The organism is Streptomyces sp. YKOK-I1, from assembly GCF_054660435.1.
Window position 1 is genome coordinate 9670269 of sequence record NZ_BAAGDR010000001.1, and the last position, 114953, is coordinate 9785221.

Annotated in this window: 89 protein-coding genes and 6 pseudogenes (2 of these 95 cut by a window edge); 54 read left to right on the top strand and 41 right to left on the bottom strand. The window is 71.4% G+C overall.

Annotation, left to right across the window (positions count from 1 at the left end; genetic code table 11):
- Together ACYQ8Q_RS42910 and ACYQ8Q_RS42915 are read right to left on the bottom strand one after the other, a co-directional pair.
- Positions 1-99, bottom strand: the beginning of a protein-coding gene (locus ACYQ8Q_RS42910) for an MFS transporter (protein ID WP_460072613.1). 1206 nt of this gene lie to the left of the window's left edge; the window shows 99 of its 1305 coding nt (coding positions 1-99); its start codon is at positions 97-99; its stop codon lies beyond the left edge, outside the window.
- Between the two features lie 2 nt (positions 100-101).
- Positions 102-569, bottom strand: a complete 468-nt coding sequence (locus ACYQ8Q_RS42915; RefSeq protein WP_460072614.1) for a MarR family winged helix-turn-helix transcriptional regulator — start codon at positions 567-569, stop codon at positions 102-104.
- 148 nt (positions 570-717) lie between these two features.
- On the opposite strand from ACYQ8Q_RS42915, the gene ACYQ8Q_RS42920 reads away from it, so the two are divergent.
- Both ACYQ8Q_RS42920 and ACYQ8Q_RS42925 read left to right on the top strand, forming a co-directional pair.
- On the top strand, positions 718-2124 hold the full coding sequence (locus tag ACYQ8Q_RS42920) for a DHA2 family efflux MFS transporter permease subunit (protein ID WP_460073742.1): 1407 nt from the start codon (positions 718-720) through the stop codon (positions 2122-2124).
- Positions 2125-2311: 187 nt separating this feature from the next.
- On the top strand, positions 2312-3040 hold the full coding sequence (locus tag ACYQ8Q_RS42925) for a dienelactone hydrolase family protein (RefSeq protein WP_460072616.1): 729 nt from the start codon (positions 2312-2314) through the stop codon (positions 3038-3040).
- A gap of 99 nt (positions 3041-3139) precedes the next feature.
- Here the strand turns inward: ACYQ8Q_RS42925 and ACYQ8Q_RS42930 are convergent, their stop codons facing one another.
- The 5 genes from ACYQ8Q_RS42930 to ACYQ8Q_RS42950 form a co-directional block, all read right to left on the bottom strand.
- Positions 3140-5524, bottom strand: coding sequence for a carbohydrate binding domain-containing protein (locus ACYQ8Q_RS42930; RefSeq protein WP_460072618.1), 2385 nt, complete (start codon positions 5522-5524; stop codon positions 3140-3142).
- The gene (locus ACYQ8Q_RS42935; RefSeq protein WP_460072620.1) at positions 5521-6087 is read right to left on the bottom strand and encodes a hypothetical protein; all 567 of its coding nucleotides are present in this window, start codon (positions 6085-6087) and stop codon (positions 5521-5523) included. Before ACYQ8Q_RS42935 ends, ACYQ8Q_RS42930 begins: the two co-directional genes overlap by 4 nt.
- A 345-nt stretch (positions 6088-6432) precedes the next feature.
- Positions 6433-7578 carry a galactonate dehydratase gene (gene dgoD, locus ACYQ8Q_RS42940; protein ID WP_460072621.1) on the bottom strand — a complete coding sequence of 382 codons (1146 nt, stop codon included), beginning with the start codon at positions 7576-7578 and terminating at the stop codon, positions 6433-6435.
- A gap of 222 nt (positions 7579-7800) precedes the next feature.
- Positions 7801-8565, bottom strand: coding sequence for an SDR family NAD(P)-dependent oxidoreductase (locus ACYQ8Q_RS42945; protein WP_460072622.1), 765 nt, complete (start codon positions 8563-8565; stop codon positions 7801-7803).
- On the bottom strand, positions 8562-9602 hold the full coding sequence (locus ACYQ8Q_RS42950) for a LacI family DNA-binding transcriptional regulator (RefSeq protein WP_460072624.1): 1041 nt from the start codon (positions 9600-9602) through the stop codon (positions 8562-8564). The genes ACYQ8Q_RS42945 and ACYQ8Q_RS42950 overlap by 4 nt, the downstream gene beginning before the upstream one ends.
- A gap of 539 nt (positions 9603-10141) precedes the next feature.
- Between ACYQ8Q_RS42950 and ACYQ8Q_RS42955 the strand changes: the two genes are divergently transcribed.
- The 10 genes from ACYQ8Q_RS42955 (at position 10142) to ACYQ8Q_RS43000 (ending at position 19455) form a co-directional block, all read left to right on the top strand.
- On the top strand, positions 10142-11500 hold the full coding sequence (locus ACYQ8Q_RS42955; protein WP_460072626.1) for an extracellular solute-binding protein: 1359 nt from the start codon (positions 10142-10144) through the stop codon (positions 11498-11500).
- Positions 11497-12537 carry a carbohydrate ABC transporter permease gene (locus tag ACYQ8Q_RS42960; protein ID WP_460072628.1) on the top strand — a complete coding sequence of 347 codons (1041 nt, stop codon included), beginning with the start codon at positions 11497-11499 and terminating at the stop codon, positions 12535-12537. Before ACYQ8Q_RS42955 ends, ACYQ8Q_RS42960 begins: the two co-directional genes overlap by 4 nt.
- Positions 12537-13358 carry a carbohydrate ABC transporter permease gene (locus ACYQ8Q_RS42965; protein WP_460072630.1) on the top strand — a complete coding sequence of 274 codons (822 nt, stop codon included), beginning with the start codon at positions 12537-12539 and terminating at the stop codon, positions 13356-13358. Before ACYQ8Q_RS42960 ends, ACYQ8Q_RS42965 begins: the two co-directional genes overlap by 1 nt.
- A 139-nt stretch (positions 13359-13497) precedes the next feature.
- A complete protein-coding gene (locus ACYQ8Q_RS42970) occupies positions 13498-14169 on the top strand; it encodes a bifunctional 4-hydroxy-2-oxoglutarate aldolase/2-dehydro-3-deoxy-phosphogluconate aldolase (RefSeq protein ID WP_460072632.1) in 672 nt (223 codons plus the stop codon).
- Positions 14166-15128 (top strand): sugar kinase, encoded by a 963-nt coding sequence (locus ACYQ8Q_RS42975; protein ID WP_460072633.1) that lies wholly within the window; start codon positions 14166-14168, stop codon positions 15126-15128. Before ACYQ8Q_RS42970 ends, ACYQ8Q_RS42975 begins: the two co-directional genes overlap by 4 nt.
- A 40-nt stretch (positions 15129-15168) precedes the next feature.
- A complete protein-coding gene (locus tag ACYQ8Q_RS42980) occupies positions 15169-16242 on the top strand; it encodes a lactonase family protein (protein WP_460072634.1) in 1074 nt (357 codons plus the stop codon).
- Between the two features lie 88 nt (positions 16243-16330).
- Entirely contained in the window at positions 16331-17875 is a 1545-nt protein-coding gene (gene arfA / locus ACYQ8Q_RS42985; RefSeq protein ID WP_460072635.1) for an arabinosylfuranosidase ArfA, read from the top strand.
- Positions 17876-18056: 181 nt separating this feature from the next.
- Positions 18057-18548, top strand: coding sequence for a hypothetical protein (locus tag ACYQ8Q_RS42990; protein WP_460072637.1), 492 nt, complete (start codon positions 18057-18059; stop codon positions 18546-18548).
- A 39-nt stretch (positions 18549-18587) separates the two neighbouring features.
- A complete protein-coding gene (locus ACYQ8Q_RS42995) occupies positions 18588-18941 on the top strand; it encodes a hypothetical protein (RefSeq protein ID WP_460072638.1) in 354 nt (117 codons plus the stop codon).
- A 49-nt stretch (positions 18942-18990) separates the two neighbouring features.
- Entirely contained in the window at positions 18991-19455 is a 465-nt protein-coding gene (locus tag ACYQ8Q_RS43000; RefSeq protein ID WP_460072640.1) for a TIGR03618 family F420-dependent PPOX class oxidoreductase, read from the top strand.
- A gap of 34 nt (positions 19456-19489) precedes the next feature.
- On the opposite strand, the gene ACYQ8Q_RS43005 is transcribed toward ACYQ8Q_RS43000, so the two are convergent.
- Complete coding sequence (locus ACYQ8Q_RS43005; RefSeq protein ID WP_460072642.1) at positions 19490-20440, bottom strand: LysR family transcriptional regulator; 951 nt, start codon at positions 20438-20440, stop codon at positions 19490-19492.
- A 252-nt stretch (positions 20441-20692) separates the two neighbouring features.
- Between ACYQ8Q_RS43005 and ACYQ8Q_RS43010 the strand changes: the two genes are divergently transcribed.
- On the top strand, positions 20693-22996 hold the full coding sequence (locus tag ACYQ8Q_RS43010; protein WP_460072644.1) for an FdhF/YdeP family oxidoreductase: 2304 nt from the start codon (positions 20693-20695) through the stop codon (positions 22994-22996).
- A gap of 114 nt (positions 22997-23110) precedes the next feature.
- The gene (locus tag ACYQ8Q_RS43015; RefSeq protein ID WP_460072646.1) at positions 23111-26296 is read left to right on the top strand and encodes an NACHT domain-containing protein; all 3186 of its coding nucleotides are present in this window, start codon (positions 23111-23113) and stop codon (positions 26294-26296) included.
- A gap of 10 nt (positions 26297-26306) precedes the next feature.
- Here the strand turns inward: ACYQ8Q_RS43015 and ACYQ8Q_RS43020 are convergent, their stop codons facing one another.
- Positions 26307-26714, bottom strand: coding sequence for an alpha/beta hydrolase domain-containing protein (locus tag ACYQ8Q_RS43020; RefSeq protein ID WP_460072648.1), 408 nt, complete (start codon positions 26712-26714; stop codon positions 26307-26309).
- Between ACYQ8Q_RS43020 and ACYQ8Q_RS43025 the strand changes: the two are divergent.
- The 4 genes and pseudogenes from ACYQ8Q_RS43025 to ACYQ8Q_RS43040 all read left to right on the top strand — a co-directional run.
- A pseudogene (locus ACYQ8Q_RS43025) lies at positions 26607-26903 on the top strand (2OG-Fe(II) oxygenase family protein); the annotation flags it as partial. The gene ACYQ8Q_RS43020 and the pseudogene ACYQ8Q_RS43025 sit on opposite strands and share 108 nt — an antisense overlap.
- 75 nt (positions 26904-26978) lie before the next feature.
- A pseudogene (locus ACYQ8Q_RS43030) lies at positions 26979-27362 on the top strand (hypothetical protein); the annotation flags it as partial.
- A gap of 23 nt (positions 27363-27385) precedes the next feature.
- Positions 27386-28471 (top strand): NAD(+)/NADH kinase, encoded by a 1086-nt coding sequence (locus ACYQ8Q_RS43035; RefSeq protein WP_460072650.1) that lies wholly within the window; start codon positions 27386-27388, stop codon positions 28469-28471.
- A gap of 81 nt (positions 28472-28552) precedes the next feature.
- Positions 28553-29419, top strand: a complete 867-nt coding sequence (locus ACYQ8Q_RS43040; RefSeq protein ID WP_460072652.1) for an AraC family transcriptional regulator — start codon at positions 28553-28555, stop codon at positions 29417-29419.
- Positions 29420-29742: 323 nt separating this feature from the next.
- Here ACYQ8Q_RS43040 and ACYQ8Q_RS43045 read toward each other — a convergent pair whose 3' ends face one another.
- Entirely contained in the window at positions 29743-30204 is a 462-nt protein-coding gene (locus ACYQ8Q_RS43045) for an SRPBCC family protein (RefSeq protein WP_460072654.1), read from the bottom strand.
- A gap of 321 nt (positions 30205-30525) precedes the next feature.
- Between ACYQ8Q_RS43045 and ACYQ8Q_RS43050 the strand changes: the two genes are divergently transcribed.
- Positions 30526-32676 carry a SpoIIE family protein phosphatase gene (locus ACYQ8Q_RS43050; RefSeq protein ID WP_460072655.1) on the top strand — a complete coding sequence of 717 codons (2151 nt, stop codon included), beginning with the start codon at positions 30526-30528 and terminating at the stop codon, positions 32674-32676.
- Positions 32677-32965: 289 nt separating this feature from the next.
- Here ACYQ8Q_RS43050 and ACYQ8Q_RS43055 read toward each other — a convergent pair.
- Together ACYQ8Q_RS43055 and ACYQ8Q_RS43060 are read right to left on the bottom strand one after the other, a co-directional pair.
- Positions 32966-33172, bottom strand: a pseudogene (locus ACYQ8Q_RS43055) (GNAT family N-acetyltransferase); the annotation flags it as partial.
- A gap of 231 nt (positions 33173-33403) precedes the next feature.
- Positions 33404-34285: a LysR family transcriptional regulator gene (locus ACYQ8Q_RS43060; protein ID WP_460072657.1), complete on the bottom strand. Its 882-nt coding sequence runs from the start codon at positions 34283-34285 to the stop codon at positions 33404-33406.
- Positions 34286-34789: 504 nt separating this feature from the next.
- On the opposite strand from ACYQ8Q_RS43060, the gene ACYQ8Q_RS43065 reads away from it, so the two are divergent.
- The 4 genes from ACYQ8Q_RS43065 (at position 34790) to ACYQ8Q_RS43080 (ending at position 38311) form a co-directional block, all read left to right on the top strand.
- Positions 34790-35269: a zinc-binding dehydrogenase gene (locus ACYQ8Q_RS43065; RefSeq protein WP_460073744.1), complete on the top strand. Its 480-nt coding sequence runs from the start codon at positions 34790-34792 to the stop codon at positions 35267-35269.
- 46 nt (positions 35270-35315) lie between these two features.
- On the top strand, positions 35316-36398 hold the full coding sequence (locus ACYQ8Q_RS43070; protein WP_460072658.1) for a flavin monoamine oxidase family protein: 1083 nt from the start codon (positions 35316-35318) through the stop codon (positions 36396-36398).
- Positions 36399-36432: 34 nt separating this feature from the next.
- Positions 36433-36963: a DinB family protein gene (locus tag ACYQ8Q_RS43075; RefSeq protein ID WP_460072660.1), complete on the top strand. Its 531-nt coding sequence runs from the start codon at positions 36433-36435 to the stop codon at positions 36961-36963.
- A gap of 103 nt (positions 36964-37066) precedes the next feature.
- Entirely contained in the window at positions 37067-38311 is a 1245-nt protein-coding gene (locus ACYQ8Q_RS43080; RefSeq protein ID WP_460072662.1) for an MFS transporter, read from the top strand.
- On the opposite strand, the gene ACYQ8Q_RS43085 is transcribed toward ACYQ8Q_RS43080, so the two are convergent.
- Both ACYQ8Q_RS43085 and ACYQ8Q_RS43090 read right to left on the bottom strand, forming a co-directional pair.
- Complete coding sequence (locus ACYQ8Q_RS43085) at positions 38292-38642, bottom strand: hypothetical protein (RefSeq protein WP_460072664.1); 351 nt, start codon at positions 38640-38642, stop codon at positions 38292-38294. The two genes, ACYQ8Q_RS43080 and ACYQ8Q_RS43085, sit on opposite strands and share 20 nt — an antisense overlap.
- A 293-nt stretch (positions 38643-38935) precedes the next feature.
- Positions 38936-39586, bottom strand: a complete 651-nt coding sequence (locus ACYQ8Q_RS43090; RefSeq protein WP_460072666.1) for a tetratricopeptide repeat protein — start codon at positions 39584-39586, stop codon at positions 38936-38938.
- A 494-nt stretch (positions 39587-40080) separates the two neighbouring features.
- Here ACYQ8Q_RS43090 and ACYQ8Q_RS43095 point away from each other — a divergent pair, with 494 nt between their 5' ends.
- Together ACYQ8Q_RS43095 and ACYQ8Q_RS43100 are read left to right on the top strand one after the other, a co-directional pair.
- Positions 40081-40554, top strand: a complete 474-nt coding sequence (locus ACYQ8Q_RS43095; RefSeq protein WP_460072667.1) for a carboxymuconolactone decarboxylase family protein — start codon at positions 40081-40083, stop codon at positions 40552-40554.
- 131 nt (positions 40555-40685) lie between these two features.
- On the top strand, positions 40686-41609 hold the full coding sequence (locus tag ACYQ8Q_RS43100) for an RNA polymerase sigma-70 factor (RefSeq protein WP_460072669.1): 924 nt from the start codon (positions 40686-40688) through the stop codon (positions 41607-41609).
- 2 nt (positions 41610-41611) lie between these two features.
- Here ACYQ8Q_RS43100 and ACYQ8Q_RS43105 read toward each other — a convergent pair whose 3' ends face one another.
- Positions 41612-43129 (bottom strand): glycosyltransferase family 39 protein, encoded by a 1518-nt coding sequence (locus ACYQ8Q_RS43105; RefSeq protein WP_460072670.1) that lies wholly within the window; start codon positions 43127-43129, stop codon positions 41612-41614.
- 128 nt (positions 43130-43257) lie between these two features.
- Between ACYQ8Q_RS43105 and ACYQ8Q_RS43110 the strand changes: the two genes are divergently transcribed.
- The 5 genes and pseudogenes from ACYQ8Q_RS43110 (at position 43258) to ACYQ8Q_RS43130 (ending at position 52452) form a co-directional block, all read left to right on the top strand.
- Positions 43258-43938: a response regulator transcription factor gene (locus ACYQ8Q_RS43110; RefSeq protein WP_460072672.1), complete on the top strand. Its 681-nt coding sequence runs from the start codon at positions 43258-43260 to the stop codon at positions 43936-43938.
- On the top strand, positions 43925-45403 hold the full coding sequence (locus tag ACYQ8Q_RS43115) for a sensor histidine kinase (RefSeq protein WP_460072674.1): 1479 nt from the start codon (positions 43925-43927) through the stop codon (positions 45401-45403). Before ACYQ8Q_RS43110 ends, ACYQ8Q_RS43115 begins: the two co-directional genes overlap by 14 nt.
- A gap of 662 nt (positions 45404-46065) precedes the next feature.
- Positions 46066-49277, top strand: a pseudogene (locus tag ACYQ8Q_RS43120) (bifunctional cytochrome P450/NADPH--P450 reductase).
- Positions 49278-49474: 197 nt separating this feature from the next.
- On the top strand, positions 49475-50662 hold the full coding sequence (locus tag ACYQ8Q_RS43125) for an MFS transporter (protein ID WP_460072675.1): 1188 nt from the start codon (positions 49475-49477) through the stop codon (positions 50660-50662).
- Positions 50663-50931: 269 nt separating this feature from the next.
- On the top strand, positions 50932-52452 hold the full coding sequence (locus tag ACYQ8Q_RS43130; protein WP_460072677.1) for a carboxylesterase/lipase family protein: 1521 nt from the start codon (positions 50932-50934) through the stop codon (positions 52450-52452).
- Between the two features lie 195 nt (positions 52453-52647).
- On the opposite strand, the gene ACYQ8Q_RS43135 is transcribed toward ACYQ8Q_RS43130, so the two are convergent.
- A complete protein-coding gene (locus ACYQ8Q_RS43135) occupies positions 52648-53271 on the bottom strand; it encodes a TetR/AcrR family transcriptional regulator (RefSeq protein ID WP_460072678.1) in 624 nt (207 codons plus the stop codon).
- 428 nt (positions 53272-53699) lie between these two features.
- Here ACYQ8Q_RS43135 and ACYQ8Q_RS43140 point away from each other — a divergent pair, with 428 nt between their 5' ends.
- Both ACYQ8Q_RS43140 and ACYQ8Q_RS43145 read left to right on the top strand, forming a co-directional pair.
- Positions 53700-54614, top strand: coding sequence for a hypothetical protein (locus tag ACYQ8Q_RS43140; RefSeq protein WP_460072679.1), 915 nt, complete (start codon positions 53700-53702; stop codon positions 54612-54614).
- Between the two features lie 202 nt (positions 54615-54816).
- A complete protein-coding gene (locus ACYQ8Q_RS43145) occupies positions 54817-55410 on the top strand; it encodes a TetR/AcrR family transcriptional regulator (RefSeq protein ID WP_460072681.1) in 594 nt (197 codons plus the stop codon).
- 20 nt (positions 55411-55430) lie between these two features.
- Here the strand turns inward: ACYQ8Q_RS43145 and ACYQ8Q_RS43150 are convergent, their stop codons facing one another.
- On the bottom strand, positions 55431-56468 hold the full coding sequence (locus tag ACYQ8Q_RS43150; protein WP_460072683.1) for an Lrp/AsnC family transcriptional regulator: 1038 nt from the start codon (positions 56466-56468) through the stop codon (positions 55431-55433).
- Positions 56469-56610: 142 nt separating this feature from the next.
- Between ACYQ8Q_RS43150 and ACYQ8Q_RS43155 the strand changes: the two genes are divergently transcribed.
- Positions 56611-57768, top strand: a complete 1158-nt coding sequence (locus ACYQ8Q_RS43155) for an alpha-hydroxy-acid oxidizing protein (RefSeq protein WP_460072685.1) — start codon at positions 56611-56613, stop codon at positions 57766-57768.
- A 124-nt stretch (positions 57769-57892) separates the two neighbouring features.
- On the opposite strand, the gene ACYQ8Q_RS43160 is transcribed toward ACYQ8Q_RS43155, so the two are convergent.
- From ACYQ8Q_RS43160 to ACYQ8Q_RS43170, 3 genes are all read right to left on the bottom strand, one after another.
- Positions 57893-59893: a ricin-type beta-trefoil lectin domain protein gene (locus ACYQ8Q_RS43160; RefSeq protein ID WP_460072686.1), complete on the bottom strand. Its 2001-nt coding sequence runs from the start codon at positions 59891-59893 to the stop codon at positions 57893-57895.
- A gap of 120 nt (positions 59894-60013) precedes the next feature.
- On the bottom strand, positions 60014-60784 hold the full coding sequence (locus ACYQ8Q_RS43165; protein WP_460072687.1) for an SDR family NAD(P)-dependent oxidoreductase: 771 nt from the start codon (positions 60782-60784) through the stop codon (positions 60014-60016).
- A gap of 74 nt (positions 60785-60858) precedes the next feature.
- Positions 60859-61833 carry an SMP-30/gluconolactonase/LRE family protein gene (locus ACYQ8Q_RS43170; RefSeq protein ID WP_460072689.1) on the bottom strand — a complete coding sequence of 325 codons (975 nt, stop codon included), beginning with the start codon at positions 61831-61833 and terminating at the stop codon, positions 60859-60861.
- A 144-nt stretch (positions 61834-61977) separates the two neighbouring features.
- On the opposite strand from ACYQ8Q_RS43170, the gene ACYQ8Q_RS43175 reads away from it, so the two are divergent.
- The gene (locus tag ACYQ8Q_RS43175) at positions 61978-62592 is read left to right on the top strand and encodes a TetR/AcrR family transcriptional regulator (RefSeq protein WP_460072691.1); all 615 of its coding nucleotides are present in this window, start codon (positions 61978-61980) and stop codon (positions 62590-62592) included.
- Between the two features lie 77 nt (positions 62593-62669).
- Here ACYQ8Q_RS43175 and ACYQ8Q_RS43180 read toward each other — a convergent pair whose 3' ends face one another.
- Both ACYQ8Q_RS43180 and ACYQ8Q_RS43185 read right to left on the bottom strand, forming a co-directional pair.
- Positions 62670-63482 carry a class II aldolase/adducin family protein gene (locus ACYQ8Q_RS43180; RefSeq protein ID WP_460072693.1) on the bottom strand — a complete coding sequence of 271 codons (813 nt, stop codon included), beginning with the start codon at positions 63480-63482 and terminating at the stop codon, positions 62670-62672.
- A 46-nt stretch (positions 63483-63528) separates the two neighbouring features.
- Positions 63529-65094 carry an aldehyde dehydrogenase family protein gene (locus ACYQ8Q_RS43185; protein WP_460072695.1) on the bottom strand — a complete coding sequence of 522 codons (1566 nt, stop codon included), beginning with the start codon at positions 65092-65094 and terminating at the stop codon, positions 63529-63531.
- Between the two features lie 138 nt (positions 65095-65232).
- Here ACYQ8Q_RS43185 and ACYQ8Q_RS43190 point away from each other — a divergent pair, with 138 nt between their 5' ends.
- The 4 genes from ACYQ8Q_RS43190 (at position 65233) to ACYQ8Q_RS43205 (ending at position 69753) form a co-directional block, all read left to right on the top strand.
- Positions 65233-66204 carry an SMP-30/gluconolactonase/LRE family protein gene (locus ACYQ8Q_RS43190; protein WP_460072697.1) on the top strand — a complete coding sequence of 324 codons (972 nt, stop codon included), beginning with the start codon at positions 65233-65235 and terminating at the stop codon, positions 66202-66204.
- 98 nt (positions 66205-66302) lie between these two features.
- On the top strand, positions 66303-67154 hold the full coding sequence (locus tag ACYQ8Q_RS43195; protein WP_460072699.1) for an SDR family NAD(P)-dependent oxidoreductase: 852 nt from the start codon (positions 66303-66305) through the stop codon (positions 67152-67154).
- An 89-nt stretch (positions 67155-67243) separates the two neighbouring features.
- Positions 67244-68422: an amino acid deaminase/aldolase gene (locus tag ACYQ8Q_RS43200; protein WP_460073745.1), complete on the top strand. Its 1179-nt coding sequence runs from the start codon at positions 67244-67246 to the stop codon at positions 68420-68422.
- A gap of 59 nt (positions 68423-68481) precedes the next feature.
- Entirely contained in the window at positions 68482-69753 is a 1272-nt protein-coding gene (locus tag ACYQ8Q_RS43205; protein ID WP_460072701.1) for an MFS transporter, read from the top strand.
- 831 nt (positions 69754-70584) lie between these two features.
- Here the strand turns inward: ACYQ8Q_RS43205 and ACYQ8Q_RS43210 are convergent.
- From ACYQ8Q_RS43210 to ACYQ8Q_RS43230, 5 genes are all read right to left on the bottom strand, one after another.
- Entirely contained in the window at positions 70585-72831 is a 2247-nt protein-coding gene (locus ACYQ8Q_RS43210; RefSeq protein ID WP_460072703.1) for a glycoside hydrolase family 3 C-terminal domain-containing protein, read from the bottom strand.
- Positions 72832-73075: 244 nt separating this feature from the next.
- On the bottom strand, positions 73076-74362 hold the full coding sequence (locus ACYQ8Q_RS43215) for an MFS transporter (RefSeq protein ID WP_460072705.1): 1287 nt from the start codon (positions 74360-74362) through the stop codon (positions 73076-73078).
- 75 nt (positions 74363-74437) lie between these two features.
- Positions 74438-75208, bottom strand: a complete 771-nt coding sequence (locus ACYQ8Q_RS43220; RefSeq protein ID WP_460072707.1) for an SDR family NAD(P)-dependent oxidoreductase — start codon at positions 75206-75208, stop codon at positions 74438-74440.
- 299 nt (positions 75209-75507) lie between these two features.
- Positions 75508-76143, bottom strand: coding sequence for a TetR/AcrR family transcriptional regulator (locus ACYQ8Q_RS43225; protein ID WP_460072709.1), 636 nt, complete (start codon positions 76141-76143; stop codon positions 75508-75510).
- A 698-nt stretch (positions 76144-76841) separates the two neighbouring features.
- Complete coding sequence (locus tag ACYQ8Q_RS43230) at positions 76842-78335, bottom strand: MFS transporter (RefSeq protein WP_460072711.1); 1494 nt, start codon at positions 78333-78335, stop codon at positions 76842-76844.
- A gap of 506 nt (positions 78336-78841) precedes the next feature.
- Here ACYQ8Q_RS43230 and ACYQ8Q_RS43235 point away from each other — a divergent pair.
- Positions 78842-81679: an alpha-L-rhamnosidase gene (locus ACYQ8Q_RS43235; protein WP_460072713.1), complete on the top strand. Its 2838-nt coding sequence runs from the start codon at positions 78842-78844 to the stop codon at positions 81677-81679.
- Between the two features lie 125 nt (positions 81680-81804).
- Here the strand turns inward: ACYQ8Q_RS43235 and ACYQ8Q_RS43240 are convergent, their stop codons facing one another.
- Positions 81805-82881, bottom strand: a complete 1077-nt coding sequence (locus ACYQ8Q_RS43240; RefSeq protein WP_460072714.1) for a sensor histidine kinase — start codon at positions 82879-82881, stop codon at positions 81805-81807.
- Positions 82875-83603 carry a response regulator transcription factor gene (locus ACYQ8Q_RS43245; RefSeq protein ID WP_460072716.1) on the bottom strand — a complete coding sequence of 243 codons (729 nt, stop codon included), beginning with the start codon at positions 83601-83603 and terminating at the stop codon, positions 82875-82877. The genes ACYQ8Q_RS43240 and ACYQ8Q_RS43245 overlap by 7 nt, the downstream gene beginning before the upstream one ends.
- A gap of 242 nt (positions 83604-83845) precedes the next feature.
- Between ACYQ8Q_RS43245 and ACYQ8Q_RS43250 the strand changes: the two genes are divergently transcribed.
- Both ACYQ8Q_RS43250 and ACYQ8Q_RS43255 read left to right on the top strand, forming a co-directional pair.
- Positions 83846-86122, top strand: a complete 2277-nt coding sequence (locus ACYQ8Q_RS43250) for an MMPL family transporter (protein ID WP_460072718.1) — start codon at positions 83846-83848, stop codon at positions 86120-86122.
- A 250-nt stretch (positions 86123-86372) separates the two neighbouring features.
- A complete protein-coding gene (locus ACYQ8Q_RS43255; protein ID WP_460072719.1) occupies positions 86373-87332 on the top strand; it encodes an alpha/beta hydrolase in 960 nt (319 codons plus the stop codon).
- Positions 87333-87646: 314 nt separating this feature from the next.
- Here ACYQ8Q_RS43255 and ACYQ8Q_RS43260 read toward each other — a convergent pair whose 3' ends face one another.
- On the bottom strand, positions 87647-88957 hold the full coding sequence (locus tag ACYQ8Q_RS43260) for a cytochrome P450 (protein WP_460072721.1): 1311 nt from the start codon (positions 88955-88957) through the stop codon (positions 87647-87649).
- Positions 88958-89353: 396 nt separating this feature from the next.
- Here ACYQ8Q_RS43260 and ACYQ8Q_RS43265 point away from each other — a divergent pair, with 396 nt between their 5' ends.
- A complete protein-coding gene (locus ACYQ8Q_RS43265) occupies positions 89354-89569 on the top strand; it encodes a DUF4177 domain-containing protein (RefSeq protein ID WP_460072723.1) in 216 nt (71 codons plus the stop codon).
- 732 nt (positions 89570-90301) lie between these two features.
- A complete protein-coding gene (locus tag ACYQ8Q_RS43270) occupies positions 90302-91102 on the top strand; it encodes an AfsR/SARP family transcriptional regulator (RefSeq protein ID WP_460072725.1) in 801 nt (266 codons plus the stop codon).
- Positions 91103-91230: 128 nt separating this feature from the next.
- Here the strand turns inward: ACYQ8Q_RS43270 and ACYQ8Q_RS43275 are convergent, their stop codons facing one another.
- A complete protein-coding gene (locus ACYQ8Q_RS43275) occupies positions 91231-92481 on the bottom strand; it encodes a 3-hydroxybenzoate 6-monooxygenase (RefSeq protein WP_460072726.1) in 1251 nt (416 codons plus the stop codon).
- A 322-nt stretch (positions 92482-92803) separates the two neighbouring features.
- Here ACYQ8Q_RS43275 and ACYQ8Q_RS43280 point away from each other — a divergent pair, with 322 nt between their 5' ends.
- Complete coding sequence (locus ACYQ8Q_RS43280) at positions 92804-94744, top strand: helix-turn-helix domain-containing protein (RefSeq protein ID WP_460072728.1); 1941 nt, start codon at positions 92804-92806, stop codon at positions 94742-94744.
- Between the two features lie 103 nt (positions 94745-94847).
- On the opposite strand, the gene ACYQ8Q_RS43285 is transcribed toward ACYQ8Q_RS43280, so the two are convergent.
- From ACYQ8Q_RS43285 to ACYQ8Q_RS43305, 5 genes are all read right to left on the bottom strand, one after another.
- Positions 94848-96791 (bottom strand): anthranilate synthase family protein, encoded by a 1944-nt coding sequence (locus ACYQ8Q_RS43285; protein ID WP_460072730.1) that lies wholly within the window; start codon positions 96789-96791, stop codon positions 94848-94850.
- On the bottom strand, positions 96788-97468 hold the full coding sequence (locus ACYQ8Q_RS43290; RefSeq protein WP_460072732.1) for an isochorismatase family protein: 681 nt from the start codon (positions 97466-97468) through the stop codon (positions 96788-96790). Before ACYQ8Q_RS43290 ends, ACYQ8Q_RS43285 begins: the two co-directional genes overlap by 4 nt.
- Positions 97469-97505: 37 nt before the next feature.
- Positions 97506-98276: a 2,3-dihydro-2,3-dihydroxybenzoate dehydrogenase gene (locus tag ACYQ8Q_RS43295; RefSeq protein WP_460072734.1), complete on the bottom strand. Its 771-nt coding sequence runs from the start codon at positions 98274-98276 to the stop codon at positions 97506-97508.
- 114 nt (positions 98277-98390) lie between these two features.
- The gene (locus ACYQ8Q_RS43300) at positions 98391-99563 is read right to left on the bottom strand and encodes a 3-deoxy-7-phosphoheptulonate synthase (RefSeq protein WP_460072736.1); all 1173 of its coding nucleotides are present in this window, start codon (positions 99561-99563) and stop codon (positions 98391-98393) included.
- Positions 99564-100133: 570 nt separating this feature from the next.
- Positions 100134-101270 carry an IS701 family transposase gene (locus tag ACYQ8Q_RS43305; RefSeq protein WP_460073747.1) on the bottom strand — a complete coding sequence of 379 codons (1137 nt, stop codon included), beginning with the start codon at positions 101268-101270 and terminating at the stop codon, positions 100134-100136.
- 453 nt (positions 101271-101723) lie between these two features.
- Here ACYQ8Q_RS43305 and asnB point away from each other — a divergent pair, with 453 nt between their 5' ends.
- Together asnB and ACYQ8Q_RS43315 are read left to right on the top strand one after the other, a co-directional pair.
- Positions 101724-103655, top strand: a complete 1932-nt coding sequence (gene asnB / locus ACYQ8Q_RS43310) for an asparagine synthase (glutamine-hydrolyzing) (protein ID WP_460072738.1) — start codon at positions 101724-101726, stop codon at positions 103653-103655.
- Positions 103633-104337: a DsbA family oxidoreductase gene (locus tag ACYQ8Q_RS43315; protein WP_460072740.1), complete on the top strand. Its 705-nt coding sequence runs from the start codon at positions 103633-103635 to the stop codon at positions 104335-104337. Before asnB ends, ACYQ8Q_RS43315 begins: the two co-directional genes overlap by 23 nt.
- A 59-nt stretch (positions 104338-104396) precedes the next feature.
- Here ACYQ8Q_RS43315 and ACYQ8Q_RS43320 read toward each other — a convergent pair whose 3' ends face one another.
- The gene (locus ACYQ8Q_RS43320) at positions 104397-104951 is read right to left on the bottom strand and encodes a MarR family winged helix-turn-helix transcriptional regulator (RefSeq protein ID WP_460072742.1); all 555 of its coding nucleotides are present in this window, start codon (positions 104949-104951) and stop codon (positions 104397-104399) included.
- A gap of 87 nt (positions 104952-105038) precedes the next feature.
- Between ACYQ8Q_RS43320 and ACYQ8Q_RS43325 the strand changes: the two genes are divergently transcribed.
- The 4 genes from ACYQ8Q_RS43325 (at position 105039) to ACYQ8Q_RS43340 (ending at position 110172) form a co-directional block, all read left to right on the top strand.
- The gene (locus tag ACYQ8Q_RS43325; RefSeq protein ID WP_460072744.1) at positions 105039-106499 is read left to right on the top strand and encodes a multidrug effflux MFS transporter; all 1461 of its coding nucleotides are present in this window, start codon (positions 105039-105041) and stop codon (positions 106497-106499) included.
- Between the two features lie 381 nt (positions 106500-106880).
- Positions 106881-107807: a pseudouridine-5'-phosphate glycosidase gene (locus ACYQ8Q_RS43330; RefSeq protein WP_460072746.1), complete on the top strand. Its 927-nt coding sequence runs from the start codon at positions 106881-106883 to the stop codon at positions 107805-107807.
- Position 107808: 1 nt separating this feature from the next.
- On the top strand, positions 107809-108495 hold the full coding sequence (locus ACYQ8Q_RS43335; RefSeq protein ID WP_460072748.1) for an HAD family hydrolase: 687 nt from the start codon (positions 107809-107811) through the stop codon (positions 108493-108495).
- Positions 108496-109503: 1008 nt separating this feature from the next.
- Complete coding sequence (locus ACYQ8Q_RS43340) at positions 109504-110172, top strand: cutinase family protein (protein WP_460072749.1); 669 nt, start codon at positions 109504-109506, stop codon at positions 110170-110172.
- Positions 110173-110401: 229 nt separating this feature from the next.
- Here ACYQ8Q_RS43340 and ACYQ8Q_RS43345 read toward each other — a convergent pair whose 3' ends face one another.
- Together ACYQ8Q_RS43345 and ACYQ8Q_RS43350 are read right to left on the bottom strand one after the other, a co-directional pair.
- A complete protein-coding gene (locus tag ACYQ8Q_RS43345; protein ID WP_460072751.1) occupies positions 110402-111019 on the bottom strand; it encodes an NAD-dependent epimerase/dehydratase family protein in 618 nt (205 codons plus the stop codon).
- Positions 111016-111549, bottom strand: a complete 534-nt coding sequence (locus tag ACYQ8Q_RS43350) for a hypothetical protein (protein WP_460072752.1) — start codon at positions 111547-111549, stop codon at positions 111016-111018. Before ACYQ8Q_RS43350 ends, ACYQ8Q_RS43345 begins: the two co-directional genes overlap by 4 nt.
- Positions 111550-111897: 348 nt before the next feature.
- Between ACYQ8Q_RS43350 and ACYQ8Q_RS43355 the strand changes: the two genes are divergently transcribed.
- The 4 genes and pseudogenes from ACYQ8Q_RS43355 (at position 111898) to ACYQ8Q_RS43370 (ending at position 114015) form a co-directional block, all read left to right on the top strand.
- Entirely contained in the window at positions 111898-112356 is a 459-nt protein-coding gene (locus tag ACYQ8Q_RS43355; RefSeq protein WP_460072754.1) for a hypothetical protein, read from the top strand.
- Positions 112344-112850 (top strand): site-specific integrase, encoded by a 507-nt coding sequence (locus ACYQ8Q_RS43360; RefSeq protein WP_460072756.1) that lies wholly within the window; start codon positions 112344-112346, stop codon positions 112848-112850. Before ACYQ8Q_RS43355 ends, ACYQ8Q_RS43360 begins: the two co-directional genes overlap by 13 nt.
- 153 nt (positions 112851-113003) lie before the next feature.
- A pseudogene (locus ACYQ8Q_RS43365) lies at positions 113004-113188 on the top strand (TetR/AcrR family transcriptional regulator); the annotation flags it as partial.
- Complete coding sequence (locus ACYQ8Q_RS43370) at positions 113185-114015, top strand: alpha/beta fold hydrolase (protein ID WP_460072758.1); 831 nt, start codon at positions 113185-113187, stop codon at positions 114013-114015. The pseudogene ACYQ8Q_RS43365 and the gene ACYQ8Q_RS43370, both read left to right, overlap by 4 nt.
- 38 nt (positions 114016-114053) lie before the next feature.
- Here ACYQ8Q_RS43370 and ACYQ8Q_RS43375 read toward each other — a convergent pair.
- A pseudogene (locus ACYQ8Q_RS43375) lies at positions 114054-114322 on the bottom strand (Tn3 family transposase); the annotation flags it as partial.
- A 267-nt stretch (positions 114323-114589) separates the two neighbouring features.
- Positions 114590-114953, bottom strand: partial view of a hypothetical protein gene (locus ACYQ8Q_RS43380; RefSeq protein WP_460072759.1) — the 3' portion only. The gene runs 92 nt beyond the window's last position; the window shows 364 of its 456 coding nt (coding positions 93-456); its start codon lies off the right edge, out of view; its stop codon occupies positions 114590-114592.

Genomic DNA, 114953 nt, shown 5'->3' on the forward strand with positions numbered 1-114953 from the left:
GCCGAGCTGGGAGGCCGTCTGGCCCACCCACAGCCTGCGGAAGTCACGGTCCCGCCACAGGCTCGACGCAACGGCATGGCTTCGCTTCTCGTGAGTCACCGTCACATGCCGGGCGAAGGCCGGTCAGGCCGGTCCCGGTCGGCCGTCGCCTCGCGGATCACCGTCAGCAGGGCCCGGAACCGCTCGCGGTCCTGCGGGGTGAGACCGGCCGTCGCCTCCGCGAGCGCCAGGCGGTCCACCTCCTCCGCCTCCCGATGGCACCGCAGACCGTCGTCGGTCAGCCGGAGGAGAAAGGCCCGGCGGTCGTCGGGATGACGGACGCGCTCGACCAGACCGTCCCGTTCCAGGCTGTCGACGATGCTGGTCGTGGTGCGCGCCGCCACGCCCGTCATCTCGCTCAGGTCCCGCATCCGCAGCGGCCGCTCGGCGCGCGCGAGCATCCGCAGGGCCCGCAGCCGCGCGACCGAGGCGCCGCCGGTCCGCAGGCGGTTCTCCACGAACCGGCGCAGCTGCTGTGTCGTCTCGTAGAGCTCGTCGACCAGGACGTCGCTGCTGCCCTGCACTGCCATGTGTCGCTCCCCGTCGCGCGTTCCACCGGAAACCCGATTCTATGAGCAGCGACATAGTGAGTATGCTCAGTATGTGCTGCTGTCCCCGCGTCGCTCCCGCACGCCTCTCCGTTCCTTCCGTCCCGGCCAGCGCCTCGTCGTGCCCGTGATGTGTGTCAGCGTGACCTTCATCGCGATCGTCGACGGGGCGATCACCACCGTGGCCCTTCCCTCCATCGCCCGGCAGTTCGGGCTGACCACGGCAGCCCTCGACGGGGTGGTCGTGGTCTACCCGGTGTGTCTGGCCATGACGATCCCCGCCTCCGCGTGGCTCGTCGAACGCTTCGGCGGCAAGCGCGTCCTGCTCACCGCGCTCACCGTCTTCCTCGGCTCGTCCCTGCTGTGCGGCACGGCCGCCGACCTCGCCCAGCTCGTGGCCTTCCGCGCGGTGCAGGGGCTGTCCGCCGGTGTGCTCTTCCCGGCCTCCGCCGCCCTGCTCTTCGCCACCTTCAACGCCTCCGACCAGGTGCGGATCTCCCGCTACATGATCATCCCGCAGCAGATGGCCCCGGCCGCGGCCCCCGTTCTGGGCGGCGTCCTCGTCGACCACCTGTCCTGGCGGTGGGTCTTCTACGTCAACGTGCCGGTGGGCCTGCCCGTCGTCGCGTTCGGCCTGCTGTTCCTGACCGAGCACCGCGGCCGGCCGCCCGGCCGGTTCGACCTGCCCGGTCTGCTGCTGAGCGCCGCCGGACTGGGCGCCGCGATGTTCGGGATCTCCGAGGGCCCCGGCCGCGGCTGGACGTCCGTCCCCGTGATCGCGTCCCTGGTTCTCGGCGCGATCCTGCTCGCCGCCACCGCCGTCCACCAACTGCGCGTGACCGAACCGCTCCTGAAACTCCGCCTCTTCGCGGACCGGCTCTTCCGCGACACCAATCTGATCAACCTGGTCGGCCTGGTCCCGATCCTCGGCGCCATGTACCTCGGCCCGCTCTTCCTCCAGCAGGCCCAGGGCCGCACCGCGCTGGAGTCCGGCACCAGCACCTTCCCCGAGGCGTTCGGTGTCCTGCTGACCGTCCAGGTCGCCGGGATCCTCTACGCGAGGGTGGGCCCGCGGATCATCGTCGGCTGCGGGCTGGCCGGCGTCAGCGTGGTGCTCCTGCTCTTCGCCACCTGCGACGAGGACACCAGCCTGTGGACCTTCCGGGCCTACATGTTCCTGCTGGGCATCGCCATGGGCGGGGTCTTCATGCCCACGACGGTGGCCTCGCTCACGAACGTCGACCGACAGGACCTGGCCCAGGCGTCCACGCTCAACACCGTGGTACGGCAGACCGGAGGAGCACTGGCGCCGGTCGCGGTGACCACCGCCCTCGTCCTCGGCACCCCCGCGGCAGCCGTCGCCGATCCGCCCGTCACCTCCTACCAGTACACCTACCTCGCCCTGGCCGCCGTCGCGGCGGCGACCGCGGCCTTCGCCTTCACCCTCCCCGACGCCCGCGCCCGCGCAGCCGCCGGCAGCACGGCCGCGGCGTCCCGCCCGGCGGCGACCGCGGCGCACCACGAGAACGCCTGCTGACCACCGCACGGCACCGGCACGGAACACCGTCCGGCCGGGACGCCGCCTGTGGTACGTTCGGCGCCGCCATGCACCACCGCGAGTTCGAGGAGGTGAGACCCATCAACGCTGTGACAGGCCGGGACTCCCTCCTCCGCATGGTCCGGGGAGCGCCCGCACAAGGCATCCCGAAAGGCGTGAGACGCAGATGCGCTTCACCTCCCGGACGTCGTCGGACGGCGTCACCGAGCAGTTCTTCACCCTCCACGAGATCCCCGGCGTTCTGTGGACGCCGGAGGACGCCTCCGGTACCCGGCCCCTGATTCTGCTGGGCCACGGCGGCCGCCAGCACAAGACGGCCCCCGGCAACGTGGCCCGCGCCCGCCGCTACGCCGCCGCGGGTTTCGCGGTCGTCGCGATCGACGCGCCCCACCACGGCGACCGGCCCCAGGGCGAGGAGTTCGGCCGGATCGCGGCCGGCATGCGGGCCGGTATGGCCGCCGGTGAGGACCCGGGCGCGCTGGTCGCCCGCATGCACAGCCATCTGGCCGCTCAGGCCGTCGCGGACTGGCGGGCGGTCCTCGCCGCGGTCCAGCGCCTCGACCGGGTCGGCGCCGGCCCGGTGGGCTACTGCGGTCTGTCGATGGGCTGCGGGCTCGGCATTCCGCTCATCGTCGCCGAGCCCCGGATCCGCGCCGCGGTGCTGGGCCTGCTCGGTGTGCGGGGGCTGGCCGAGGACGCCGCGCGGATCACTGTGCCGGTGCAGTTCGTGGCCCAGTGGGACGACCAGCTGGTTCCCCGGGACCAGAGCCTGGCGCTGTTCGACGCGCTGGCCTCCTCAGAGAAGACGCTGCACGCCAACCCCGGCAGGCACGGGGATGTGCCGTCGTTCGAAGTGGACGGCTCACTGAGGTTCTTCACCCGGCATCTGAACTGACACCGGGGCACATCCCCAGGCACACCGGCCGGGTCCGTGTGTGACCCGGCCGGCACGCCCGCGCTCACCGGTCGGCCGGGGAAGACCGGCCGACTCCGCTCACTGCTGGGTCAGGGTGACCTCGTCGCAGTAGCCGTCACCGGTGCCGGAGGAGAGGTGGCAGTAGACGCGGGCGGTGGTCACGCCCGAGCCGGTGGTGAAGGTCGTCGACACCTTGGAGTAGGTACTCAGGGTGGTCGAGGCGCTGGTGGTGGCGGAGCCGTTGTAGAGCTTGGCCTCCAGCGCGGTGGTACTGCCGGCGGTCTGACTCTCCAGCGCGCCGGTCAGCCGGTAGGTCGTGTTCGGCGTGAGGTTGTAGACGATCTGCCACAGATTGCTGCCGCTCAGGGACGAGTTCGCCAGCCCGGCGGCGTTGCCGTTGGACGCCGTGCTCGTGAGCGAGTAGTCCCCGTTGCGCCAGGGCACCGTGTGGCCGGACTCGAAGTTGCCGTTGACCACGTAGTTCTTGACCGGGGTGACGGCGAGGTCGTCGCAGTAGCCGTATCCGGTGCCCGAGCTCTTGTAGCAGTACAGCCGCGCGGTGCCGGCGGTCGCGCCGGTGGTGAAGTCCGCGGAGACATACGTCCACGAGGTGCCGCCGGCGCTGGCCGTCGTCTCGATGCCGCCGGCGTTCTTGACGCCGACGTTCATGACCTCGCCGGAGACATCGGACTTGACCCAGCCCGAGACGCGGTACGTCGTCCGGGGCGCGACCGGCACGCTCTGCTCGACCGAGGCGGGCGACGAGGAGATCCGGGCCGCGTAGGTTCCGGAGTGGGCGCCGGAGCTCACCACCGAGACGGTGTTCCACTTGCTCCAGGCCGTGAGCGAGCCCTTCTCGAAGCCGAGGTTCTCGTTCGCGAGGCAGGTCGCGTCGGAGGGCGAGCTGTACTGGTCGGCGCCGATGTCGGGGGCGCAGGTCGAGGGCACGGTCGAACCCCAGTAGTCCTGGCCGCCGTTGTCGGGGACGACGACTCCCGCGCCGATGGCCGGGGAGGACGACGAGCCGATCTGGTAGCCCGTGACGCTGCCGATGCCCGTGCCACCGCTGCCCGGCGAGCTCAGCAGCGGGTCCGCCGTGATCTTCCCGGGGTCGGACGGCTCGCTGGCGGGGTGGTTGCCGTAGAAGAGGTTGTTGCGCCAGGCGAAGTTCGAGGCGGGCTGGCCGGTCGTGTAGACGTAGCCGCCGCTGCCCAGGTTGTAGAAGATGTTGTTGGCGAGCGTCAGGTCGTTCCAGGCGCCCGTGACCTCCAGGACGTTCGCGGTGGAGCCGGACGGGATGTAGACGGTGTTGTTGTAGAACTTGGAGTCCTGCGAGCCGTCCATGGTGATGGCGCGGAGGAGGTCGTTCTCGCTGACGTTGTAGCGGACCACCCCGTTGCTGCTGAGGCGCATCCCCCCGCCGCAGCCGCAGAAGAGGATGAATCCTCCGGCGTTGTCGTGGCTGTAGTTGTACTGGACGATCGTGCCGTCCTGGCCGTAGTCGACGTCGAAGCCCTGGCCGTCGGAGTTGCCGGAGTTCTTCTGCGTCCCGTACGCCTCGTTGTACTGGATGACGGTGCCGTCGGAGTCCCAGGCCCAGATGCCGGCGTTCGCCGTGTTGCCCTTGGCCGCGTTGTAGACCACGTTGTGCTGGATGACCGCGTTCTGCGACATCTGCACCACGATGCCGTCGCCGTCCGTGTCGTGGACGGTGTTGTTCTGGACGACGACGCCGGTCCACGGGGTCCAGGCCGGGTTGTTGCAGTTGACGGACGGCCTGCACAGCCAGGTGCTCGACATGTTGATGCCGCTGCGGGCGACGTTGGCCACCGTGTTGCCGTCGATCACGACGTCGTTGAAGGCGCTGGCCGTGGTGGTGCCGAGCACCGCGAAGAGGATGCCGGCGCTGCCGTCGACCTCCTTCGACTGGTTTCCGTTCACGTCATGGACGTTCAGGTTGCTGACCTTGTAGTGGGTCCCGGTTCCGTAGTTCTCCAGGACCACGTAGACACCGCGCCGCGCGTTCGCCCCCTTCACGGCGCCCGTGTTCGTCACCTCCAGGTTGGAGATCTCCCAGTACTGCTGGTTGTACAGGTAGACCGCGTCCGTGCCGCCGCCCCCGGCGATGATCGGCAGCGCGCCGGTGCCGTAGGCGTCGATGGATATCGAGCCGCCCGCGGCGCTGCCGGAGCCCAGCGGGTGCAGGGTGCCGGAGCAGGTCGTCCCCCGCTTGAGCAGGATCTGGTCCCCGGGTGAGAAGGTCGTCGCGTTCGGGCCCGCCAGCGAGTTCCACGGTGAGGCGGAGGTGCCGGTCCCGTTGGTCGCCGCCGAGCAGTCCACGTAGTAGGCCGTGCCCGCCGCGTAGGCCGGCGCGGCCGACGTCAGCGCCACGGCGCCGCAGGCGACCAGCATGGTGACGACCACGCCGGTGACCCACCGACGGATCTCTCTGAGATGTCTCATGGTGTCTCTTTCCGTACAGCACTGTCGGAAGGGGTGGAGGGGTTCGCCGTGACCTTGCGGAGCTCGGCGACGATCGCCTGCGTGGGAGCGGCGCGGTTCTGCCAGGTGGCAGCCACGTGTCCGGCGGCGTCGATCAGTTGGGTGTGCAGCTGTCCGTCCTCGGACAGCGGTGCCCCGGCGGAGGCCGAGTCCGCGGCGACCACCAGGGCGGCCGGGATCGTCCAGTTCGCCGCGAAGTTGCGCAGTGCGGCGTCCGTCGTGTGCCCGTCCGAGTCGGTGATGAGCACCCGGACCTGGGGATACTGCAGTGCGACGCTCTTGAGCGAGGGGATCTGGCTGCGCGCCTGTGCCGCGTCGACGTCGCCCTGGTCGTCGATGGGAAGGGCGGACACGACGGTCGGACCCGAGACGGAGATCCGGTCGCCGTCGAGGAGGGTCACACCGGAGTCGGCCGCCGACTTGGCATGGCAGGCGGTGACCAGCAAGAGGGCGGCGGCGAACGGGATCGCCCTCAGGGGACGCGACCAGGTCCTGCCGGTTCCGGTATGCGCTGACAGAAGCATCTTTGCTCCGATCCGTCCATGGTGTTCCGGGCGCGACGGCCCTCAGGAGCACGTGCGCGTCTGCCGGGCGGCTCGCGCATCCGGCGGTGGTGGGAGGTGGCCGTACGGCGGCGGTGGCCGAGTACCACGTCGGGGCGTCCGGCAGGAGGCAGGTCCGGCGACAGCGACCTGCGGTTGCGCGAGCCGCTCCGGCCGCTGTTCCCGCGGGTCCGCACGCTCATGGGGCCGTGCGCCTCGTCAGGTGTCCCGATCTGTTCGATCGACCCTCCGGCCGGACCGGGGTCTCCGTCCCGCCGGGGTGTCCTTCGGCCCCGCGGTCGTGCCGTGGCGCCGGTGTCACGGGTGCTACCAGGGGGCCAGCGAGCCGTCGGCGTTGCGGAACACGGGGGTCCGCCAGTGGTGTCCGCGTTCGGCGGCGGCGCGTACGGCGTCCTCGTCGATCGTGATGCCGAGTCCCGGGCCGGTGGGGCGTTCGATGAAGCCGTCGCGGACCGTGAAGGGTTCGGTGTCGGCGAGGTAGCCGAGCAGTCCGCTGCTGTCGCCGTATCCGATGCCCAGCGACTGCTCCTGGATGAGGAAGTTGGGGATGGCGAAGTCGAGTTGGAGGCTGGCGGCGAGCGCGATCGGGCCGAGGGGGCAGTGCGGTGCGATCAGGACGTCGTACGTCTCCGCCATCGACGCGATGCGCCGGGTCTCGGAGATTCCGCCGGCGTGGCTGATGTCGGGCTGTGCCACGGCGATACCGTCCGCCATCACGGACCGGAAGTCCCAGCGGGAGAAGAGCCGTTCTCCGGTGGCGACGGGGATCGACGTGGCGCGTACGACGGCTCCGAGATCGCGGGAGAACTCGGGCAGGACCGGTTCCTCCACGAACATCGGCAGCAGGGGCTCCAGCAGCGGCAGTACGCGCCGGGACATCGCGCCGCTGAAACGGCCGTGGAAGTCCAGTGCCAGGTCCCGGTGCGGACCGATGGCCTCCCGTACGGCGGTCACTCCCTGCACGATGGCGTCGATCGCCGCCGGTGTGGCGAGCGGTTCCAGCTGGCCGCAGGGGTTCAACTTGACCGCGGTCATTCCCTTGGCGATCTGGGCGGCCGCCGATTCGGCCAGCTCCTGGGGGTTCTCGCCGCCCACCCAGCCGTAGATGCGCACCCGGTCCCGGACATGACCGCCGAGGAGCTGGTGGACCGGGACGCCGTGGGTCTTGCCCGCGATGTCCCACAGGGCCTGGTCGATACCGGCCAGCGCGCTGTTGAGTACGACGCCTCCGCGGTAGAACCCGCCCTTGGCGAGGGTCTGCCAGTGTTCCTCGATGCGCGCGGGGTCCTGGCCCAGGAGGTGGTCGAAGGCCTCCTCCACCGCTTTGGCCGTCGTGCGTGCCCTGCCCTCGACGATGGGTTCCCCCCAGCCCGATATGCCCTCGTCGGTGTCGATGCGCAGGAAGAGCCAGCGCGGTTCGACGAAGAAGAGCTCGTAGCCAGTGATCTTCATTGCGGGGACCTCCGGGTCCGGTGCGCGGCCTGGGGCAGGCCGCAGCGGCGTGCGGGTGTGCGGGTATGTGGATGGGCCGCGTGTCTGAGGCGGGCGTGCGGCGGTCGCGGTCCCGGCGGGGCGTCCTGGCGGCGAGGCTCGCGGGGCAGACCGGGATGAAGGGGGTGAAGGGGGTGAGAGGGTGAAGGGGGTGAAGCGCGGGGCGCAGGGGCGACGAGGGCGCTACTCCTGGGAGTTGATACTTCGGCCGCCGTCCACGAGGAGGTTCTGACCGGTGATGAAGGCGGCGTCGTCGGACGCGAAGAAGGCCACGGCGGCGGCGATGTCCTCCGGGGTGCCGAGCCTGCCGACGGGGGTGCGGGAGGCGGTGAGGGTCTTGTAGTCCTCGGGGGTGTCGGCCCACAGAGCGGTGAGGACGGAACCCGGCAGGACGGCGTTGAACCTGATCTCGCCGCCGTACTCGACGGCGAGCTGGCGCACCAGAGCGCCGATCCCGCCCTTGGCCGCGGCGTAGGCGGGGTTGCCCGGGAAACCGAGGGCGGCGTGGATGGACGAGGTGATCACGACCGCTCCGTGGGCGGCCCTGAGCAGGGGGACCGTGGCGCGTACGCCGTAGAACACCGAGTCCAGGGAGAGCCGCAGTTGGCCGTGCCAGGAGGCGTCGTCCAGTTCGTGGACCGCCCCCGGGAGGTTCTGCCCGGCGTTGAGGTGCAGCATGTCGAGCCGGCCGGCCCGCTCCGTGGTCTCGGCGACCACGGCGGCCCATTCGCCGGGTGCGGTGACGTCGAGACGGCGGCCATGGGCCCGGCCGCCCTCGGCGCGGATCTCCTCGGCCACCCGGTGGGCGGCCCCGTCGTCGATGTCGGTGACGACCACGGCGGCTCCTTCCGCGGCCAGACGGTGGGCGGTGGCCTCGCCGATACCGGAGCCGGCGGCGGTGAGCAGGGCCGTACGGCCCGTGAAGCGTGCGGGTGGTGATGCCGTCATGGGGTTTCTCCGGGGCCGGCGGTGGAGCCGCGCAGCATCAGGCGTGGCTCGGTGGGGACGAGGACGTCACCTGTGGTCCGGCCCTCGATGGCGGCCACCAGGGCGTCGACGGCGGCGGTGCCCAGCTCGTACAGGGGCATGGCGACGGTGGTCAACGGGGGGCTGAGGTGGTCGGCGACGGGCATGTCGTCGTTGCCGACCACGGAGATGTCCTCGGGAATCCGCAGTCCGAGACTGCGGATCGCGCCCATCGCGCCTATCGCCTGCGCGAGTGAACTGGTGTAGAGAGCGGTGACCGGCTGACGCCCGCCACCCGGTGCGGGCCGCAGGAGCTCCAGCGCCGCAAAGGCGCCGCCCTCCTCGGTGAAGTCCCCGGACGCGACCGGGGCGGCCGTGAAGCCCAGTTCCTCGGCGCGCCGCAGGAACGCCCGCTCACGGGTGTCACTGGGCGTGATGCCGGGTGGGCCCGCGATGTGCCCGACCGCGCGATGGCCGAGGCTGTGCAGGTGGTCGAGGGCGGTGACGCTGGAACGGGCCACGTCCATGGTGACGTTGCGGTCCGATCCCTCGACCGAGCGGTTGACGAAGACGTGCGGGACGCGGCTGCGGCGGAGTACGTCGAGCAGGGGATGACCGGGGCGGGCCGATGCGATCAGCAGTCCGTCGACGCGGCCCTCGCGTACCAGGTCGTCGAAGGACTCGTCGGCCTCCTGGCCTTCGAAGTCCTCGGCCAGCAGGGAGAGGTAGCCCAGTTCCCGGGCCCGCTGGTAGGCGCCGCGGGCGATGGTGACGTACGTGGGGTTGGCGAGGGCGGGCACCAGGAGCGCGAGGGCATGGGTACTCGCACCCGCCAGCGCCCGGGCTCCGGAGTGGGGGCGGTAGCCCAGCGCTTCGGCGGCCTCGTGGACACGCTGTCGGGTCTCGGGGCGTACGGACAGGTCCTCCCTGCCGTTGAGCACCTTGGACACGGTGGCCTTGGAGACCCCGGCCCGCTCCGCGACGTCCACCAGTTTGGCCCTGACGGGCTGCTCCGGCACGTGGGACTCCTCTCGGCTCCGCGCCTCGACCGCTCGTCCAGCAGTGGCGCGTTCTGTCCTCTTGACACCTTCTGGCGACGCAACCTAACGTTCGCCGAAGTTTCAGTCAACCGGTTTCCTCGGACGGAAATAAGCGATACGTCCGGGCAGAGCCAGCGAAGCCGGTCACTTCACCAGCAGGCCGAGTCGGCCGAAAGCCGACGATGGCCGAGGTGTGCACGGAGTGCTCCGAGAGGGGGCGCCGGGGACGCGGTCACCGCCGCAACCATGGTGCCGCCGGACCGTGCTGAGCCCGAACGCGGACGGGCTCGCGGTCCGGACCGGGGCTCTCCCGCCCGTCCGTACCGCCGTACCGCCCTTCCGTACCGCCCTTCCGTACCGCCCTCACGTACCGCCCGTCCGTACCGACGAGGCCGGGCCATCGCGCGGCGGCCCGTTTCGTTCCCCGCGGGCCCGCCCTCCCCTTTCCGGACCCACCGTCTCCCCGCGGGATCACCCCGCCCTGTCCACACGTGCCGAACGACCTGCACGAAAGGCCCATGACCATGCCCAAGTTCACGACGACGTCCCTCGACCGACGCCGTTTCCTCGCCGTCTCCGCCGGCGCCGCGCTCGGCGCGAGCGCGCTGTCCGCCTGTGCCACCTCGGTCAGCGGCGGCTCCAGCGGCGGGAAGGGTTCCACGTCGACCCTCACCATCATGTCGGCGGACAACGAGATGGACGCGAAGACCATCAAGGCCGCCGAGAAGGCGCTGGGCGTGAAGATCACCTTCCTCAGCTCCGACGACACCAAGCTCAACGCCATGCTGGCCGCCAAGAACCCGCCGGACGTCGTACGCGGCCTGGGCGCGATGGAGACCCCGTACTTCGCGGCCCGCGGGCTCATGACCGACCTGGATCCGTACTTCGCCAAGAGCACGGTGCTCCAGGTCTCCGACCTCGACCCGGTCAACGACCTCTGGTGCTTCGACGGCAAGAAGCAGGGCGCGGGCCCGCGCTACGGCATGGCGAAGGACTACTCGCAGGACCAGATGTTCTGGTATCGCACCGACCTCTTCGACGCCGCCAAGCTCGACCACCCCAGCGCCACCGAGCCGCTCTCCTACGACGCGTGGCTCGACCTCGGCGAGCAGCTGGTCAAGCGCCGTCTGGGCAAGGTCAAGGTGTACGGCCTGAACGCCACCGGGCTCAACAACTTCTCCCAGCTGATGGGTGCCACCGCCTCGGCCGGCGGCAGCCTGTTCGCCGAGGACCTCGCCTCGGTCGACTTCTCCTCACCCGAGGCGCTCAAGGCGCTGAAGTGGCTGATGGCGTACACCAAGGCCGACATCGGCCCCAACGTGACCAACCCCAACCCGGACGGCTGGGACGGCCCCACCTACCTGGCGGGCCGCATGGCGATGGCCTGTGACGGCTACTGGTTCGGCGGACAGATCTCGACCGACGCCAAGGTCGCCGAGGTCTCCCGCTTCGCGCCCGCGCCCCAGATGGGCGCCCAGCGTGTCAGCCCCTGTTTCGGTGCCACCGGCTACTGGATCCCCAAGAACGCCAAGAACAAGGACGCCGCCTGGAAGTTCTTCGAGTGGTACTTCGGCGGTCAGCCCGCCAAGGACCGCGCCGGCAGCGGCTGGGGCATCCCCACGCTGCAGTCGCTGCGCTCGCTGATGCCGCAGGGCAACGCCTTCCAGAAGCAGGCGTTCGAGACCCAGCAGAGCGAACTCGACCATTTCTCCGTTCTCACCTTCAGCCCCTACGTCCAGCTGGCCGCCCTGGAAGCGGTGATCACGCAGGTGCTGCCGCAGGCGGTCAAGTCCGGCACCTCCGCGGGCAAGGTGGCCGACCAGTTCAACTCCCTCATGAACGCCAAGATCGCCAACGGCAAGAAGGTTCTGGGATGAGCAGCACCGGTCAGCTCGCCGGTCCCGCCGCCCCGTCGCCCGCCCACGCCGCCCCCGGGGCGGCGGGCCGCGCGACCGGCGGACGGGCCGGCCGGCCCCACTCGCTGCGCACCCGCCGGGTCGCCGCCTTCTATCTGTTCACCACACCCTGGGTGCTGGGCTTCCTGACGCTGACGGCGTTCCCCCTCGGGTACGCGCTGTGGCTGAGCTTCACCAACTCCGACGGGCTCTCCCCCCATCCCCGCTTCGTCGGCCTGGACAACTACCGGGAGATCCTCACCGACCAGCAGACACTGGACTCCCTCGCGCGTACCGGGCTGTTCGCCCTGCTCACGGTTCCCCTGACGATCGCGGCGGGACTCCTCCTCGCCGTTCTGGTGAACCAGCCGATCCGGGCCCGCGGCCTGTTCCGCACGCTGCTGTACCTGCCGGCCGTGATGCCGCCGGTGGGCGCCGGCCTCACCTTCAAGCTGATCTTCGACCGTGACTCGGGGGCGGCCAACGGACTGCTGGACCTCCTCGGCGTCAACGGCGTGTCCTGGCTGACGGACCCCAACGCCCGCTGGGTGCTGATCGTGCTGACGACCTGGGGGGTCGGCAACATCATGATCATCTCGCTGGCGGGACTCCAGGACATCCCGCGGGAAGTGCACGAGGCGGCGAGGATCGACGGGGCCGGCGCCTGGCAGTCCTTCACCCGGATCACCGTGCCCCTGCTCTCCCCGGTGCTGTTCTTCCAGGTCGTCACCGGGATCATCGCCGCGCTGCAGAGCTTCGCGCCGCTGTTCATCTCGCTCGACGCCAGCCCCCAGGGCATGGCGTCCGTCCCCCAGCACAACTACCTGTTCATGATCCACGTCCTCACCGAGTATTTCGCGGACGGCCGTTACGGCTACGCCTCGGCGCTTCTGTGGGTGCTCTTCGCCCTCATCATGCTCCTCACCTTCCTCGTCTTCAGGCTGAGCCGGGGAGTGGTCTTCTACTCCGTGGAGCCCGAAGGCGCCAAGAACTCGCCCCGCACCCTGGGAGGCAAGTGATGGTGCTCTCCCGGCGCAGCGCGCTCTACATGCTCCTGGTCGCCGTCGTCGTTCTCTTCCTCAGCCCGTTCGGCTGGCTCCTGATCACCGCGCTCAAGGCGCCGGCGGAGCTCTCGGCGATCCCCATCCACTGGTGGCCGCACGAGCCGAGCCTGGGCAACTTCAAACAGGCCCTGGATCTCTGGCCCTTCCTGGCCTACGCCCGCAACTCCCTGACGCTGTCGGTGACCTACGCGCTGCTGGTGACACTGGCCTCGGCGTGGGCGGGGTACGGCTTCGCCCGGCTGGAAGCGCCGGGCAAGCGGGTGATCTTCGGTGTGCTGCTGTCCACGATGATGCTGCCGCAGATCATCACCCTCGTCCCCACGTATCTGCTGTTCGCCAAGGTCAACCTGCTGAACACCTACGTGCCGTGGGTGCTCTGGGGGCTGTGCGGGGCGCCCTATCTGATCTTCCTGTTCCGCCAGTTCTTCACCAACCTGCCGAAGGAACTGGAGGAGGCGGCGATCGTCGACGGCTGCGGGCAGATCCGTGTCTTCTGGAGGATCTTCCTGCCGCAGTCCTGGCCCGTCATCGCCACCAGCCTGATCCTGTCGTTCAGTTGGACGTGGGGCGACTGGATCGCACCCGCCCTGCTGCTGGACGACGACCACACCACCCTCGCGGTCAGGCTCGCCAAGGGCTACATGACCCAGCACGGCGATCCGCTGAACAACCTCGTGGCGGCGGGCACCGTGATGTACATCGTGCCCGTACTGGTGCTCTTCCTGATCCTGCAGCGCGGCTTCGTCGCAGGTGTCTCCACCTCCGGCCTCAAGTGACCGGAGCACGCGGACCGGCCGGATGGCGTCCGGACCCGGCGGGCAGCCTCCCTTCCGCATCGTTCGTCCCCGACCAAGGAGTGATCGTGCTTCCCCACCGCCACACGACCGCCGGAGTTCCGGCCGGAAGGGCGGCGTCATGACGGACCGCCCCGCCCTGACCCCGCAACTGGCCCGCACCAGGGTCATGGCCATTCTCCGGTCGGCCGACGCCTCCGGTCTGCCCGCGGCGGCCCGGGCACTCGCGGCCGGTGGCGTCACCTGTCTGGAGATCACCCTCACCACCGAGGGCGCGCTGGACGCGATCGCCGCCGTCCGGGACGATCTCGGCCCCGACGTGGCCGTCGGCGCGGGAAGCGTGGTCACCACCGCACAGGCTCGGGACGCGCTCGCCGCCGGAGCCGAGTTCCTGGTGGCCCCCGTTGTGGACACGGACGTCGTACGTGCCACCGCGGCAGGTGGCACCCCCTGCTACCCGGGCGCCTGGACCCCGACCGAGGTGTCGACCGCCTGGCACGCGGGCGCCGCCGCGGTGAAGCTCTTCCCCGCCTCCACCGGTGGCACCGCCCATCTGCGGCAGTTGCTCGCCCCGCTGCCACAGGTGCCGCTGATGGCCGTCGGTGGAGTCGACATCACCCGGGCAGCGGACTACATCGGCGCCGGAGCCGTGGCGGTGGGCATCGGCTCACCCCTGCTGGGCGGCGCGGACCGTGATCCGACCCGGGAATCCCTGGACGCCCTCACCGAACGGGCCCGTACGCTGCTGGAGGCCGTCCGGCCCGGCACGCCCGCCAGGAGGGCCGGCCGGTGAACGGCCCGGAGCGCGGACGCTATCTCGTGACCGTGGGCGAGGTCCTCGCCGTCCTGGCGGCACCGGATCCGGGTCCCCTCGCCCTGGGCACCCGGATGCGCCTCGGGCTTGCCGGAGCGGAGTCGAACGTCGCGGTCGGCGTCAGCCGGCTCGGTGGATCCGCCGTCTGGATCGGACGGGTCGGCGACGACGAACTCGGTGAACTCACCCTGCGTGAACTGCGGGCCGAAGGCGTGACCGCCCTCGCCGCCCGGGACCCGGCGCCCACCTCCTTCCTGCTGAGGGAGCGGCGCACCGCCACGCACGGCCGCACCCGTTACTACCGCACGAACACCGCCGGTTCGCGGCTGACCGCACAGGACATCCCCGAGGACGTCGTCGCAAAGGCGGCGGCGCTGCACATCACCGGCATCACACCGGCTCTCGGGGCCGGCCCGGCGGCCGCCGTGCGCAGGGCCGTGGACATCGCCGCCGCCGCGGGCGTGCGGATCTCCCTGGACATCAACTTCCGCTCCCTGCTGTGGAGCGAGGAGGAGGCCCGGCAGACCCTGCTGCCCTTGCTGGGCATGAGCGACCTGGTGTTCGCGGGAGTGCACGAGGCCCGGCTGATGGTCCCCGGCAGCAGCCACGACCCGGCGGAACTCGCCCAGCGCATCTGCGACCTGGGGCCCGGCGGAGCCGTGATCAAACTCGGCGCCGACGGAGCGTTCGCCCTGCTGGAAGGGGAGACCTACCGGCAACCGGCCGTCCCCGTCCAGGTGCACGACCCGGTCGGCGCGGGCGACGCGTTCGCCGCCGGGTACCTGGCCGAACTCCTCGCGGGCGAACCACCGACCCGACGACTCGCCACGGCCGCCCTGCTCGGCGCCTTCGCGGTGAGCACCACCGGCGACTGGGAGGGACTGCCCCGGCGTGAGGAACTGACGCTGCTGGACCACCACGACGACGTGGTCCGCTGAGCCCGCCGATCCCCACCACCCGTCCCACCGAAGGACCCTCATGCCCGGCCGTACCCACCCCCACGACGTCCACGTCCTCACCGGCTCGTACACCCCCGACACCGGTGGCTCCGGAGTCGGGCTCGCGCTCCTGCGTCTGGACCCCTCCTCCGGGGCGCTGACGGAGCAACCCCGGCTGTCGCCGCTGCCCGTGAGCGGGGCCTCCTTCCTCGCGGCGCACCCTTCCCGGGACCTGGTCTACAGCACGACCGAGCAGGAGACCGGAGCCGTCAGTGCCGTCGCCGTCCACCGCGGCCGCGCCCCGGCCCGGCTGGGACCCGCGGTCGGCACCGGCGGCGCCAACCCCTGCCATCTCACGGTCCATCGGGACGGGAACTGGCTGCTGACCGCCAACTACGGCAGTGACACGGCACCCGGCAGCGTGGCCGTTCACCGGCTCGACGCGGACGGGAGCGTCGGCGAACTGACCGACGTCGTCGTCCACGAGGGGTCCGGCCCGGTCACCGGACGACAGGACGGCAGCCACGCCCACCAGGTGCTCCTCGACCCGGCGGGGCGGTTCGTCCTGGCCACCGACCTGGGCGCGGACAAGGTGTTCGTCTACCGCCTCGACACCGCCGCGGGAACCCTGGACCAGGTGGCCGTCAACACGATGCGTGCGGGATCGGGTCCCCGCCATCTGGCCTTCGCGCCCGGCGGCGATCTGGTGTGGAGCGCGGACGAGCTGTCCTCGACCGTCACATGCCACCGATACGACACCGCCACGGGCACGCTGACCGAGCTTTCCACCACCCCCGCCACCACGGCCCGGGACCTCGCCAACCTGCCCGGTGGCATCATCGCCTCTGCGTGCGGGAGGTTCGTCTGGGTGACCAACCGTGGAGCCGACACCGTCGCCGCGTTCCGGGTCACCGGCTCCGCCCTCCAGCCGATCGGCGAAGTCCCCAGCGCGGGCGCCTGGCCACGCGGCCTGGCCATGGCCGGCGGCCACCTCCTCGTGGCCAACCAGCACGGTGGGACCCTCGTCGCGCTGCGCGTCCTCGACACCGGAGCGCTGGAACAGGCCGGCCCGGCGGTCGTCACCCCGTCGGTCGTCTGCGCGCTCGGCCTCTGACGCCCGCCCTCCCGCCCTCCCTCTCTCCCTTCCTCTCTCTCGCGTCGAGCAGCAGTCCCCGTAGCCAAGTAGCCACTGAAAGGCAGACATGTCAGTCCAACCCCGCCCGGTCGCTCGCATCGCCCTCGACTCGGCCTTCGGTATCGGTCCGGTGCATCCCCGTATGTTCGGATCGTTCGTCGAACATCTCGGCCGCTGCGTCTACACCGGCCTCCACGAACCCGGCCATCCGTCGGCCGACGCCTCCGGCCTGCGGCAGGACGTCCTGGCGCTGGTCCGGGAGCTGGGCGTCACCACGGTCCGTTACCCGGGCGGCAACTTCGTCTCCGGCTATCGCTGGGAGGACTCCGTGGGGCCGCGCGAGGAGCGGCCGACCCGCCTCGACCTGGCCTGGAAGACCACCGAGACCAACGAGTTCGGCCTCAGCGAGTTCATGACCTTCTGCGGCGAGACCGGAATCGAGCCCATGATGGCCGTCAACCTCGGCACCCGCGGAGTGGAGGACGCCGTGCGGCTGCTGGAGTACGCCAACCATCCGGGCGGCACCGAACTGTCGGACCTCCGCGCCCGACACGGCGACAAGGAACCGTACGGCATCCGGATGTGGTGCCTGGGCAACGAGATGGACGGCCTCTGGCAGATCGGCCACAAGACGGCGGAGGAGTACGGCAGGCTCGCCGCCGTGACCGCCCGCGCCCTGCGCATGGTCGATCCCGGTCTCGAACTGGTCGTCTGCGGCAGTTCCAGTTCCGGCATGGAGACGTTCGCGGCATGGGAGGCGACCGTTCTGGAGGCCACCTACGACGAGGTCGACCACATCTCACTGCACGCCTACTACGAGGAGATCGACGGCGACCGCGACTCGTTCCTGGCCTCCGGCGTCGACCTGGAGCATTTCATCGAGGCCATCGTGGCCACCTGCGATCACGTCGGGGCACGCCTGAAGTCGAGGAAGCGGATCAACCTCTCCTTCGACGAGTGGAACGTCTGGTACCAGAAGCGGCCCAACCCGCACCCGGTCCAGGACTGGCAGACGGCGCCACGCCTGCTGGAAGACGTCTACACCGTCACCGACGCGGTGGTCTTCGGCTCCCTGCTCATTGCCCTGCTGCGGCACGCCGACCGGGTCACGGCCGCTTCGCTCGCCCAACTCGTCAACGTGATCGCGCCGATCATGACCGAGCCGGGCGGCCCGGCCTGGCGCCAGACCACGTTCTTCCCCTTCGCCCAGGCGTCCCGGTACGGACGGGGGCGAGTACTGCGCGTCGAGGTGGACAGCCCCACGTACACCACGTCCCGATTCGGCGAGGTGCCGCTGCTGCACGCCACCGCCGTCATCGACGACGAGACCGGCGATGTCACCGTCTTCGCCGTCAACCGTGACCGGACGGGGGCCCTGCCGCTGGAAATCGACCTGCGTGGCGTCGGGGCCGTGGCCCTGGCAGAACACCTGGTCCTGGCCGACGCCGACCCGGAGGCCACCAACACGGCGGACCGGCCTGACCGCGTCACCCCCCACACCGCCACCGGCACCACCGTCACCGGCGGAGTCCTGCGCGCCGCACTCGAGCCCCTCTCCTGGAACATGATCCGCCTGACGCGTGCCCAGGGCTCACCGCCCGTGGACCGTTGATGCCGGCGTCCCCGCGCTGAGCGAGCCCGAACCGGGCGGGGGCGTACCCGGCCCGGGACGCTCCAGCGGCAGGCCCGGCCTGTGCGGCAAGGTTTGCGCAAGGTCGATGGTTCAGCGTGGCGTCACCAAGCACGGACGGTCGCGTCCCGGGTGGTCGCCACCGGTCAGGGAAGGCAAGAACATGCACGTGAAAGAGCTGATGGCCCAGCGGTTCGGCACCGGGCGGGTCCGGTCGGTCATCGTCGTCGGCGCGCTCGGCGCCGCCGCCGTCCTGGGGGCGGCACCGAGCGCGCAGGCGGGCACGGGCTGCACGCTCGGCCTGTGCTCGACGACGGTGAACGACAGCGCCTACGGGGTCACGGCCGTCTTCAACTGGTGCCGGGGCGGCGACAGCACGGGCGACTCCACGGCCACCGAGCCGAAGTGCGCGTCCGACGGGGTGAGTCAGAAGACCATGAACCTCACGGCGCGAGGCGGCCACACGCCGTACAGCCAGGACTGGGACGCCTTCCGTGTGGACGCCGGCTGGTGCTACAAGGTCAAGTTCGTCCGCACCGGGCAGTCCGACTTCACGCGCACCTATGACCGGCGGGGCAAGGCGGCGCTCTGGGTGAAGGTCGGGGACAACGCGGACGCGCACGTCCTCGACCAGGGAACCGCCTCCTGCCCCTGAGCGGCCGTCAACCGGCATGACCATGGAAGGGGATGCACAGTGACACACAGAACGCAGAGGCTGGCCGTGGTAGCCGTATCGGCCGCCACCGCCCTCGTCGGCTTCTGGGCCGTTCCCGCCCAGGCGCTGACGTACACCCTGAGCACCACCGGAGCCGCAGGCACGGTCACCTATGTCGGGAACGGCGACTGGTCGCTCCACGCCCATGACCCGCTCACCGACGGGCACTGCGCACGCTTCCAGGTGAAGGACACGGACGACACCAGTTGGCGGTGGTACGGCGACATGGTCTGTACCTCCAGCGATCAGTACGTGACGGGAGCCCGCTCGCTGTGGTCCGTCCGTATCTGCCGGACGGGGATCGGGAACTGCTCGGCCGCCGTCAAGCTCTGAACCGAACACTCGATGAAATGACCGGACGGCCAAGGGCGTTGGTCACTTCATGACTGAGCGACCAGCGCCCCGCGCCCTGTCCGACGAAGCCCTCTCCGACCTGCTCGGCCGACAGCGGTTCGGCACGCTCGCCTCCGTCAGGCGCAGCGGCCATCCCCATCTCACCACCATGGTGTACAGCTGGGACGCCGAAGCCCGCATCGCGCGGTTCTCGACGACGGCTGACCGGGTCAAAGTGGGGCACCTGCGACGCAATCCTCGTGCGGCGCTGCATGTGCCGGGCGGTGATGTGTGGTCGTTCGCCGTCGCGGAAGGCGAGGCCGAGGTCTCCGAGCGCACGACGGTTCCCGGCGACGCGGTCGGACGAGAACTGCTCGGGATGATCCCGCGGTCCGCCAGGCCGAGGCCCGAGGACGAAGCCGCGTTCCTGGAGCAGCTGGTCGCCGAGCGCAGGGTGGTCGTACGGCTGAAGGTGGACCGGCTGTACGGCACGGCGCTCGACATCGACGGATAGGAGACGGTGACGCCTGCCGAGGCCGCCGACGCGTTCATGGCCGCGTCGGCGGTCCGGTGGGGGGAACGGCCTGAAGCGGCGCCCGTTCGAGGGTGGCCGCGATGTCCGCCTGTGCCACGGCGTCGATCAGCGCCTGCCCGATGACGGAGACCGGCTCACGGGCCGGCAGGACCAGGCCGATGCGCTCGGTGCGCAGGGGGTGGATCAGCGGCACGGCGTGCATGCCCGCGGGGACGCCGAAGACATGGAGCCAGGCGTGCGGCACGATACTGGCCCACTGACCCGTTCCGACCTGCGCGAAGAGAGCGGCGATCGAGTCGGTCTCGATCCGGGGCGTCACGGACACGCCCACGGTCTCGAACACCGCGTCGAGGACCTGCCGGCCCTGCATCATCGGGTGCAGCAGGCACAGCGGGTACCCGGCCGCTTCCGCCCAGGAGATCCTGGCGGGCTGGGAGTCGGGCGTGGACCGCTGCGTCAGCAGCACATAGCGCTCCTGGTAGAGCGGTACGAAGGTGAAGTCGTGCGTGGCCACGGAACTGTGGTAGGTCACGGCGGCGTCGAGTTCGTACGCCCGGAGCCGGTGGACGATGTCCTCGGCCCGGAGGTCGGCGAAGACCTGGACGGTGGCCAGCGGGTTCGCGGCGCAGAACGGCTGGGTCAGCAGGGCCACCGCGGTGGAGGCGGTCGGCACGGTGCCGATGCGCAGCCGCCCGCTCAGCCCCGCGCGCAGGGCCTGGATCTCGCCGTGCATGGCGTCGCGGTCGGCGAGGATGCGCTGCGCCCACAGGACGACCCGCTCACCCTCGGGCGTGAGGCCGTCGAACCGGCGCCCGCGCTGGACCAGCGGGATACCGAGCTCGTCCTCCAGCTTGCGGATGCCCTCGGACAGGGTCGGCTGGGAGACGAAGCAGGCCTGGGCCGCCTTCGCGAAGTGGCGGGCCCGGGCGAGGGCGACGAGGTACTCGAGTTGGCGCAGCAGCACGCCTCACATGATCCCCCCTTCCCGGCCGTGCGGCGCGGGGCACGCTGCGCTGATCGGTGCGGCCTGTCAGCCGATCGGAACTTCCGCTTTGACCTGCCCCGGCGCACGGGCGCAGAGTGTGCCGCGAACGGTGGGCGGGGTGGACCGCGCCCGTGCGGGTCCGAGGACGCGCGGGTCGCCCCGCTCCTGGCCGGATGCGCCGGACGCCGGTGAGCACCCCCGCCGCCCTGGACGGAGAGGGCGTGGTGTGCGATGCGGGACTTCGACGAACCGGACGAGGCCGAACTGTCGGTGTCGGCTCCCCAGACCTGGGCGACCGGCGCTCCCGCGGTCGTGCACGCGCTGCGGTACGCCCTCGGCCAGACCTCTCCGAAGCGCACCGCGCTGACGCTGCTCGGCATCAACCAGGCCAAGGGCTTCGACTGCCCGGGCTGCGCCTGGCCGGAGCCCGCGCCGGGCAAGCGGCACCGCAACGAGTACTGCGAGAACGGTGCCAAGCACATCGCAGACGAGGCCACCTCCCGGCGGGTGACCGCCGACTTCTTCCGGCAGCACTCCGTCGACGAGCTGAGCCGCAGGTCCGACCACTGGCTCAACCAGCAGGGCCGGCTGACCGAGCCGATGGTCCTGCGCGAGGGCGCGACCCACTACGAGCCGATCGGCTGGGACGAGGCCCTGGACCTGCTCGCCGAGGAGCTGCGCGCACTGGACCACCCGGACGAGGCCCTCTTCTACACCTCCGGGCGGCTGGCGAACGAGCCGGCCTTCCTGCTCCAGCTCTTCGCGCGGGCCTTCGGCACCAACAACCTGCCGGACTGCTCCAACATGTGCCACGAGTCCAGCGGCTCGGCCCTGGGGGAGACCCTGGGCATCGGCAAGGGCAGCGTCGGCCTCGACGACCTCTACGACTGCGACCTGGTCTTCGTCGTAGGACAGAACCCCGGTACCAACCACCCGCGCATGCTGTCCGCGCTGGAGGAGACCAAGCGCCGCGGCGGCCGTGTCGTCGCCGTCAACCCGCTGCCCGAGGCCGGACTGCTGCGCTTCAAGCACCCGCAGAAGGCGCGCGGGATCATCGGCCGCGGCACGGACATCGCCGACCAGTTCCTGCAGATACGGCCCGGAGGCGACCTCGCCCTGTTCCAGGCCCTGAACCTGCTCCTGCTCGAGGCGGAGGACAAGGAGCCCGGCACGGTCCTGGACCGTGACTTCATCGAGGCGCACACCACCGGATACGACACCTTCGCCGAGCACATCCGCCAGACGTCCTGGGACGCGGTCCTGGAGGCCACCGGTCTGACCCGGGACGAGATCGAGCAGGTCCATGAGCGGGTGCTGGCCAGCCGCAGCGTCATCGTCTGCTGGGCGATGGGGCTGACCCAGCACAAGCACGGCGTGCCGACCATCCGTGAGGTCGTGAACTTCCTGCTCCTGCGCGGCAACATCGGCCGGCCCGGGGCGGGTGTCTGCCCCGTGCGCGGGCACAGCAACGTCCAGGGCGACCGCACCATGGGCATCTGGGAGCGCATGCCGCAGCCGTTCCTGGACCGGCTGGGACGGGAGTTCCGCTTCACCGCGCCCACCAGGCACGGACTGGACTCCGTCGACTCCATCCGGGCCATGCTCGACGGACGGGCCAAGCTGTTCGTCGGCGTCGCCGGCAATTTCGTCCGGGCGTCGCCCGACAGCGACGCCACCGAGCGCGCCCTGCGCTCCTGCCGTCTGACCGCGCACATCTCGACGAAGCTCAACCGCTCCCACGCCGTGTGCGGACGCACCGCCCTGATCCTGCCCACGCTCGGCCGCAGCGACCGCGACGTCCAGGCCGGCGGCGAGCAGTTCATGACGGTCGAGGACTCCATGAGCGAGGTCCACGCGACCCGCGGCCGCCTCGCCCCCGCGTCCCCGCACCTGCTGAGCGAGGTGTCCATCATCAGCCGCCTGGCCCGCAAGACGCTGGAAGCCGGAGCGGACCCGGAAGCCGACATCCCCTGGGCGGACTTCGAAGCCGACTACGACCTCGTCCGCGACCGTATCGCCCGGGTCGTCGACGGCTTCGAGGACTTCAACGAGCGGGTACGGCGCCCGGGAGGCTTCCGCCTGCCCAACCCGGTCAACGAGAAGGTGTTCCGCACCCCCGGCGGGAAGGCCGTCTTCACCGCCAACGACTTCACGATGCTCCGAGCGCCCGAAGGCCACCTGGTCCTGCAGACCCTGCGCTCGCACGACCAGTGGAACACGATTCCCTACGCGATGGACGACCGCTACCGGGGCATCAAGGGCGGCCGGCGCGTGGTCCTGGTCAACCGCGCCGACCTGACGGACCTCGGCCTCGACGACGGCAGCCTCGTCGACCTCGTCAGCATCTGGACCGACGGCTCGGAACGCCGCGCCGACGGCTTCCGCGTCATCCCCTACCCGACCCCCCGGGGATCGGCCGCCGCCTACTACCCCGAGACCAACGTCCTGGTCCCCCTCGACAGCGTCGCCGACATCAGCAACACCCCCACGTCGAAGAGCGTGATCGTCCGCCTCGAGCCCGCACGGGAGCGGTGACACCGCAAGGAACTGCTCCGGCACCAACCACCCTGAATCGGCCCTCTGTTGACGTGGCGGCTCCCCCCGTACGCTGGATTCGTCGCGATCCGGGGGAGCGGGCGGGGGCTGCACGTGGACGCACAGATCATCGGTCTGCGGATCACATCCGCCGTGGTGGGCCCGGTGGTACGGCGCCTGCTGGCACCGGCGGCCCACCCGGGCGCCGAGTTCGCGGACCGGCCCGTCCGCATCCGCCGACTGCTGTCCTTCACCGGTGACCGGCGCACACTCGACGAGACCGACCTGCTGAGGCTCGCCGACGAACTGGTGCGCAGGGCGTCCCGGGCGGCGGGTCCGCACGACGTCGCGATCGCCGACGAGGAACGCAATGCCGTCGTGACCGCGCTGTCCCGCACCCTGCATGCCCTCGGGGACCTGGACATGGACGACGTCCAGGCCGTCCGACTGGGCCCCGACGCCCTCGCGGCAGCGCTGATCGACAGCACCGGACCCCAGGCCCTCCAGCACCTCTCGGAGGACGCACGGTATTTCCACCACCAGTTGCTGAGGACGTCCTGTCTCCACATCCTGCACTTCTTCAGCCGGCGTCCCGGCTTCGCCGCCCGCACCCAGGTGGAACACAGCCGTATGCTCGCCGATCTGATCGACAGGGTGGATCTGCTCGTCGAGCGAGTCCCCGGCGATCTGCGCAACGACGCCTCCTTCGAGGCCCGGTACGCCGAGTACATGGTGCGCCGCCACCAGGAAGTGACCATCTACGGCGTCGACGTGGGCAGCGGTTCGCGAGCCTGGCCGCTCGACACCGCGTATCTGAGCCTGGAGGCCGTACGCCCCGAGTACGAGGCGCTGACCTGGGGCGCGGGAGGAGCCGGCATCGACGCCCTTCCCCGCGCGGTCGAGGAGGCGCTCTCCGGCCATGAGAGGGTCCTGCTGCGCGGGGCCGCGGGCTCCGGGAAGACCACGCTCGTCCAGTGGCTGGCCGTGACCACGGCACGGCAACAGCAGCTCCCCGCGTTGCTCGCCCACCTCCTCGGCCGGGTGCCCTTCGTCCTGCCGCTGCGCACCCTGACCCGCAATGGCGCCGAACTCCCCATGCCCGCCGAGTTCCTGTCCCGGGTGAGCTGCCCGCTCACCGCGCCGAGCGGCTGGGCCGACCGCGTCCTACAATCGGGCCGCGGTCTCCTGCTCGTCGACGGCATCGACGAGGTGCCCGAGCCCGAGCGGGCCCGGGCGCGCGGCTGGCTGACCGAACTGACCGCCGCCTACCCGGGAAACCTGTGGCTGGTCACCTCGCGCCCCTCCGCCGTCCGGGCGGACTGGCTCGCGCACGAGGGATTCACCGAGTTCGCCCTCACCCCCATGCGACCCATCGACATCGCGTTGTTCGTGCGCCGCTGGCACGCCTCGGTGGGCGCCGACCCGGACCAGGCGGAGTCCCTCATCGGCTCCATCCGGATGCAGGGTGACCTCCAACGCCTCGCCACCAACCCCCTGATGTGCGGACTGATCTGCGCGCTCTACGACGAACGCCGAGGATTCCTGCCCCGGGGCCGCAAGGGACTCTACGAAGCGGCCCTGTCGATGCTCCTGGAGCGCCGGGACCGGGAACGCAACGTCTACGGCAACGGCGGACTGGAACTGGGCGAGGAGACCGCCGTCGAGCTGCTCCAGCATCTCGCCTACTGGCTGATCCGCAACGGGCGCTCGGAGATGGCCCGCAAGGACGCGGTCGAGCAGATCAGACGGATCCTCCCGACCATGCCCGGGGTGGCCGCCGTCGGCGGCGCGGAGGACATCATGCGTCATCTGCTCGTCCGGTCGGGGGTGCTGCGTGAACCCGCCGACGGCGTCGTCGACTTCCTGCACCGCACCTTCCAGGACTTCCTGGGCGCCGGCGCGATCGTGGTCGAGCGCGACTTCGGGCTGCTCATCAGCCAGGCCCACCGCGACCAGTGGGAGGACGTCCTGCGGATGGCGGTGGCACACGCACGCCCCGCGGAACGGGCCGAGATCTTCATCCAGCTCGCGGACCGCGCCGACCTCGCCTCCGACCCGCTGCGCGCGCGGCTGCGGCTGCTGGCCCTGGCCTGTCTGGAGCACGCGCCCAAACTGGATCCCCTCGTACGGGAACGGGTCCAGTCCGACGCGGCCGGGCTGCTGCCACCCCGCTCCCTGCTGGAGGCGACACTCCTGGCCGAGGCGGGCCCCCTCGTCCTCGAACTCCTCCCCGACCCGTCCGGGCTCAAGGAGTACGAGGCCACCGCGACCGTCCACACGGCCTGCCGCATCGGCGGTGACGCGGCGCTGCCTCTGCTGCGTACCTTCGCGCGCAACGGATTCCCCGCGACGGACCGGCAACTGCTCGAGAACTGGGACCAGTTCGACACCACCGTGTACGGGGAGGAAGTGATCCGGCCCATCATCAGCCGGGAGCACACCATGCCCGTCGTCATCAGGTCGTCGAAGGAGCTGGAGAAGTTCGCCGCACTGGGGGGCTGCCCGCGCGTCACCCTGCAGGGCGACTTCTCCGAGGAGGAGATCACCACCACCCTGCCGGGCCTCGGGCTGCGGGAACTCCGGATCACCTCCAACCGCCACCTGCGGTCGGCGGACTTCCTGGCGGGGTTTCCCGAAGTGACCGTACTGGCCCTGGAGAACTGTCCCCGGGTGCAGGACCTCGGGCCGCTGTCGCGGCTGCCGCTGGCCTCCCTGACCCTCCAGGAACTGCCCCGACTGAAGAGCCTCGCGGCGCTCGACGCCTGTACCGCGCTGCACACCCTGGCCCTGGGGCCGGGGGTCCTCTGGCCCGGCTACGCGCAGCTCCCGCGCGCGGCGGAGCTGCGCCAGCTGCGCGTGGGTCCCACGGCCTCCACCCTGCCGAAGCTGACCCGGTTCAAGGCGCTGCACTTCCTCTCGCTGGAATGGATACAGGCGCCTTTCACCTCCTCCGCGTGGTCCCAGGTGAACTCGGCACCGGCCCTGCGCGAACTGGCCATCTCCTACCCGCAGTTGAGGGTGCTGCTCAGCAGCGGGGCCCGGCTCAGGCACATCGAGCGGCTCACGGTGATGCCGTCCGGCCAGGGCGACCGGGAGACACTGACCGGCATCAGGAACTGCCTTCCCGCCCTCGAACACCTCACCCTGCACAGCCCCGCGTTCGTCAGCCTCAGGCCCCTGGGGGAGCAGCCCCATCTGCGCCAGGTCGTCATCACGGACCCGGGCCACGTCGACAACACCTTCTTCATGCGCGCCAAACTGACCATCCACCCTCCGCCCCGCCGGACCGAATTCCTCTGAGCGAAGGTCTTCAGGGAAGGCCGAACCGGTGGCGCGGGGCCGACCAGTCGGCTGCCGGGGCCACGGCGCGTTCCACGTCCTCCGCCAGGAGCAGTCGCCGCGCCACCAGGTCCTCGGCCGCGGCCCTGATCCTGGCGACGTAGTCGTCCGCGTCGCGGTAGCCCTCCCGGACGCTCGGGCGCGGGTCCCCGGTGCGCGCGTTCGTCCTCCGGGGCGGCGAAGGGGAACGTGGAGCCGCTGAACTCGTGCAGGGCGCCGTGGCCCTGCCCGGGCGCCCTGGTGTTCCAGCCGGTGTAGGTGAAAAAAAGGGGAGGGCTACTTCGACACGTGGTTCGACGACGAGGCCGCCGTGCACGTGAAGATCGTCCACTGTCCACCGCGGGCCACCGAGGGCGCCGACCAGGGCGTCGGCGCGCACAAGGACTACGGCTCTCTCACCCTGCTCCAGCAGGACGAGGTCGGCGGGCTCCAGGTGCAGCGCGAGGACGGCGCGTGGATCGACGCGGTGCCCCTGCCGGACGCGTTCGTGTGCAACATCGGCGAGATGCTCCTCCCCTTCTTCCTCGGCCCGCGCCTCGACGCGGTCGTCGTACCGCTGCCTCTCCCACCGCCCTACCTGCTGCGCCCCCCCCAGTCGGCGAACGTGTGCTCCAGGAGGGTGCGGGTGCCTCCGTACGCCGGACTGCCCTCCAGCCCGTGGCGGGCGCGGGCCAAGCCCTGTCTGCCCCGCGGCGCCGGGGCGGTCCTCGTCTTCGCACTCGCGGGCGGTCTGGAAGCGGGCCGCCGGTTCGTGGAAGGGGACCGTCTGTTCAGCCATGTCGCGAACATCGGCGACGTACGCAGTGTCGTCATCCATCCCGCCTCCACCGCGGAAGGCGTCGACGATCTGCTCACCGAACTCGAAACAGCCTGCGAGGCGTCTGAGCCCGCGCTCCGGGTGCCGGCCGGGTCCGCGGTCCGGTGCGCGGGCCGAAAGGCCGGCACGGATGAGGCAAGGCCGGTCCGTGCGCGCCACCATCGAAGAGAGGGGCACGGAGTGCTGCGTACCGGGGCCGCCGTTCGGTGACCCGAGATCGTCCGGAGGCGGATGTGACAGTGAACCGGCTGGGCCTGGTGGTGCACGGTGGACGTCCCGAGGCCGTGGCGGCGGCCGGGCTGGTCCGCGCCTGGTGCGCGGAGCACGCCGTGGGGTGCACGGACATCGACGTGTGGCACGACGGCGGGCGGCGCAGCGCCCGCGAGGAGGTCGAGGCGGGCGGCGACCCCGACCTCGTGGTGACCCTGGGCGGCGACGGCACCTTCCTGCGCGGCGCACGGCTGGCCGCCGAGAACGGCTCCCTGCTCCTGGGGGTCGATCTGGGCCGGGTGGGCTTTCTGACGGAGGTGTCGGCCGCCGCGGTGCGCTCGGCGCTGGACGCGGTGCGCGAGGACCGGTTCGGGATCGACAGCCGCATGCTGCTCGCCCTGCGCGCCTCGCGCCGGCTGGAGGTGCCGGCGGACATGGAATCCCTCATCGCGTACGGCAGGGGGCCGCTCCTGCCACCCCCGCAGGTACGGCCGGACTGCGAGGTCGACCGGGACTGGGGCATCCCGCTGGACGTCACCGCGCTCAACGACGTCGTCCTGGAGAAGCTGGTCCGGGACCGGCAGGTGTCGGTCGGGGTCTACGTCTCCGGCCGGCTGCTGGCCTCCTACTCGGCCGACGCGCTGCTCGTCGCCACACCGACCGGGTCGACGGCCTACAGCTTCGCCGCGGGCGGGCCCGTCGTGTCGCCCCGCGCGGAGGCCCTCGTGTTCACGCCGGTCGCCCCGCACATGGCCTTCGACCGGTCGGTCGTCACCGCCCCCGACGAGCCGGTCGGGCTGCGTCTCCTGGAACGGTCGGGGCCGGCCGCGGTCAGCATCGACGGCCAGCTGCGGGGCGTGCTCGACCCGGGGGACTGGATCGGCGTGTACGCCGCCCCGCGCCGCCTGCGTGCCGTCCGGCTGGGCCCGATGGACTTCTACGGCCGCCTGCGTGAGCGGATGAACCTGACCGACGCCCCGGCCGCGATCGCCGACGGTTCCCCCGCACCGCTGTGGTCGGTGACGACGCCCCCACCCGGGGACCTCGCCCATCTGTCCCTGCTGACCGCCCCGGCGTCCCCCGCGACCGGAGAGGGCGACCGCACCTGATCCGATCGGGCACAGGATGTCGGGTCGGGGAGGCAGCCCGCTTCCTAGTGTGGTGATCGAGAAGAGGGAAGGGGACCGGACGTGCTGGAGCGTCTCAACCAGGCCATGGAGGACATCGAGGGCCGCCTCGACCAGCAGGTCGACGTGACCGAACTGGCGCGCGTCGCGGCCACCTCGGAGTACCACCTGCGCCGGATGTTCTCCGCGCTCGCGGGGATGCCGCTGTCGGAGTACGTACGGCGTCGCCGGCTCACCGTCGCGGGCGCCGAGGTGCTCGCGGGCCGGGAGTCCCTGCTGGAGATCGCGGTGCGCTACGGCTACGGCTCGGGCGAGGCGTTCGCCCGGGCGTTCCGGGCCGTGCACGGCGTGGGACCGGGTGAGGCACGGCGCACCGGCGCCGCGCTCGTCTCCCAGCCGCGGTTGTCCTTCCGCCTCACCGTCGAAGGGAGCAGCAGCATGCGATATCGCGTGGTCGACAGGCCGGACTTCACCGTCGTGGGGCCCAGGGCCCGGGTGCCTCTGGTGCACAGCGGACCGAACCAGGCCATCATCGACTTCGTCCGGGGGATCGGCCGGCAGCGGCTGGAACAGCTGGAGCAGCTGTCGGACCAGGAGCCGCGGGGCATCGTCGCGGTCTGCGACGACCTGGATCCCAGCCGTGCCGAAGGCACCGAGCTGGACTACTACCAAGGGGTGATCACGTCCGCCGCCGCCCCCGAGGGCGCCGTGACCCTCGCCGTCCCGGCCGGCACCTGGGCTGTCTTCACCACTTCGGGACCGGCTCCCCAGGCCGTCCAGGAGCTGTGGCGGGACGTGTTCACCCAGTGGTTCCCGTCCAACCCGTACCGCAGCCGGCCCGGTCCGGAGATCCTGCGCACGCGGCTGTCCCCGGACGGGACGGAGGCGGACGCCGAGCTGTGGCTCCCGGTGGAGCGGACCCAGAGCTGACGACGGCGTCATCAAGCGCCGACTCCTGTTTCAGAACACGCGGCCCACGTCCTGACGGACGATCGTGGCCGTGCTGTGCTCGGCCGGGGCCGCGATGGTCATGGACGGATTGCAGGCGCCGGTGGAACCGGGGATCCGGGCATGGTGAACGCGGCGCTTCGGATCGCCGTCGAGGACCGGGCGCTGCGCTCCGAGGAACCCCGGGGGAGGCCCTGACGGGGGAAGAGCCGGACGGCGCCCCGCTCGCCGCCTATTGCCCAACTTGAGCAATATGCTGCCCGGGTGGGTGATCCGCGGCGCGCACCAGGGTGCCCGGGAGGGGGTCAGGGAGAGGGAGCGATCGCCGCCTCGGCCGCGCTCTTGATCCGCCGGCCGAACGCGTCGGCGTCCTTGCGGGCCGCGGCCAGCGCCAGGCCGACGAGGAGCTTGCCCAGCCCGTGGCCCTCCAGGATGTTGTAGATCCGCACCCGTGTACCGCCGCCCGGCAGCGACTCCAGGTCGTAGCCGCCCTCGCTCGCCGTCACGCTGTTCTTCGAGACCTCGGCCCAGCGCAGCCGAACAGGGGCTTCGAGGGCGGTGATGCGGAACTCGCGGGCGGTCTTCATCCCGGCGTCCTTGACGGTGCTCCGGAAGATCGTGCCCACGGAGGTCGGGGCGTCCGGGGTCCGGTCGATCCTGAGCACCCGGGGGCTGAACTGGGGGTCGTTGCGCCCGTCGGCAAGGTAGGCGAACACCTCCGCGATGGGCCGGTCCACCTCGACCGTCGCCTCGAACTGTCCTGACATGGGCACTCCTCGTCGCTCGGGCACGTGCGAAGGAACGCTGGGACCAGACCGCGCCGCCGGTGCTGTCTCGGCGGCACTGCGACCCTACGGGAGCGGCGGCCGTTCTGCGCGGCGTACGCCAGCATTGTCATGCGCAGCGCCAAGGCCGGCGTCAAGGCCGGCGCCAAGGCCGGCACCAAGGCCGGCACCGGGACGAGTGCCCAAGATCAGTGCCGAGATCGCGAGAGGCCGGGTGGCACGCCGATCCCCTGACCGCCATGGCGCGACTAGTCTGGAGATCTCCGACCGACGCCGGAGCCGGGCCCGAGAGGAGCAGAGGGCATGACCGCCAGGGCTGATCCGGGGGCGGACACGGACGCCCTGGATGCCACGTTCGCGGAAACGGTGCGCCGGACGGGAGCGTCCATCGGTGCCCTGTACCTGCTCGCACCGGAAGAACCGCTGCTGAACCTGGAGGCGGTGTGCGGCGCCCCGGTCGAGTTCGCCGCACCCTGGGCGAGAGTCCCGCTCGCCTCCCCGGCCCCCGTGGCCGACGCCGCGCGTGAGGAACGGATGGTGTGGATCGGCAGCCAGGAGGAGATGGCCCGCTCCTACCCCCGCACCGCGATGGTCCTGCCCTATCCACTGGCGCTGGCGGCCGCGCCGGTCACCGGCGTGCGGCGGTGGGGGACCCTGCTGCTGATGTGGCCGGCCACGCGCCCCTCCCACATGACCCCGCGCGAGCGGGGCAACATCCTGTCCAGCTGCGGCCGTCTGGCCCGGCTGCTGGAGGAGGCCGCCGAGCGGCCGGGGTCCGCCCACCGCGAGCGACCACGGGCCGTTCCCGTCGGCACGGGCCACCGGTCCGTACCCGCGGCGCTGGCCGTCGTCGACTTCGTCGCGCGTCTGCCGGGCGGCAGCTGCGCCCTGGACCTCGAGGGGCGCTTCACCTACGTCAGCCCCGGTGCCGGCGAGCTCCTGGGCCGCGCGGCGGCCCACCTGCTGGGCACGCTGCCCTGGCAGTCCCTGCGCTGGCTCGACGCCACCCTCTACGAGGACCGCTACCGTGCCGCGGTGATCAGCCGCGAGCCCGTCTCGTTCACCGCCTGCCGCCCGCCGGACCACTGGCTCGACTTCCACCTCTACCCGGACGACAGCGGCATCAGCGCCCGCATCCTTCCCCGCGGCGCCCATGAGCCGTCCGCACCGGCGGCCGACCGGACCGGCCCGGCCGACGCATCGGCCCGCGCCGGCCGGCTGTACCAGCTCACGCACCTCGCCGCCGCGCTGACCGAGGTCGTCGGCGTCCAGGACGTCGTCGACCTGGTGGCCGACCAGATCATGCCCGCCTTCGGCGCCCAGGGTCTCGTCCTGTCCACCGCCGACGCGGGCCGACTGCGGATCACCGGCCACCGCGGCTACGCCTCCGACACCATCGCCCGACTGGACGGCCTCCCGCTCGACACCGCCTTCACCCCGGCCGGGCAGACCCTCGCCACCGGCATCCCCACGTTCTTCGCCGACGCCGAGGAGATGCGGCACGACTATCCCGAGGCCCCGTCGGTCAGCGGCAAACACGCCTGGGCCTTCCTGCCCCTGATCATCTCCGGCCGACCGGTCGGCATCTGCGTCCTGTCGTACGACAGCCCCCACACCTTCACCGCCGAGGAACGCGCCGTCCTGACCTCCCTCGCCGGGCTCATCGCCCAGGCCCTCGACCGCGCCCGTCTGTACGACACCAAGCACGAACTCGCCCACGGCCTCCAGCAGGCACTGCTCCCGCGCAGCCTCCCCGCGATCGACGGCCTGCGGGTCGCCGCCCGCTACCTGCCCGCCACCCGCGGCATGGACATCGGCGGGGACTTCTACGACCTGATCCGCCTCGGCGACACCACGGCGGCCGCCGTCATCGGCGACGTCCAGGGCCACAACGTCGCCGCGGCCGCCCTGATGGGGCAGGTACGCACCGCCGTCCACGCCCACGCGACCCTCGGCACACCCCCCGACCAGGTACTGCACCGCACCAACCGGCTCCTCACCGATCTCGACCCGGACCTGTTCACCAGTTGCCTCTACACCCACCTCGACCTCACCCGCCGTCGCGTCACCCTCGCCAGCGCCGGCCACCCGCCACCGATCCTCCGCCTCCCCGACGGCGGCACCCGGCCCCTGGACGTCCCGCCCGGCCCGCTCCTCGGCGTCGACCCGGACGCCGTCTTCCCGGTGACGGAGATTCCGCTCACCGAGGGGATGCTGCTGGCCCTCTACACCGACGGACTCGTCGAAGTACCGGGCGCCGACCCGGAGGACTCGATCAACCGCCTCGCCCACCACCTCGCCGAAGCCGACGACCAGGATCTCCACCTGCTCGTCGACACCGTGCTGAGCGCCTCCGGCACCACCGGACAACGCCTCGACGACATCGCCGTGCTCGTCCTTCAGGAGACCTGCCGGGACGGACCGGGCGGCGCGGAGCCGGTGACCGGCGTATGAGCCGGAGTCCCCCCTTCAGCGACGACAGGCCTGCGGACCCGACGAGGTCGCACGCGGCAGGGCGGCCCCACCTCGCCCGGCACGAGTCCTGGAGCTGACCGGGGCGGGCACCGTCCTGGACATCCGCCCCACGGCCGAGGACGCACTCGCCTCATTCGCACGACCGGGGCCGTGCCGTCGCGAACGGCATCCCCACCCCTCCGACCGCCGGGCCAAGCGACCGACCCTCACCCCCGAGGGCGCCGAGCGCCGGGAGAGTCGGCCGGAACTCCTCCCAATTTCGTTGGTCTCACGGAGTGCGGAACCCGCGGAAGGCCACCTGGGTGCGGTTTTCGAAGCCGAGCCGTTCGTAGAGTGCGATCGCCGAGGTGTTCGCGTCGGCCACGTGCAGGAACGGGCGCTCGTTCCGGGACAGGACGCGTGCGGTGAGTGCGTGCACCAGGCGGAGAGCCTGGCCTTGCCCGCGTGCCTCGGGGGCTGTGCAGGCTTCTCGGACCGGAACGGGTCGGGCGCCGCCGAGAACGTCGCGACGTCCGGCAGGAAAGGCACGGCCCGACCGAGACGGCGGCCGAGTCCCGCATGATGGCCGCGCAGCGACTCGCCCACCGGGTCGCCGAGTACGGAGGTGTCCCCGCTCGTCATCGTATTGAGCCTTTCCCAGGTGAACGGATCGCTATCGAGGAACGGTTTCCTGTTGAGTGACGCAGTCATAACCTATGTCAATGGCTCATGCCTCATCGGCGTACGGGGCAAGAGCCGCGACGAAGTCCTCCAAGTCCGCGGCGAGCGGAGTGCCGTTGTCCCAGACGGCCTCGTAGGAGATCTCGACAGGAGCCCCGTCCCGGACGAGGGGGCGGCTGCCGCCGTGTTCGGGTGTGGTCTTGGACCGGGGCAGGAGCGCGGCGCCCACGCCCATCCGTGCCCACTCGTCCAGCACACGGTAGTTGGAGGCTGCCCCGGGATAGGTGCGCAGGGCCAGGTCGTGGCTGCGGAAGAGCTCGGTGGTGAAGGTGGTCAGTCCGCAGCTGTCCGGTACGAGGATGTAGGCGGCGTCGGCCGCGGCGTGCAGTTCCACCGGGCTCTCGGTCCGGGAGCCCGCGGGGTCGATGACGACGACGGGCTCGCGGCCGATGACACGATGCCGGAACTCGGGCATGGCCTGCACGGCGGGCACGAGCAGGATGTCCAGCTCGCCCGCTCGCAGGTCGTCACGGAGATGGGTGAGATCCGCCTCGCGCAGGACGAGGTCGCGCGGGCGGTCCAGGCTGCGGGCGGCTTCGAAGGCACGGGCGACGAGGTCGGCGCCGATCAGCGGTGAGACCCCCATACGGATCGTGTCGGCCGCCGGATGCGTCAGCCGCCAGGCCTCGGCCAGCACCGAGTCGAGGGCGTCGAGGGCCCGGTCGATCATGGGCAGGAGGCGTGCGCCGTCCGGGGTCGGCGTCACCCCGCGCGGCGAGCGTTCGAACAGCGTCACGCCGAGTTCCCGCTCCAGGCGTGCGATGCCGTTGGACAGGGCCGGCTGGGTGACGCCGTACGCCCGGGCGGCGGCGCTGAACGACTTCGTCGTGGAGACGGCCCGGGCGTAACGCAGCCCCTCGATGTTCATGCTGCTCCCCTCCTGGCTATAACTTCCCTTTATAGCCTCATTCTCCGTGATCCTCTACCGCGATCCACGGGGACGCCTTACGGTTCGGACGAAGCCGTACACGCGGTATTGCGTGGCTGTTCCGCGCCCCTTTTCCTTTCGTGGAGATTCTCGTGACCCAGGATGCTCGTTGTGTTCACCGGGCCGCGCAGATGACGGAGCCCGGGGCAGCCGTACGGGTCGTCCACGTGCGGGAGCGGCCGCCCGGAGCCGGCGAGGTGCGTATCGACGTGGAGGCCACCGGCATGTGGGCACTGCCCGGCCTGCCGGGTCGGGGATGTCGTCCACTGCCCGGAGCGGAAGGTCCCGGGGCTGTCGTATCCCGGCGGCTGGTCGAGCACCCTTACGCTTCCCGCCACCACGCTCGCCGGCTGCGCGGGCGTCACCACCTTCAACGCCCTGCGGCATTCCGGCGCCGGGCCCGGAGATCTGGTCGCCGTCCTCGGGATCGGTGGACTGGGGCATCTGGCGGTGCAGTTCGCCGCGGCGATGGGGTTCGAGACGGTGGCGATCGGCCGGGGCGAGCAGAAAGGGAAGCTCGCCGAGGAACTGGGCGCGCGGCACTACATCGACGCCGAGCGACAGGAGCCCGGAGCCGCGCTGCGGAAGTTGGGCGGGGCGCGGCTGATCCTGTCCACGGCTTCCAGCAGCAAGCCGCTCGTGGAGCTGGTGGACGGGCTCGCCCCGCAGGGGCGGCTCACCGTCGTCGGCTTCGACGGATCTCCGGTGCAACTTCCCCCGGCCAAGCTGGTGATGGGGGCTCGCAGCGTCACCGGTCATCTGACCGGCAGCCCCGCCGACACCGAACAGGCCATGCGCTTCGCCGTCGCCACCGGCGTCCGCCCGCGGGTGCAGACCGTCCCGCTGGAGGAGGCACAGCAGGCGCTCGACACCCAGCAGGACGGCAAGGCCCGCTTCCGGATGGTCCTCACCACCGGTGTCTGACCGCCGTTGCAGAGCAGAGAAGCAGCGCAGAGAAAGGGAGCCGTACATGCTCCAGCAGGACGGCCACGACGTGGTCGTGATCGGTGCCGGGATCGCCGGCCTGGCCGTGACCGCCGCTCTGGCGGCTGCCGGGCGCGACACCGTCTGCCTGGAGGCGCGGGACCGCTGCGGCGGGCGCCTGCTCAGCGTCGCGGCCCCGCCAGGGGCGCTCGACCTGGGGGCCACCTGGTTCTGGGACGGCGAGCGACGGGTCGCGGAGCTCGCCGCCAGGCTCGGCATCGACACCTTCGAGCAGCATCTCGCAGGCGACACGCTCGTGCAGGACGTCACCGGCGTACGGCGGCTGCCCGGCAACCTGGTCGATGCCCCCGCGCGTCGCTTCGCGCCCGGAGCCGACAGCCTGGCGCGCGCTCTCGCGGCCGAGCTACCGGCGGACGTCCTGCGGCTCGACACCCCGGTCACCGCGATCCACCGCCGCGCCACCGGCGGGCTCGACGTCCGTACGCCGGGCACGGTGCTGCATGCCGAGCACGTCGTGCTTGCCGTACCACCCGCGCTCGCCCTCGCACACATCGCGTTCGATCCGGAACTGCCCCCGGACCTGGCCCGCCTCGCTCGGGCAACTCCGGTATGGATGGGCGCCGTTGCCAAGGTCGTCGCCCACTACTCCACCGCCTTCTGGCGTGGCGAAGGGCTCGCCGGGGCGGCGTTCAGCAGAACCGGCCCGTTGCAGGAGCTGCACGACATGTCGGGGCCCGACGGGCGGCCCGCGGCGCTGTTCGGCTTCGCCCCGGCCCAGGCCGTCGGCCCCGGCTTCGAGCAGGCGGTGACCGCCCAGCTCACACAGCTCTTCGGCGGCGCCGCCGCGGAATCCGAGTCGCTCCATGTCCAGGACTGGAGCAGCGAGCCGTGGACCGCGCCGCCCGCCGTGCATCGCCTCGCCGACCACACCCTGTTCGGACACCCCCGCTACCAGCGGCCCGCGCTGGACGGCAGGCTGCACTGGGCCACGACCGAGACGGCCGACCAGTACGCCGGGCACATCGAGGGCGCGCTCGCCGCCGCCGAGCGAGCGGCGTACGCCGTTCTGTCCACACCCCCTGCCCGCACGGCCGCTCCCACTCCGTGACAACGGCACCCCTGACCGCAGAAGAGGCGACACCATGCACGAGATCGAAGCACTGCTGCGCGAGTACGACCGCGCCCGCGCCTACACCGACGACCTGTGGAAGGACCTCACCCCGGACGAGGTGACCTGGCGCCCGCACGAGAACTCCAGCGCCATCGGCTGGCATCTCGGCCACCAGGCCCACGTCGCCCACTTCATGATCCGCAACCTGACCGCGGCCGAGCCCAGCCCCGACCCGGACCTGGACGCCCTGATGGACTCGGCGAACCCCGAGCAGTTCCGGGGAGCCCTGCCCACCGTCCGGCGACTCACCGACTTCCGTACCACCGTCGCCGAACGCGTCCACGCCCGCATGGGCGACATCGCCGCCGGCCGGGTCGGCGCCCCCGCACAACTCACCATCGTCGCGACCCACTTGCTCACGGCGCTCATCAACCACGAGTACCAGCACGACCAGTGGATCGGCGAGGTGCGCCGCAACGATCTCGGGCACGCGCTGCCGCCGGACCCGGACTGCCCACACGTCCAGCGCGTCGACGGCTACCTCGTCGTCGACGGGCTGTAGCAGGCCGTCGACGAACCCCGGTCGGCCTCTGGCCCCTCACCACCAGCCCGGCGCTGCCGTCCCCCGTCGGCCTCGGCCGCCTCAGCGGAAGGAAGAAGTCCTCGTGACGAGTACCGCCTCAGACACCCCGGCTGATACGTCCCCCCGGTCCGAGGCACAACGTCGAGTCCTCGTGGTCCTGGTCAGCAGCCAGATCCTGAGCGGGGCCGGGCTCGCCGCCGGTATCACGGTCGGTGCCCTGCTCGCCCAGGACATGCTCGGCTCCAGCGACCTCGCCGGCCTGCCCAGCGCCCTGTTCACGGCCGGCTCCGCCCTCGCCGCCGTCACCATCGGCCGTATCTCCCAGGCCCGGGGCCGCCGACCGGGCCTGGCCGCGGGATATCTGACCGGCGCCGTCGGCAGCGCCGCCGTCATCGCCGCCGCCGTCGCCGGCAACCCCGTCCTGCTCTTCGTCGCCCTGTTCGTCTACGGCGCCGGTACGGCCACCAACCTCCAGGCCCGGTACGCCGGAGCCGACCTCGCCGCCCCCGCCCACCGCGCCCGCGCCGTCTCCACCGTCCTGGTCGCCACCACCCTCGGCGGCGTCGTCGGCCCCAACCTCGCCGCCCCGATGGGAGATCTCGCGGACGCTCTAGGCATCCCCACCCTGGCCGGGCCGTTCCTCCTCGCCGGCGTCGCCTATGCGCTGGCCGCCCTCGTCCTCGCCGTCTGGCTGCGCCCCGACCCCCTGCTGCTCGCCCGCGCCCTCGACCTGCGGCAGCCGCCGGAGGCCGCCGTCGCGACGGCGGTGCGCACCCGTGGTCCGGGGCTGATGCCGGGTGCGTTGACGATGATCCTCACGCAGCTCGTCATGACCGCCGTGATGACGATGACGCCCGTACACATGCATGACCATGGTCACGGCACCGCCGCCTCCGGCCTCGTCATCGCCCTCCACGTCGGCGCGATGTATGTGCCCTCACCGCTCACCGGCTGGCTCGTCGACCGATACGGTCCCACGCTCGTCGCCGCCGCCTCCGGACTCACCCTCCTCGCCGCCGGCATCACCGCCGCCGCGGCGCCCGCGGACTCCGTCACCCTGCTCACCCTCGCGCTCGCCCTGCTCGGGCTGGGCTGGAACCTCGGCCTCGTCTCCGGCACAGCGATGATCACGGACGCCGTGCCGCTGGCCACCCGCGCCAGGACCCAGGGCCTGGTCGACGTCTCCATCGCCATCGCCGGCGCCACCGGCGGCCTGAGCTCCGGTCTCGTCGTCGCCACCGCCGGGTACCCGGTCCTCGCCCTCACCGGCGGCATCCTCGCCGTCGCCGTCCTTCCCGCGATCGCCGTCACCGCGAGCCGCCGATGAACCGGCCCGCGAGGAAAGTCCCTGCCTGCGCGAGTACGTCGACTGCACACCACCGCGCGGCGAGTTGCCGCTGGATCGCCTCGTCGACCGTGGAGCGCGGGCAGCCCAGGTTCACGCGCATGTAGCCGTGGCCCTCGATCCCGAATTTCTGGCCCTTGTCCAGCCACAGGCGCGCGTAGAGGGAGTCGGCCGGGAGCACCCGCACCTTCGACGTGGCGCTGTTGACCGCCTGCGCGAAGTGCGTGTGGTTGCCCCGCAGGTAGGCGAGCTGCTCTTCGAGCCAGGGCTCACCGTGGGTGTAGGCGGCCTCGGCCGCGACCATCCCCAGCACCTTGACCAGGGGGAACGGATTGCGTTCGTACCGTCGGGCCAGTTCCGCCCTCAGCCCGGGATCGGGGACGAAGAGATGCGCGCTCTGCAGTCCCGGGAGGTTGAAGGTCTTGCTCGCAGCCGTGCAGGTGATGCTGTTCCTTCGCCGACAATCAGGGGCGCCGGGAATGGTGGAGATCCTGGTGGTGCCTGACGGAGACGGGCCGGCGCTTGTTCGAGGCGCGGTGTCGTGAAGATCGGTGGGGTGACGCTCACGCTCGCGAGGTTCCGCGTCATCGCTTCAGATCAGCCTTCTCAGAGCAGGCTGAGCTCTTCTCGGGCCCCCGCCACCCAGCGCAGGACACCGTGGGACATGGTCCTTTCGGCCAGATCTGCCGCCTCCTCGAGCAGTGCCCCCGCGTCGTTCCGTCGGTCTTGCTGCGCGGCGAGATGGGCCAGCCCGATCAGGTTTGCCGCGACCCCGGGCAGGAATCCCAGTTCCCGGCGCAGACGCGTGGACTCCTCAAGGTGTGCACGGGCCTCGTCGAGGCGCCCAGCCATGTGGGCGACGAAGCCGAGGTGCCGCATGGCATAGGAGATGGTCAGCCGGTCATTGGCCCGGGTGGCGAGGTCGAGGGCGCGTTGGAAGCACGGTAGGGCGGCTTCGTTGTCGTCGCGTACCACCTGGTGGAAGGTGCCAATCCAGAACACCGCTTCGCCCTCGCCCTGGGCGTCACCGCGCCGGCCGTAGAGTGCCGCAGCACGCTCGAACAGTTCCAACTCCTGCTTGTCTTCTATCCGCTCCTCCAGAAAGCGGGCATGGATCAGTCGGCCGCGGGCCAGCGCAAGATCCGCCTCGACCTCATCAAGGCCCAGATGGGCGGTCGCCAACGCAGTGGAATCGCCACCGAAGACGGCACGTTCGTATAGGAGTTGGGCCTGCATGATGTGCTCGTCCACAGTCATTTGGTGATCGTAACCAACCAACCACCACATCCTCAGTGGTCTTGCCGATCCTGAACCACTTCACGGCCCGTTCACCGTCCCGGCGGGGTCTGTGTAGCGAGCGGTGGAACTCGGTCGGTTTCGTTCAGCGGCGTCCGGCGGTGAGCGGCCGTCGAAGGTGATGTCGAAGGCTTGGAGCGCGGCCTTCCGGCCCATGGTCCAGCGATTGCGTCCGGTGCCGGGCGGGTCCAGGCTCAGAAATGGGATCCCGATGACACGAGCACTCAAGAAGAAGTACGCCGACCTGCGCCAGCACTGCGCAGACCTCGAACAACGACTCCAGGTCCATGCCACCGCGAGGCCGGCCGCGGCCAGGAGGCGGGACGGCGGCTCGGACTGTGACGTGTCCGAACGCGGCCGGAGAGGAGACGTGGGTCACATCTCCCCGTGTCACAGGGAGGGGGGCTGTCTCGTCTCGGGGGGTGAAGACACCGACGAGCACGGAGGAGCACACGATGGACGCGCGACTCGACTACTTCGCCAGCACCACCGCCGGCAAGGCCCTCAAGTACTTCATGTCGGCAGGCCGGGAGCTCAAGGGATCACCGCTGTCGGCCGCCACGCAGGAACTCGTGGCACTGCGGGTGAGCCAGATCAACGGCTGTGCCGTCTGCCTCGACATGCACACCAAGGAGGCTGCCGCCGCGGGCGAGACCTCGGTGCGGCTGAACCTGGTCTCGGTGTGGCGGGAGGCCACGGTCTTCACCGAGGCCGAGCGTGCCGCGCTGGAGCTGGCGGAGCAGGGGACCCGGGTTGCGGACGCGGCCGACGGCGTCAGCGACGAGGTGTGGGCACGGGCCGCCGAGCACCACGACGAGGAGCAGCTCACCGCGCTGGTCATCCTGATCTCGTTCATGAACTCGGTGAACCGGCTGAACGTCATCACCCGGCAGCCGGCGGGGGACTACGAGGTCGGGCAGTTCCACTGAACCGCCGCCGGCCTGGCGGGCGGTCACGGTGCGCGAGCGTCGTCGACCCCGCCCACGCATCAGATGATCTTCGAAGGATGTCTCGTCGGCGCCGATCCGGCCGGACACACGGACTGCAGGAGGGAGGCGGCGTGGGCAAGGTCGAGGAGTTCGAGGAGCTGCGGCCTCTGCTGTTCTCGATCGCGTACCGGATTCTGGGCAGCGTGGGCGAGGCGGAGGACGCGGTGCAGGAGACATGGCTGCGCTTCGACTCCTCGCCGACAAGGCCCGTGTCGGTCAAGGCGTTCCTGTCGGCCACAGTGACTCGTATCGCCATCGACGTATTGCGTTCGGCCCGGGTACGGCGGGAGGAGTACGTCGGACCGTGGCTGCCCGAGCCTCTGCTGAGAGATCCGTACGAGGACCCGGCACGCGCGGCGGAGCTGGCCGACTCGGTGTCGATGGCAGCGCTGCTGCTCCTGGAGCGGCTCAGCCCGCTGGAGCGGTCGGTGTTCGTGCTACGGGAGGTGTTCGCCTTCGGCTTCGACGAGATCGCCTCGACGGTGGGGCGCTCGGAGGCGGCATGCCGTCAGTTACTGGTACGAGCGCGTCGCCACATGAGCGAGGGGCGGCCCCGGTTCGAGGCAGACCACCAGGAGCGACAGGAACTGGCGAAGCGGTTCTTCGAGGCACTGTCGCAGGGGGACGTGGACGGCCTGCCGAGACTGCTGTCCGCCGATGTCCAGCTCGTCGGGGACGGCGGCGGCAAGGCCCCGCAGCTGGCCAGGGCCGTCATCGGCGCCGAGAACGTGGCCAGGCTGCTCGCCACCGTCCACCCGCTGATGGCCCGGGTCGACGTCACGTTCGAGCCGCACGAGGTCAACGGCCAGCCCGGCGCCGTTTTTCGCGACCGGGAGGGCAAGGTCCTCCATATCCTCGCCCTCGACGTGCTCGACGGGCAGATCCAGACCATCCGCTCGGTCATCAACCCCGACAAGCTCGGCCACCTCGGGCCGGTCGCCGACGCCTGGGCCGTCGACCGGGAGGTGAAGCAGACCCGCAAGCGGACGCGGTGACCTCAGGACCAGCCCGACAGCACAGGACCGGCCTTCGGAGACGGGGCGTGGGCCCGGACACGGACATAGACGGTGACTCGGGCCCCGTTGACACGGGTTGTTCCGTCCTCACGGAAGTAGCGCCGCAGGGTGCTCGTTTTCGCTTTCTCCTGCGGGGTGGACGGCGAGTATGTGCCCACCGCGCGGACCGCGACGATCCGGTCGAATTCCAGTATGCGTGCCGCTATGTCCCGGGCGGGAAGCTCGACACCCGCAAGTGTGTTGGACGAGACCGGGTCCTGTGCCAGGGCGAGATCTGTCAGGGAACGGGTGTCCTCGGGGTTGGCCGCGGTCAGGATCCGGTGCTGGCCGGCGAGATAGAGCAGTCCGTCGCCCGGACGGCCTTCCTCGCGTACGGCGGCGCCGATGGCGGTGACGTCGTTGCTCCGGCTTTGGGGCGTCCTCAGTGAAAGGCTCGGCTGGACGAGCGCGGTCAGGACGGCAACCGCCGCGATCCACGCGTTGCGGGAAGACCGCTGCCGCCTGAGGAAGCAATCGATCCAGGCACCCAGCAGCAAGGCGATTCCGATATTGCTGTAGAGCACGTACCGGTCGACGAAAAGAGGCTTGACCAGTGAGGCGACCAGCAGCAGAAGGCCCGGCAGCACAAGGATCGGCACAGCCAGCGCGGAGAGCCGTACGGGCCCCCTCACCCCCAGGGGCACTCGGGCACACAGCACACCCACGACCGCCACGACCAGGAAATAACGAAGCCGCACCGGTCCGCCGATCCAGGCCACCTGCGCCGACTGCCCCGCACTGCGGATTGCCAGCGGCAACAGCCCGGCCACAACGCCCGCGGCAGTCACGCTCCACGCCCTCAGCACCGGTCCCGGAACACGGGAGACGACCAGTGTGACGCCGTGTGCGACCAGGACGAGGACCGCGAACTCATGGAGCAGACAGGCCGGCAGCATGGTGGAGCCATAGACCGCCCACCGCCACCGGGCGCGACGCGGGACGCTGACCACGAGCGCATAGGTGGCCCAGGTGACCAGGGCACAGACCATGGCATACGAGCGGCCTTCCTGCGCGTACTTCTGTACCTGGGGAAGGAGCGGAAACACCAGCCCGGCCAGCAGCCCGGCACGGGGTCCCGCCAGGCGTAGCGCCAGAAGCCCGACTCCGCTCGCCGCCACGGACATGGCCAGCACGGACGGCAGCCGCAACGTCAGCAGCCCTCCGCCGAAGAGACCGAAGAGCTCATGCATCACGGCGTAGTAAAGGGCATGGACCAGATCGACGTGCCGGGTGGTGGTGAGCCATATCTGCGAAAGATCGCGGTGCGCGAGCTGATAGGTGACGGACTCGTCTCCCCACATGGTGTTCTCCCTGCGGATACCCCAGAGCCCGAGAGCGACGGTCAGCGCCAAGGGCGCGACGACGACCACCGTTCCGGCCGGGCTCGGCGATGGTCGGCGGGCGGGTACGGGAGGAGAAACCGTCCTGGCCACGACAGGGGCACGTTCATCAACGGACATCGGCGACAGGGCCTTTCAGCAGCGGCGAAAACACTCCGCCAGCGTGGCCGGACCTCGTTGACCGGATGCTGATCCAACCTGACCGGCCGATCAGGAAGGCCGGCCGGCGCTGTGCGAGGCTGCACCGCATGCGCATCCTGGTGGTCGAAGACGAGGTGGACCTTGCCCACACCCTGCACACCGGTCTGACCGCCGAGGGCTACAGCGTCGACCTCGCCCATGACGGCCGACAGGGACTGTGGATGGCCCGGACCGGCGAATACGCCCTTGTCGTACTGGACTTGATGCTGCCCGGACTCAACGGCTACAAGGTCTGCGCCCAGTTGCGCCGGGAGGGCAACGCGACCCCCATCCTGGTGCTCACCGCCAAGGACGGGGACTGGGACCAGGCGGAGGCCCTGGACACGGGGGCCGACGACTACCTGGCCAAGCCCTTCTCCTACCTGGTCCTCGTCGCACGGCTGCGGGCCCTGGTCAGACGAGCCGCCGCGGTCGCCCCGCCCGTCCTCGCCGTGGGCGACCTCTCGTTGGACGTGGCCGGCCGGGTCTGCCGCCGGGCCGGGACCCGGGTGGACCTCACACCCCGGGAGTTCGCCGTGCTGGAGCTGCTGGCCCGCCGGGCGGGCCAGGCGGTCTCCAAATCGGATCTGCTCTATCACGCGTGGCCCGACGAAGCCCTGGACCCCAACCTCGTGGAGGCGCGCGTCAGCGCCCTCCGCAAGAAGGTGGACGCCGCGTTCCACCGGCAGTCCCTGCAGACCGTACGGGGTACCGGCTACCGACTGGTGGACGACCGTGAACGCGACTGAACCGCGACGCCGCTGGTGGCCGCGTTCGGTACGAGCCCGCGCGGCCCTGGCCGCCGCCTCGGCCGCCGCCGTCATCCTGGCCGGCATCGGCTGGTGGGTACACGGCGACGTCTACCGCGAGGGCACGCGGATCGCCGAAAACCAAGCCGAGATGCAGCTGCGGGCTCTTGCCGATCAGCTGAACGAGGGTGTGGTCCCCGTTCGCAGAAGCGCCGTGCTGCCGTACGAGGTCGTCGCGACCGGCCGGCGCTCCGCTGTCGCCTACGGCGGAGGCATGGAGGACTTCGATCCCGGCACCCGCCATGTGCTGCCCGCCCCATCGGAGGCCAGGGAGCCCGGGAGCCTGACGATCCTTCCCCTCCGCATACCGGACCGCCGCGACGACGACTCCACGGACAGATTCGACATGGCCGGCAGGACCTACACGGTCATGTTCACCGATATCGGCGCCGACGAACTCAGCAGCGACCAAGCCGCCGCTCTGGGCGTCGCCGCCGACGCCGAGCTGCGGGTCTACGTGGTGCTGCTCCCGCACACAGCCGAGGCGATCACCAGGACCATCGACCGCCTGCTGCTGCGCGCCGGGCTCGTCAGCCTCGTACTGATCGCCGCCGTCGCCTACTTCGCCGTCCGCATCGCGCTGCGCCCGGTCGAAGCCATCCGCGTCGTCACCGCCTCGGTCACCGCGAGCGACCCCCGCGAACGTGTCACCGTCCCCGCCACGGGACACGAGATCACCGCCCTGGCCACCACCCTCAACGCCACCCTCCAACGCCTCGAGAACGCCGCCGCCCAGCAACGCCGCTTCGTCGCGGACGCTGCCCACGAACTACGCAGCCCTCTCACCACACTGCTGGCCAGCCTGGAAGTCGCGCTCGCCTACCCGGAACGCACCGACTGGCCCGCCGCGGCCACCACCGCCGCACGACAGACCCGCCGCCTGCACGCCCTCGCCGAAGACCTGCTGCTCCTCGCCCGCCTCGACACCCGCACCCCCGTGGCCGGCCCCGAAACCGTCGACCTGACAGCGCTCGCCTCCCGGCTGACCGAGCAACACCCCGTCACCGAAGGACCGTTGACCCTCACCTGCGACAGCACCGCCCCCGCACACGCACACGGAAGCGCCGACGCATACGAACGGCTGCTGCGCAACCTCATCGACAACGCCGCCCGCCACGCCGCACACCGCATCCAGATCACCATCCGAAACCAGGATGACTGGATCGTCCTCACGGTGCACGACGACGGACCGGGCGTGCCCACCGAGGACGCCGAGCGCATCTTCGAACGCTTCGTCCGACTCGACGACGCCCGCTCCCGCGACCACGGCGGCACCGGCCTGGGCCTCGCCATCGCCCGCGACCTGGCCCACCGCCACCGAGGCACCCTCACCCTTACCCCCCGGACCCTGGGAGCATGCTTCCAGCTACGCCTCCCCAGAGCCCCCACCCCAGCCGAGAAATGACGCGCTGCACCACGGCAGCCCTGCGGAACCGGAAGACCATCGGACGACGGCCGTGTCCGGGGCGAGCGGCCGGGCGTCGAACCCGGGGCCGACGGGGCGTCCTCGAGGCCGTCCGACTTCTGCTTCCTGCTGGATGACGGCCCTCCTGCGGAACGCGGCGGCGGCGTTCGTGGCGGCTCCCCGGCCGATCACGGGCCGCGTCCGCCATGGACAGCGGCCACGGGGTGGTGACGGAGTGCCCGGCGCCCGGCCGGATGCGGGGGGTCCCACCGTCGTGTTCTCCGTGGACGCCATCGACGACGAGGTTGAACAGGAAGAGGAGTCACGGAACGGGCCGCGAGGACAGCGGCGCCGACCTGAGCAGGCGCAGACGACGGCCGTGACCGCTCCGCCGAGGAGGAGGCCACCAGGGCGAAGCCCACGGCGGTGCCGGTGGCCGTGAACCACGGCACGCCGCGGAATCCTCAGTCGTCCAGGAGCCAGCCCGACAGGGCCGGGTACGTGCCGGTTGTCCTGTCCTGGTGCCGCCCGACGCCCCAACTTCCCCTGCGGTTCCGTCAGTCGACCGTGTCGACCAACACAATCGATCGACATTGTCGACTGACAATGTCGATCGTATGGTTGCAGCAAGCGACCGCCTGCGTGAAACGAAAGGCAAGCTCATGACTCACGCGACCCTGCGCGGAACCGAACCGATCCCCCAGCGTCCCGCCCTGCCTCTGGTCGGCCACGCGTTCGATATCCCCAGTGGCGCCGACGGCCTGCTCCATGTGATGAAGGAGGCCAGGGAACTGGGGCCGCTGTTCAAGATCCGCATCTTCGGCAACGAGATCAACTTCGCCTCGGGCCTCGAACTGGTCACCGAGCTGGCGGACGAGAGCCGCTTCCGCAAGAACGTGCACAACGACCTCGTGATCCTCCGGGAGATCGGCGGTGACGGTCTCTTCACCGCTTTCGCTCACGAGCCCAACTGGCGCAAGGCGCACGACGTCCTGATGCCGGCGTTCTCCCTGGGCGCGATGCGCGGCTACCACACGACGATGCTGAAGGTCGCCGGGGAGCTCATCGGGAAATGGGACCGGGCGGTCGGCAAGGAGCCCGTGGACGTCGCCGCCGACATGACGCGGCTGACCTTCGACACGATCGGCCTGTGCGGCTTCGGTTACGACTTCGAGTCGTTCGCCCGGGAGGAGACGCACCCCTTCGTCACCGCTCTGTCCCGGGCGCTCGGTTTCGCCCAGGCCAAGGGAGAGTCCATCCCCGGCATGGAACTGTTCAAGCGCAAGCAGGCCGAGCAGTTCCGTGGTGACGTCGCCCTGATGAAGGATCTGGTCGACGACGTGATCCGGCAACGGCGGGCGTCCGGCGACCGGAGCACCGATGATCTGCTCGGCCGGATGCTCCACACCCACGACGCGGTGTCGGGCGAGCCCCTGGACGATGTCAACATCCGCTACCAGGCGATCACGTTCCTCATCGCCGGCCATGAGACCACCAGCGGTGCGCTGTCCTTCGCCCTCATTTACCTGACCAAGCACCCCGAGATCCTGGCCCGGGCCCAGGCCGAGGTCGATGCGCTGTGGGGAGACGAGGACATCCCGGAGCCGGAGTACGGGGACGTCGGCAAGCTGACGTACATCCGCCGAGTGCTCAATGAGAGCCTGCGGCTGTGGCCGACGGCACCCGCCTATGCCGTGGAGCCGCTGGAGGACACGGTCATCGGCGGGAAGTACGCGGTGCGCAAGGGCGAGTCGATCCAGGTGCTCATTCCCCAGCTGCACCGGGACCCCGCCTGGGGCGAGAACGTCGAACTGTTCGACCCCGACCGGTTCCTGCCCGAGCGCGAGGAGGAGCGCCCGGTCCATCTGTTCAAGCCGTTCGGCAACGGCGAACGCGCCTGCATCGGACGCCAGTTCGCACTGCACGAGGCCACGCTCGTTCTCGCGCTGGTGATCCACCGGTACCGCCTGATCGACCACACCAACTACCAGCTGAAGATCAAGCAGTCGCTCACCATCAAGCCCGACGAGTTCACCCTGAACCTCGCCCGGCGCACCAGCGGCGAGCGGCGCCTGCCCCCCGCCGCCGCGAGCGGCGCCCCCACTGCCGAGGGGCGGCCCATCGCCCGGCGCGCCACGGGAACCACGCTGGCTCTGCTGCACGGCTCCAACCTGGGAACCTGCGCGGGCATCACACGTGATCTGGCGACCGACGGTGACGAGCGGGGCTTCCACGCCTCCGTCGCCCAGCTCGACGACGCCGTGGACAGGCTCACGGCCGTTGACGGCCCCGTCGTGATCGTGGCCGCCTCGTACAACGGCAGGCCCACCGACGACGCCGCCCGGTTCGTCGCGGGCTGGACGGGCTGCCGCCGGGTTCACTCGACGGCGTCCGGTACGCCGTACTCGGCGTCGGCGACCGCAACTGGGCCGCCACCTACCAGCGCGTCCCCACACTCATCGACGAACGGCTGAGCGCGGCCGGAGCCACGGCCCTGCTGGAGCGCGGCGCCGCCGACGCCTCCGGCGACTTCGCCGGCACGGTGGACCGGTGGACCGGCGACTTGTGGACCGCCCTGCTGGCGCGGTACGGGACCGTTGGCGAGGCGAGCGCGGTGGAGCCGGACGCCGAGCAGGAGCAGGGCCTGTACGAACTGCGGGACACCGCCGACTCGGTCACGGGCGAACTCGCCGCGCGGCACGGCGTGCAGCCCATGGAGGTGCTCGACACGTACGAGATGGTCGACACGAGCCATGAGCTCGGCCGTTCCAAGCGCTTCCTCCGACTGCGGCTGCCCGAGGGCGTCTCCTACCGCACCGGCGACCACCTGGCCGTCCTTCCCCGCAACCCGGAGATCCTCGTGCAGCGGGTGGCCGACCGCTTCGCCCTCGATCTGGACCGCACCGTCCGCCTGCGGGCCCGTCGCCGCAGCCGGACCGTCCTGCCTGTCGACCGCCCGCTCACCCTGCGCCGTCTGTTGACCGACTTCGTCGAACTGCAGGACCCCGTGACCCAGGAGCAGGTCGCCGTGCTCGCCGAGCACACCGCCTGCCCGCCCGAGCGGCGTCCCTTGGCCGAACTCGCCACGACCGACTCCGAGTCCTTCCGTGCGCAGGTGGCCGCCACCGGATGCAGCGTCCTGGACCTCCTGGAACGCCACCGAGCGTGCGAGCTTCCGTTCGAGCGCTTCCTCGAACTGCTGCCGGTGCTGCGCCCGCGCCACTACTCGATCTCCTCGTCCGCCGAGGCCGCGCCCGGCGAGGTGGATCTGATGGTGTCACTGCTCGCCGCGCCCCACCGCTGCGGAGACGGCACCTTCCGTGGCATCGCCTCGCACCACCTGCAGACCGTGAGAACCGGGGACACGGTCCAGGCCAGGGTGCTGCCCTGCAGTGAGGACTTCAGGCTGCCCCGGGATCCGTCCGTACCGGTGATCCTGGTCAGCGCGGGCACCGGACTGGCACCCTTCCGCGGTGCGGTCCTGGACCGCCACCACACCCGCTCCACGGCCAAGCTGCTGTGCTACTTCGGCTGCGACCACCCGGACGTCGACTTCCTGCACCGAGCGGAGTTCGGGGCGGCCGAAGCTGCCGGTGCCGTCAGCATGCGGCCCACCTTCGCCTACGCCCCCGTGGACGGCGCCCGCTACGTCCAGGACCGCATCGCGCGGGAGAGCGACGAGGTCTGGACGGTCCTGGAAGCCGGCGGACGCGTCCACGTCTGCGGTGACGGCCGCCGCATGGCCCCTGCGGTGCGGGAGGCCTTCATGGCGATCTACCGAGGGCACACGGGCGCCGGGGACGAGGAGGCCGCGGCCTGGCTGGGTGCCCTGATCGAGTCCGGCTACTACGTCGAGGACGTCTGGGCCGGCTGAGATCCCCCGTGCGGTGGCAAGCGGCCACCGTGCTCAACCGGTCGATCGACGGGCCCCGGACGTCCACCACCTCCGTGGCCCGTCGCCTCCGCATCTCTCCCGATCCCCTCAATTCGTGAGGTTCTCATGCTTGTTGCACGTCCGACGCCCTGCCGGAGGCCGGCTGTCGCCTCCGACTCCGCGCAGAGGCGCGGCCTGTGAACGCCCGCAGCGGCTCCGCGCTGACCTTCGCCGTGGGCGTGGCCCTGGTCGCGGGCGTGACCCTGGGAAACGGTGGCGCGAACGTGATGCCCGTCTTCGTCGACGACTTCGCCTCACGCTTCGCACTGTCGGATTCCGGCGCTGGACTCGTGGCCGCCACCCAGCTGATGGCCACGGCGGTCGTGACGCTGCTGCTGGCCCAGCGGGCCGCGCGTCCGGGCCGCGTGCGGATGACCCGACTCGGGCTGGCCCTCGCGGGAGTCGGCTTCCTGGCGGCGACGGTCGCCACCGACATCGTGACGCTGGTCCTGGCCAACCTGGTGCTCGGAGCCGGGCTCGGCGCGGTCTACGCGGCGGCCACCGCGGCGCTGGCCGCCACCGACGACGCGGACAAGGCGTCCGCGGTCACCGTCTCCGGCACGGTCGGCGTGACCGCACTGCTGATCATGGCCGTTCCCGAGGCCAACCACGGCCTGGGGGAGGGCACCGGGTTCCTGCTCATGGCGTTGTGCTGCCTGCTCGCCTGGCCGCTGGTGCGCAGGCTTCCCGACGGTCCCGCACCTGCGGTCAGCGGTGCCGTGGAGAAGGGGGTGACGGCCCCGGCGAAGCCATCGCCGGCCCTGCTTTCGGGGACCGCGCTCTTGTGGGCCGTCACACAAGGCGCTTGGTCCTATGCCTCGGTTCTGGGCCGCCAGCACACCGGTCTGTCGCACTCGGCCGTGTCGGCCGTCCTCGCGGTGTCCAGCGTCGTGGCGCTGGCCGGTGCCGTGCTGGGGCCCGTCGCCGGACGACGCTTCGGGCGCATGCCGTCGATGGCGGCCTTCGTCACGGCGCAAGCCCTCGCGATGGCCCTCCTGATCCTCACCCACGATCCCGTGCTGTTCGTCGTGGCGGCCGTCGTCTGGCAGACCTGCCAACTCGCCGTCCTGGTGCAGATGCTCGCCGCCGCGGCCCTCATCGACCCGACCGGCCGCCTGGTGGCCTCCCTCAGCGGTGCCGGAGCACTGGGCACCGGCATCGGCCCGCTGGCCGTCGGCGCCATTCTCGACGGCGCCGGGGCCGGCGTGCTGAGCCCGATACTGGCGCTGGGCACCTTCGTTGCCTCGCTGCCCCTGCTGAGGATGACGGTGGCCGAGACCGCGGCCTCCGACGAGCGCCGACCGGCGCCCTCGTCCGTGGTCTGAAGGCCCGAGCCCGCCCCCCCCCGTGCACCGGTCCGCCGTCCCCCCCCGATCCCAGGGACGCCGGGCGCTTCGGCGACTGGCGGTCGTCGCTGTGGCGATGGCTCGGCCGACCGGGAAGACGGAGCGGAAGGAGTGGGTTCTGTTCGTCACGTGAAGTAATATTCACGAACGGGTCGGCGTGAGTCTCCGGGTACCGCTGGGCCATGCCGACCGGGCTCGTTCCCCTGTGCCCAAAGGCCTTGTGTCGGTGGGTTGTTGAGGAGTCGCACATGACCAGAGAAGAACTGCCGGAAGTCCGTACCGTGTGCGGTACGGTGCGCGGGCGGGGTGAGGACGGGCTCTCCGTCTTCCGCGGCATTCCCTTCGCGCAGCCGCCCGTCGGAGAGCTGCGCTTCGCGGCCCCGCGGCCGACGGTCCGCTGGGACGGGGTTCGGGAGGCGTTCGCGTTCGGCCCGCCCGTCCCGCAGGAACCCCTGGGCCCGGGACCGGACCCGGCGTCGGCCGGGCCGGAGGGCGACGATTGGTTGACGGTGAATGTGTGGACACCGGCTCCGGATCCGGCCGCCGGCCTCCCGGTCATGGTGTGGATCTACGGTGGCGCCTACAAGTTCGGCTCCGCCGACGATCCGGCCTACGACGGCTCCCGTCTGGCTCGTGATGGCCAGGTGGTGCTCGTCACCCTCAACTACCGTGTCGGCCTGGAGGGTTTCGCCCGCATCGAGGGCGCCCCGGCCAATCGTGGTCTGCTGGATCAGGTGGCCGCACTGGCGTGGGTCCGTGACAACATCGCGGCCTTCGGCGGAGACCCGGACCAGGTCACCGTCTTCGGTGAGTCGGCGGGCGCGGGCTCCATTGCCGCGCTCATGGCCATGCCCAGCGCACGGGGCCTCTTCCGGCGGGCCGTCGCACAGAGTGTTCCAGGTACGTACTTCTCCGACGCGCTGGCCCAGGACATCGCCGAAGGCCTCGCCGGCGAACTCGGACTGCGGCCCACCGTGGCCGACCTCTCCGGTGTGGACCCACGCAAGCTGCCCGGGGCGGGGGCGGCGCTGGGCGCCCGGATGCGTCAGTACGCCGACCGCTGGGGGCCGGTCGCACACACGCCGACGCCGTACTCGCCCGTCGTTGACGGAGAGGTGCTGCCCACGGCGCCCTGGGAGGCCCTCAGAGCCGGGGGCGCGCATGATGTGGAGCTGGTCGTTGGGCACAACCGGGACGAGTACCGCCTGTTCCTCATGCTCGGCGGGTTGCTGGGGCGGGTGGACGAGAACCTGGCGTCCGAGGCCCTGGCCCTCTTCGGACCGGGAACGGACCCCGAGCGGGACTACCGCGCCGCTTTCCCCGACGCCACGGCCGAGTACCTTTTCGAGCTTGTCCAGTCCGACTGGCTCTTCCGGATGCCCTCGCTGCACCTGGCCCAGGCACACGTGGCCGGCGGCGGTCGGGCCCACTTCTACGACCTGACCTGGTCCGCTCCGGCGGGTGGTGGCGCGCTGGGCGCCTGCCACGGGCTCGACGTGCCGCTCACCTTCGGCGTGTACGGCGGGCTCGGCGCCCTGCTGGTGGGGCCGGAGCCCTCACCGGAGATCGAGGCGCTTTCCCGCCGGTTCCGCACCGCTTGGACCTCCTTCGCCGCCACTGGCGACCCGGGCTGGCCGGCCTACGACCCTGAGCAGCGACTCGTGCGGCTCATGGACACGGAGCCGGCTGTCGCCATGTACCCGGAGGACGCTTCCCGCCGCCTCTGGAAGGATCACACCTTCGGTGCGCTGGGACTGCGGACGAGCTGACTGGGGCAGTGGCCCGACCAGGGATCTGAGCCGTCAGTCCCCGGCAGCTCGCGCCTTCGACGGTGGTAGTGCCCTCAAAGTGGTCCTGGTGGGCGGATCCGGACGTCGGATCCGCTCACCAGGCGCGTTCGAAACGATCGCCGGCATGACGACTGAGGAGGCGGGCGATCGCGCCCTCTGTCGGGACCCGCAAGGTCATCTGGTCGGCACGGGCACGAGTTCCAGTCGGCCACCCGCGAGGGCCACGACGGCTGAGACGAGGGCCTGGAGGCAGGTGAGTTCGGCTTCCTCGTCGGGCAGGGAGAGGTGCTGCACCGACAGGCCGTCGAAGCCGGCGAGGAAGAACCGGGCCAGGGTCTCCGCCGGCTGCGCCAGTCGGTGTCCCGCGCGTTCGGCGGCCTGGGTCACCAGCCTCGTCGTCGCGGTCGTCACCTCGCCGTAGTGGCTCTTCAAAGCCTCTTCCAGGCGCGGTGTCCGGAGGGCGAACATGGACAGCTCTGTGAGTAGTTGGTGGCTGGTCGGCTGCTCGCGCAGGGTTTGCCACAGGGCCGCGGCGAGTGCCGCTACCGTCTCCTCGAAACCGGCGTCCGCGGGCGCGGCCCGCTCGACCTGTGCGATCAGGTCATGGGTGAGCTGCTCCATGACGGCCCGGTACAGGTCCTCCTTGGTGCCGAAGGTGTAGTGCACCGTGGCCTGGGCCACGCCCAGCTCGGCGGCGATGGCGCGGGTGCTTCCGGCGGCGACGCCCTCTCTGGTCATGAGGTCGATGGCGGCCTTGATCAGCTGAGGGCGGCGCTCCGCCGCGGACACGTGAGCCATCCGTGCATCATACCGACTCAGTCCCCTGAGACAGTCATCCGACCAAGTCGGATGGATCGGTCGCCGACGCCCGTACTCGTCGCCGTCCGGACCCAGACGCGTTGACCTGGTAACCCTGCGGTCCAGGGGCCCGCTCAGGTGCCGGCGCGCAGCCTGCCGGGCGACATCGCACACGGTCAGATCAGGGCGGCGCGGCAGCTGTTCGACCCGCCCCCCGGCGCACTCCGTCGACGGTGGAGCAGGGTGAACCCGCTTAAGATTGACGGGAGTTGTGAATGCCGAGCAGAATTCGGTCTACTTCGCCGCGTTCGACGCGGGCGAAGTGACGCGACCGGTCTGTTCGCGCACGCCTTCTGACGATTCCCCCGCGTGCGCCCGTCGTTCGCATCGTGCCACCTCCCACACCTTCTTTTCCTTAAGGGCTCACCTTGTCGCGTTCGCAACGTCTCAGAACCCTGCCCGCGCTCGCCGTCACCGCTGCCACGGCCCTCCCTCTGCTCGCGGCCGGCTCGGCAAGTGCCACACCGGCCGGCGGCTGCCAGTCCGCCACCGTGCAGTACCGCATCGTCGGCGCCGACGGAAACGTCGTCGGTGCGGACTGGACCTCACAGGGCGGGCTCTACCTCTGGAAGACCGCCCCCGGCACCGTCGAGGTCCGCCTCGCTCCCGGTCAGACCGTAGGGGAGGGCTGCACATACCCCGTCTCCCTCGCCGAGTACACCACCGAAGGTCCCGACTGGTACACCTCGGGTCGTCAGGCCCTGGTCGACAAGGCCACGGTCTACCTCACCGCCGCCGATGTCGCCGGCTCGGGCGACGCCAAGCGCACCTGGCAGAAGCTGTCCGTGAAGTCCCCCGACTGCTACGGCCAGATCGACCTGTACGGCGACGACGTCACCTACGACGGCGGAACCGGCGCAGGGCATGGTCCCGCACCCTACGAGCCCGACGGGGTCGTCACGCCGTACCACCTGATAGCGGCCTGGAACGGCGGGGAGAAGGCCTGCACGCCCGACTCACCCACCCCGACCCCGTCGCAGCCGACGCCGACCACGCCGGCCACACCCACGACCCCCGCGGACGACACGCCCCCGGCCGAGTCGACACCTCCCGCCACCCCGACCGCGCCCAAGCCCTCCTCGACACCTCCCACGACTCCGGACGTTCCCCCGCTGACGTCGACCCCGCCGGCCACCCCCACGCCGTCACCGAGCGAGAGCAAGCCGCCGCTCGCCGAGACGGGTTCCAGCGCACCGGTCGGACTGATCGCGGGGGCGGCGGCCCTGGTGGTCGCGGCCGGCGCCGGTGCGATGTTCCTGGCCGGGCGCACCCGGCGCTCCTGACGCGGGAGTGAGGCGTCGCGTCACGACGTGACGCGACCGGACGGCTCCGCTCCCGGGCGGAGCCGTCCTCGGCTCCCGCTACGCGGACCACGCCTGGTCGTCCGTCCTGGACCATTGACCGACATCTCTTGGGCCGCGTGCCCGACCACCGCTATCCTGACGGGCGAACGTGCAGGTGGAGAGAGGAGAGCGCGTGCCCCGCATGGCGGCCACAGACCGGAGGGCCGAGCTCCTCGAAGCGGCGATCCGGGTCATGACGCGGGACGGTGTGGCCAAGGCCACCACCCGCGCGATCGTGAACGAGGCAGGTATGCCTCTCGGGGTGTTCCACTACTGCTTCGACTCCCGGGAACAGCTGCTCGAACTCGTCACGAAGACCCTCACCGAGCGGTATGTGGCAGAGGTCCGCGGAGTCTTCGCCCCGCACAAGGACATCCGCGAGAGTGTCCTCGACAGCCTGCACGCGTTCTGGAAGGGCTTCGAGGCCAATCCCCGTGAGCACCAGATCAGCTATGAGCTCACGCAGTACGCGCTGCGCAGTCCGGACTTCGAGAACGTGGCCAGGCGGCAGTACGAGATCTTCCTCGGCGCCCACGCCTCCCTGCTGGAACTCGCCGCCGAGAACGCCGGGATCGAGTGGACGGTGCCTGTCCCGGTGCTCGCGCGGTATGTGCAGTCCACGGTCGACGGCCTCAACATGACCTGGCTCGTCGACCGCAACAGCGACGACAGCCGGGCCGTCCTCGAACTGCTCGCCGACCACCTCCTCCAGCACACCCGGCCCCGGGAGACCTGAGCCGGGCGGAGCGGAGCACCTCATACGGCGGGGACGGAACCGCCCGGCTCGGACCACACGTCGGGCGCAACGACACCGAGCGACCGGCCGCGCGGGTCCAGGACCCGGCCGAGGAGTTTGTCGTGGCGCAGGGTCATCGCGCGGTCGGTGACGACGAGGCGGGGATGGACGTCACAGAGCCGGGTCTCCAGACGGAGCACGTCGTTCACGGAGTGCAGGGCCGCTTGGACGACGAGGTTGTACCGACCCGTGACGGCGGCGCAGTTGCGGACTTCGGGCAGCCGGACGAGAGCGTGCCCGATGACGGACAGCTCATGGACAGGGGCCGTGGCCCAGAACGTGACCGCGACGGGCCATCCGCCCAGGGGACGGGCGAAGTCGCACCGGAAGCGGATCAGACCGAGCCGGGTGAGGCGGTCGAGCCGCCGCCTGACGGTGAAGGCGGTCGTACCGAGCGCCTCCGCCAGGGACTGGAAGGACGCGCGGCCTTCGTGGTACAGCAGGCTCAGCAGGACGCGGTCGCGCGAGGTGATCTCCTCGCTGCCGGTGCGCCGGCCGCTGTCCTCTCCACCGGTCGGTGTGACAAGCCGTGAGCGCTGTTCGGGGTCCAGGACGTCGATCTGCCACCGGCCGCCCTCGGTGAACATGTGCGTGACGATCCTCGTGCCCACGGCGGCGATGCCCGGCACGGCCGAGAGGACGTCCAGGGTGTAGTGGGCCATCGCGGCGACATCGGCGGTCGCCACGGTCGCGAGGAGCCGGTGGGTGTCGGCGGACCGCTCGATGGTGACCGCGTGCGGGTGGCCCCGCAGCGTGCCGGCCACGGCGTCGGCCGTCCCGGCGGCGCAGTCGATCTCGACGAAGGCGACACAGAGGTGCTGCAGGAGCATGGGGCCGGGGGAGACCGCGACCCAGGTCTCGCCCCGGTCCGTGAGCCGGTGGAAGCGGCGCGCCACCGTGACGGCGTCCACGCCGAGGGTACGGCCCAGCTCGGTCCAGGAGGCGCGAGGGCGTAGCTGCAGGGCGTGGACGAGTGCGAGATCCTCTTCACTCAGCACAAGCACTCCGTCTCCGGATCCTGCATCAAGAACCGCCTCGCACGATGAATCCTGCACCTGGACGCTCCATACGGCACAGTGTCGCACTCTGGACGCCCGCAATACCCCTGCGTGTGGCGCAGCTGAGCGATGGGTGTCCGTCATGGCGTTCGCCGACTACCAGAACGAGATCTACCTCAACGGCCTGGGCGGTGTACTGCCCTCGTTCCCGATGGACTTCGCGGAACTGGAGGCCGCAGCACAAGCCGCTCTGCCGTCGTCGGTGTGGTCCTACGTCGCCGGTGGTGCCGGGGACGAGCACACCCAGCGAGCCAATGTCACCGCTTTCTCCCACTGGGGGCTCATCCCTCGTATGTTCGTCGGTGCCGCACAGCGTGACCTGAGCGTCGGCCTGTTCGGCATGACGCTGCCGTCACCGGTGTTTCTCGCCCCGGTCGGAGTGATCGGTCTGTGCGCCCAGGACGGGCACGGCGACCTGGCCACGGCGCGGGCCGCCGCCCGCACCGGGGTGCCCATGGTCGCCTCGACCCTGTCCGTCGACCCGCTGGAGGACGTCGTCACCGAGCTCGATGACACCCCGGGCTTCTTCCAGCTCTACACACCCACTGACCGGGCACTCGCCGAAAGCCTCGTCCACCGTGCCGAACGCGCCGGCTACCAGGGCATCGTCGTCACCCTCGACACCTGGATCACCGGCTGGCGCCCGCGTGACCTGGCCCTGTCCAACTTCCCGCAACTGCGCGGTCACTGTCTGGCCAACTACTTCACCGACCCCGTCTTCCGGGCGGCGCTGCCCCGCCCGCCGGAGGACGATCCGCAGGCCGCGGTCCTCCACTGGACCCAGGTCTTCGGCAACCCGCTCACCTGGCAGGATCTGGACTGGTTGCGCTCACTGACCGACCTGCCGCTGATCGTGAAGGGCATCTGCCATCCCGAGGACGCCCGGCGCGCCCGGGACGGGGGAGTGGACGCGATCTACTGCTCCAATCACGGGGGACGGCAGGCCAACGGCGGCCTTCCCGCCCTCACCGCGCTGCCCGCCGTCGTCGAGGCCGCCGACGGGCTGCCCGTCCTCTTCGACTCCGGCGTCCGTAGCGGCGCGGACATCGTCAAGGCCCTTGCCCTGGGCGCGACGGCGGTCGGTATCGGCCGCCCCTACGCCTATGGCTGCGCGCTGGGCGGCGCGGAGGGCATCGTGCACGTCCTGCGCGCCCTGCTCGCCGAGGCCGATCTGATCATGGCGGTCGACGGGTACCCGTGCGTCGACGACCTGGTTCCCGGGGCGCTTCAAGCCGTGTAGGCAGTGCAGGCCCTCGGACAGCCGCCTCTCCATGTACCCACCGTCGCTCTCCGAGCGAAGAACGAGGTGGGCGGTGAGGCTCTCGCGCTCCCGCCACCCGTGGGCTACTCCGTCGCGTATCGGGTCAGTCGAGGGTCCACTTCTGGTTGGTCTGGCCGTTGCAGGTCCACAGGACCAGCTTGGTGCCGTTGGCGGTCGCCGCGCTCGAGGCGTCCAGGCACAGGCCCGAGAGGTCGTTGGTGACGGTGCCGTCGGAGTGCACGGTCCACTTCTGGTTGGTGCCCGCCGAGCAGGGCCAGATGATGACCTTGGTGCCGTTGCCCGTGCCGTTGCCGTCCGCGTCCAGGCACTTGTTGCCGTAGACGACGAGTTCACCGCGCGAGGTGTGGGTGAAGGTCTGGTTCCGGCCGCCGGAGCAGTCCCAGAGCTGTGCCTGTGTGGCGTCGGTGATGGTGTTCTTGTCGATGTCCACGCAGCGGCTGGAGGCAGCGCCGACGAGCGCGGTGCCGTCGGTGCCCGGGATGTCCTGGACGCGGATGGCGTCTATGTCCGGAGGTGTGCGTCCGGAGACGGACGCGAAGCGCACCGTGTTGGACCCCTTCGCGAGGTGGGCGAGGACGGACACGGTCCGGTAGGAGGTCGCCGAGCCGGTCGGCGGGAAGGAGACGAGGGAGGCGTACTGGCCGCCCGCCTGGATGGTCGCCTGACGGGCGGTGTCACCGCCGTTGGCGTAGGTGATGTCGACCAGTTCGGTGCCCGCGGAGGCGGTGGTGACACCGGTGAAGGCGGGCAGGGCGGCGCCGGTGGTGTCCTCGTACGTGGAGCCGGAGGTCTCGGTGCCTGAGACCGTGAGGAGGACGGCGTCGTTCGCGGGCACCGTGGTGGTGTAACCGGTGGCGAAGGCCCCTGCGTCGGAGCCCGCCCAGACGTCGCGTACGGAGGCCGAGGCCGAGGTCAGGCCGAGGTCGGCCCAGTGGACGGTCATGGAGGCCGCGGAACTCGTGCGGTTCAGCAACAGGACAGCGCGCCGGCCGGTACCCGAGAGCACCTTGCCGTAGACCTGCAGGTTGCGGGTGTCCTCGGCCACCTTGACGCCCTGCAGCCCGCGCGGGTCCTGATCGATGGCGATCATCTCGCGATTGCTGAGGATGTCGCGGGTGGTGGTGCTCATGGTGGCCAGGTCGTTCCCCGCCAGCAGCGGGGCCCCGGAGATCGCCCACAGGCCCATGTGCAGCCGGTTCTGCGCGGCGCTGAGGCCGCTCATGCCGGTCATCAGCATGTCGGGGTCGTTGTAGTACCCGGTGTGCTGGGCGGCCGGGTGCAGACCACGGTCGAAGTTGGTGAGCATCATGGCCGTGGTCGGGGTCTGCCCCCACAGGATGACGTCGGTGCTGGTGCGCCACAGATCGCCGTAGCCGGTCGCCCAGTTCCACGGCAGCCCGCTGCCCCACTCACAGAAGGACAGGACGAGGCCGCGGCCGGTGACGTCCGACGCGGCCCGGTTGGCGGCGGCGATCGCCTTGTACGCCGCCTCCTGGTCGAGGCCCTCCACGCGGCCCCCGCACCAGTCGATCTTGACGTAGTCGAAGCCCCACCGCTGGAAGGTCTCCAGGTCCTGCTGGTAATGGCCCTCCATACCGGTGTTCGGGGCGGCGGGACGGGTGGTGGGGTAGTAGTAGCCGCACCCGTTCCTGCCGGCGTCGGTGTAGATGCCGGCCTTCAGGCCCTTGCTGTGGATGTAGTCGGCGACCGCCTTCATCCCGTCCGGCCAGAGCGTGGCATCGACGGCGATGGTGCCGTCGGCGTCGCGGTCGCCCTGCCACCAGCCGTCGTCCAGGTTGACGTACCGGTAGCCGGCGGCGGCCATGCCGGAGGAGACGAGGGCGTCGGTCTGCTGCTCGATGACGTCCGAGTCGATGCTGCTGGCGAAGCTGTTCCAGGACGCCCAGCCCATCGGGGGCGGGGTCACTTCGGCCTGGGTCGTGCTGACGGCGACCGGCTCGGTGGCCGGCGATGCCGCGGGTGCCTGCGGGGCGAGGGCGGTGAGGCCCGCCGTCGCGAGCCCGAGGGCCAGGGCGTGGGTGACGGCCCGCCAAGCCCATGTTCGTGCGAATCTGTGTGACATGCGGCTCCCGTGGAGATGAAGGAAACACATTCCAACGAAATGGAGCGCATCACAGCAGCTTGATGTGCGCGCGTCAAGGTGCTCGGTGTGTCACGGCAGGAGTGACCGCATGCGACCGCTCTATCGGTAGGCCAGTTTGCGCAGAACCAGCGAGGACAGAGGTGTGGGCAGCGCGCGCAGGACACGGACCAGGGCCGCCGTGGGCCAGGGGAAGTACGCCTGCGCCGGCTCCTTCTCCAAGGCCCGTACGACATGCCGGGCTCCGCGCTCCTGGCTGATCTGGAACGGCTTGGGCAGCCCGTCATCGCTGATGCGCTCCGTGGCCACGAACCCCGGATGGATGCTGGTGAACCGGATTCCCCTGGGACCCAGTTCGACGCGGGCGGCGTCCAGGAGGGTGCGTGCGGCGGCCTTGGCCGCCGAGTACGGGCCCTGGCGGGGGATGCCCATGAGTCCGGCGAGGGAGTTCGTGTGGGCGATCAGTCCGCCGTCGTGCTGCCGGAGCATCTGCTCGGTCAGCGGAACGAGGTAGTTGACGACGACGTCGTAGTTCAACGCCATGATGCGCGAGACGTCGGTGACGGAGACCTGGTCCATGGTCATGTCCGGTCCGTCGCCGGCGTTGAGCAGCGCGATGTCGACGGACCCGAACTCCGCGGCGGCGGCCGCCACCACGTCGGCCGCCGCCTGCGGGTCGAGGGCGTCGGCGGCGATGTCCAGACACCTGCTGCCCGCGGCCCGTACCTGCCCCGCGATCCTGGCCAGTTCGGGGGCGCGCCGGGCCGTGATGACCAGCCGGTTCCCGCCGGGGGCGAGTTGGCGCGCCACTTCCGCACCGATGCCCGAGGACGCGCCGACGATCAGGATCGTGCGGTCGGTGATCCTTGCCATGGTGATCCGTTTCTCGATGGGCGGCCGCTGTCGCGGACCCCGTGGGGGAGTTGGCTCCGGTGCGGAAGTCGCCGTCAGGACGGTAGTGCGTACGCCTCGATCCGCGAACCGTTGAGCTCCCGTGCGCGCGGCGGGTCGTCGGTCGGCACGGTCGCCGCGTACAGGGTGTCGCCCTTCGGGCCCGCGACCAGGCAGCTGAGCGTGCGCTGGCTGGTCGCGACCCGTTCCAGGATCCTGCCGCCGGGGCCGACCCGGACGCATTCGCCGCGCAGCGCGTTGGCGACCCAGGCCGTGCCGTCCTTGCCGGGTGCGATGCCGTCGGGGGCGATGGGGCTGCTGGAGCGGTCGGCGATGACCTGGTGATCCAGCAGAGCGGACACGCGACGGGTGATGCCGCCGACCAGTCCTGGATGGGTCACCGCCTTCCACAGCCAGGGCTCGATCAAGGGGGCCCACGGCCGCGCCTGGCCCAGCTGCCCGTCCGCCAGAACCGGCAGCGCCACGAGTCTCATCGCCAGCGTCTCGGCGACGAGCATGGTCCGGCCTTCGTCGATGGGGAAGAGGCCGTTGGCGAAGGCCAGCGGCTCGCTCACACCGATGAGTCCGCCCTCGGGGGAGAAGCAGGCGATCGGAGCCCGGGGAGGACCGGGCGGCGCGTAGAGCATGGAGTTGGGATGCCGTTCGAGGAAGGCGTGATAGTCGAACCCGAAGTTGCCCACGTAGGCGCGGCCCTCCTGGTCGACGAACATGTCGTTGACGGGGCCCTTGGCGATGTCCCGCAGGTCCGCGTGCACGACCAGCGAGCCGTCGGGCTCCAGCCGGTACACGCACAGGCCTTCCATCGAGACGACCAGCATGCGTCCGTCGGGCAGGAATCCGATCCCGCCGGCACGGCCGGGGACGTCGACGACCTTCTCGGGCCTGCCCCGGGTGTCCCAGCGGTGGACCGTGCCGTGGGCCATGTCGCAGAACCACAGGGCGTCGTCGTGCCAGCGCAACGACTCCAGAACACCGAACCCGTCCAGAACGACGGTGGCCTTCGGCTTCACTGCTGCCTCCCAAAGGTGATCACGACCGGGCGTCGGTTGCCGATACGGTCGCCCACCGTCCGGAGTAAGTCAAGTGTCCAAGACGATCGTCCTGGACGCGGTGTTAGCCTGAGGACCGATTCGATCCGGAGGAGCGGCAGCCCAATGGCCCGTATGACGCTGAGGGAACGGCGGGAAGAGCTCATCGCGGCGGCGATGCGGGTGGCGACCCGGGAGGGTGTCGCCAAGGCGACGACCCGCTCCATCGTCCGCGAGGCAGGCATGCCCCTCGGTGTCTTCCACTACTGTTTCGATTCGCGTGAGGATCTTCTCGAAGAGGTGATCACGCGGGTCACGGACGATTTCGTGGCCGCCTCACGGCAGGCGTGTGCCGGGGAGTCGGAGCTGCGTGCAGCCGTCGAGAAGAGCCTGCACACCTTCTGGGAGGGCGTGCAGGCCGGCCCCGGCGAGCAGCTGGCCGGTTACGAACTGGCCCACTACGCCCTGCGCCAGGCGGGGATGGAGAAGTTGGCGCGCCGCCAGTACCGGCACTGTCTGGACGTCCATGAGGAGCTCATGACGGACATCGCCGAGAAGACCGGCGTCCGGTGGACCGTCGCGGTTCCGGTCCTCGCCCGGTACCTGAACTCGGTGCTGGACGGGCTCACGATGTGCTGGCTGATCGACCGCGACACCGAGACGAGCCGCGAGGTCCTGAGCCTCACCGGCAGGCATCTGGAGACCCTCGCCGTGAGCCGTGCGGACACGCTGCCGACCTGAACCGGAGCGGTGGCAGGGAGCGTTCCGGCCGGCCGGGCCGCCGCGCCCGCCCGGCCGGCGTCCCCCCGGCCCATGTGTCAGTCGAACAGATCGGGCTCCTGCTGGGTGATCTGGTCCCACAGCGGGCGGAACTGGAACCAGCCCGGCAGCGGACCGGAGGTCTGGTCCCGCACCGTCCGTGCCGTGTCGGGGTCGATCAGCTTGGGCGTACCCGCGGCCATGGCCAGCAACTGGGCCTGGCAGGAGCGTTCCATGGTGACGAAGTACCAGGCGGCCTCGGCCACGGAGGCCCCGACGGTGAGCAGCCCGTGGTTCTGGAGGACGACCGCCTTGCCCGTCCCCAGGGCCGCACCGATCCGGCGGCCCTCCTCGGTGTCGTTCACGACGCCGCGGTAGTCGGTGTACAGCCCGTGGTCCTCGTAGAAGGCGCAGGCGTCCTGCGTGATCGGGTCCAGCGGGATGCCGAGGGCGGAGAACGCCTTGCCGTGCAGCGAGTGGGTGTGCGCGGCCGCCACCACGTCGGGGCGGGCCCGGTGGACCTCGGAGTGGATGCAGAACGCCGCCTTGTTGACCGGTCGCCCGCCCTCCAGGAGGGTGCCGTCGTGATCGACGAGGATGAGGTCGCAGACCCGGATCTGGCCGAAGGACATCCCGAAGGGGTTGACCCAGAAGGCCGAGGGGCGTTCGGGGTCGCGTGCGGTGATGTGTCCCGCGACGCCCTCGGAGAAACCGAAGCGGGCGAACAGCCGGAAGGCGGCGGCGAGTTCCTGCTTGCGGATCAGACGCTCCTCCTCGACCGACGGGTTCTGCGGCGGCATCGGGAGGGTGACGCCTTCGGGCATGGGGCCGACCGACTCGTGCTGTACAGGGGTGTCGGTGCTCAGGGGCATGAGTTCATTGCCTCTCGGTTGGGTGCGGGTGTCCGACGGGAGCCGTTCATTTCTTCGTGACGGCTTTCGCGGAGGACTTGGTGAAAGGCGACCGACTGCCGTACAGCGCGGTCACCAGACGCAGGATGAGGCGGTAGGCAGCGGGGTCGAACGGCAGCATGTGGGGGTCGCGGCGCAGCGGGAACCGGTTCACCGAGACCGCGCGGAGCCGGGTGTACTTGCGCAGTCCCTCGGCGCCGTGCCGGACGCCGAGTCCGGACTCCTTCCAGCCGCCCATGGGGAGCCCGAACGCCATGTAGTTGGACTGGACGTCGTTGACGGTGACGCAGCCGACCTGCAGCCGCTCGGCGAGCCGTCGGGCCCGGGCGGTGTCCTTGCCGACGATCGTGGCCTGCAGGCCGTAGGGGCTGTCGTTGGCCAGGCGTACCGCCTCCTCGGCGTCGGCCACCTTCATCACCGGCAGCGTGGGGCCGAAGGTCTCCTCGCGCATGCACGCCATGGAGTGGTCGACGTCGACGAGGAGCGTGGGCTCGAAGAACCGGCCGGGCCCGGCGCCGACGTGCCCTCCGACCAGCACCCGGGCGCCGCGCTGGACGGCGTCCTTGACGTGGTCCGTCACGACGTCCATCTGCGGCGGGAAGGTCAGTGCGCCCACGTCGGCGCTGCCCGGCCCGTCCGGCCTGGCCTGGGTGACCTCGGCGAAGCGCTCGCGCAGCCGGGCGACGAACCTGTCGTACACGGGGGCCTCGACGTAGCACCGCTCGACCGAGGTGCACATCTGGCCGCCGTTGACGAGGGCACCGTGCAGGGCGACGCTGACGGCCCGCTCGATGTCGGCGTCCGCGAGGACGATCAGGGCGTCCTTGCCGCCGAGTTCGAGGGAGCAGGGGACGAGACGCTCACCGGCCCGCGCCGCGACGGCCCGCCCGGTCCTGGTCGAGCCGGTGAACATCACGAAGTCGACGGTGTCCACGACGGCCCGTCCGGTGGCGCCGGCGCCCGTGACGACCTGGAACACGTCCTCGGGCCAGCCGCACTCGCGGGTCATCCGCTCCATGAGCAGGGCACTCAGCGGCGTGCACTCGGAGGGCTTGAGCACGACCGCGTTCCCGGCGGCGAGCGCGGGAATGGCGTCGCCGAAGGAGTTGATCAGAGGGTTGTTCCAGGGGCCGATGACGCCGACCACGCCGAGCGGCACCCGCTGCGTGTACATACGGCGGCCGAAGACGAGCGGGGACAGGGAGCGCACCCGGGTCTCGGCGAGCAGCCGCGGGGCGTGTCTGGCCCAGTGGGCGAAGGCGCCGACGCAGTAGACGACCTCGATGACGGCGTCCTCCTCCGCCTTGCCGTTCTCGGCGACGATCGAGGCCACGATGTCCTGCCGGTGGGCCAGCATCCAGTGCCGGGCACGCGCGAACAGCCGTGAGCGGGCATCGGCGGTCAGGCGCGCCCAGCCGGGCTGTGCCCGCCTCGCGCGCTCCACGGCCGCAGCGACCTGGTCCGCGGAGGTGTCCGCGACGTGGTCGATCACTTCCCCTGTGGCGGGGTTGTCCACGGCGATACCCGCGCCCGATGCGGCACCGGTGTCACTGACGGTTGGGGAATCGGTCACGGAAACTCCTGCGAGGCGTTGACTTCGGTCCGAACAGAGTGAGACGGTCACCCGTACAAGTCAAGTGTCTAGGACGCTTGTCCAACTTCTCTCCCCTCTGGCGGACGACGCCACGACTCATGCTGGGAGTGGTCCGTGATGAAACGGAAAGCGAAGATTGTCATCGGTGGTCTCGGGGTCCCCGAGTCCCTGCGCTGGCACCGGGGCGCCCTGTGGTTCTCCGATCTCGGGCATGGCACGGTGCACCGGTGGGACGGGGCCGGGCGGCTGGACACCGTCTGTGAGGTGCCCGGACGGGCCGGCGGTCTCGGCTGGCTCCCGGACGGGCGGCTGCTCGTCGTGTCCATGGACGGGGGATGCGTCTACCGGCTCGAACCGGACGGTGAACTGGTCGAGCACGCGGACCTGCGGAAGATCGCCGGCGGCCCGGTCAACGACATGCTGGTCGACACCCAGGGGCGCGCCTATGTCGGCAACTTCGGGTTCGACTACTACACGTTCGACCGCGAGAACCCGAACTCGATGCTCTACGAGCCGCCCGGCCCGCCGCGGGCGCCCATCGCCGTCTTCGGTCCGGACGGGGAGCTGCTCGGTCTGTCGGAACCGCTGATGTTCCCCAACGGACTGCTGCTGACCCCGGACGGCTCGACCCTGATCGCCGCCGAGACGCTCGGTCTGCGCCTCGCCGCGCTCCCGGTCCGGGCTGACGGCACGCTCGACGCGCCGCGTCCCTGGGGCTCGCTGGTCTCGCCGCTGCTGTGGCGGCTGGTCAACGACGGGGGAGTCCTCGGCCGGGTCGTCCGGAAGGTCTCCGCCGTGCTGGACCACCCCGAACTGGCCAAGCGCTCCGCCTCGCCGATCGCCCCGGACGGACTCGCCTGGGACGGTGACGGCCGGACCGTCTGGGTCGCCAACGCGCTGCGCGGCGAGTGTGTCCGGGTCGAGGAGGGCGGACGGATCCTCGACCGCGTCGCCACCAGCCAGCACACGCTGAGCTGCCTGGTGGCCGGTGACGACGGTCGCACCCTGTTCGCGGCGACCGTTCCGACCGACGACCCCGTGCACGCCGCCGAGCTCAGTGACGGGCACATCGAGGTGTTCCGGCTCTGAATCACCGCGTTTCGGCTGTGAGCCGGAAGGTAAAGGTCGAGTTTCGGCCACTCCTGAACGATTGACTTGGACTAGTGACCAAGAGAAAGTCTGAGGCCATGAGCAAGCAACCCCCGCACGATCGCGTCGTCCTCGTGACCGGCGCGGCGGCCGGTATCGGAGCCGCGATCGCCGAGGCCGCGGTCGGCGCCGGCCACCGTGTGCTGCTGACCGACGTCGACGAGGCGGCCGCACGGGCCACCGCCACCCGCCTCGGTGGACGGGCCGCGGCCTTCCGCCTCGACATCCGGGATCCGGAGGGCTGGACCAAGGCGTTCGACGCGGCCGAGGCGGAATTCGGACCCGTCGACATCCTGGTCAACAACGCCGGCGTCATCACCACCGGCAACACCCGGGACCTGAGCCTGGAGCAGCACCGCGCCATGGTCGAGGTCAACCTGATCGGCACCATGACCGGCGTCCACACGGCCATCCCCAGGATGACCGAGCGGGGCAGCGGCCACATCGTCACGATCTGCAGCATGAGCTCGTTCCTGGCACTGCCGGGATACGCCACCTACGGCGGCACCAAGCACGGGCTGAGGGCCTTCCACCACGCCGTCGCGCTCGAGGAACGACACGGCCCGCTGGACTTCACGATCGTCCACCCCGCGGCCACCCGTACCCGGATGCTCGACCAGGAGCTCAACGACCCGACCGCGATCACCGCGTTCGCCGAGAAGTCGGTCACGCCCGCCGAGGTCGCGAAGGCCGTCGTGGAGACGTTCCGCACCAAGCCGACCGAAGTGGTCTTCCCACCCCTCGCCGGCCGCGTCCAGCAGATCGCGGGTGCGGTCCCGCAGCTCATCCGCCTGCTCGTGCCCACCATCGAGGCCAAGGGGCGGCGCGAGCGCGACCGCCTCCTGCGCACCGGCCGCACCCGGTTGTCGGACCCGTCCGGAGGCTCGTGATGACGATCGAGGAAAGCCGTACGAGTACCTCCACGACATCCGTGCCCGACCAGGTGCGGGCCGCCGTCAGCGGGCTGAGCGAGGTCCGGATGACCCGTCTCGCCCAGGCCACCGAGCACCTGGAACCGCCCTTCGCCGTGGTCGATCTGGACGCCTTCGACCTCAACGCCGCCGACCTGGCCCGCCGTACGAACGGCCAGGCCACCGTCCGCCTGGCCAGCAAGTCCGTGCGCAGCCGCGACCTGATCCGGCGCGCGGCCGAACGGCCGCGCTACCAGGGCATCCTCGCCTTCACCCTGCCCGAGGCCCTGTGGCTGGCCGAAGAGCACGACGACGTGGTCATCGGCTACCCGACCACCGACCGGGAAGCGCTGCGGAGGCTCGCCGCGGACGACCGAGCCGCCGAGCGCGTCACTCTGATGGTCGACTCGGTCGGCCACCTGGACTTCGTCGACGAGGCCGTCGGCCCGAAGCGCCCCGACCTCAGGGTGTGCATCGACCTGGACGCGGCGCTCGAACTGTTCGGCGGGCGCGTCCACCTGGGCCCGTACCGCTCTCCCGTGCACACCCCGCGGCAGGCCGCGGACCTGGCCCGCGCCATCACCGAGCGGCCCGGCTTCCGGCTCGTGGGCGTGATGTCGTACGAGGGCCAGATCGCCGGCCTCGGGGACAACCCCCTCGGCTCCCCGGTCCAGGGGATCCTGCGGCGGGCCATGCAGCGCCTGTCGGCCCGCGAACTCGCCGAACGGCGGGCCGCCGCCATCGCCGCCGTCGAGGCCGTCGCACCACTGGAGTTCGTCAACGGTGGCGGAACCGGCTCCGTCGAGCAGACCTCCGCCGAGCACGTCATCACCGAGATCGGTGCGGGGTCGGGGCTCTACGGCCCCGGGCTGTTCGACCACTACCGCCGCTTCCGGCCCCGCCCCGCCGCCTTCTTCGTCATGCCCGTCGTACGCCGCCCCACGGCGAGGATCGCCACTCTGCTCGGCGGCGGCTGGGTCGCCTCCGGCCCGGTGGGCACCGACCGGCTGCCGACCCTCAGCTGGCCCGAGGGTCTGAAGCTGACCCCGCTCGAAGGGGCCGGAGAGGTCCAGACCCCCGTACTGGGCGGGGCCGCGCACGCCATGCGGCTCGGCGACCACGTGTGGCTGCGGCACGCCAAGGCGGGCGAACTGTGCGAACGCGTCAACACTCTGCATCTGGTGTCCGGCTCCGAGATCGTCGGCCGGGCGCCCACCTACCGGGGCGAGGGACACGCGTTCCTCTGAATCCCCGCCGTGCCACCCCCCACTCGCCCTTCTGGCCGAACCCACCTCCCGGAGGCCCGATGTCCGCCGAGTTCACACCTCCCGCGCCCGTGGTCGCGGCAGCGCCCGTGGGTGCTGTCACGCGGGGACCCGGCAAGCCCGTGTCCCCGCGCTGGACAGCCGTGTACAGCCTGGTCTGGCTCGGCTACTGGATGGCCAACCTCGTTCCCCTGCAGCTGCTGATCCCGCAGCAGCTGCAGGAGATCGACCCGGCCGGCAAGATCACCGACTACGCCGTCGTCAACGGCGTCTCGGGCTTCGTCGCTCTGCTCGCGCTCCCGGTCGCCGGCGCGCTGTGCGACCGTTCCCGCAGCCGCTTCGGCCGGCGCAGGGCCTGGCTCGGCGGCGGCGCCCTCGTGTTCGCGGCCGGTCTGGTGGCCACGGGCCTGCAGAACACCGTGGTGGGAGTGACCGTGGTGTGGTCGGCGACCATGCTGGGCCTCGGTGCCGCGACGGCCGGGCTCACCGCGGTGATCGCCGACCGGGTGCCCGAGCGGCAGCGCGGCATGATCTCCAGCGCCATCTACGGGCCGCAGGCCCTCGGCGTGGTGGTCGGTATCGCCACCGTGTCGGTGTTCAGCCTCTCGGCCGCGAAGGGCTACGTCGTCATGGCGGTGCTGCTCGTGGTGTGCGCTCTGCCGTTCCTGCTCTCGTACCGGGACGTCTCGCACGAGACGGAGCCGGCGCTGTCGTTGCGCGCGGTGTTCGCGTCCATGGCCGACTCGCTCAGGAACCGCGAGTTCGCCTGGGCCTTCGGCGGGCGCCTCCTGGTCAACATGGCCAATTCACTCGGCACCTGTTACACCCTCTATTTCCTCGCGGACTCCCTCAAGGTCGAGGACCCGGAAGGCAGCCTGCTGCTGGCCACGATCGCCTACCTGCTCGCCGGGCTCGTGGCCACCTACACCGCGGGCGCGCTCTCCGACCGTCTGGGCAGACGCCGGATCTTCGTGGCCTTCGCCGCCTTCCTCCAGGCCCTCGCCGGCTTCCTCGTCGCCGCCTTTCCCAGCATGTCCCACGAGATCGTCGCGTCCGCGCTGATGGGCGGCGGTTTCGGTGCCTACATGGCGGTCGACCAAGCGCTGATCACCCAGGTCCTGCCCGATGCCGAGAGCCGGGCGAAGGACCTCGGGATCATGAACATCGGCGCGATCGTCCCGCCGGCCCTCGCCCCGCTCATCGCCAGCGTGATCATCACCTCGGGACTGGGGTATCCGGGCCTCTTCACCACCGTCGGCATCGGCGCGGCCGTCGGCGCGGTGCTCACCTACCGGGTGCGCTCGGTGCGGTGAGGCCTCCACCGGACCACGCGGGCGGGGCTGGGGAGACAGTGACGGGGGCGGCGCGATCGGCACGCGCTCGGCGGGACCCGCAGCTCCGAGCGGAGCAGGAGCAGGGGCGGTACGCCCCCCCACGTACGTCAGATCAACGAGATGGTCGATACCTTGCGTGAGCAGGACGGGCGGGGCTGGATGCCGTACGTCGCGCCCTGGCACGGGGGAGCGGAGCCTTGCGTCCTGTCCGTTCCGCGGGACCCCGGCCCCAAGACCTAGGAAGGCGCCGGCTCCGGATTCCTGTGTGTGGCAACGACGATCCGACGGCGGAGCTTCAAGCCCAGATCCTCGAGGAGGCCGGGATGGCGCCGGGTGACGTCACACCTGGAATGCCTACCCCTGGTACATCAACCGCTGTCTGGAGGTGGTCAGCACCTACCACCCCGGTCGGCAGGCTCTCTTCGTGCGAGACCCGGAGGAACGCGCCAGCCCGCGCGCAGCACCGTATCGACGCCTGTCAGAGGGTCGGCGTTGTAGACGAAGGTGCCGACGTCGAGGCCGGCCGATTCCTCGCGGATCCGCTCGATGACGGCCGGGTCGAGCAGGTCGCCCGCGAGGGTGCGTACCTGGACGCCGTGCCTGTGCGACCCGGTCGGCAGTGGCCCGCAACGGACCCGGCTTGGGGGCCACGAGGAGCAGATGGACGCCCGACTTGCCGAGCCGGTCGGCGAGTTCCGCACCCACTCCTCACTTCGGCACCGGGGTGGTGCGAGGTGCGGTACGGCGAAGGCTGCGCCCCCTGCGACGAGCGGAGGAGGCGGAGCCGAGTGGTGCGGGGACCGGTTCTGATCACACAGGCGTGCGGCTGAGGTCCATGAGCCGCTCCAGGAACTCTTCCGGCAGCGGGACCGGCAGGAAGCCGAGGAACTGGCGCATCGGCATGGACTCGACCATGCGCATCGCGTCCTGGTTCTCCGCCGCGGCGGCGGCCTGCTCCTCGGTCATGCCGGCCATCATCGCCTCGGTCAGGGCGGGGCCTGCCGCGGGGTGGCCGAACCACTCGCCGACGGTGGAGTCCAGCGTGAGCGGCTTGGCCAGCTGGTCACCGGCGAGTTCCAGGGGGACGGAGGCGACGACGTCGTGGGCGTTGTCGCCCAGTTCCACCTGGTACCGGCCCGCCGCCACGGTCCAGTCGTCACGAGTGATGTCCCAGAAGGCGAAGGCCCGCCGGTCGAGTTCGATCACGACGTCCGTGCTCTCGCCGGGGCCGAGGGCCACCTTGGCGAAGCCGCGCAGTTCCCGGGCGGGGCTGCTGACGGGGCGCTGGGGCGCCGCGACGTAGATCTGGACGACGTGCTTGCCGAAGCGGTCACCCGTGTTGGTGATCTTGACCGTGACCCGCGCCGTGTCCGGGCCGGTGGCGGTGATCCCGAAGTCGCCGTGTTCGAAAGTGGTGTAGCTCAGACCGTGGCCGAACGGGTAGCGGACGGGGACGTCGGCGCTCTCGTAATAGCGGTAGCCGACCATCACGCCCTCGCCATACCGGACGTGCCCCTGCTCGCCGGGGAAGTTGAGGTAGGACGGGGTGTCCTGGAGCCGGAACGGGATGGTCTCGGCGAGGCGGCCGGAGGGGTTGACCCGGCCGGTGAGCACGTCGGCGATCGCACCGCCGCCGGCCTGGCCGGGCAGCCATGCCTCCACGATCGCGTCCACCTCGTCGTGCCAGCTTTCCAGGCTCACGACGCCGCCGTTGAGCAGGACGACGACGGTTCGGCGGGCCGCCCGTGCCACCGTATGGATCAACTCGACCTGATCGTCCGGCAGCTGGAGGTGTTCGCGGTCGAAGCCCTCGGACTCGTCGGCCTCACGCAGGCCGACGACGAGGACGGCGGTGTCGGCCTGCGCCGCGACGGCGACGGCCTTCGCACGCAGCTGTGCCGTGTCGGCTTGCCCGGTAATGTCGTAGCCCGGCGCGAAGTCCACATGGGCGTCCGGGAGCTGGGCGCGCAGCTGTCGCAGCGGGCTGTCGACGCAGGTGGCGTTGACGTGCGAACTGCCGCCGCCCTGGTACCGCAGGGTCTCGGCGAACTCGCCGATGACGGCGACCCGGCCGGTGGGCGCGAGTGGCAGCGTCCGCTCCTGGTTCCTGAGCAGGACGAGGCAGTCGGCGGCGACCTCGCGGGCGAGCCGGTGCTGGGCCTCCTGGTCGACCTCCACCGGGCCGGGCTCGGCCCGTACCCGTCCGGCCAGCGCCCGCAGTCGTGCCACGGCGGTGTCCACCACCGACGCGTCCAGCCGGCCCGCGCGCACCGCCGCGGCCACCTCGGCGTCGGTGCCGCCGCCGTTGCCGGGCATCTCCAGGTCGGTCCCGGCGAGCAGTGCGGCGACGCGGTCGCCGACGGCGCCCCAGTCGGAGACGACCAGGCCCTCGAAGCCCCATTCCTCCCGCAGCACCTGGGTGAGCAGCCAGCGGCTCTCCGACGCGTACACGCCGTTGACCTTGTTGTAGGAGCACATCACCGTGGCCGGCCGGGCCTCGGTGACGATGCGCTCGAAGGCCGGCAGGTAGATCTCGCGCAGGGTGCGCTCGTCGACGTCGGCGCTGACGCGCATCCGGTCGGTCTCCTGGTTGTTGGCCGCGAAGTGCTTGACCGAGGAGCCGACGCCGGAGCTCTGCACACCCTGCACGTGGGCGGCCCCGAGGACACCGCTCAGGAGCGGATCCTCCGAGAAGTACTCGAAGTTGCGGCCGCACAGCGGGGACCGCTTGATGTTCACGCCCGGCCCCAGCAGCACGTCCACTCCGAGCGAGCGGGCCTCGCGGCCCAGGGACTCGCCGAGGCGGCGCAGGAGAGCGGGGTCCCAGCTGGAGGCGAGGGCTGCGGCGGGCGGGAAGCAGGTGGCGGGCTCGCTGGCGTGGATGCCGAGGTGGTCCGACTCGGCCCGTTGACGGCGGACGCCGTGCGGGCCGTCGGAGAGCACCAGGGAAGGGATGCCCGCCTCGTCGTGGGCCTCGGTGGACCACAGGTCACGGCCGGAGAGCAGTGAGGTCTTCTCGTCGAGGCCGGGGGAGGCGTCGGCGGGGCGGTGGGTCATGGTGGGGGTTCCTCGGGGTTCCTCGGGATTGCCGGGTGTGCCGGGCATGCGGGACGGGACAGGTGCGAAGGGCGTGGGTGGCGGGCGCGGGAGGTGGCTGCCGGGCCGTTTCCTGAGGCACGGAGCGGGCGGATTCGACGGAGCCTGGATCGGGCAGCCGCCAGGCGCTGCCATGAGGCTGGGGCTCGGTGGATTCGACGGCCCGGGATCGGGCTGCCGTCGAACCCCGTGGTGAGGGTCGGGCTCAGCGGACACCGCGGATCCGCCGCACCGTCAGCCCGCCCGCCACGGCGACACCCGCCGCCGTCAGGAAGAGAAGCGTGTAGTTGTGGCCGCCGCCGATCGCCAACAGGCCCGGCGCGACGAGCGGGGCGACCGACTGGGGCAAGGCACTGGCGATGCCGAAGACGCTCATGTACTTGGCGCCCTCGGTCTCCTTGTTCGGGATGACGTCGGTGACCAGGGCGATGTCGACCGCGCCGAACACGCCCGCGCCCAGCAGGATGATCTGCGACCCGACGAACACCTGGACGAACGACGACGCGGTGGCGACGAGGCAGAACCCGACGGCGAACGCCGAGGCGGCGGCGTAGATGAACGGCTTGCGGCGGCGCAGTCGGTCCGAGTGGATCCCGCTGGCGACCGCGCCGACGGAGGTCATGATCAGTCCGACGCCGCCGGTGAGGGCGAGCAGTCCGGTGACCTTGTCCAGCTCGTAGCCCAGGTGGTCCGTGAGGAAGTAGAGCTGGTACGTCGACAGGAACATCAGGGAGAGCTGGATCAGGAAGCGTCCGGCCCAGGTCCAGCCGAGGTCGGGGTGGCGGCGCGGGTTGGAGGTGAGGCCGCGCAGCATGGCGATGACGCCCTGGCCCGTGCGTTCCTCGGGCCGGATGGCCCGGTCGGGCAGGAAGAGGACGACGGGCAGCAGCGCCAGGCAGGCGACGCCGGCCGGGAGGAGGAGCAGCAGCAGGCCCGATCCCTTGAGCGGGTTCGCGAGCTGGAAGCCGATGACGCCGGCGATCTGGGCGGTGAAGCCGAGCAGGCCGGAGACCTTGCCGCGCTGCTGCTCGGGGACCTGGTCGGGCAGGATCGCCTGCAGGGCCGTCATGATCGCGCTGAGCCCCAGCTGGCTGACGACGAATCCCGCCATGACCCCCGTGACCGTGGAGGCCAGGCCGGTCGCGGCGGCCCCCGCGAGCAGCACGGGCATGCCCGCCAGGATCCACGGCTTGCGCCGGCCGAGGCGGGCGCTGGTGTTGTCGCTGAGAACACCGAAGACCAGTCCGGAGACGATGCTCGCGAGGGTGCCGAAGCCGACCACGAGGCCGAGGCTGGCGGTCTTCCCGTCCGGGTCGACGCTCTGCAGCCGCAGCGCGAGCGACACCAGGAGCGGGGTCATCACCGCGAGGTAGACGCCCAGGTAGGCGATCACGTACAGGGTGATGAAGCGGCGGTCGACCGGGGTCGGCTCGTCCGCCGGCGGCGCTGGCGCCTCGACAGGCAGGGGCAGTTCGGCTGCGGGGTGGGACATTCTCTCGGCCTCCGGCCGTCCGGGCACGTCAGTGTGCGGTGCGTGGTGAGGGCTGCGCCTGCGGCGGAGCGCTCGTCACTGGTGGGTGCCGCCGTCGATGCGGATCTCGGTTCCGGTGATGAAGGCGCCGTCGTCGGAGACGAGCATCGCGACCACGCCGGCGACGGTGTCGGGCGCGCCGAAGCCCTCGCCGATGGCCGGGGTGAGCTTGCCGAAGAGGTTCCAGTCGGTGTCCTCGGGCACCAGCGAGAAGATGTTCTCGGTGATGCCGCTGGAGATGCTGCCCGGGTTGATGTTCACCGCGCGCAGGCCCTGCTTGCCGTACTCCTGGGCGATGGCGTGCGTGAAGGAGAGGATGCCGCCCTTGCTCGCCGAGTACGCGGCCATGAAGGGGTGGGCGAACTGGGCGGAGGTGGAGCTGAAGTTGACCACCACGCCCTTACCGGTCTCCAGCAGGGCGGGCAGTGCGGCCCGGGTGACCAGGAACGTGCCGGTGAGGTTCACGGCGATGACGCGGTTCCACAGGTCGAGGGAGCATGCGTGGGTGTGCGCGCCACGCAGCATGCCCGCGACGTTGACCAGGGCGTCGAGGCCACCGAGCCCGGTGACGGCGTCCGCGACGACCGTGTTCACGGCGGTCTCGTCGGAGACGTCCAGGACGGCGGTGTTCAGCCTGTCCCCGGCCCCGGTCTCGGCGGCGAGGGCCGCGGTCCGCGCCAGTCCGTCCTCGGCCACGTCGGTGGCGACGACTCGGGCGCCCTCGGAGAGGAGTCGCAGGGTCGTCGCGCGACCGATGCCGGAGGCGGCACCGGTGACGAATATGCGTCGGTTGTCCAGGCGTTCCATTGAGTTACCTCTGTGGGTCTTCGTGAGGGAAGCGACGGCTCTTGGGGGACCGGCGTGGCGGGCGCACGGGAGTGCGAGGCCGGACGGGGCGTCGTACATGTCGGGAAGCGGCTCTGTGCACGCCAGGTCGCGCACGCTTCGCCGGTCGACTGTACGGCCAAAATGCGAATGCCGCTAGCTTTTCGCGGCGCAATGTCAGCGGACTTCATCGGAGTCCGCGGGTACGGCGAGAGGACCGCGCGGCGGGCCGCACGGTCTGTGGACGGGCCAAGGGTGGGCGGGACGAGGGGCGCGCAGGATCAGGCGGGGTCGCCGAGCGCCGCCTCGGGCGAGTCGCCGTCACGCGTGACGGCCGTGCCGAGGCACATCAGGTTGAACGCCTCGACGGTCTCCGCCATGTCGACGCTCGGATCCAGCAGCCACTGCAACTGGAGCCCGTCCGAGAGGGCGAGGAGCATCCGTGCCATGTGATCGGGCCGGACGTCCGTACGGACCTCGTCGCGCTCCTGTGCCTTGCGCAGCCCGTCCTCGATGCGCCCGGTCAGCTCGGCGTACCGCTGGGTGAAGAACGCGTGGGCGGGATGCTCCGGATCCGACGCGGCCGCGGACAAGGTGACGAACAGGTCCACCAGGCCGCGCTGCCGGGCGTTGTGGGCCGCGGTCCTCGCGACCGCCTCACCCGGCGTCGTCACGTCCGCGGTCGCCTCGACGTCGAGGGCGTCGCGCTCGGCGAGCACGGCCAGCAGGAGTTCCTCGCGGGAGTCGAAGTAGTGCAGTACGCCCGCCTGTGACATGCCCACGCGGTCGGCGATCTCCTTGAGGGACGCGCCGCGTTCGCCGTGCTCGCTGAAGACCTCCAGGGCCGCGCGCAGGATCTGCTTCCGGCGTTCGAGGCCCTTGCGGTAGGGGCCCCGTGGCTTGCGTGGTGTCGTCACGCTCCGACGGTACTTCACGACCGGCCTCTCTCGGCCGGTGGGGCGTCGGCTGTGATCATGACGACCGGGTCACGGCGGTTGTGGGCCGTGTGCCGGGCCGCCGCGCGGCGGCCCGGAAGCCGCACGGTCCGGGCGGGGTCACGCCCCGCCTCGGTCCGGGTGCTGCGGGCGCGGGTCGGCGCCGGGCGCCGGGGCCTGTCGTTTGGGTCATGCCGCGCGTCGCGGGGTTGTGGCACGCACCCCCCCCCGGAGGGGGACCCCCAGCGGCGTTGTCGTCGGTCGACGACTCCTCCACGCCCGGCTGCGCTCGCGCGCGAGGGACCCCCGTCGCGTCGCCGCCCTCCTCCGCCGTGCAGCCGCACGCACCACACCCCGACCAGGTCGGCCGAGAGGCGACGCCGGCCCGGCCGGCCCGATCCACACGACAGGCCCTGGAAAGGCGGACGGGAGCGCGGCGGGAGCCGGGCGGAGGTCGGCCCGGCGGCGACGGCCGGTGTCAGGGTACGGGCGTCGCCGCCGGTGATCAGTGTCTCCCCGGCCCTGGGGCAGCACGTTCCGGCGCCGCGTGAAGCCCGCTTCGGCAGCGGGGTGCGAACGGGTCATGCCTGTCCTTCCCTCATCGCGAGGACGGGAGAGATGACCGGGACCGCCGTGGCGGGGCAGTGGTCGCACGGCGGTCCCGGATCCTGTGGCGGCGGTCAGGAGGCGGTCAGGGCCTCGCCCGCCTCGACCTCCTGGGCCCGCCGTAGCTTGGGCACCAGCAGCACGGAGAGCGCTCCGACGCCGGCCAGGACGGCGGCGAGGAGCATGGCGTTCTTGTAACCGGCGTCGAGGTAGAAGCGGGTGCCCTGGACGACGTTGCTGTCCTTGGCGAGCACGACGTACGCGAGCTGGGTGATCACGGTCGTGATCACACCCTGGATCATGCCCTGGAGCCCGTTGGCGGTGATCTGCTCCTGCGGCGTGACGGCCTCGATGATCAGGACCGGCACGGACGAGACCATCAGACCCATGGCGAGCGCGGAGATGACGCCCAGCAGGATGAGCTGCATGTTGGTGTAGTGCCAGGAGCGCTGCAGCAGGAATCCGACGGTGGCGAGCACGGCACCGGCGGCCAGCGGAACGCGGGCGTCGAGTTTGCGCAGGGCGACACCGCTGCCGAAGCCGACGATCAGGATGATGAGACTCGCGGGGATGCCGATGACGGCGACGTGCGTGGCGGTCATGCCGAGACCGTCGGAGACGGTGGGGATCTTGGGGTAGAGCATCAGCAGCTGTCCGATGATGCCCGTGCCGTAGATGGCCGAGGCCACCAGCGCCGTGGCGAGGAAGGTGCTCCAGACCGCGCGGCGGCCCAGCATGCCCAGGTTGAACAAGGGGTGGGCGACCTTCAGGTCGGTGATCACGTAGACCGCCACGGCCGCGGCGCCGCCGACCATGAACGCGAGTGTCCCGCGGTCGGTCCAGCCCCACTCGCCGCCCTTGCCGATGCCGTAGGTGAGGGCGGCGAGGCCGCCTCCCAGCAGCGCGCCACCGAGCCAGTTCACGGAGGTGCGCGGTGCGCGGTACGGGGTCTCCGGGACGACCGTGAGCAGGAGCAGCAGTCCGATGGCCGTGGCGGCGCTGAGAGCCCACAGCACACCGCGGAAACCGAAGCTGTCGAGCACCCAGCCGGTGAGGAAGGGGCCGCCGAGCGCCACGAAGGCGATGCCGCTGCCGATGAAACCGCTGGCCGCGCCCACCTGCTTGGGCGGGAACAGCTCCCGGACGCCGGAGTAGGCGAGCACCGCGATCGGTCCGTAGAAGCCGGCGATGCCTCGGCCGACCAGGAGCATGCCGTAGCTGGTGGCGAGCGCCGCGATCACATCTCCCACGAGTCCCAGCAGGGTGATGGCGATCATCATGTTGCGCTTGCCGTAGAAGTCGGCGAGTTTGACCACGAACGGCGTGATCACCGTGGCGACCAGCGCGTTGACGAGGATGAACCACCCGATCTCCGTGGTGCGGAAGTGCTGGGCGACGGACGCCTGCGCGTTGCCGCCGAGCATGCCGGCCAGGGACAGGAGCTGGGTCGGCCACATCAGGGCGATGGCGATCAGCGCCAGGCGGGCGCCCATGCCGGATCCGCCGGCTTCGTCGGCCCGGGCCGGGGCGGTCGCGGGCGGCGGGGACGGTGTGGTGGAAGAAGACACGGCGATGTGACCTCTCGTAGCAGGGGAGGGAGGACCACGCGGCTCGGCGGTCCGGGCAAGGGATGGCCGTATACGGGCGCGGGGCGCCCGCAGCAGCGGCCGGAAGGGACGGGAGCGGTGTGTCGTGGCGAACGGAGCTCCCGCTGGGGACGGGCGGTGGGGGAGCGCCCTGATCCGAACGGATTGGAACCTTTCAATTCCGTGGCGGCCATCGTGGGTATCGCCATCCGGGGTGTCAACCCCCGAGTCGCGGTTGAATGCGCGGCGTGTGGGGCGGATTCCGGAAGAGTGATCCTTGGAGCTGTCGGGTGCCTGAACTGGTCGGATCAAGGTGTGTACGGGAAGTTCACCCGCCGGAAACCTAGCGCCGTTCGGGATTCATGGCTAGGGTTTCGGCCAGAGAATCTCGGCCCCGCGTATGTGAATCGATTCAAGACGATGCATGACTGCTGATCCGGGATGGACAGGCACACACCCGTGCCCGGCGTGATAAGTGAGGACGCTTCGTGAGCCAGGAAACCCGTACCCAGCCGGGCACCGTGACGGATGTCAGGTTCGAGCACGTGCGTGACGCACTGGGCATCGGAACAGGCCGCCCCCGGCTGTCGTGGACGACGCTCACCGACGCCCGTGACTGGTTCCAGACGGCGTACGAGATCGAGCTGACCACCGACGGCACCACCGTCGTCGCGGTCGACTCGGCCGACTCCGTCCTCGTGCCCTGGCCGTTCGAGCCCCTCGGCTCCCGCGGCCGGGCGACCGTCCGGGTGCGCGTGACCGGCTCCGACGGCGAGGCCTCGCCGTGGAGCGAACCGGCCACCGTGGAGACGGGTCTGCTCTCCGTCGGCGACTGGTCGGCCTCCTTCGTCACCCCCGACTGGGACGAGGACGCGCAGGCCGAGCAGCCCTCCCCGCTGCTGCGCCATGAGTTCGACCTGCGCGGCACGGTCCGTTCGGCGCGCCTGTACGCCACGGCCCTCGGTGTGTACGAGGCGGAGATCAACGGCGTCCGCGTCGGGGACGACGTGCTCGCGCCCGGCTGGACGGCGTACGACAAGCGCCTGCGGTACCAGACGTTCGACGTCACCGCCCTGCTCCACCCCGGCCGCAACGCCCTCGGTGCGGTGCTCGGTGACGGCTGGTTCCGTGGCCGTATCGGCTTCGACGGCAAGACCCGGGCCATCTACGGCGACCGGCTGGCGCTCCTGGCCCAACTGGAGGTGGAGTACGAGGACGGCACGACCGAGCGGGTGGCGACCGACGGATCCTGGCGAGCCGCCACCGGCCCGATCGTCTCCTCCGGCCTCTACGACGGCGAGACCTACGACGCCCGCCTGGAGCGCTCCGGCTGGACGGAACCCGGCCACGACGAGTCCGGGTGGCGCGCCGTGCGCGTCCTGAACCGAGACCTGAGCACCCTCGTGGCCCCGGACGGACCGCCGGTGCGCCGTATCGAGGTGATCGCGCCGGTCGCCGTGACGACCTCCCCGTCGGGCAGGACGGTCGTCGACTTCGGGCAGAACCTCGTCGGCCGGCTGCGGCTGACCGTGTCCGGCGAGGCCGGCCGCCGCATCACCCTGCGGCACGCCGAGGTCCTGGAGGACGGGGAACTGTGCACCCGGCCGCTGCGCACCGCCGCCGCGACCGACACCTATACCCTGCGCGGCGACGGCACCGAGATGTTCGAGCCCCGCTTCACCTTCCACGGCTTCCGCTACGCCGAGATCACCGGCCAGCCCGACGGCTTCGACCCGGCGGCCGCCGTACGCGCCGTCGTCCTGCACTCCGACCTGACCCGAACCGGCCACTTCGCCAGCTCCGACGAACTCGTCGACCGCCTCCACGAGAACGTCGTGTGGGGCATGCGCGGCAACTTCCTCGACGTCCCCACCGACTGCCCCCAGCGCGACGAGCGCCTCGGCTGGACCGGTGACATCCAGGTCTTCTCACCCACCGCCTCCTACCTCTACGACAGCGCCGGCTTCCTCGGCTCCTGGCTGGCCGACCTCGCGGCCGAGCAGGGCGAGAACGGCGTCGTCCCCTTCGTCGTGCCGAAGGTCATCCCCGGCGCCGACACCCCGACCGCGGCCTGGGGCGATGCGGCCACGGTCGTGCCGTGGGTGCTGTATGAGCGTTATGGCGACACCGGGATCCTCACCACGCAGTACGACTCGATGCGCGCCTGGGTGGACCACATGGCCTCACTCGCGGGTGAGGACCTGCTGTGGGACAGCGGGTTCCAGTTCGGCGACTGGCTCGACCCGACCGCTCCTCCCGGCCGCCCGGAGGCCGCCGCGACCCCCGGCGAACTGGTCGCCACCGCCTACTTCTTCCGCTCCGCCGACATCGTCGCCCGCACGGCGGGACTCCTGGGCCGGACCGAGGACGCCGAGCGCTACCGGACCCTGGCCGACCAGGTCCGAGCCGCCTTCCGGGCGGAGTACGTCACCCACGCGGGCCGCATGATGTCCGACGCGCCGACCGCCTACGCCCTCGCCCTCTGCTTCGACCTGCTGGACACGGACGCCCAGCGCGAGCGGGCCGGTAACCGGCTCGCCCAGCTGGTCCGAGGCAACGGACACAGGATCGCCACCGGTTTCGTCGGCACCCCGCTGATCTGCGACGCCCTGACCCGCAGCGGGCACGTCGAGACGGCGTACCGGCTGCTGCTCCAGCAGGAGTGCCCGTCCTGGCTCTACCCGGTCACCATGGGCGCGACCACCGTCTGGGAGCGCTGGGACAGTCTGTTGCCCGACGGCACGGTCAACCCCAGCGGCATGACCTCCTTCAACCACTACGCGCTCGGCGCGGTCGCCGACTGGCTGCACCGCACGGTCGCCGGCCTCGCCCCTGCCGCACCCGGCTACCGCCGACTGCGCATCGCACCGCGTCCCGGCGGCGGCCTCACCCGGGCCGAGGCCCGCCTGCACACGCCCTACGGTGACGCGGAGGTCTCCTGGTCCCTGTCCGGCACCGACCTGACGGTCACGGCCCTCGTCCCGCCGAACACCGTTGCCGAGGTGGCCCTCCCCGGCGACGGCGACACCGTCGAGGTGGGCTCGGGCCGCCACACCTGGGCGGTCCCGTTCGGCACCGACCTCGCCGAACAGGCGCCGCTGTCGGTGGACATGACCGTGGACGAGGTGCTGTGCCGGGAGGACGCCGCCCGCGCCTTCAAGGACCTGCTCATCGCCTACGTCCCGGAGGCCGCGGCGTTCATCGAGAGCGGTTCCGGAGCCCCGACGGGCATGCCCGTCCGGGCCATCGCCGGAATGCTGCCCAACGGCGAGGACTTCCTGACCGACCTGGAGGAGAAGTTCGCGGCGCTGGACGGCCGCGTCTGACGGACCGATCGGCAGGCCGTTCCGCTGCCGGCGTCCCGAGAGGTCACCGGCAGCGCGTGGACCGCCCGGAAAGGGGTGCGCCCGGAGTGACGGGCCGCCACGACACCCCGTCGCAGGAGTGGCGGCTACGCGTGCCCGTCCCGACCTGCTGGACGCGCCGTCGCGTCGTGGGCTCGCAGGACGACGTCCACCCGCGTCCCCCGGCCCGGAACGCTGTCGAGGCGGATCCGGCCATGGTGCAGATCCGTGATCGCGGCGACGATGGCCAGGCCGAGTCCGCTGCCCCCGCTGCCCCGGCTGCGGCCCTTGTCGGCGCGGTAGAAGCGGTCGAAGACATGGGCGAGGGACTCTCTCGGGATGCCCGGACCCGAGTCCTCCACCCGCAGCAGCGCCTCGTCGCGCGATGTGCCCAGCCGCACCCGGCAGGGCGTGTCCGCCGGGGTGTGCATGCGGACGTTGCCCAGCAGGTTGCCGAGCAGGCTCCGGAGCTGGGCCTCGTCGCCGAGGACGGTCACGTCCGGCTCGATGTGTGCTTCGAGGGGGCGTGACGGCTCCACGGCCACCGCGTCGCGGCAGCAGTCGCGGACGAGCCGGCTCATGTCCACCGGCTCCAGTTCCGCCTCGTCCTGGGCGTCGAACCGGGCGAGCATGAGCAGGGACTCGACCATCCCTGTCATACGGTGGATCTCCGAGAGCATGCGCGCTACCGCCTCGTCCACCGCAGCCCGGTCCGGCAGGGCCCCGCTCTGGTACAACTCGGCGTACCCGCGCAGGGATTGAAGGGGCGTGCGCAGTTCGTGCGAGGCGTCGGCCACGAATCGGCGCATCCGGTCCTCGGACTGCTCCCTGGCGGCGAGCGCGGCCTGGATCTGCTCGAGCATGCCGTTCAACGCCTCGGCGAGTCGCCCGACTTCGGTCCTGGGAGCCGCGGCGGCCTCGGTCAGTCGCTGCGCGAAGTCACCGGCCGCGACGACGTCGGCCGTGTCCGCGGCCCGCTCCAACGGGCGCAGCTCCCGCCGTACGACCGTGGTGCTCACCAGGGCCACCCCGGCCAGCCCGGCCAGTTCCACGAGCACGATCACGGCAGGATCGCCGCTGACGATCCAGGCCAGCGCCGTGGCGGCCATGGCGGCCGCGCAGAGCGCGGTGACGACCACGCTCAGACGCGTGCGCAGGGGCGACTGGCGCAGCCGGCTCAGCATCCCGGCTCCCGGATGACATAGCCGACACCTCGCTGGGTGTGGATGAGGGGAGGCCCGAGCGCGTCGAGCTTGCGGCGCAGATAGCTGATGTACGTCGCGACCACGGTGTCGTCGCCATTGAAGTCGTACGACCAGACGTGGTCCAGGAGTTGGGCCCGTGGCACGACCCGTCCGCTGTGCAGCATCAGGTAGCGCAGCAGCCGGAACTCGGTGGGGGAGAGGTCGACCGGTGTGCCCGCGCGCCGCACGGAGCGGGCGGCCGTGTCGAGTTCGAGGTCGGCGATCCGCAGGACCGCGGCTTCGTGCTCCGGCCGGCGCGTGCGACGCAGTACCGCACCTGTCCGGGCGGCCACCTCCTCGAGACCGAAGGGTTTGGTGACGTAGTCGTCGCCGCCCGCGGTGAGCGCCTTGACCAGGTCCTCGCGGGCGTCGCGGGCGGTGAGGAAGACGACGGCGTGCGGGAGGCCGTCCGCGCGCAGCCGCCGCATCACCTCGATGCCGTCCCCGTCCGGCAGCATGATGTCCAGCAGGATCAGTTCGGGCAGGAAGTCGCGGGCCTCGGTCAGGGCCTCCTGCGCCGTGCCCGCGGTACGGACCTCGTAGCCGATGAACCGCAGGAAACGGCCGACCGTGTCCAGGATCGCCGGCTCGTCGTCCACCAGCAACAACCGCCCGAGCGACTGTTGTGCAGGTGCCGTGCCTGCGGCGATCCGGTCCGGCATACGCGACGTCCTGTTCCTCCGGGCGGCCGATCCGCGCCCTCCTGTGGTGCTCAATCGATCATCTCCGACCCGTGCGGTCCGTTCCATGGGAGTTGTGTGTGAACAACGGCCCTGCGAGGCCGGATCGAGCGAGGGGGAGCCGAGGACTTCCTACGGTGGATCACCCAGGCCTCGTCGGCAGGCGCACGCCGCCGACCGGGGCACTGCTGGCATCCCCGTCCCCGGCCATCGGGAGTCTTCGCGTGTCCACCCTGCTCTACCGCCTGGGCCGTTTCGCCTACCGGCGGAAATGGTCCGTCATCGGCGCCTGGTCCGTCCTGCTGCTCACGGCGGTCGCGGCGGCTCTCGGCCTGATGAAGCCCTTCACCCCGTCGACGACCATCCCCGGCACCGAGGCCCAGCGCACGCTCGACGTCGTACGGGCCGAGTTCCCCACCGACGAGTCGCATCTCACCGGCAGGATCGTCCTCCGCGCCCCGGGCGGCGAAACCCTCACCACCGGGGACGCGGCCCGCGTCGTGCGCCGGACGGTGAGCGGGGCGGCGGACCTTCCGGGCGTACGGTCGGCCACGGCGCCCGCCGCAGCGGCCGGGACCGTCTCGGCAGACGGCCGTACGGGCATCGTCGCGCTCACCTTCACCACCGACAAGGACGGCACCCTTTCCGGGGCCACGGAGCGGGGCGTCGAGGAGCTGACCGCCGACGCCCGTGGCGCGGGGCTGACCGCCGAGGCCGGCGGTGACGCCTTCTCCAAGGTCGAGGTCGAGGTGATGGGTCCCGGAGAGGCCGTGGGCGTGCTGATCGCCCTGGGCGTCCTGGTCTTCGTCTTCCGGTCCCTGCGCGCCGCGGTCGTGCCCGTCGCCACCGCACTCGTCGGGGTCGCCGTGGGCGTCCTCGGTCTGCTGAGCCTGACCAGCGTGGTCACGATGGACAGCACCTCGGTGATCCTCGCCGTCATGCTGGGCTTGGCGGTCGGCATCGACTACGCCCTGTTCATCGTCTCCCGGCACCAGACCCAGGTCAGGGCGGGCATGGACCCCGAGGAGTCGGCGGGCCTCGCGACCGGCACCGCCGGCGGAGCGGTCGTCTTCGCGGGCGCCACCGTCGTGATCGCGCTCGCCGCGCTCTCCGTGGTGAACATCCCCTTCCTCACGGTCATGGGACTGGGGGCCGCCGCGACGGTCGTCGTCTCGGTGCTGATCGCGGTCACGCTGCTGCCCGCCGTGCTCGGCCTGATGGGACGCACCGTCGTCACCAGTACGGTTCCGGTGCTGCGCCGATCCTCCGAACGCGCGGCCCGGCGCGCGGCCGACCCGGACCGCCGGCCGGACGCGGGCCTGCGCTGGGCGTCCATGGTGGCCCGCCGCCGCTGGACCGTCCTCGCCGTCTCCCTGCTGGGCCTGGGAATCCTGGCCGTCCCGGCGGCGGACCTGCAGCTCGGCCTCGGCGGTACGCAGGACCCCGACACCTCCGCGGCGCGGGCGCAGAAGCTCGTGGACGACGGGTTCGGCCCCGGCTACAGCGGCACCCTGGTCGTCCTGGTGCAGGGAGAGAAGTCCGCGGTCGTCCCGGCCGCCGAGCGGATGGCCGCTGTGGTGAAGGACCTGCCCGGCGTGGCCTCCGTGTCCCCGGCGGTCCACGCCGAGTCCGGTACGGCGGCGCTGCTCAGCGTCACCCCCTCCAGTGGCCCGGAGACCGAGGCGACCAAGCGGGTGCTGGCCGAGATCCGCCACACGCGCGGCTCCGTGGAGGAGAGCACCGGCACCGAGATCGACGTCACCGGCACCACCGCCGTCAACATCGACGTGGCGAACAAGCTCTCCGCCGCCCTGCCCGTCTACTGCCTGCTGGTGATGGGCCTGGCCCTGGTCCTGCTGATCGTGGTGTTCCGCGCCCTCGCCGTACCGCTGAAGGCCGCCCTGGGTTTCCTGCTGTCCCTCGGCGCCTCGCTGGGCGCGCTGGTGGCGGTCTTCCAGTGGGGCTGGCTCTCCGGCCCGCTCGGCATCAAGGACACCGGTCCCGTCCTCAGCTTCCTGCCGATGCTGCTGGTGGGCATCCTCTTCGGCCTCGCCATGGACTACGAGGTGTTCCTGGTCTCCCGGATGCGGGAGGAGTACGCGCACGGTACGCCGCCGCCCGAGGCGATGATCCGCGGGTTCGGGCACGGCGCGAAGGTGGTGACCGCCGCCGCGTTGATCATGATCGCGGTCTTCGGCTCCTTCGTCTTCGCCGACATGCAGGTCATCAAGGGCATGGGCTTCGCACTCGGCATCGGAGTGCTGCTGGACGCCTTCGTGGTCCGGATGACGCTCGTACCCGCCGTCATGGCGGTCCTGGGCCGTGGGGCGTGGTGGCTGCCCCGCTTCCTCCAACGGGCCCTGCCGGACATGGACATCGAGGGTGAAAGGTTGGCGAGCCGGCTGGCATCGGCGTCTGTCCCGGACCAGCGGCGGCCGCACCCGGCCGCACCCGAACAGGCAGCCGCCGCGACGGCCGGTTCGGGGAACGGACGGTCCTGAACGGACACCGATCGGCGTGCCGTCCCCGCCGGGAGGCGACGGCACGCTGTTCCAGGAGCACTCCACAGTGAAAACCTATCAATGTTTGGGATTGAGGTTACGATCCTGAGGTCGGGAAGCCCGATCCGTGCCGCCGGTCCCTGGCCCGGCACGGATCCCGCCGCTTCCCCCGGCCGCCGACGAGAGCCCGCGGGGCCGCAGTGACCGTCGAAGGATGACCCCGTGCCGGGGTCGGCAAGGAGCCGCAGCCATGCCCAGTGCCACGTATGCCCTGATGGAAGGGTGGTTCCAGGAGGCGGCCCGCACCCGTGGCCCCGTCGACCTCGCCGCGGAGCGCGCGGAGGCGGCGCGCTACGCCGACATGTTCCAGCCGATCCCCGGAGTCCATGCCGAGCCCGTCGACGGACTCGGGAGCGGTTCCTGGCTCATGACACCGCAGGGCGCCCGCGACGACATGGTGATCCTCTACGTCCACGGTGGGGGGTTCAGGACCGGATCGGCCGCCGGCACGCGGGGCCTCGGGGCGTATCTGGCGCTCGCGACGCGGGCCCGTGTGCTCCTTCCCGAGTACCGCCTGGCTCCCGAGAACCCCTTCCCCGCAGGGCTCGACGACTGCCTGGCCGCCTTCGACGTCGCCGCCGGTCTGGCGCCGAAGGTCGTCGTGGCCGGTGAGTCCGCGGGGGCCAACCTCGCCCTCGCCGTGCTCCTGAGCCGTGCCCGGGAGGAACAGCCGGCGCTGCTGGCTGGTGTGCTCTACTCCGGTGTCTTCGACCTGCGGCCGGAACGCTTCTCCACGGGCAGTTGGCGGGGGCACGACAGCACCGACCTCCTCCTGCCGGAGGAACTCGGCCGCGTCATGCACGACGACTACCTCGCCGGGCACCCCGCCGACGACCCGCTGGCCAGCCCGGTCGTCGCCGACCTAGGGAGCCTGCCGCCCCTCTTCCTCCAGGTCTCCAGCGCCGAACGCCTGCTCGACGACTCGATGGCCCTGGCGGACCGGGCGGCCCGCGCCGGCGTGCACGTCGAACTGGAGGTCTGGCCGCGCATGTTCCACGCCTGGCACGTGGCCGCCGGCTTCCTCCCCGAGGCCACGGAGGCGGTCGCCCGCAGCGGCGCCTTCATCGGCCGCGTCGCCGACGGGAGGATTGTGGACGGCGCGGCGTTGCTGGGTGGTCCCGAGAGTGTGGCCGAGGTGACGAACGGCTGAGGGGTGTGGGCCGGCGGGGCATCCCATGTGTCGTCACTCCGGGGTGCTCCGGCGTAGTCCTGCCTTGGACGGGGGCGGCGCAGATGTGCTTTCGGACCAGGACACCAGGTCCAGCCGTGTGCGCACGTCGCGTCCGCTCGACCTCGTGGCCCAGCCACGGTTCAGCGCGCCTCCGGCGTATTCGGTAGGCCCGCTTCCCGTTCCTGAGGAGCGCGACGCCCACGCAGCGAGGCCGAACCGAAGGCGGAGGAGCGGGGGAATCCCGCGCGCCGTGCCCTCCAGCGCAGGGCGTGGGGCGGTCCTTCAGCGGGCGATCATGCCCGGAGCGGTGGGAAGCGCGCCCGCAGGCCGGCGGGTGCGAGGCGGCCGACGAACCGCGGGAGCACGGACGAGGCGTTCGACGACTCGATGGTGAAGCGTTGCGCGATCCGCGAGGTGGCGAGCGTGAGCTGCCGTATGGCCAGGGCCGAACCCAGGCAGACCCGTGGCCCGGCGCCGAACGGAAGGTAGGCCGAGCCGGGTGCGGATCGCCCGTTCGACCACCGGCTGGGGTCGAACTCGTCCGGCCGCTGCCACCACCGGGGATCCCGGTGGATCAGGTAGGCGTTGAGCAGTACATCGTCACCGGGGCTCACCGACCACTCACCCAAGGCGGTCGTCGTACGGGCGGTGCGCGTCATCAACCACGCGGGCGGATACAGGCGGAGTGTTTCCCGGACCACGGCCTCGGCCAGCGGGAGTGCCGACGGGAGCTGCGCCGACGGCAGCGGGGCGTCGGCGTCCGCCGCCCCGTTCGCCTCGTCACGGAGGTCACCGACGAGCAGGGGGCGGCGGGCGAGTTCCCACACCACGGAGGTGAGCGCGGCGGCGGGCACACCATGGCCGCCCATGAGGATGCTGTGGAGCGTCGACGTCACGGTGTCGTCGGGCATGTCCGGATCGGCGTCGAGCAGCATCCCGAGCAGGTCGCTGCGGGGCTCCGCGGTGTTCGAGGCGCGCCGTTGCCGGACGATCCCGGTCAGCCCGTCGGTCAGGCGCCGGTAGGACCGGAAGAAGTGGCGGTGACGGGGGATCGGCAGCCATGCGGGGAACTCGTAGGACGAGTCCGTGAACGGCTGGGTGGCGCGGATGATGTCGTGGAGCAGGCCGGGGACGTCGGCGGCGTCCGTGCCGAAGCAGTGGTCGGCGATCGCCCGGGAGCTGAACGCCCGCAGGGTGGTGAGCACGTCGACCTCGTGGTCGGCGCAGCCGGCCATGACCGCGTCGAGGATCTCGACGGTCCGGTTGTCGGATGCGGCCACCGCCGAGCGGTTGAGCCCCGGCCACGCGGTGCGGCGCGCGGACATCCATGCGCTGGCCTGCGCGGTGGCCTGATCGAGATCCCGCCGCATGTCGAACGGCGCGAGCTCGGTCACGAAGTCCCGGCCGGTGCGGGTGAGTACCTGGTGGGTGATGTCCGGGTCGATCACGAACACCGTTTGTTCGTCGAAGGAGAAGACGTCACCGTATTCGCGGTGGCACCGACGCAGGAACCCGATCCGGTCGGACTCGTACGCGTGCGTATTGCCCGTCAGCAGGCGCCCGCGCGGGCCCGGCGGCCGTCCGAGCCCTTCGCGGCGTGCCATCGGGCCTCCCCCCAAGAAGATCGCAGGACCCCTCGGACGGGACCCTGCGATCGGCGTGTGCCCCTGTGTCGGGCTACCGGAGCTGGTAGGGCCAGTACGGGTAGCGTCCGCTGACCCGTTTCCTGCCGACCAGGAGAGCTACCAGGCGTCGTGTCCGTTTCATGAACACCCCATTGCCATCTGGGCGAATATTTGTCCGATCGTGCCACGGCCTCTCACGGGCGAGCAATATGTCGACTTGAGGACAAATCGCAAGGGCCGAAAACCACCTGAGCTCCGGAGGAGAGGAAGCGCGGGCTCGAATGCGGAGGCCGCCGTGTTCGGTGGTAGCCGGGGATGATTGTCTGGTCCCGGCCATCGCACCCCGACCCGGCTCGGCCGGCAGGAGGACCCGTCATGAGCAGCGCCCAGGTCTACGAGTACAAGGTCGTCACGTTCCGGGAGTCGCTGATCGGCGACGCCTTGGACAGCGACAAGCTGGAGAAGGTCCTGAACAAGCACGCCGAGGACGGCTGGGGCCTCAAGGCCATCACCTCCGCCGACGTCAAGGGCCGTATAGGACCCGGTGCCGTCGAGGGCCTCCTGCTGACCTTCGAACGCCCGCGCGGCTGACCGCACCCGACCCTTGCACCGCCAGGGGGGCGGCAGGTCCCACGGAGAGGACCTGCCGCAGCTCCTGGAGACGGGCTCACCTGGTCCGTCCGGCTGCGAGCCGAGGACGCCGCGACCGCGGTGTCGTACGACTTCGTGAAGAGCGAAGGGCCGTGGGGCGTGTGACGGCGGCAGTGCGTGGCGGCTGCGCGAAGAGTGCGGTCGGCCCGGCGGGCCGGGCTCCACGGCTGGCGTCTCCGCGCCGGGCGCGCTGTGCGATCGCGGCGGGATAATCTCCGTTCGGAGCGATCGCTGTTTGCATACGCAGCGCGCTTCTTAATAAAACCTTGTATGCGCCACATGCCGTCACCGCAATGCTTTGTCTGGTTCGACGGCGGCGTCGCACCACTCCTCGGAGACACTTTCCAGCCAGCTATGCCAGGGGTACTTGCCGTCGGGCACGGGTGCCGGTTTCCATGGAGTGGTGATCAACAAGTTCTGCGTTCGGCAGGCGTACGGCCCGGTCGGGGCCATGGATGCAAGGGAGGGGCAGTCCGTTGCGCTGCCGGGGGACTGACCCTGTGCACGCTCGATGTCGTGGGAATCTGCGTCCGCCTCATCCAGCGTCGACAATGTACGCCGTCGGAATTCGCGCCCTATTCTTCCTGCCTTCCCGGACCTGATCCGGCGCGGTTTCCTGTGTCCCATGGGAGATTCATGGAGATCAAAGTTCTTGGACGCTTACAGGTCACGGTGAGTGGCCGTTCGGTCGTGCCCGGGGATCCGGAGTCCCGCAGGATCCTGGCCCTGCTGGCGCTGCGCGCCGACCAGGTCGTGCCGACGTGTCTCATGGCGCGGGAACTGTGGGCCGATGGCTCACCGCCCGGCGGCGACTCCCGGATCGTCGCGCACATCGCCTCCCTGCGGCGGCGTCTGACCGAGGCGATCCAGGCGTCGGACGCGTTCGGCGGGGGCCGGGCGACCGGCGCCGACCTGTTGGTCTCCACCCCCACCGGCTATCGGCTGGACAGCTCGGGCGGAGTGCTGGACGCCCGGGAGTTCGAACGGCACATCGGCGCCGGATACCGGGCGATGGCCGCCGGGGACGCGGCGCGGGCCGCCGAACGGCTCGGCCTCGCCCTCTCCCTGTGGGGCGAGGACGACGCACTGGGGGATCCTGATCTGGGCCCCGTGCTGAGGGGGCACGCCCGTCGGCTGCACGAGGCCAGGATGACGGCCGTCGAGCAGTGGGCCGCGATCGAACTCCAGCTGGGTCACCACCGGGAGCGCCTGGACGCCCTCGCCGAACTGGCCGAGCGGCACACCACCCACCAAGGACTGCACCGTCACTACATGACGGCCCTGGCGCGCTGCGGGCGGACCGCCGACGCGCTGCGGGTCTACGAGCGGCTCGGCAGCACACTGCGCCGTGAGGGCGGCGCCGGCCTCTCCCCGGACGTGCGCCGGCTGCGGGACCGTATCGTGCTCCACGCCCCGGGACCCGACGGCCGGCCCGGGGCGCCCATGGCACTGCCACCGTCCTTCGCCGGATGACCCCCGCAGCAGGACCGGCAGCGGTTCCGGTGGTTGCTCCGACACCCGATCCGGGACCCGATCCGGGACCCGCTCCGGCCGCCGTTGCGGCGCCGGTTCGGGACCCGTCCGCGGAGTCAACCCCGGGCTCACCCCCGGAGCGTGGCCCCCGACGACCCCGACGACCCCGACGGCCCCGAGGGTCCCGTTGTTTCGGGCGACGCCGTGAACTCCCGGGCGCCGTGCAGCCACGCGACCCTGTCGTAGAGGTCCTCGGTCGTCAGGGCGCGCAGCATCGCGTTGCGTTCCTCGGCGGCCGTGCCCGCGGGGTGGTACAGCCGGGTGCCCATCTCACGGGCCACGAGCTGGGTACGGCCCGCGCGCTCACGCCGCTCGCGGCCGAACCGTTCGAGAAGGGCCGGCAGGTCGTCCGCCGCGCGATCCGTCAGCAGATCGCCGAGGACAACGGCGTCCTCCAGCGCCTGACAGGCCCCCTGAGCGGCGTACTGCAGCATCGGATGGGCGGCGTCGCCCAGCAGGACGACCCGGCCGTCCGCCCAGAGGTCCACCGGATCACGGTCGCACAGCACCCACTCGCGCCAGCCCTCACCGAGCCCGAGAAGCGTCAACGGCGTTCCGGCCAGGTCCGGGAACCGTCCGAGGACGTGGTCGCGGGCCGCCGGACGGCCCGCCACCGGCACCCGGGCGCCGTCGTCCCGGGTCACCGCCAGGTTCAGGTACTCGCCGCCCCCGATGATGTAGTGGACGAAGTGCCACCTGGGCCCCGCCCAGAGTGTCACGGCGTTCCAGCGCAGCTCCTCGGGCACCTTGCCGATCGGGATCACCGACCGGTGGATGGTGTGCCCGGAGACCCTCGGATCACCGTCGCCGAGCAACTGCCGCCGGACCGCCGACCGGATCCCGTCCGCGCCGACCAGGGCGTCCGCCCGCAGCGTCCTGCCGTCCGCCGTGCGGACCCGGACCTCCCGCTCGTCCTGCTCGTAGCGTTCCACGGTCGTGGCGGGCAGGAGCTCGACGCCCTCGGACGCCTGGCAGGCCGTCAGCAGCGGCTGGAACAGATCGGCCCGGTGGACGACGGCGTACGGATTCCCGAACCGCGCGCGATACGCGGCCGTCAGCGGCATCGCGACGACCTGCTCGCCCGTCGTGCCATCCATGAACCGCAGTTCGTCCACGAAGACGGCACGGTCGCGCACCGCCTGCCCCACCCCCAGCCGGTCCAGGGCGTGAAAGGCGTTCGGGCCCAGCTGAAGGCCCGCGCCGATCTCCGCGAAGACCTCACCGCGTTCGAGAACCGTCACACCGTGGCCGCGCCGGGCCAGGGACAGAGCGCAGGCGAGCCCGCCGATACCGCCGCCCGCGACCAGAATCCGAGCCATTGTCTCCCCTGTCCTCTCGCTCCGCGTACCGCGCCGCACCCCGGCCGTCCCCCGTGCGGGCGGCGCACGTCCAGGGCCGATCCAGCCATGCCGCGCGGTCGGCGGGCAACGCCGGACCCGTCACTTCGTCACACCGCACCGGACTTGGTCATCTCGCCACCGCGGCCGCCCGCGTCGAGGAAGGCGAACCTGAAGCGGGCACCCGCCGCCCCGACCGTGTCCCGACAACTGTCCGAAGTCCGCTGACCGTTCGAGGTCACCGATCGTCCCGTTCACCCGTGCCCGCGGCTGCCGCACCGGTGACCGGCTGGGGGTGGAAACCGTGTCGGATGCGTCGCCCGCTGACACCTACGCGCTGCGAGTCCTGAAACTGCTGGCCCGAGAGGCGCCGGCGGCCGAGATCGAGGCGGTCCTCGACGAGGCCCGGGCCGGCGGGGACCACCCCGAACCACTGCGCCGGGCCGAGCAGGCCACCCGTCTCGGCCTGACCGTGCAGACCCTCTTCGACCGCCGGCACAGACGCGAGGCGGACCTCGCCGCCCTCGTCGACACCGCCCGCGACCTGTCGTACCCCCATGACCTCGACAGCCTGCTCCGGGTGATCATCCGCCAGGCCCGGCGGCTGCTCGGCTTCGACCTGGCCTACATCGGCCTGCTCGACGAGAACGACGGCAGCTGGCGCATCCGTACCTCCGAGGGGGAGACCACCGCCCTGGGCATCGGGCTGCAGGTCGAGCCCGGATACGGCTTCGGGGACGCGCTCACCACCCGCAACGCGGCGTTCTGGACCTCCGACTACCTCAGGGACGGCCGCATCCGGCACAGCGACCACATCGACGCCGTGGTGCGGGCCGAGGGACAGCGGGCCATCCTCGCCGTCCCGCTGCACCGCGGCGGCGCCCCCTTCGGCGCGCTGTACGGCTCCGACCGCACGGTGCGCCACTTCACCCCGAACGAGGTCGGACTGATGCGCACCCTGGCCGACCTGGCGGCCGTCGCCATCGACAAGTCGAGGGTCCTGGAACAGGTCAGGGCCGACGTCAACGACCTCGAGGACGACTCCTACCGCGCCCAGCTGTCCCTGACCCGGATGCGCGGCCTGGTCGACACCCAGAGCAGACTGCTCGGGCTGGTGCTGGGCGGCAGCGATCTCGCGGCCGTCACCGGGGCCGCGGGCCACGCGCTCGACGGCACCCTCGTGGTCCGCGACCCCTCCGGCCGGACCCTGACCGCGACCGGAGAGATCCCCGGCCTGGACGATCCCGCCCTCGCCGAGGCGGTGCTGGACGCCCATGCCCGCCGGGTGGCAGTGGAGCTCGGCGACGGCGTCTGGATCATCCCGCTCGACGCGGGCGGCGAGGACATCGGCGCGCTGATCGTCCGCCCGGCCGGACAACTGACGCCGGAGGACGAGCAGTTGCTCCAGTCCGTCGCCCAGGCCGTGACGATCACCCTGCTGCTCCAGCGCAGTGCGGTCGTCGCCGAAGGGCCCGTACGGGACGAACTGCTCGAGGACCTGCTGGCCGACCCGCCCAGCCGCTCCCGCCGCCAGCTCACCGACCGCGCGGACCGCCTCGGCATCGACCTCGGGGCCTCCCACGTCCTGGTCGTGGCCCGCCCGGAGGCGGGCGAGCAGGGCCGGGCGGCGGTCTGGGCCTCCTCCCACGCCCACCGGGCGAACGGCCTGAAATGCGTGCGCTCCGGATGCGTGGTGCTGCTGCTGCCGGGGGCCGACGCGGCCGAGGCCGCCCGCCGGGTGTCGGCGGAGCTGTCCCCGCTGCTCGGCCATCCCGTCTCCGTCGCGGGTGCCGGGCCGGGGCGCGGCGCGGCCGACGCCGGCCGGCTGTACCGTGAGGCGCTGCGCATCCTCGACGCCCTGACCCTGCTGCGCGGCAAGGGCGCCACCGTGGTCGGGTCCGACCTCGGCTTCCTCGGACTGCTGCTGTCCGACGACCACGACGTCGACGGCTTCATCCACTCCGTGATCGGCCCGGTCCTCGCGTACGACGGTGAACGCGCCACCGCACTCGCCAAGACCCTCCAGGCCTACTTCGACGCCGACCGCAGCCCCACGTACGCCGCCGAGGTGCTGCACGTCCACCCCAACACGGTCTCGCGCCGCCTGGAGCGGATCACCGAACTCCTCGGCCCCGACTGGCAGAAGCCCCAGCAGGCGCTGGAGGTCCAACTGGCGCTGAAACTCCAGCGCACCCGCCAGGTACTGGAGGCCCGCCGCTCCCACCGCCCGCACGCCCGCGACTAGGTTCTGTCTCTTTGGTCAGCGTCGGGTCCGGATGAGGATGCCCGCGAGGTGGAGTGCGGCCTGGTAGGCGACCGCGAGCTTGTTGGTTCGTGTGTACGGATCGTCAGGCGCCGCCGCCCCGCTCCGCGCCCCACCGGGTGTCCGGGCGCATCACCTCCGTGAGCAGGGAGCCGACGATGCCCGGTCCGTCCTGGGTCAGGACCGACTCCGCGTGGAACTGCATCGACGCGAACCGCTCACCCCGTAGCGCGTGCACCTCGTGGGTCGCGGGATCGCGGCTGACCGTGACCGTGCCGAACACCGGGTGATCCAGCGCCTCCCGCTCGGAGCGCGCGGCGAACGTGTTGTAGAAGCCGACCCGCGCCCGTCGGCCGAACAGGTCGATCTCGCGCTGCACACCCTGGTTGGGGACGTGCCGGGCCACCAGGTCCAGGCCGAGCAGGGAGCCCAGCACCTGGTGGCTCAGGCAGACCGCGAGGAACGGCCGCCGCTCGTCGAGCAGTTGGGTGACCGCCGTCCGCAGGTGGCTGATCTTCGGGTGCCGAGTGTCCCGGGGATCGCCCGGACCGGGGCCCATGACGACGACGTCGTGGTCGTCGACGTCGTATCTCTCGTCGAAGCGGCATACCGTCACCCGCAGCCCCAGGAAGCTCAGTTGATGGGCGATCATCGCGGTGAAGGTGTCCTCGGCGTCCACGACCAGCACCCGCCGCCCCGACAGCCCGGCCGGCTCCTCGACCCCGGCGCCGTGACCGCCCGTTCCGTCCAGCCAGAAGCCGGAGATGCCCTCGTTGCGGGCCGCCAGCGCCGTGCACACGTCCGGGTGGGCGGCGAACCGGCTGGGCGCCTGCTCGCCGAACGCCGCCAGCAGCGCGGAGGACTTGGCACGGGTCTCGCGCACCTCGGACTCCGGGTCGGAGTGCCGTACGAGAGTCGCCCCGACCCCGATGCTCAGCCGTCCGTCCGCCGAGATGTCCGCGGTGCGGATCAGGATCGACGAGTCCATGCTGCGCGCCCCGGAGGCGTCCCGGCCGATCAGCGCGGCGACCCCGCTGTAGTAGCCGCGTCCGGCGGGCTCATGGCGGCTGATCACCTTCGCGGCGCTCTCCAGCGGTGAGCCGGTCACCGTCGGCGCGAACAGCGTCTCGCGCAGGATGTCCCGGACGTCACGGCCGGTCGTGCCCTCGATGAAGTACTCGGTGTGCGCGAGGTGGGCCATCTCCTTGAGGTAGGGCCCGACGACCCGGCCGCCCGAGGGGCAGATCCTCGCCATCATCTTCAGTTCCTCGTCGAGGACCATGTACAGCTCGTCGGCCTCCTTGCGATCGGCGAGGAAGGACAGCACCCCGTCCAGGGTCGGCCCGCTCGCCGGATACCGGTAGGTGCCGCTGATCGGGTTCATCACCGCCCGGCCCTCGTCCAGACTGATGTGCCGCTCCGGCGTGGCCCCTACGAGGACGCGCTCACCCGTCTGGATCAGGAAGGTCCAGTAGGCGCCGGCCTCGCGCTCCAGCAGCCGGCGGAACACCGACAGCGCGGCGCGCGGGGTGAAGCCGGGCAGCTGTGCGGTGAAGGCGCGCTTGATGACGAAGTTCGCGCCCTCGCCGCTGCCGATCTCCTCGGCGATCACCCGGCGCACCAGTTCCGCGTACTCCTCGTCGGACACGTCGAAGCGGGCGTCGTCCACCTTCACCGGCTCGTCCGGCAGCCGGGCGAGCACCCCGGCGACCGGCAGCGACTGCTGGGCGAGCACCCGCATCGCGACCAGCGGCGCGCCGTCGTCGTGCGCGGCGAACCCGCGCTCCGTGATCTGGCGGTACGGCACGAGCGCGAGGACCTCGTGGCCGCCCCCCGGCGCCGCGGTGGCGGGCAGCGGCAGATCGGCGAGCGTCGCGCACGGGGCGGCGTCGGTGAGCAGCACCTCCAGTACGTCCCGGCCGGTGCTCTCGGGCCGGTGCACCAGGGCGAAGGCGGGCGCCGAGCCGTCCAGGACCTGGGCCAGCAGGTCCGGTGCGCCGGCCACCGGTGCCGTGGGTCGCGCCGTCATCGGCGTGCCTCCTCGCTCGTGTCGTTGCGTGTCTCGTCGTGCGTCCCGCCCAGCTCGTCGAGGAGGGTCTTCGTGACGGCCACCCGCGCACAGCGCTCGGCCGCGTACGTGAGGGCCAGCCGGTGGTGTTCGGCGGTGAAGTCGGCCACGGCGTCCGCGGCGACGAAGGGCCGGATGTCGTGCGTGAAGGCGTCCACCGCGGTCATCAGCACGCCGACATGGGCGTACACCCCGCAGACGATCAACTGGTCGCGTCCGTGTTCCCGCATCCGTCCGAGCAGATCGGTCCGGGCGAAGGCGCTGTAGCGCCACTTGGTGAACTCCCAGTCCCCGGCGGCCGGTTCCAGGCCGGCGACGACCCGGCGGTGCTCGGGCGTGGTCCGCATGCCCGGACCCCAGAAGTCCGCCAGCAGACCGCGCTCCTCGGGCGTCATCCCGCCGGGCTGCGCGGTGTACGCCACCGGCACGCCCAGTTCCCTGCACCGCTCGGCCAGCAGCGCCGCGTTGCGCACGACCGCGTCCGCGAGGGCGCGGGGGAAAGGGGCGAGGAAGTACTCCTGCATGTCGTGCACGAGCAGCACGGCACGGCGGGGATCAGGGCTCCAGCCGACCGCCGCCGGGGGCAGTTCACCTGGTGCGGGAAGGTCGTAGGGGGCGATGGACGGTATGCCGGGCATACGCGGGACGGTCCTTTCCGGTGGGGAGACGGGGAGGTCAGACGCCGAGCGTGGCGCCGCCGTCGACGGTGAGGCTGTGCATCGTGATGTGACCGGCCTCGTCCGACAGCAGGAACGCGACGGCGCGGGCGACGTCCTCGGGCCGCGCGACCTTGCCCAGCGGGATCCCGACCCGGTACGCCCCCGGATCGCCGGAGACGGACGCGGCGACCGCGCCGCGGTCCGCGTGCATGCCGTGCAGCATCGGGGTGTCCGTGGAACCGGGGGCGACGACGTTGCAGCGGATGTTGTGCCGGGCCACCTCCAGGCCGAGGCACTTGGTGAAGGCCGCCGTCGCCGCCTTCGACGCGGCGTACGCGGCCATCTCCGCACGGGCGGTGCCGGCCGCGTTGGACGCGACGGTGACGACGGCCCCACGGCCGCGCGGAACCATACGGTTGACGACGGCCCGCGAGGCGAAGAAGGCGCCGTCGGTGTTGACGGCGAACGTCGCGGACCAGTCCTGGTCGCTCAGGTCCCGGGCCTCGGACAGCCGGAGCACCCCGGCGGCGTTCACCAGGTGGTCGAGCGGGCCCAGTTCACGCTCCACGGTGTCCACCAGCGTCTCGACCTCGCGGCTGGAGGTGACGTCCGCCGGGAAGGCCCGCACCGGCAGTCCGTCCGCCACCAGCGCGCCGACGAGACCGGTCAGCCGGTCGGCGTCGAGGTCCACTGCGGCGACCAGCACACCGCGCCCGGCGAGCAGCCGGACGACCGCCTCGCCGATTCCGCCTGCTGCCCCGGTGACCAGGGCGATGGTGCCTTTCACGCTACTGCCTCCCAGTTCCGCTCCGTCAGGTGTTCTCTCCGGTGCCCTGCCGTGCTCCGCCGTGCTCCGTGCCTTGCCTGGGGCCGTGCTTGGGGCCTTGCCTTTCCCGGGGCGTCAGCCGCGCCAGGCGGAGACGACCTCGACGGCCTGCCGCGGATTGAGGCGCGGGTCGCAGAACGTGAGGTACTTGTCGCCCAGGCGGTCGAGACGGGACGCGTCACGGACGCACTCCGTGACCGGCTCCGGCGTGGTCTCCAGATGGAGTCCGGCCGCGGTGCCGCCGTTCGCGGTGACCGCGCCCTGGAAGTCCTCGACCTCACGGACGACCGTCTCGACGTACCGCGTCTTGAGCCCCTCCGGACCGGTGACGGTGTTGCCGTGCATCGGGTCGCACAGCCACAGCACGGGGTGCCCGGCGCCGCTGACGGCCCGGACCAGCGCGGGCAGGCGCCGTGCCGCGTTCGCCGCGCCCATCCGGGAGATCAGGGTGAGGCGTCCGGGGCGGCGCGTGGCGTCGAGGCGCGCGCACAGCGCCAGCAGCTCCTCCGCGGTCGTACGCGGTCCGATCTTGACGGCGACCGGGTTGGCGATCGCGGCGAGCAGCGCGATGTGTGCGCCGTCCGGCTGCCGGGTGCGCTCGCCGACCCACGGCCAGTGCGTCGAGGCGAGCAGCAGGGATCCGTCGGACTCCGTTCTGAGCAGGGGGAGTTCGTAGTCCAGCAGGAGCGCCTCGTGGCTGGTCCACACGGGTCCGTCGAGGGCCCGCCGTGGCGAGGGGGCGTGCCAGCCGAGGAGGCGCAGGGTGTCGCTCGCCGCCCGGTAGCCGTCCAGCAGCCGGCGCGGGTCGGGGCGGCGCAGCTCCGGGTCCGGCTCCGGGCGGTTGACCATGTGCCCCCGGTAGACGGGCAGTTCGACGCCGCCCACGGTCTCCGTTGGCCGGGACCGGGGTTTGCCGTACTGGCCGGCGATCCGGCCCACGCGCAGCACGGGCTTGGCCGTGGACCGGGTGAGAGTCCCGGCGAGGACGTCGAGCAGGGCGGCCTTGCGGGCCACGTCGTCGGCCGTGGCCTCGGCCGGATCCTCGGCGCAGTCGCCCGTCTGGAGGACGAGCAGTCTTCCGGCGGCGGCGTCCTCCAGGAGCGTCAGCAGCCGTTGTACGGCGTTCGCGTCGACGAGTGCGGGCATCCGGCCGAGATCGCTGTGGGCCGAGGCCAGTGCGGGGTCGTCCTGCCAGTCCGGCTGCTGCAGGGCGGGCAGGGATCGGAGGCAGGACACTGTGTCGATCATGAGAGTCCCTGTGGGGGAGGCACCGGGACGAGGACCCGGTGGACGGATGAGGCGACGGGCGGGGCTCGGTGGCCGAGGGGGGAGGACATGCCGGGCCGACGGGGGCGTACGTCACGGGGGAGTGGGGGCGTACGGCCGCGGCCGTCGGGATCCTGGAGGGGCGTGCCTGATCGACTGCGACTATCGGGGCGGGACAGGCTCCGTGCAACGGCACGCCCGGTAATTCGTCAGGTGGCGACGGCGTATCGCGGCGACGACGACCGGCGGGCAGCGCGGACGCCGGGGGCGGGGGCGGTGGGGGGTGTCGGTGACGCGGTCAGGGTGGGTGGTGGGTACCGAAGCCGGTGGGGGAGGGCGGGCGGCGGATTCCCCGAGCCGTCGGGGGTGGTGGGGGTGGACTCCTGAGCCGTCGGGGGTGGTGGAGGTGGACACCCGAGTCGTCCGGGGACGGTGGGGACGGGCACCCGAGTCGTCCGGGGACGGTCGGGGCGGGCACCCGAGTCGTCCGGGGACGGTGGGCGGTGGACACCGAACGTGTCGGGGGACGGTGGGCGGGGCACCGTCCGTTCGTCAGGCGGACAGCGGCGGCCGTTCCCGGGGCGGCGCCGCGGGCTCGTCGGCGAGACCCGTCAGCAGGGCCGCCGTGTGGGCCACGGACGCCAGCGTGGCGTGCCGGTGCCAGCCCCGGAACGAGCGGCCCTCGAAGTCCCGCAGGCCCACGCGCTCCCCGACCGTGGAGGCGTCGTGGCGGACACGCCGGGCCGGTTTCGTCAGACGTAGCAGCCGGCCGGCGGGCGCGGCCAGATCCGTCAGCCACATCCGGGCCGGCGGCTGCCCCGGATCCGCCCACTCGCCGAGCAGATACAGCGGCCGCCGCTCGCCCCCGGCGGGAGCGCCGCCCGTCGCCACCCTGATCGACACGGCCGACGAGGTCCGCCGTACCCCGCTTGCGGGGTCGTCCCAGTCCACCGTGCGGCGCAACCCCCGTACGGACATCAGGATCTGTTCCGCCGACAGCGGGCCGGACCCGTACCCGGGCATCGACGCGTCGGCCACCAGCAGCCGGGTGCCCGGCGTGGTGCGCGCCACCACCGGCAGCCCCAGCCGGGCGAACCGGTCCAGCACCAAGGGGTCCGCCCAGCGCCCGGGGACGTCCAGGATCACGGGTCGGCGGGTCAGGTTCGGGTTGCGCAGGGTCTGCGCGAGCGTCACGAGCGCGCTCTCCTCGACCGTCTCGGCGCAGGCGCTCTCCGGGACCTCGGCCCGTCGGCGCAGCACCGCGTCCCGCTCCCACTCCTCCGGGAGCAGCAGCCGCCAGTCGACCGGGGCGCTCATGCGCGGCGACGCGAACCACACGCCGAGGGCGTACTGGCCGTGCAGCATCTGACCCAGCTGGGGGACGAACCGCCGCCCCACGCCCACCGAGTGCCGGCCCGACTTGGGGATGGCCATCGTCTGCACCACCCACGCCACGGGAGCGGCGATCCGTTCCAGATGCGTGGCGAGGGCGGCGCGCATCGGCCGCCAGTCCCAGGTGGACCCGGCGACGAAATGGTGCAGGCTCTGCACCGCCGGGGCCCCGCCCGCCCGCTGCGCGATGTTGCGGACCGACTTGCGGCCCGGCGTGGTGAGCAGGCCCCGCACGTACTGCTCGCCGCGCTGCCGCTGGTCCCTGCGCGGTAAGGACAGGAACATCAGCGAGCACAGCTCACCGACGACGTCCTCGCCCGCCGACGCGTGCCACGCGCTCTCGACGCCGGGGCCGTACCCCCTGCGCCCGGCGGCCGTGCCGCGGTCCTGCGGGAGGGATGACAGTTCGAGTGGATTCACCGCGACCTCGCCTCGGAGTCGGGCAGTCCCGTGCGGACCGCCCTTTCACCGTCGCCTCCGCGCGGCCCGGTCCGCGAGGTGCACCGGTCACCTTGATCGCCGGGATGGTGGTTGCGCGGCCACCACACCCGCCCGGACGGGTCCCGCCGATGCGGTCGCGGGCCCGTGGCCTCGCCCGGTCGCGCGGCCGTCGCCACCTGACGAAGTGATCGACGGCGCGTTGCCGCGCACCCGGTCCGCGGCCAGGCTCGTGCCCTGCGGCCGTCCGCGGCGCGGCCACGGCCCTCACCGACACCCACTGCACCGAGGACCGACGAGAGGGGACCAACCATGTGCGGCCTTGCCGGATGGCTGAGTTACGAGCGTGACCTGAGCACGCTGACGAGCGTCGCCGAGGACATGAACACCACCCTGGAGTGCCGTGGCCCGGACTCCCACGGAGTGTGGGCCTCCCCGCGGGCCCTGCTCGCCCACCGCCGGCTCGCCGTGATCGACCTGGAGGGCGGCCGCCAGCCCATGACCGCCGCCGCGCCGGACGCCCCGGTGATCACCTACACCGGGGAGACGTACAACTACCGGGAGCTGCGTGACGAACTGCGCTCCCTGGGACACGAGTTCCGCACCGAGTCCGACACGGAGGTGGTGCTGCACGCCTATCTGGAGTGGGGCGCCGGCTTCGCCGAACGGCTCACCGGAATCTACGCGTTGGCCGTCTGGGACCCGCGTACCGAGGAACTGCTCCTGGTGCGCGACCGGATGGGCGTCAAGCCGCTCTACTACTGGCCGACCCCGGACGGTGTCCTGTTCGGCTCCGAGCCCAAGGCGATCCTCGCCCATCCCGACACCGAGGCCGTCGTCGACGCCGAGGGGCTGCGGGAGATCTTCGGCATCGTCAAGACACCCGGTCACGCCGTCTTCCGCGGGATGTACGAGGTCAGGCCCGGCACGCTCATCCGGTTCAGCCGCTCGGGCCGGGAGGAGACCCGCTACTGGCGGCTGATCGCCCGGCCGCACACCGACGACCTCGACACGACGATCCGCCGCGTCCGGTCGCTGCTGGAGGACATCGTCGCCGAACAGCTCGTCGCCGACGTCACGGTCGGGACCCTGCTCTCCGGCGGACTTGATTCCAGCGCCGTCACCGCCCTGGCCGCCCGCGCGCTGGCCGAGGGGGCGGACGGCGGCACGGTCGGCGGTACGGTCGGCAGCACGGACGGCGGTACGGTCGGCAGCGCGGGCGTCAGTGAGGTCGGCGACGGGAGCCCGCGCGTGCTCGCCTTCTCCGTGGACTTCAAGGGACACGGGGAGCGCTTCCGGTCGAACGTCCAGTGGAGCGACCCGGACACGCCGTTCGCGATCGAGGTCGCCCGGCACGTCGGCGCGGAGCACGTCGTGGTCGAGCTGGACAACGCCGACGTGCTCGACCAGGACGTGCGCGACCGCGTCCTGCGCGCCCAGGACCTGCCGGTCTCCACGGGCGACATGGAGTACTCGCTGCTGGTGCTCTGCCGGGCGCTGAAGGAGCGGATGACCGTCGCGCTGTCGGGGGAGGCCGCCGACGAACTCTTCGGCGGATACACCTGGTTCCACGACCCGCAGGCGGTGGAGGCCGGGACCTTCCCCTGGCACCACCCGTTCGAGAAGGCCGGCGGCATCGGAGCCCTGCGCACGATCGGCCTGTGGGGCCGCCTCGGGCTGACCGAGTACGTCAAGCGGCGCTATGCCGAGGCGCTCGAGGAGGTGCCGAGGCTCGCCGGCGACGACCGCCGGGAGGAGCGGATGCGCGAGCTGACGTACCTCAACCTCACCCGCTGGGAGAACTTCCTCCTCGACCGCAAGGACCGGATCTCGATGGCGACCGCGCTCGAGGTGCGGGTGCCGTTCACCGACCACCGGCTCGTCGAGTACGTCTACAACACGCCCTGGGCGATGAAGAGTTTCGACGGCCGGGAGAAGAGCCTGCTGCGGGCCGCCATGCGCGGGGTGCTGCCCGACTCGGTCCTCGACCGCAAGAAGAACCCCTACCCGTCCACCCAGGACGCCGCCTACGAGGAAGCGGTGCGCGAGCGGGTGCGGGCCGCCGTCGCCGAGGACGACGCACCGGTGCTGAAGCTCGCCTCGCGCGAGGAGATCGGGCGGCTGCTCGACGCGCCCGCGGGCACGTACGCGATGGGCGGGCCGTGGAGCGCGCGGGCGGTCCTGGAGCGGCTCGTCGAGTTCAACGCCTGGGTGCGCCTCCATGCCGTCCGCGTCGACCTCTGAGCCCGGCCCCGCACCGGTTCTCGTCGTCTGGTCGGACATCGGCTGCCCCTGGGCGTCGCTGGCCCTGCACACCCTGCGCGAGACGGCCCGCGGCGCCGGGACCCGGCTGCTGATCGACCACCGGGCCTTCCCGCTGGAGCTGTTCAACGGAGAGCCGACACCCAAACGGATCGTCGACGCGGAGACCGTGGTCATCGGCGCGGCCCGGCCGGAGCTGGGCTGGCGCCTGTGGTCGGCCCCGGAGTCGGCCTATCCCTCGACGATGCTGCCGGCCCTGGAGGCCGTCCAGGCGGCGAAGGACCCGCGGATCGGTGGCCTGCGCGGCAGCGACGAACTGGACGCGGCGCTGCGGCACGCCTTCTACGCCGGGAGCCGCTGTGTCGCGGTGCACGCGGAGATCCTCGCCGTCGCACGGACCTGCCCCCACGTCGACGCGACGGCGCTGGAGGACGCGCTGGCCAGTGGCGCGGGCCGGTCGGCGGTCTACGCCCACTGGCGGGCCGCCCGGGCCGGCGGCGTCCAGGGCAGCCCGCACCTGTTCGCCCCGGACGGCTGGGCGGCACACAACCCCGGCGTCGCGTTCGACTGGACGGCGGACCCGTCGGAGGGCGGCCTGCCCCGGATCGTGCGGTGGCACCCCACGTGGGCGGCCGAGCTGCTGGTGCGGCTGACCGGTTCGTGAGCGGAGGGGCGGGGCAGGGGGGGCGATCAGCCGTACGGCCCTCAGGTCTGCCGGGGGCATCAGGTTCCGGACCTGGACGCGCCGCGCCGCTCCCTCAGGGCCTTGGCGAGGGAGCGCAGGGCGGGCGCGGCGTCGTTGAGCGCCGTGCGCTCGTCGCTCGTCAGCAGGGCGAGGGAATCGGCGAAGATCTCCGCCCACGCCTCCTCGATCATCGCCATGCCCTGCACGGCTCCCAGGGTCGGATGCAGGCGTACGGCGCGACGGTCGCGCGGATCGGGTTCGCGGCGCAGGAGACCCTGGGCGACGAGACCCCGTACGGTCGTGCTCGCGTTGCTGGCGTGCAGGCCGAGTTCCTGGGCGACGGCGCCGACGCCGACGCCGGGCGAGTCGAGCACCTGGCGCAGGACTTCGAGGTCGGACGGCGGCAGCGGAGTCAGTCCGGCCTCCTCGACGCCCTGCAGACGCAGGACGCGCCCGAGTGCGTACAGGGCCGGAGCCAGCTGCCGCGCGTCGCGCAGCAGGGTTTCGTCGCGCGCCGGGTCGCGTGACGGGTCACGCGCCGGGTGACCCGCCGGGCCGCCCGTCGGGCCGGTCGCTGGGTCGGTTGCCTTCATGGAGCGACAGTAGCAATGAATATAGCTATATAACTATAGTGAACCCTTTCCCGCCCGCTCTCTTCGCCACCCGTCCAGGAGTGTGACATGCCCGCGTCATTACCCGGCCCGGAGCCGCTCGCCGCCGACTCACCCGCCAGGTCGCTCACCGCGACCCTCGCCCTGCTGTCGTTCGTGGTGCCGCTCGCCACCGACATGTACCTCCCGGCGTTTCCCCGGATGGCCGAGGAACTCGGCACGGACGCCTCCGGGATCCAACTCACCCTCACCTCCTTCCTGTTCGGCATGGCGGCCGGTCAGCTGGTGCTCGGACCGCTCTCCGACCGGTACGGTCGACGCACCCCGATGCTGGCCGGCGCCGCCGTGTGCACGCTGGCCACCGCTCTGTGCGCGCTGGCCCCGAACCTCCCCGCGCTGATCGTGCTCCGCTTCGTCATGGGCTTCGCCGGCGCGGCCGGTGTCGTGGTCGGACGCGCCGTGATCTCCGACGTGGCCTCCGGAGCCGCCGCGGCCCGGCTCTTCGGTGTGCTCGTGGCGCTCGGCGGCATCGCGCCCATCGTCGCCCCGCTCGCGGGCGCCGTCGTCGTCAATGGCGCCGGAGGATGGCGCGGCGTGTTCTGGGCCCTGGCCGGCGCCTCGCTGCTGATGTGCGCCGCCGTCGTCCTGTTCGTCCCCGAGAGCCTGCCCGGGGAACGCCGCCGCGACAGCGGCACGGCGTCCACCCTCCGCGCCGCCCGGTCCGTCCTCACCGACCGCGCCTACGTCGGCTACACCCTCACCTTCGCCTTCGGCTGCGGCGCGCTGTTCTGCTACATCGCCGGGTCGCCGTTCCTGCTCCAGAACGTCCTCGGCTTCAGCACCGGCGAGGCGTCCGTCGCCTTCTCCGTCGGCGCCCTGACCGCCACGGTCTCCAGCACCGTCAACACCCGCCTGGTCGGCCGGCACAGTCCCGTCCTGCTGCTGCGGGTCGGCCTGGCGACCATGCTGGTCGCGACCTCGGCCGCCCTGCTGGTCACCCTCACCGGGCACCTGGGCCGCGGGTCGGCGCTCACGCTGATCGGCGTCGCCTTCCTCGGCCTCGGCCAGTTCTTCGGCACGGCCACCGCCCTCGCCATCGCACGGGTGCCGTACGCCGCGGGGACCGGCTCGGCGGTGCTCGGCACCCTCCAGAGCGTCTTCGGCGCGGTCGTGGCACCCCTCGTCGGACTGGGCGGCAAGCACACCGCCCTGCCGCTCTTCACGGGCATGGCGGGCTGTTCCCTGATCGCCGTCCTGTGCCTGCTCCTGACCCGCGACAGCACGCCACCGACCGCCCACGCCGACCGCGCCGACGGGGCCGCCCACGCCGACCGCGCCGACGGGGCCGCCCACGCCGACCGCGCCGACGGGGCCGCCCACGCCGACCGCGCCGACGGGGCCGATGGGGCCGACCGCGCCGACGGGGCCGCCCACGCCGACCGCGCCGACGGGGCCGATGGGGCCGACCGCGCCGACCGCGCCGACGCGCCGACCGAGGCACCGGAGGAGCGCGCCGACGTAGCGCCCTGACCGACCTGGCGAGCCGGCCCGGGACCGAGTTGGCGAGCCGACCTCGGGACCGACCCGGCAAGCAGCTCCTGGACCGACCCGGCAAGCAGCTCCTGGACCGAGCTGGCGAGCTGCGCCTGGACCGAGTCGGCGAGCCGCCCCAACGCCCACTCGGCGAGCCCGCCCTGGGACTCACTCGGCGAGCTGGCCTGGACCCACCCGACCCGTCGACCTGACACACTCCGGGCCACCTGACCAGGTCACCCGGTGGGCTTTGACCGGCGGGAGCGCCCCGGCGCAGCATCGGCGCCGTAGCCGCATGTCCGCCAGGAGCCGCGAAGCGCCGGCCCGGCGACGCCCTTCGGGCCGCGGCACCCGTCGACCTCGATCGAAAGGCAGCCCGTGTCCAAGGACCCGCTCCTCGTCGTCAGCGACGAAGTACGCACCGCCCTCGACGAACAGCGTCCCGTGGTGGCGCTGGAGTCCTCGCTCATCGTCAACGGCCCCGCCTACCCGGCCAACGCCGAACTCGGCCTGGAGATAGAGAAGGCGGTCCGGGACACGGGTGCGGTCCCCGCCACGATCGGCATCGCCGACGGCCGCTTCGTCGTGGGCATGGACGCCGACCTGGTCGACCGCTTCGCCGTCGGCAAGGGCATCCCCAAGGTCAGCGCGCGCGACCTCGGCCCGGTCCTGGCCCGGGGCGGCCTCGGCGCGACGACCGTCGCCGGTACGATCGTTCCGGCCGCCCGGGCGGGGATACCGGTCTTCTCCACGGCCGGCATCGGCGGCGTCCACCGGCGGGCCCAGGAGACCTTGGACATCTCCGCCGACCTGCTGCAGTTCACCCGGACCCGGATCGCCGTCGTCTGCGCCGGCGCGAAGTCCATCCTCGACCTCGGCCTGACCGCCGAGTACCTCGAGACCGCCGGCGTCCCCGTCCTCGGCTACGGCACCGACCGCCTCCCCGCCTTCTACGTCCGTGAGTCCGACGTCCCGGTGAACCGCGTCGACGACCTGCGCGTCGCCGCCCGCGCCACCCGACTGCACTGGGAGGTCAACGGCGACCGGACCGTGCTGCTGACGGCCCCCATCGACGAGGCCGACGCCCTCGACGGCGACGAGATCGAGCGGGCCATCGGCGCCGCGCTGGACGAGGCCGACCGGGCGGGCGTGCGGGGCAACGCCATCAGCCCCTTCCTGATGCGGGCCCTGACCCAGGTGACCGCCGGCCGCAGCGCCGCCGCGACCCGAGCGGTCCTGCTGTCCACCGCCCGGGTCGCGGGCGAGTTCGCGGTCGCCTTCAGCGCCGTACGGACGGAGGCCTGACATGAGCGCACAGCGGGCAGACGCCTGGCGGGGCGTCGTCTTCGACCTCGACGGAACGCTCGCCGACACCCCCGGCGCGATCGTCTCGCTCACCCTCAAAGTTCTGGCGGACCTCGGCCGGACCCCCGACGAGGCCGCCGTGCGGGCCACCGTCGGCAAGCCCCTGGATCACAACTTCTCCCAGCTCCTGGACCTCCCGGTCGACCACCCCGAGGTGGAAGGAGCCATGGCCGCCTACCGGCGCGCCTTCGCCGGGCATCTGGCGGAGCAGCGCGAACGCATGCTCTACCCGGGCGTCGCCGACGGCCTCGCCCGGCTCCACGACTCCGGTCACCTCCTCGCCGTCGCGACCTCCAAGACCCATGCGGCGGCCCTCAACGTCCTGCGCGGCACGGGCATCCTCGACCGGTTCACCTGTGTGGCGGGCCATGACTCGGTCACCCGCGGCAAGCCCGCGCCCGACATGGCCCTGTACGTCGCCGGAGAGCTGGGCCTCCCCGTCGCCGACTGCGTCGTCGTCGGCGACGCGACCGGAGACATCGCGATGGCCTCCGCCGCCGGCATGGCGTCCCTCGGCGTCTCCTATGGCGTGGCCACGACGACGGAACTCCGCGCGTCGGGGGCCGCGCTGGTCGCCGAATCCTTCGAGGAGGTGGTGACGGCCGTAACCCGGGGCAGAACCGTCTGATCCGGCCTCCCGCCGCCGCCGGCAGCCCCGCTGGGCGCTGCCGGCACCGGCGACGGGCCCCGCGGGCGTCCGTCCCTCGACCGTTCGCGGTGTCAGTCCCTCAGCAGGCGGGTGGGATCCACCCGGGAGCGGACTCCCAGCCGGGTGGAGGCATTGCGCGGGTGGTAGTCGACCGTGGTGGAGCTGCTGCGGGGCGAGGAGCGCGACCGCGCCGGTCTGCGGGCTGTCCCCGGTCGTCCCGCCCGCCGCGCGGAGCTCGTCGCGGGCGCGGTCCGCCCAGACCGCGGCACCGCATCGCTCGAAGCCCACGGCCCCGTCCCGCAACGGCGTCCTCGCCTCCACGGTCCGTCGCCGACGGCGCGGCCACATGCCGTACGTGAGCAGGGTGCGGGCATGCTCGAACGGCCCGTCCACCGTCTCGTGCAGAGCGAGTGCCTCCTGGCGGAGCGCCTCGCGGCGGTCGGGGTGCGCGACCAGGGCCCGGCACCGCCGGGTCTGCGCCCATGGCGGCCCACAGGGGCGTACAGACCGATGATGTCGGCCACGCGGTCGTCGCGTTCGGCGAGCAGGGCGGCCTCGACATGACAGGGCACCGCCAGTACCCCCGGGCCGAAGGGGGCCCGCCGGGGTCCGGACCGCACGAGGAGCGAGAGCCGGGCCGCCGCGTTCTCGACGTTCCCGTGACCGAGGTCGGCCCGCGCCTGCGCCCCCCGGCGAGCGTCCCGACTGGGCCAGTCCGTGGGGGTGCGCCGTGCCGAGCGCGGTCCGCGTGTGCGCGGTCAACGTGGCCAGGCCGCCCGAGATGGGGACGACCATGGCGAGGATCGCCGAGAGGCGCGCGGTGAGGTCGCGCGGACCGGGCGCCGCAGTGGGCCTGATGGTGGCGCCCCGCCCGCGGCTCCGCGCAGGCGAGATGCTCCAGGGCGCACGCCATGAGCGGTCCTCCCGCACCTGACCCCGGGACGAAGTGACGCACCGACAGCAGCCCAGCACCGGCAGCAGGAGGGCGTGCGCGCGGAAAGCCACGGGCTCGCCGACCACCGGACCGGCCTCTATGGCACTTGTGTCCGTACTGGAGTCATAGGAGCCGGCGCCGGAACCCGTGTCGTCCAGCACCCGCAGATACAGTTCCCGATCGCCCGCAGACCAGGAGGCGGAGGCGACACTCACCCGAGCGGCCCTGGCCAGGGCAGGATTCCGACGGTCCAGCACGGCGGTCGAGAGGGCTTCCTACGTTCGTGCTGTGTCCTTGCCGCCGGCTCCTGTCGGCGGACGCGGGACACCCGAACCGCCGCACGTGAAAGAGGGCCCCCATGCCCGCCTCCCGCACCTGGCGTCGCGGAGCGCGAGACCCCCGGCCTGGGCATCGTGGGGACGCCATTGGTCAGCTCCATCAAGAGCAAGCTGCCCGGAAGATCGGTCGACTCCCACGCCGTCGACTACGCCGCCAACGCCTCGCAGACCAGCGCGGGACCGGGCGCCACCGCCATGACGAACCACGTCACGTCCGTCGTCGCCGACTGCCCCGACATCGTCTTCGCGCTCGGCGGCTACTCGCAGGGCGACGGCGTCACCGACCTGGCGCCGGGCATACCCACCGCTCTCGCTCCCCGGATCGAGGCCGTCGTCGTCTTGCCTGGGGTTTCTCCCTTGTTGGGGTGCTCGGCCAGCTTGTGACGTAACTTCGGAATCCCTGAAGCGTCCTCGTTTCGTCCGACCATTCTGCGGGCTGGTCGAAGTCGAGGAGGCTCATGCTGACGGCGCTGGTGGTGGTGAAGGACCTCAGCAGGGTTCTGGAGAACTCACAGGATGTCGCGCTGGGCGGCGAAACTGGCCCGCCAGGTCGGCCACTCGGGCTGCCAACCCCGGCTTCGGGCAAGCGCGTTGAGAGCGCCGCGCTCCCCCTTCAGCCGGCCCGCCACCGCGCCGGGTGCGGGCACGCCGAGGGCTTTGGCCAGGGCCGGAACCCAGTCGTGGGCGGGGGCGGGCTCGTCGTCCACGATGTTGACCGGTCCGCCTGGCCAGTCGAGCGCGGCCAGTGCGGCGCCTGCCGCGAGCGCAGCAAGACCGCTGTCTCCAACTCGGCTGCCGTCTCCTCCAAGGCCCGGACGGCGGCCACCATCCGGGCTCGGGGTTGAGCGGCCGTGCGGTCGAGCGGTACCACCTCCTCGGCCGGGCCTTCGCTCGGCGCGTACGCCCAGGAAATCGACTGTGCGACGATCCGGCCGACCCCAGCCGCTTTCGCGGCCTCCACCAGGTTCCGGGTGCCCTCGCGGCGTATTCGGCCGTTGGCGGCCCCGTCCGCGTCGAGCGCATCCGCCTGGAATCCCGTCGCCCCGAGGCTTCTGATCCGCTCGATCCCGGCCAGGGTCCGTGAGGTCCCGGTGACCTCGTGCCCAGCCGCAACCAGCATCGGGACGGGCAGACTGCCGACAGCGCCGGTGGCGCCGGCGACGACGACACGCAATCGTGGACGGCGGGTCTCCTGCGACAGGATCTCGGAAAACCCGTCCTGTCCGTTCATTCGGTGGATTCGCGGACGGAGTAAGGAGTGAGCGTTTTCACGGTCACCTCGATGCCCGGACATCGCTGTTCCCAGCGGGCGATCAGGGGTTGCAGCCTCCCTGTTTCGATCAGGTCGTTGCGTCCGTGGTAGCCGAGCAGCCGGTCGGTGACCAAGAGCAGTTTCGCGGTGCCGAAGCTGCCATCGGACGACAACCGCCAGGTCATCCGGATCTGCCGGACTGCGGCCGGGTCGAGGTGGACGACGCGTCCGTTGACCAGGCCGAGGTGAAGTTCATCGTCAGCGTGGACGTCGAGGACGCGGTGCCGGTCCCAGATCCAGAGTGCGATGCCGGCCGGGACCGCCACGGCAACGCCGACGACAAGGATCCATCCCAGGTCGTGCAGACCACGATCCGGGTCGGCCGACGCCTTGGTCATCGGCCATCCGTAAACCCCGACCAGCAGGACCCCGAACAGGGTGAGCCACCGGCGCAGCGAATAGCGCCTGCGGTCTCTGGCGGTCCACAGCACGTCCCGCTCGGTGCCCATCGGACCATCGTCACCGACAGGTTCCCGGAACGCCAGGTGCCTGCATCCGTGAGGCTGTACGACGACTGCGGCATCAAGGAGGAGGGCGATCCTGCCCACGATCGGGGTTCTTCCTCCTTTGTGTGCTCTGCTGGCTTGTGACGTAACTTCGGGATTCCTGAAGCGTTCTCTTCTCGTCCGACCGATTCACAGTCGGGCCGAAGGTGAGGAGGCTCGGGTTGGCGGCGCTGGCAGTCGTACGAGACCTGCGTGAGCACTGGGCGCCCGCGTCGGCGGAGGAGCTGGAGCAGTTCGAGACCGACGTGCTCAGATCAGATCAGGTCCTGGTTCGGCCGGCCGCTGTGGGGCATGGAGCCCGCTGACGCGGACGTGTACTTCGGGAAGGTGCTGCGGCACTCGCCCAGCGGCACACGGCTGGGCCGGTCGCAGGCGCTGAGTACGTACTTCGTGTTCCTGGAGCTGCGGCACAAGGTCGAGATCCACCGGATGACGGGCCGGGTGGTCGAGTGCCCGATCGATGAGATGAACCGGCCGCGCGGGGCCAAGGACGCTCAGTTGCGGATCCCGCCGAGTGAGCCGGAGATCGGCACGCTGTTCACGGGCTGGGGCGGCGAGCTGGCCACCTGCCGCAAGTTCGCCCCGACCGCCCGGAACTACACCGCCGCGAAGCTGATGTCCCAGGTCGGGCTGCGGGTGAGCGAGGCATGTGGCCTCGACCTGGACGACATCAAGTGGGACCTGGGCTGCTTTGGCGAACTTCACGTCCGCCACGGCAAGGGGGCCCGCGCGAGCGGATGGTTCCGCTGATCAACGGTGCCGACCGGACACTGCGGTGGTTCATCGAAGACGTGTGGGGCCAGTTCGACGACGATCGCACTCGCCCTGGTGCCCCGCTGTTCCCCTCCGAGCGCGAGAACACCGACGGCTCCGCCCGCCGGGTCGGCGACGACGCCCTGCGCAACGGGCTCGAGAACGCGGTCGCAGCTCATCTGCCGAGTTGGACGGACAGGTTGACACCGCACGTCCTGCGGCATTTCTGCGCGTCCCAACTCTACGGAAACGGACTGGACTTGCTCGCGAGCAGCTTGGCAATCGAGGTGATCGAGCGTCCGGGGTCGGGCCGAAGGTCGTGGGCGGCGAAGGCGTGGAAGACGAGTCGGCCGCCGGGGGGTGTCGAGGTTCTCGTGCAGCGAGGTGAAGCCGATGTCGCGCTCTGCCGTTCGAGCTTCTGCCCGCCGGTCGACACCCGCGCGTACCCGATCCTCCCGCTCGGTGATCTTCAGAACATGAAGGCTTGTTGAAGGGTTGTCGGTCTCCGAGGGTCCTTCGCCGATTGTTTTCCTATGGGTCTTAGGTTAAAACTAATAACCCTAGGAAAGGAGTGTGTGGCGCCGAGCCGGCGGACGAGGTCGGGGTCGATCGGCTGACTATGTCTCAGGGCGTGGCGGCGCGCTGTTGGCAGCAGACTGGCTGCGAACGCGCCGGGTCCGCGACGTGCGGTCGAGCTGATGTACGGCATGCCGCGCAGCACGTTCCACGGGTTCGTTGCTCTGGAGGCGGCAGGCGGCCTCGCGCACTCGACGCCCTGCACACCCTGCTGGAGCACTGGCCCTCGTCCGAAGAAGGAGACCAAGGATGACCGAGCCGACCGTCGGGACCTTGCGTGTGAACGGCGCGACCCTGCACTACGAGGTGCGCGGCCATGGCCCGCTCCTGCTTCTGATTCCAGGAGGAACGGGCGGCGCGGCCTCCCTGGCCACAGTGGCCGCCGACCTGGCCGATACGTACACGGTGGTGACCTATGACCCACGAGGAATGTCCCGGAGCGTGCTGGACGATCCCGAGGCCGAGCAGAGGGTGGAGGAGCACGCCGAGGACGCGTTCCGGCTGCTCGATGTGCTGTCACCCGATGAGCCCGGCCGGGTGTTCGGCGCCAGTTCGGGGGCGATCGTCGCCCTGCATCTGCTCACCACCCACCCGGAACGCGTGGACCGTGTCATCGTGCACGAACCGCCGGTAGTGGAGGTTCTCCCGGACGCAGCCGTGCACCGCGCACTCCTCGCGCGTGTACAGGACACATTCCGCAGCCAGGGGCTGATGCCGGCGATGGCTGTGTTCGCGGCAGGCATGGAGAAGGACGGTGACACCACCGAGCCCGCTGTCGAGCTCCCGCCGCAGGCAGCGAAACGGGCCGAGCAGACCATGGGCGACCTGCCGTACTTCGTCGGACGCATCGTGCCGAGCTTCATGTCCTACGCCCCCGACATCCACCGCCTCAAGGCCCTGTCGGACCGGCTCGTGCTGGCCTGCGGGCAGGACTCGCGCGGCGAGCTTCCGTACCGTCCGGCCGCCTTCCTGGCCGAGCGTCTCGGCATGGAACTCCTGCACTTTCCCGGTGGGCACATCGGTCTGACCACACACCCCACCGAGTTCGGCGAACTCCTTCGCAAGGCACTGCACGCCTAGAGACACGAACCGGGTCGTCCTGGGCCGGGGCTGGAGCGTCAGTCCCCGTCATCGGCGTCCTCGACGGAGTCCGGATCTCGCAGGGGTCGCAGGCCCTGGCCGGGACCGCCATCCCGGATGGTGAACCGGTACCGGCCCAGGAAGTCGACGTGCCGGTCCTTGAGCGGGAAGAGCCGGGCAACGTCCACAGCACGACGGCGTTGAGGACCAGGCCGAGGGTGGCGAGCTGGTCCTCCTGGCCCTCGCAGTACGCCTGGCGGATCCGCCCGCGCCCGCCATGGCAAATCGCGCGGGCGAGCCGGTGGCGAGAAGTGATGTGCGACCCGGCGACCCGGAGCACGTCCGGCCAGTGCGTGGCGATGCGCCTCAGGTTGCCCTTGTTGTGGGCAAGGAGGGTGTTCAGGGTGAACAGGCTGTCGTGCGGGGTACCGCGCACGACCATCGCAGCGATCCCCGCGACCTGGTCATCGACGGTGTTGAGCCAGGTCAGGCCCCGCTCGCGCGCAGGTTTTTCTGGTCTCGTGGGACAGCCGCGAGCGGGTCAGCGCCTTGTCGGTGACGTCGACGACCGGGGTCAGGCCGATGTTGCAGTGCGATACCGGTCCGACGCCCGGCGGGCCGGGCTGATTGGCCGGTTCGCCATCAGCACCGCGAACAGGTCCAGCGTGTCGTCGGCCGCCTGCGCCTCCAGCTGACGCACCACCGCCGTCAGTAGGGTGGTCTGCCGCAGCTCCGGTGCCCGCTCTATCGTCCGCGCCTTGCTCAGCTGCCCGTACCGGGCCAGTGTGTTCAGCCGGTTCACCGGCACCGAGGACGGGTGCACCCGCCCCAGCCCGAACGCGGAGATCTCCTCGCCCCGCTCCATCGCCCGCACCATCGCGGCGCCCGTCGACTTCACCGGCGGCGTGCGCAGCCGCTCCAGCTCCGAGACCCCCTTG

Bases quoted from the DNA above. Each gene is read 5' to 3' on its own strand.
- ACYQ8Q_RS43240 (WP_460072714.1), bottom strand. From the start codon at position 82,881: ATGCTGAGCCGGCTGCGCCAGTCGCCCCTGCGCACGCGTCTGAGCGTG.
- ACYQ8Q_RS43180 (WP_460072693.1), bottom strand. From the start codon at position 63,482: ATGCCCCTGAGCACCGACACCCCTGTACAGCACGAGTCGGTCGGCCCC.
- ACYQ8Q_RS43145 (WP_460072681.1), top strand. From the start codon at position 54,817: ATGGCGGCCACAGACCGGAGGGCCGAGCTCCTCGAAGCGGCGATCCGG.
- ACYQ8Q_RS43075 (WP_460072660.1), top strand. From the start codon at position 36,433: ATGCACGAGATCGAAGCACTGCTGCGCGAGTACGACCGCGCCCGCGCC.
- ACYQ8Q_RS43220 (WP_460072707.1), bottom strand. From the start codon at position 75,208: ATGGAACGCCTGGACAACCGACGCATATTCGTCACCGGTGCCGCCTCC.
- ACYQ8Q_RS43265 (WP_460072723.1), top strand. From the start codon at position 89,354: ATGAGCAGCGCCCAGGTCTACGAGTACAAGGTCGTCACGTTCCGGGAG.
- asnB (WP_460072738.1), top strand. From the start codon at position 101,724: ATGTGCGGCCTTGCCGGATGGCTGAGTTACGAGCGTGACCTGAGCACG.
- ACYQ8Q_RS43175 (WP_460072691.1), top strand. From the start codon at position 61,978: ATGGCCCGTATGACGCTGAGGGAACGGCGGGAAGAGCTCATCGCGGCG.
- ACYQ8Q_RS43370 (WP_460072758.1), top strand. From the start codon at position 113,185: ATGACCGAGCCGACCGTCGGGACCTTGCGTGTGAACGGCGCGACCCTG.
- ACYQ8Q_RS42965 (WP_460072630.1), top strand. From the start codon at position 12,537: ATGGTGCTCTCCCGGCGCAGCGCGCTCTACATGCTCCTGGTCGCCGTC.
- ACYQ8Q_RS42980 (WP_460072634.1), top strand. From the start codon at position 15,169: ATGCCCGGCCGTACCCACCCCCACGACGTCCACGTCCTCACCGGCTCG.
- dgoD (WP_460072621.1), bottom strand. From the start codon at position 7,578: ATGAAGATCACTGGCTACGAGCTCTTCTTCGTCGAACCGCGCTGGCTC.
- ACYQ8Q_RS43195 (WP_460072699.1), top strand. From the start codon at position 66,303: ATGAGCAAGCAACCCCCGCACGATCGCGTCGTCCTCGTGACCGGCGCG.
- ACYQ8Q_RS42955 (WP_460072626.1), top strand. From the start codon at position 10,142: ATGACCATGCCCAAGTTCACGACGACGTCCCTCGACCGACGCCGTTTC.
- ACYQ8Q_RS43090 (WP_460072666.1), bottom strand. From the start codon at position 39,586: ATGACTGTGGACGAGCACATCATGCAGGCCCAACTCCTATACGAACGT.
- ACYQ8Q_RS43345 (WP_460072751.1), bottom strand. From the start codon at position 111,019: ATGAACGGACAGGACGGGTTTTCCGAGATCCTGTCGCAGGAGACCCGC.
- ACYQ8Q_RS43190 (WP_460072697.1), top strand. From the start codon at position 65,233: ATGAAACGGAAAGCGAAGATTGTCATCGGTGGTCTCGGGGTCCCCGAG.
- ACYQ8Q_RS42990 (WP_460072637.1), top strand. From the start codon at position 18,057: ATGCACGTGAAAGAGCTGATGGCCCAGCGGTTCGGCACCGGGCGGGTC.
- ACYQ8Q_RS43050 (WP_460072655.1), top strand. From the start codon at position 30,526: ATGACCGCCAGGGCTGATCCGGGGGCGGACACGGACGCCCTGGATGCC.
- arfA (WP_460072635.1), top strand. From the start codon at position 16,331: ATGTCAGTCCAACCCCGCCCGGTCGCTCGCATCGCCCTCGACTCGGCC.
- ACYQ8Q_RS43070 (WP_460072658.1), top strand. From the start codon at position 35,316: ATGCTCCAGCAGGACGGCCACGACGTGGTCGTGATCGGTGCCGGGATC.
- ACYQ8Q_RS43155 (WP_460072685.1), top strand. From the start codon at position 56,611: ATGGCGTTCGCCGACTACCAGAACGAGATCTACCTCAACGGCCTGGGC.
- ACYQ8Q_RS43000 (WP_460072640.1), top strand. From the start codon at position 18,991: ATGACTGAGCGACCAGCGCCCCGCGCCCTGTCCGACGAAGCCCTCTCC.
- ACYQ8Q_RS43285 (WP_460072730.1), bottom strand. From the start codon at position 96,791: ATGACGGCGCGACCCACGGCACCGGTGGCCGGCGCACCGGACCTGCTG.
- ACYQ8Q_RS43355 (WP_460072754.1), top strand. From the start codon at position 111,898: ATGGAGCCCGCTGACGCGGACGTGTACTTCGGGAAGGTGCTGCGGCAC.
- ACYQ8Q_RS43325 (WP_460072744.1), top strand. From the start codon at position 105,039: ATGCCCGCGTCATTACCCGGCCCGGAGCCGCTCGCCGCCGACTCACCC.
- ACYQ8Q_RS43290 (WP_460072732.1), bottom strand. From the start codon at position 97,468: ATGCCCGGCATACCGTCCATCGCCCCCTACGACCTTCCCGCACCAGGT.
- ACYQ8Q_RS43320 (WP_460072742.1), bottom strand. From the start codon at position 104,951: ATGAAGGCAACCGACCCAGCGACCGGCCCGACGGGCGGCCCGGCGGGT.
- ACYQ8Q_RS43205 (WP_460072701.1), top strand. From the start codon at position 68,482: ATGTCCGCCGAGTTCACACCTCCCGCGCCCGTGGTCGCGGCAGCGCCC.
- ACYQ8Q_RS43300 (WP_460072736.1), bottom strand. From the start codon at position 99,563: ATGATCGACACAGTGTCCTGCCTCCGATCCCTGCCCGCCCTGCAGCAG.
- ACYQ8Q_RS43360 (WP_460072756.1), top strand. From the start codon at position 112,344: ATGGTTCCGCTGATCAACGGTGCCGACCGGACACTGCGGTGGTTCATC.
- ACYQ8Q_RS42925 (WP_460072616.1), top strand. From the start codon at position 2,312: ATGCGCTTCACCTCCCGGACGTCGTCGGACGGCGTCACCGAGCAGTTC.
- ACYQ8Q_RS43350 (WP_460072752.1), bottom strand. From the start codon at position 111,549: ATGGGCACCGAGCGGGACGTGCTGTGGACCGCCAGAGACCGCAGGCGC.
- ACYQ8Q_RS43135 (WP_460072678.1), bottom strand. From the start codon at position 53,271: ATGGCTCACGTGTCCGCGGCGGAGCGCCGCCCTCAGCTGATCAAGGCC.
- ACYQ8Q_RS42920 (WP_460073742.1), top strand. From the start codon at position 718: ATGTGTGTCAGCGTGACCTTCATCGCGATCGTCGACGGGGCGATCACC.
- ACYQ8Q_RS43060 (WP_460072657.1), bottom strand. From the start codon at position 34,285: ATGAACATCGAGGGGCTGCGTTACGCCCGGGCCGTCTCCACGACGAAG.
- ACYQ8Q_RS43160 (WP_460072686.1), bottom strand. From the start codon at position 59,893: ATGTCACACAGATTCGCACGAACATGGGCTTGGCGGGCCGTCACCCAC.
- ACYQ8Q_RS43200 (WP_460073745.1), top strand. From the start codon at position 67,244: ATGACCCGTCTCGCCCAGGCCACCGAGCACCTGGAACCGCCCTTCGCC.
- ACYQ8Q_RS43335 (WP_460072748.1), top strand. From the start codon at position 107,809: ATGAGCGCACAGCGGGCAGACGCCTGGCGGGGCGTCGTCTTCGACCTC.
- ACYQ8Q_RS43315 (WP_460072740.1), top strand. From the start codon at position 103,633: ATGCCGTCCGCGTCGACCTCTGAGCCCGGCCCCGCACCGGTTCTCGTC.
- ACYQ8Q_RS43010 (WP_460072644.1), top strand. From the start codon at position 20,693: ATGCGGGACTTCGACGAACCGGACGAGGCCGAACTGTCGGTGTCGGCT.
- ACYQ8Q_RS42935 (WP_460072620.1), bottom strand. From the start codon at position 6,087: ATGCTTCTGTCAGCGCATACCGGAACCGGCAGGACCTGGTCGCGTCCC.
- ACYQ8Q_RS43095 (WP_460072667.1), top strand. From the start codon at position 40,081: ATGGACGCGCGACTCGACTACTTCGCCAGCACCACCGCCGGCAAGGCC.
- ACYQ8Q_RS43245 (WP_460072716.1), bottom strand. From the start codon at position 83,603: ATGCCGGACCGGATCGCCGCAGGCACGGCACCTGCACAACAGTCGCTC.
- ACYQ8Q_RS43210 (WP_460072703.1), bottom strand. From the start codon at position 72,831: ATGACCCACCGCCCCGCCGACGCCTCCCCCGGCCTCGACGAGAAGACC.
- ACYQ8Q_RS43105 (WP_460072670.1), bottom strand. From the start codon at position 43,129: ATGTCCGTTGATGAACGTGCCCCTGTCGTGGCCAGGACGGTTTCTCCT.
- ACYQ8Q_RS43130 (WP_460072677.1), top strand. From the start codon at position 50,932: ATGACCAGAGAAGAACTGCCGGAAGTCCGTACCGTGTGCGGTACGGTG.
- ACYQ8Q_RS42960 (WP_460072628.1), top strand. From the start codon at position 11,497: ATGAGCAGCACCGGTCAGCTCGCCGGTCCCGCCGCCCCGTCGCCCGCC.
- ACYQ8Q_RS42915 (WP_460072614.1), bottom strand. From the start codon at position 569: ATGGCAGTGCAGGGCAGCAGCGACGTCCTGGTCGACGAGCTCTACGAG.
- ACYQ8Q_RS43045 (WP_460072654.1), bottom strand. From the start codon at position 30,204: ATGTCAGGACAGTTCGAGGCGACGGTCGAGGTGGACCGGCCCATCGCG.
- ACYQ8Q_RS43260 (WP_460072721.1), bottom strand. From the start codon at position 88,957: ATGGCACGCCGCGAAGGGCTCGGACGGCCGCCGGGCCCGCGCGGGCGC.
- ACYQ8Q_RS43215 (WP_460072705.1), bottom strand. From the start codon at position 74,362: ATGTCCCACCCCGCAGCCGAACTGCCCCTGCCTGTCGAGGCGCCAGCG.
- ACYQ8Q_RS43110 (WP_460072672.1), top strand. From the start codon at position 43,258: ATGCGCATCCTGGTGGTCGAAGACGAGGTGGACCTTGCCCACACCCTG.
- ACYQ8Q_RS43275 (WP_460072726.1), bottom strand. From the start codon at position 92,481: ATGGCTCGGATTCTGGTCGCGGGCGGCGGTATCGGCGGGCTCGCCTGC.
- ACYQ8Q_RS42930 (WP_460072618.1), bottom strand. From the start codon at position 5,524: ATGAGACATCTCAGAGAGATCCGTCGGTGGGTCACCGGCGTGGTCGTC.
- ACYQ8Q_RS42945 (WP_460072622.1), bottom strand. From the start codon at position 8,565: ATGACGGCATCACCACCCGCACGCTTCACGGGCCGTACGGCCCTGCTC.
- ACYQ8Q_RS43255 (WP_460072719.1), top strand. From the start codon at position 86,373: ATGCCCAGTGCCACGTATGCCCTGATGGAAGGGTGGTTCCAGGAGGCG.
- ACYQ8Q_RS42970 (WP_460072632.1), top strand. From the start codon at position 13,498: ATGACGGACCGCCCCGCCCTGACCCCGCAACTGGCCCGCACCAGGGTC.
- ACYQ8Q_RS43165 (WP_460072687.1), bottom strand. From the start codon at position 60,784: ATGGCAAGGATCACCGACCGCACGATCCTGATCGTCGGCGCGTCCTCG.